The following is a 113,803-nucleotide window of genomic DNA, read 5'->3' as shown; positions in this document are numbered from 1 at the left end:
CGCGGCCGTTGAAGCGCACAACACCGTCCTGCAGGCGGTGCTCGAACACGACGCCACGCGCGCTGTCGTCCCAATGAGCTTCGGAATGGCGTTCAAGAACGCGCGCACACTGAAAGGCGTGCTCCGGGGGGCACGCCGGGCACTCCGGAGCACGCTCACCGAGATCGCCGGCACAGTCGAGCTCGGCGTGAAGGTGCTTGCGCCCGGTGACGACACCGCCGTCGACACGGCCGCGGTTCGGTCAGACGTCACCGCCCGGCTGAGTGCGTTGAGCGTCGGGGAAACGGAAAACGACTGCTTCACGGACCGACTGATCATCAACAAGTCGTATCTGGTCGAGCACGACACCAGGGACGCCTTCGACGCCGCCATCGACGAGATCGACGCCGCCCACGACGACCTCACGGTTCGGTACACGGGCCCGTGGCCCCCGTACAACTTCGTGGACATCCATATCGGCGCTGAGCAGGCCCAACAGGGGGGTAGATAGCCGTGTTCGTCCTCGATGACCTGTTCGTGAACCCGTTCCTCTCGCTGGTGGATATCCTCCAGACGATGGCCCTCGACGAACTGTACGACACCAGCGAGATCCGCGACCAGATCAAGGAAAACCAGCTGCTGTACGAGATCGGCGACCGGCCCGCGGACGAGTACGAGCGCCGCAAACAGGAGCTGGAAGCCCAACTGCGGACGGCCGAACAGATCCGCGACCAGATGCGCGACCGCATGGAGATCAAGAACTGATGCCCACCGACGATCCGTCCGACCGGCCGAGCGGGCTCCTCGACCAGCTCAGTCGCCTCATCGAGACGCTCGCAGAACTCGACGACGACAACGGCGAACAGCACGGCCACTCCACGATCGACCGCGGTCGCACACGAATCGACTACGATTACGCCGTTTCGATCGGTCTGGGTTCCGACGCCCGTTCGCCGTCGACGCCCGCCGGGAACGCCGACGACGCAGGCGATGCGGAGACGGCGCACATCGAAACCCGCGCGTCCGACGACAGCGACGACCTCGTGGTGGTCGCCGACCTGCCGGGCGTCACCGACGAGACAGCCGTCGATGCAGCCGTTGAGGACACAGGCGCACTCACGATCAGCGTCGGCGACGACGTTGTCGAGCGACTCACCCTCGACGACCCAGGGATGACGATCACGTCGCTGACGGTCACCAACCAGATCCTCGAGCTGCGGGTCACCCCCAGCGAGCCATCAGCCACCGACACATGACACCCACGAACCGACACACCCACGGCCAGAACGCACAGCACGCCCGCCGGAACGCCCAACAGAGCCGGGACGCCGCGCGGCGCAAACTCATCGCCCAACACGCGGCGCTCGCCGAGCAGCGGGCGCGCAACCGCCGCCGCAGCGACACCGAGCAGCCCACCAGCGACACCACCAACCCGGCCGCACATTCGACGCTGCCGGCACAACGAACGAACGCCCAAAACGCAGCCCGAAACGCCCACTCGACCGTCCCGGAACAGCCCACGCACGCCACGACCGCGGCCCGAGCGCGGCTGTATGGGCTGCGTCTCCACAACACGGCGACCACCGACAAATGAGCGACCCCAAACCAACGCGCTCACAGGGTGATCTCGCCGAAACCCTGGAGCTGCTGCTCGACAAGGGAGTGGTGGTCAACGCCGACATCGCGGTCAGCGTCGGCGACACGGAGCTCCTCGGGGTCGAGCTTCGTGCAGCCATTGCGTCCTTCGAGACGGCCGCGGAGTACGGGCTTGACTTCCCGACGGGAACCGACATGGAGCGCGTGACTGCCGCCGCGGGCGTGGACGCCGACGACAGCAAGTCGGTGCTTGAGCGCCCTGACCCACCCACAACGGAGGGGTCGGAGTAACATGGAGATCGCGCTTGACGACCACGACGACGAGGACCTCCAGAGCGGGCTCACGGCGCTCGTCGTGACAGTCGTCGAACTCCTGGTCGAGGCACTCGAAGGGGAGGCCGTGCGGCGCATGGAGTCGGGCTCCCTGTCGGACGCGGAGATCGAGCGACTCGGGAGCCAACTCCAGGCGCTCGAGGCGGAACTAGACCGCCTGCAGGCCGACCAGGACATCGAGGCGGCCGTCGACGAGTTCAAAGACGACTTGGACCACGTGCTCCGGGACGCCATCACACAGATGTCGGAGGCCGACTCCACACCGGGGTTCGAACCCCAGCACAGCGCTGACGGCGACTCCGGTGGTGGGTCAGCGTGACGCCCGCACAGTCGCAGGCTCGCGCACAGCTTTCGGACGGGCGGTACGTCTACTGCGTCGTCGACACCACGTCCGTGCCATCAGCTTCCGTCGGGGAGACGACGGGAATCGACGACGAGACCGTTCGCGTGGTCTCCGTCGACGGCGTCGGCGCTGTCGTCCACGACTGCACGTCGGTGTACGACGCCGACGACATCGATCAGGTGAAGCGGTGGCTGGTCACCCACCAGCAGGTCGTCGACGATGTCAGTGACGTGTTCGGCACGCCACTCCCGATGCGGTTCGACACCGTCTTCGCCGGCGGCGACAGTGCGCTCACCGACTGGCTTGCTGACACGCATCCCCGTCTCCGCACTGAACTGGACGGGTTTGCCGGCTGCTGGGAGTATCGCGTCACCCTGCTGTGGGACCCACAGCCCTTCGAGGCGCACGTAACCGCCACCGACGACACGCTCCAGGCTCTCGAAGCGCGCCAGGCCGAGGCTGACGCAGGCACGACGTTCCTGCTCGAAAAGCAGTACGACGCCCGGCTGGCGGAGCGCCGCCGGGCACGTCGGTCGGCGCTCGCCAGTGACCTGTCCGCAGCCGTCGAACCGGTCGCCACCCAGGTGGCGTCCCAAGACACCACAACGTCTCTGCGGGACGAGTCGGTATCCGAGCGTCATACGCCGATCGCGCGACTCGCCGTGCTCGCGCCCGAAACCGACGAATCCGCGCTGGGATCGCAACTGGACGACATCGCCGCACGCGACGGCGTGACGATCCGATTCACCGGCCCCTGGCCGCCGTACACGTTCGCGCCCGACATCTGTACCGATGAACCCAACCAAGCGTAACTCCCACGCCATCGTTGAATTCGTCGACGTACTGTTGCGCGACGGGGCCGTGATCCAGGCGGACGCGATCGTCACGGTTGCCGGCGTCCCCCTGCTCGGGATCAGCCTTCGCGCCGCGATCGCGGGCATGACCACCATGACCGAATACGGCATATTCGACGGCTGGGACGCCGACCACCGCCGCCGGAACGCCCAGCCCTGAGTTCAACTACTCCGTCTCGCCGTAGCCGTCGTTGGCCATCCGGTCGGCGACGGCATCCACATTGTCGAACGCCGCCAACAGCGCGTACTCGCGGGCGTCGGTCTTCGACACCGCGTCAGTGTCGAGGCGGGCGGCCAGCTGCCGCCGGAACTCGGCCTCCTGGGCGACCACCCTGTCGCGGGCGAACACCTCCAAGCGGTTGTCGCGCTCGTCACCAACCGTGTTTCGGCGCACGAAGTAGGGGTACGTGTGTCCGTCCGTCTCCGACGTCGCGCCCTGTTCGGTTGGGGTTGGGTCGGCTGCGTCCGGACCGGATTCCGTCGCGTCGTCGGCTTCGTCCTCGTCGGCGGTGCTGTCGCCGCCGAAGTCCAGGTCGCCAGCGCCCTGCTTGAACGAGTTCCCCATCAGTCGGCCACCTCCGGGTGTCCGTTGCCCGCCATCTGCAGGGTCTCGGTCCCGTCGTCAACGATGTCCAGGACCAACTCTTCGGGGACCGTGGCGTCGAAGGTGTCGGTGGCGATGAACCCGGCGAGTCGCCAAATCGTCTCCAGGGTTTCGAGTTCGCGGTCAGGCACCCGTCGCTTTCCGCGCTCGCTCACCATCCCGTCGTCGCCCTCGTAGGTCTTCCAGCGCTCCTCGATGACTTTGAACGCAGATCCGTGGGCCTCCCACATGGCGTCCATCAGGCTCTCTCGGGAGCCGATCGAGACCGGTGTCGCGAACGCGTCCGTGGTCTCGAACCGGTCGCGGTACTGCTTGTGGGCGTTCGTCTGCCCCACCCCACAGGGGACCACACACGACAAGCCGACGCCGATGTCGAGTTCGGTCTCCATGTTCCCGACCATCTCTTCGAGGCCGTCCAGGCTGAGGCTGCCCTTGCCAGCCGGTTTGACCGGCGCGACGAGCGTGCGAAGCGCGTACATCGCGTTGTACAGGAGGTCTTCGGCGCGTGCGTTGGGGTCGATGAGCACCACGTCGTACTGCTCGTTCACCTGTTCGCGCTCCCACAGCAGCCGGTACAGCAGCTCGTAGCGCGGGTACTCCTCGCGGGACACGTCTTTCACGCCGGTCTCGTACGTGATCTTCTGTTCGAGGTTGGACGTGAAGTCACTCAGCATGTCGTGGCTCGGCACGATGTCGACGCCCTCTGGGGACGTCTCGATGAGCGATGCGAAGTCGCCGTCCGGCATCTCGAGGATGTGCTTGACAAGGTTGTCCGCGTTCGGATCGCTGCGGTCCTCACCCACGTCGAACAGTGACGTGAGGTTGCCAGTCTGCGGGTCGAGGTCAAGCACCAGCACATCGAGGTCCATTCGGCTGAGCGCGACCGCGAGGTTCGCGGTCATCGTGGTTTTGAACGTTCCTCCGGACTCGGCGTAGACAACCGCCGTGATCATGTGTGTCCCTACGAGCACCCGGTTACATATATCTGTGTCAGACTGTCTTGACAGTTTTCTGGAACAGATATCTGTAACGACTATCTGTAACAGAAATCTGGAGGGCCATCGGTCACAGGGAACGCCCGGAACCGCACTGTCGCGGCTGCAGCCGCGTTTTCGCAGCAATCCCGTATCACCGACACCTGGCCACTGCCCGCTCGGACGACCTACCTGTCTGTCACAGGTAGTTGTTACAGCGTTCTGTAACAGATCTCTGTACCTACTGTCTGTAACAGCCTACTGTTCCGGCCCACTGTCACAGCGACACGGGTGTGGTGGCTTTCCCACCTCGACTACCCGCTACAGACCCAGTTCTCACCTGACTACTGCCGTCTCGGGCTGATTGGAAGCGACTGGTCGTCAGTCGTGTGCCGCCCACGACGGCGTCACCCCCGCATGAGGTCCCTGACCTCGTCCGCCACGTCCGCTTCGACGGCGAGCACGTATCGGCGCTCGGGTTCTAAGACCATCTCCGGGCCAGCCAGGTGCTCGCGGTCGGCGGTCGAGATCAGGAGGCTCCCCTCCGGGAGCGCGATCTCATCGAGGCGGCGGCCGGCAACAGGTGCCGACTCGGCGACCGAGATCTCGATGATGTCCAGATCACTCGTGGGGTAGACGAGCGTGCGAACGTCCTCGCCGGTGAGCATATCCGCCGCGTAGTCGCCACCGAGGTATTTCGGAAGGAGGGTGGCGTCGACGACCTCCTCGTACTCCTCGTTGCACTGCGTGTCCGCGCGGGCGAGCGTCTGAATCGCGGGGTTGAGGTGTTGGGCTTCCATGCAGATCGCGAGGTTCGCGCTGGTGTCGTCGGTGAGCGCGGCGATGGCGTCGGCGTCGTCGAGATCGGCCTGGGTGAGAATCGACGGCCGGGTCGCGTCGCCGTGAATGACGGGGCCGACGTAGGCGTCGGAGAGCTCCGCGACGCGCTGCTCATCGGGTTCGATGAGCACCACGTCATGGCCAAGCGACGAGAGGTTGCCGGCTGCTTGGAGGCCGACCTGACCGCCGCCGGCGATCACGAAGCGCTTCAGTTGTGGCATATATTCTCATTCACAGCCAACGGTCTTCAAACTATCTTGATTCAGCGAGAGAATCCCGCCGTTCCACGGCGGGCGTGAACCGCGTAAGCCCGGTGCCACAGTCCACGCGGGTCTGCCTGAGGGAATACCCACCGGCACAAGAATTGTGCGACTTGGGTGAATTGTTTTTCGTGAGGCCAAATAGAGTACAACCTGCAGTCCGGGTCGCACACAGTCTACGCGCTCTAATCTCACTTTGTAACCGTCACGAAGTACCGGGCCGACATTCTCACCGATGAGCGGCTGGGACGCGTGGCCGAAGTTGCCCACGAGATTGCAGAGGACTTCGAGACCGATATACAGAACGTCGACGGTGGCACCGACCACGTTCACATCCAGTTCACGACCAAACCCACCACCAACCTCACAAAGTTCATCAACTCCCTGAAGGGCGTCACCTCGCGCCGGATTCGCAAAGAGTACCCCAATGTTAAAGACCGCCTCGAAGATGCTTTCTGGCAACCGGGGTACTTCCTCACCACGACCGGGCAGGTCAGCATCGACGTGTTGATGGATTACGTTGAAAATCAGTAGCATGACCACCACGACCACGAAAACGCTGGAGGCCACGCTCGCCCCACCGACAACCCACAAAAAGCGCAAACTGTGTGACCTGCTCGATACCTACCGGGCAGGACTCCACGAAGCGTTCGACGCCGGGTGCGAGACGATGACCGCCACCAGCGACGTGGTGACGCCCTACGACCTACCGTATCAGGCAAAAGCGGCCCTGTGCAACTACGTCCCGCAACTGCACGGCACCTACGACGCACAGGAGTTAGACGACGACCATCCGGTTCGACTCACCAACCAAGCCGCCGAGTTCGACCACTCGCCGGAGCGGGACTACGAGTTTACGTGGTGGGTGCCACAGCCGGGCCGAGGGACGAACTTCTGGATTCCGCTTCGCATCAATCCCGCCCAAGAAGGGCTGTGGCACGACCTCGGTGACGGTGAGGCGTCGGCAGGGCAACTCCGCCTGCAACGCCACCGCACATCGTGGACACTCCACGTCACCGTCGAGTATCCGGTCGAAGAACCTGACTACGACGCGACAGACGACGACGACGTAACACCAGTTGGCTTCGATATTGGCGAAGCACACCTGCTCGCGGGCTGTGCCTACGAGCAGGGCACTCCGACTGACCCACTACTCATCAACCGCGGTCGAGCGCGACACCTCCGCAAAGCGATGTTCACGATGCTCTGCCGCCTGCAAGAGCGTGACGCCGCCCAATGGCGAATAGACGAGCGATTTGACCACTCCCAGAACGCGCTCACGGACATTATCGAGAAGGCCAGCCGGGAAGCCGTCGAGTACGCCCAGCAATTCGAGAAGCCGCTTATCGTCCTCGAAGATTTGGCCCACATCCGCGAGTCGCTGGACTACGGCGAGTGGATGAACCGACGCCTCCACGCATGGGCGTTCGCTCGCGTTCAACAGCGCATCAGGGACAAAGCACGAGAGGCTGGTATCCCGGTCAGATACGTGCGACCGGACTACACGAGTCAGACGTGCCACGAGTGCGGTCACATCGGGTATCGGAACGGCGACGAGTTCCGGTGCCAGAACGAGGAGTGTTGGGTGTCGGAGTATCACGCAGACATTAACGCGGCGGTCAACATCGCTGACCGCCACGACCCGTGGGGTGAGAGCCTGCCGCTGAAACCGGCGGGCGATGACATTTCACGGGATGGGAGCGCCTGTGACAGCGCCGCGACCCCCACCGAGCAGAGCCAACCTCGGCAGATGACGCTCGGAGAGGTCGGGTCGGAACCCCCTGCCGGTAGTTAGCCGGTATTCTCATGCAGGGAAGCCGCGCCGTTCACGGCGCGGAGGATGTCACGTCGTGGGCGTTGGTGTCACCGCCCCACCTGGTCCCGGAGCCACGTCGCCACACCTATCACCGCTCGTATGCAAGAAATCAAGTGTGTCGGCTGAGTTGTCCCGTTCACACGATGGATACACTACACCTCCACAGTAGTATCTGATGAGCAGCAGCCAAACGCGATCCCCCGACGCCGAACTCGGATTGCTCGACGCCACGATGATCGGCATGGGGGCGATGATCGGTGCCGGGATCTTCGTTTTGACCGGCCTCGCGGCCGAAATCGCTGGGCCGGCCGCTATCCTCGTGTTCGCGCTGAACGGCGTCGTCACCGCGTTCACCGGACTCTCGTACGCCGAACTCGCGGCCTCGATCCCGAAAAGCGGCGGCGGCTACGCGTTCGTGCGCGAGATCTTCGGCGATTTCTCCTCGTTCATCATGGGGTGGATGCTGTGGTTCGCGTACATGATCGCGGGCGCGCTGTACGCACTCGGGTTCGCGCCCAACTTCCTCGAACTGCTGCACGTCTACGGCCTGGTGGCCCCACCGGACCAGGTCGGCGCGATCGCCGTCCCGCTGCTCGACGCCTCAGTGCCCGCCGCGTTCGTGCTGGCGTTCATCGCAGTGCTCGGACTGGTGGCGCTTAACGCCGTGTCCACAGCGGCAAGCGGGAGCGCTGAAACCATCTTCACGATCATCAAAGTGAGCATCCTGGTGGTGTTCGTGGCGTTCGGCGCGACGTCCCCGCTGTTCTCCGGGGCCGAATTCCAGCCGCTGTTCGGAGTGGGTGGCGGCCCGGCGGCGATCCTGCCCGCCATGGGACTGACGTTCATCGCCTTCGAGGGCTACGACCTCATCACCACCGTCACGGAGGAAGTCAAAAACCCCCGCGAGAACATCCCGAAGGCGATCTTCGTGAGCCTGATCGCGACCGTGATCGTCTACCTGGCAGTCGTCACCGTCGCCGTCGGCACGCTCGGCGCTGACGGCCTGGCGGCGGCCGGCGAAGCGGGCATCGCGGAGGCAGCCACGTCGTTCATGCCCACCGGACTGCCGATCATCCAGAACGGCGGCGCACTCATCGTCTTCGGCGCGGTGTTCTCGACGCTCACGGCGCTGAACGCGGTCGTGATCGCGTCCTCACGGGTCGCATTCTCGATGGGCCGTGAGGGGCAACTGCTCCCGTCGTTCGGCCAGATCCACCACCGCTACGGGACGCCGTTCGTCGCGATCATCGCCAGCGCGGTGGTGATGTTGGCGTCGGTCGCGTTGCCCACGCAGAGCGCCGGCAACATGTCCAGTCTGTTCTTCCTGCTGTCGTTCATCATCGTCAACGTCGCCGTCATCAGACTGCGCCGCGAGCGCCCCGACATGAACCGGCCTTACGAGATGCCGTTCTATCCTGCGCCGCCACTCATCGGCATCGCGCTCAATCTCGTGTTGTCCGTCGTGCTGGTCGACTACCTCGTGCGCACGGATCCGCTTGCGTTGGCGCTCAGCGCGGCCTGGATCGTTCTGGGGACGGCTGCCTACTACGCACACGCCAGCCGGCAGTCGGCCGCCGGCGACGACGAGGACACCACGACTATTTCGGCGGACGCCGAACACACGCCACATGACCACTAACCGAGACCTCATCATCGCGGGCGGCGGGCGCGTCGGCTTCCAGACGGCTGAACTCCTCGCCGACCGCGGCCACGACGTGACGATCATCGAGCGCGACACCCGCGTCGTCGACGACATCGCCGATCAGTGGATGGCGACCGTCATCGAAGGCGACGCCACCAACCCCGCGATCATCGAACAGGCGGGCGTCGACCGGGCGGACGGGATCGCGGCGCTCACCGGCGAAACCGGGTTGAACCTCGCGGTCTGCCTGGCTGCCGCCGAGCTCACGCCGTCGATCCGCACCATCGCGCGCATCGACCACGGGGTGCGTGATTCGTACACCCGGTTCGTCGACGCCGTGGTGTTCCCCGAACGCGCCGGCGCACGCGTCGCGGCCAACGAGATCATCGGCGATGACGTCCAGACGCTGGCCGACATCACCGGCGACCTGGAGCTCATGCTCGTCCGGGTCGCCGACGGCGCGCCCGCCGCCGGCAAGCAGCTGCGCGACGTTCGGTTCCCGGCTGGGACAGTGATCATCTCCGGCGCGGACGGCCAACGGATCGCACGCCCGGACACGACGCTCACGCCGGGCAGCCGATACATCATCGCCGTTGAGCCCGACGTCGCCGGGGAGGCCATGGACCTGATCCAGGGCTGACTACTCGTCGGCGTCGCCCGCGACCTCATGCAGGGCGTTCGTGACCGTCCCGTGTTCGGCGGCGTGTGGCCTGCTCGCGGTGTCGCTGTACCCCTCTTCGGTGAGCCGGTTCCGGTTGAGGCAGAGCTTCGTGAACGTGGGCTGGAGGAGATCGAACGTCTCGAAGCGGTCGGACAGCTCCGGGAACTCCGCCTGGTACGCCGTGATCGCGTCCCGCACTTGCGTCCAGAACTCGGTTTCGTCGTAGCCGTGGTGGGCCGTCAGCACGTCCGAGAGGTATCGGAACACCCCCACGAACAGCCCACAGAAGTAGAACTGGCACAGCCCGTTCGGGGGCTCCGAGCGCAGCACGCGCCGCAGGTCGGCGTCCAGATCCGCCAACTCCGGGAGAGGTTGGTCGGAGATGTTCACGTCGTCGACGAAGTCCTTCACGCCGAGCCGCGTCGGCACGAACTCCTCGTCGAGGATGACGATGGTGTTCTCGCCGTGCGGGGAGAACACGGTGCCGTACCGGTAGAGGTAATGCAACAGCGGCGGCAACAGCGTGTCGAACAGCTCCGTCAGCCACGCCGACAGCTCCAGCGGCGAGCGCTCGACGAACTCGGAGATCACGGCCGTGCCGTCGGCCTCGTGGAGGAGCGCCGCCAGCGTGACCGCCTGCTGTGAGTCCGGGATGGCGTCGGTGATGGACTCCCGCCAGACGGCCCCCAACAGCTCGTCGTACTGGTAGGCGTTGTCCTCAAGCTCGCTGAACGCGGGGTGATCGTAGTTGACGCCCGCGACCTCCCCTGGCAACACGAGCTCGCAGTCGTCCCGCAGGAACGGGTCGCCGTCGCGGATGTCCGTGATGTACTCGGTGACCCGGGGCGCGGCCTCGGTGCGGTCGCCCGGCAGCCCGCGCCACACCAGCGTGTTCCGGATCTTCATCGGGAGCTTCACGTTGTGTTTCTCGGGGGCGTCGACGTTGAACAGCGTTCGAACCGACTGTCCCGGCAGATAGCTGTCGGCCCCGTTACCAAGCGGCACGATCGCGTCCGCGGCGAGCTCGCTCGCGTACAGCGACGTGATCGTGGTCTCCCATTGGTAGTTGTGGACGGGGAGGAGTGTGTACTCCTGGGGATCGAGACCCCGGTCCGCCAGCGTCGCCATGAAATCGTCGTACTGGTCGCCGAGCTCTCCGCGGAGCAACCCCGTGGGGGTGAGCCCGCTGACAGTTTCGAAGGTCACGCGGTCGGTGCGCACTGCCAGCCAGCCGATGGTTGTGGTCTGGCGGCGCTCGGGCGCGTAATCCCGGTAGTCCTCGTAATCCCATCCGAGACGTCCCTTGTTGAACGTGATCCATGGATGACCGGTCATTTCGCTTTCGTACTCGGCGTACGAGCAGTCCGCAAACGACTCCGGCGCGCTTCGTGCTTCGATGTGGGCGTCCGCCAGCAGGGTGTTGCGGTACTCGCGGATCAAGTGGCCCGTGGTGAGTTCCGTGGCGTCGAGCGTTTCACGGGCGTCTAGGAGGAACCGAATGGGGTCGGTGGCGGTCGCCCACGAGTCGGCGTCGGCCGGCGCGCGTTCGATGGTGTCCGGGAACACGCGCAGCGTGTCCATGAGGCGCTCCTCAGCCTCGAAGCGATACCGGACGGTGTCCGCGTCGTCTGCCGCGGGCAACACGAGCCGGTATCGGCCGCCGCGGTCGGTGTCCGTGGTGCGTTCGGGGGCGAGCAGTTCCTCGTAGGTGAACTCACGCAACAGCTTCGCGAGCAGGCTGCGCTCGACTGTCGCCCACGTGTCGGCCGTCACAGCGTCCTGGAGTGTGTCTTCGTACGTGTTCATGGGTTGGGTGGATTGGTGCGGTCTGTCATTGGTGGTGATCGTTCGGCTGGCCGGCGGCTGGCGGTGTGGTCGGGTCGTCGTCGCGGACGCGGCCGCCGGGCGCGTGGCTGGCGTACGCTTCCGGGGCGAAATCCTGGAAGACGGTGTCCCGGTCGACCGGGTACGGGGCGTCCGCGAGCAGGCGGTCGAGGATCACGGCGTTCCGGTACGCGCCCAGTCCGAGGTCGGGCGCGCCAACGCCGTGGGTGTGGAGTTCGGCGTTCTGCACGAACAGTCCTCCGGGCAGGTCGCCCCCGACGCCGTACTCCCGGTCGACGGCGAGACGGTCCTGATCGTCCCGGGCGAGCCGGGGCTCCAGGCTGCTGAGGAACCCCGGCGTGGGCCGGTGGTAGCCCGTGCCCAGGATCACGGCGTCCGTCTCGAAGGCGAACCCGGTGTCCGTCTGGCGGTGTCGGCAGTCGACGCGGTAGCGCCCACCTCCGGTCGGTTCGACCGCCCCGACTTCGGTGGCGGCGATCATCCCCACGTTGGGGTCCCGGCCGCCGATCGACTGCTCGTACAGCGTGTCGTAGATGCGGGTGCTGGTCTCGGGGTCGATCCCCTTGTAGAGGATGTCCTGGTTGGGGATCAGCTCGTCTTTCACTGGCTGTGGCAGGTCGTACACGTAGTCGGTGTACTCCGGCGTGAAATGCTGGAGCCCGAGTTTCGAGTACTCCATGGGGAAGAACCCCGCAGATCGCGTGACCCAGTCGACCCGCGGGCTGCGGTCGGATGTCGAGCGCCGCGTGAGCAGGTCGTGGACGACTTCCGCCGCGCTCTGTCCGGAGCCGATCACGGCGACGCTGTCGGCGTCACACACGGCCGCCCGGTGCTCGCGGTAGGCCGCGGTGTGGAACACGTCCGGAGCGGGTAGATCGCGGAACGCCGGCGGCACGTAGGGCCGTGACCCGACCCCGACAACCAGGTCGCGGGCGCGGTACTGGTGTGTGGGTGCGTCGTCATCGGTCGCCGACCGCGCTTCGTCGGCCGGCTCGACAGCGGTGACGCGGAAGTTCGCGGGCGTCGCGTCGTCGTCGATCGCCGTGATGTCGACGACGCGCCGCGAGAACCGGGGCGCAGCCAGCGACTCGGCGACCCACTGGCAGTAGTCGTTGTACTCCCGGCGCGGGATCTGGAACGTCTCGTAGAAGTAGAACTCGTAGAGCCGGTCGTGCTCGCGCAGGTAGTTGAGATAGCTGTAGGGGTTCGTCGGGTCCGCCAGCGTCACCAGGTCCGCGAGGAACGGCACCTCCAGGGTTGTGCCCTCGATGAGCATGCCGTCGTGCCAGACGAACTCGGGTTTCTGTTCGAGGAACGCAGCGTCCAGTGGCACGTCGTCGCTGCCCTCGATCAGGGCGGCCAGCCCGAGGTTGAACGGCCCGAGGCCGACGCCGACGAGGTCGTGAACCGACTCCGTCATCGGTCCGCCTCCAGAGTGCTGTTGCCGTGTTCCCCGGACGGACACCGGTGCGTTGCGTCGTCGTGGTTGACCGCTGGGCCGTCTGCGGGCGGCCCGTTGGCGGCGATCGCACCCGGTGAGAACGCCCCCACGAAGCGCTCGCGGTCACAGACGACGCGGGTTGCGTCCTTGTCCTCGTGCGGGAAACGAAACGTCTCCCGTGGCTCGAACCCGGCGCGTTCGAAGGCGGCGATGGCGGCGTCGTTGGTGGCGTCGGGTTCCGCGACCACCCGGTCGGTGGCGGCGTGCCGGAACGCAAGCGCGGTCATCGCGCGCAACAGCGCGGTGCCACAGCCCTGGCCGAGGTACTCCGGCGGCCCGATGAGGATGTGGATGCCCTGGTCGTTGTCGTCGGCGTCGTAGTGGTCGGCCAGCGGGTCGGCGGCCACCCAGTAGCGCTCCACGTAACTCATCGGCACGCCGTCGATGCAGCCGACGTACGCGGTGACGTGGTCGTCCTCAAGGTGGTCACCGATCGCCTGATGGAACGCCGGCAGCGGCGCACCCAGGCTCCAGTAGGGGGTGACGTGGTCGCTGGTGAGCCACGCGTGCAGGCGGCCCAGGTCGCGGTCGAGTGCCACCCGCCGGAACGCGACGGTGCGGTCGATCTGGGGGTCAGGGCGGCGATACGCGTAGTCGCTCGTGATTCGGGGCAGTGGCGCTGTCATTGTGTGTCCACCCGCGTGACCAGCGGGTTCTCGATGGCCGTGTAGACGGACTGCGTTTCGAGGTCGGCTTCGAGTTCGTCGCGCTCCTCGAACCGCGTGAGCAGGTTCGCCTTGCAGGGCACGCGGCGCTCGGTCAGCAGCGCCGACACCAGCGTCGAGTCGGCGGGTTCGTGCTCCGCCAACGACTCCAGTTCCGTGCGCAGCACCGCGAGCAACGCGCGCTCGTCCACGACGCCGCCCGCGCCGAGCGCGTTCACGACGCCGAAGGCGTTGTTGAACACGATGTAGTACCGGAGGCGTTCGTCCGCGATGGCGTCCGGGCAGACGGTGTCGGCGCGCTCGCAGACGCCGGGCAGCCAGTCGTCGACGTCGGCCGCCTGGGACGCCGGGAAGTAGTACCCCTGGTTGTCCCGGTAGAACCCGGCCGTCGGGCGGCCGTCGTCGTCGAGCCGAACGAGCGTGTTCTGCTGGTGGGCTTCCAAGCCGACGCCCTGCTGGAAGTACAGCCAGACGACCGGCCGGACCGTGTGCGCGAGGTACTGCTCGAACCACTCGCGGGCGACCGCGCTCTCGGTGCGCCCCTCACGCGTGGCGATCCGCGACACGATGCGGGCCGCCCGTGCGGGGCCGTCCAGGCCGTCCTGGCAGAGCGCCGCGACCGGGGTGACGTTGTCCGTGTCATCGCCGGCGAAGGGGTTCTCGCGCAGCACGGCCTCGAACCCGGACTCAGCGCCGTCGCCCAGTGTGAGCGTGATCGCGGCGGGGTCCTCGATGATCGAGAACGCGGGGAACCGGTCGGCGAAGGCGTCCCCGAACCCGGTCGCGAGCAGCTCCGAGACGGCGACCCCGCGCGCCAGCTCCGGGCGCTTGTTGGTTCGCTCGGCGTTGGTGATCTCCACCGCCAGTGACCCCTTGTACATGAACGGGGCGTCCGGGCTCCACAGCGTCCGCACCGACGACGTGGGGTAGAACGTCGGGCCGAACGCGCCCAGGTCACGGAGTTCGTCGCGCGCTATCGCCGCCGCGACGTGTGGCTGTGCGTGCAGGTAGTCGGCCTGCCACGGATGGACAGGCACCAGCGTGGCCTCCGACTCGGGGGGCACGGTGGTGGCGTCGGCCACCACCGACCGGAGCCACTCCGTCGCGGACGCGTCCCCGGCGGCCCACGTCTCCACGAGCGCCGGATCAGCGGCGAAAACCCGCAACTGGAAGCCGGCTCGCAGCTCCGGCGCGTACCGCGACTGCTCGTGTGGCGGGATCCCGGTACGGCTGTTCGGCGTCGGATGCATGTGGTGGCCGTACACCAGCGACTGCTCGGCGTCCCGGAACGACACCGTCGTGTCGTACAGCCGCTCGTGGTCGCGTGGCGTATCCCGGGCGGCAACGAAGCGCTCGGTCGCGGTCTGTGAGGCCAACACGCGCTCCAAGAGGTCCCGGCCCGCGGTCGGGTCGTCGCCATCGAGCGCGAGCTCGCGGCGCGCCAGCGACGCGACGCCCGCCGCGTCGATCGGGGACGGCGTCCCGGCCGGCGCGTCAGGCACGCCGGGGCGGGCGTACGCCGGCACCGCGAACAGGTGGCGGCCAGTGGCCGACGCGTACCGCAACGGGGCGAACACGGTCGTCGACTGGGCTGGGAACGGCACGCGGACGACCCGGCGGTCGGCCCGCTGTGCGCCGGCCGGCACGCCGTCGGGGACAGCCCTCGGGGAGACGACCTCGCCGGCGTCGGTCTCCCTGAGGTAGCAGTTGAGGAACGCGTGCAGGGTGGCGGACTCGGCGTGCGCGGCCGGCGTGTCCGCCACCGCACCGACACCGGTCATTGGTCGCCCCCGGCGGCGGTCGTGATCGGAGCGGTCCGGTCGGCCGCCTCGATCGTCGCGGCGTGTCCTTTGAACGCAACGAGTACCGACTGGATGTCGGCGACGGTTGTGCGCGGGTTCATGAGCGTGAATTTCACGTGCGCGCGGTCGTCGACGGTCGTTCGCGCGACCACGGCGGTGCCGGCGTCGAACAGCTGTTCGCGGGCGGCCTCGGTGACGTGATCGGCCCACGGGCCGGGATCACAGTGGGCGTGCTCGCGGACCGGCCGGTAGCGAAACGTCACCGCGTTCAGTGTCGGCTCGCACGCCAGCTCGAACGCCGGGTCAGCACGCAGCAGGCCCGCCACGTCGTCGGCGAGCGCGAGCGTTCGATCCACGAGCGCCCCGAGTCCGTCCCGACCGAGCGTCCGGAACGCGACGTACGGCTTCAGCGCGTCGAACCGCCGGGTCGTGCGCGTGGACTTCGCCACGAGATTGGGGACGGCGTCGCCCGCCGGATTGAGGTACGCCGCGTTGCGGCTCATGAGCTCGAAAGATTCCCCGTCAGCGACCAGGAGCGCCCCGCAGGCGATCGGCTGGAAGAACAGTTTGTGGAAGTCCACGGCCACCGAGTCCGCGCGGTCGATGCCCGACAGGCGCTCGCTGTGCTGGTCGCTGACTGCGAGGGCACCGCCGAACGCGGCGTCCACGTGGACCCAGAGGTCATGGGTCGCCGCCACGTCGGCCACCGCCGACAGGGGATCGATACTCCCGAAGTCGGTCGTGCCCGCGGTTCCGACGACCGCGAACGGGTGTTTGCCGGCGTCGTTGAGGCGCTCGACGGTCTCCCTGAGCGCGGTGGCGTCCATGCGGTGGCGGCCGTCCGTCGGGATCGTGACGACGGCGTCCTCGCCCAACCCAAGCAGAGCAGCCGACTGCGCGGCCGTGAAGTGCGCGTCGGCCGAACACAGGATTCGCAGGTCTTGGGCCGCCGGCGGGAGGCCGTGTTCACGAACCGACTGCCCGAACACGGTCTCCACGTAGTCGTCGCGCGCGAGCAGGAGCGCTTGGTGGTTGGACTCCGTCCCGCCGCCGGTGACCACGCCGTCGGCGGCCGGGCCAAGCTCGTAGAGCGCCGTGAGGTCGGCGATCAACCGCTCCTCGACGACAGTCGCCGCGGGGGCTTGGTCGAAGGAGTCAAGCGACTGGTTGCTCGCGGTGAGCAGCGCCTCGGCAGCGAGCGCCGGCACCATGGGCGGACACTGGAGGTGCGCGACACAGGTCTCGTCGCTCGGATGCACCGCGTTGGCAAGCACGTCCTCCCGAACGGCCGCGAGCACGTCCTCAAGCGGGTGTCCCTCCGCGGGCAGCGCCGTGGTGTCCGCAAGCCGGTCGCGGAGGCGGTCGTAACTCGCTCCCGAGTACGGCCCGTGAGCGCCCCCGATCACGTCCAGGACGGCGTCGCAGGCGGCTTCCATGGCGTCGGCGTATGCATCGTTGCCGGCGTCGCTCCCGAGGAACAGCCGGTCGGCGAGCGCCACAGGGTCAGTGTCCGTGGACGCGTTCGCGCCGGCGCTGCGCGGCGGGCTCACGCCGACACCTCGGCTGACGACGAGAGCACGGCCGTGACCGCGTCGCTGAACCGGGCCGCGATCTCGTCGATCTGGTGGCTGGAGACGATCAACGGCGGCAGGAACCGCGCGACCGCGGAATCCCGGCCGCCGGTCTCGATGATGAGTCCGCGCTCGAAGCACGCCTGTTTCACCGCCGCCGCGAGGTCGCCGTCCGGCGGCGGGCGTTCGTCGCCCGCTGCGTCCGGAGCGACGAACTCCACGCCGAGCATGAGCCCGCGGCCGCGAACGTCGCCGACGACGTCGAAGTCGGCTTCGAGGTCGGTGAGCGCGCTGCGGAGCCGCGCCCCCGTTTTGTCGGCGTGGGCGGGGAGGTCTTGTTCGATAACGTGCTCGATGGTGACGCGGCCAGCCGCCATCGCGAGCTGGTTCCCGCGGAAGGTGCCGGCGTGTGCGCCCGGCTCCCAGACGTCGAGGCCCTCGTTGTAGAGGACGACCGCCAGCGGGAGACCGCCGCCGACAGCCTTCGAGCACGTGACGACATCGGGCTCGATGCCGGCGTGCTCGAACGACCACGTCTCACCGGTGCGTCCGAGGCCGGTCTGGATCTCGTCGACGACCAGCGGGATGTCGTGTTCCCGAGTGATGCGCCTGAGCTCCTGCACCCAGGCGTCCGGTGCGGGATTGACCCCTCCTTCTCCCTGTACGAGTTCGAGCACGACCGCAGCGGGCTCCGTGAACCCGCGCTCGGGGCTGCTAATGGCGTGCTCGATGTACGTGTGGATGGATTCGTGTTCGCCCGCCGGCAGGCCGAACGGGTGGCGGTACTGGTCGGGATACGGGAGGTGGTGGACGTTCGGCATCAGCCCCGAAACCGGCTCTTTGGCGTCGATGTCGCCCATGAGGCTGAGCGCGCCCGCGGTCATGCCGTGGTAGCCGCCGTGGAACGCGAGCACGCTCCGGTTCCCGGTGGCGGTCTTCGTGAGCTTCAGCGCGGCTTCGATGGCGTCGGTGCCGGCCGGCGAGCAGAACTGCACCTTCGCCGTGTTCGCGAACGAGGCCGGCAGACTGTCGAACAACGCGTCGACGAACGCCTCCTTCTCGGGTGTGGTGATGTCGAGCGTGTGCAGCGGGCGGTCCTCGGCGAGCAATCGCTCCAGCTCCGCGGTCACTGCGGGATGGTTGTGGCCGAGCGCGAGCGTGCCCGCGCCGGCCAGGCAGTCGAGGTAGGTGGTGCCGCCGGCGTCGGTCACCTCGATGCCCTCGGCGTGTGTCACCGCCATCGGCAGCGAGCGCGGGTAGGTGCGTGCGTTCGATTCGCGTCGGCGTTGGCTTTCGAGGAGGGCAGCGTTCGACGTGTCGTCGTGGTCAGTCACGATGACCGGCCTCTCCGGGTGTCTCCGTCTTGGGTTTCTTCTGACATACGCAATTTTTAGGCTAGCCTAAAAATAAATAAAACTACCGCTATTAGGCTGGCCTAAAACTGGGGGTGACGTTGCAACGGCTCGTCGGCCGCAGTGTGTGGATACACACTCTCTCCTCGTCGCTTTCGTACACGACCACACGAAATAAAACATCCGGCGGTTTCAGTTCTCGACCCATGCCTTCATCGACCACTCACACTCGACGACCCACCGCTCGCTCCACGACGCCTCCAGCTGACAGCCTACTCGTCGTCGTGGCGCTTGTCGTACATTCTCTCCTCGTGGCTGAGCCGCTGGCGCTCGCTGAAATACCTGAACGCGCCGACCGTCACCAACGCGATCGCCCCCAACCACAACAACCCGAACACGATCAGGCGCCCAGCCATCAGCTCTTGTTCTCCTCGTCGACGTCCTTGGTCAACGTGATCCCGGCCTGCGAGCCAGCGCCGACGTAGATCGTGCTGTTGTCCTGGTTCAGCGCCTCGATATACCGGATCTTGATGAGCTCCGGGTTGTCCTTGAGTGACTCCGCAACGATCTCGTTGGCCTCTGCCTCACCCTTGGCCTGCACGCGCTTGCGCTCCGCCTCAGCCTTCGCGACCTGGATGGAGTTCTGCTTTTTCTCGATGTTCTGCTTCTCGACTTCCTTCTTCTCGACGGCGTCAGCGTACTGGCCCGGGAGTTTGATGTTCCGGATCTGGACGGCCTCGATGATCAGCCCGCTGCCCACGGCCTCCGTCTCGAGCGCCTTCTTTACCGCGGCCGCCATCTGCTTTTGGCCCGCGCCGGTGTAGATCTCGGTCGTGTCGATGTCCCCACCCTCCGTCCGCAACACGTCCTGGGTGGTCGGCCGAATCAACCGCGCCTCGGCCTGGCTCACGTCCTTGTACTCGTCGTAGAACGTCGCGGCCTCCGTCTTGTTCACACGATACCGGATCGTCACGTCAACGTTGACGCTCACCCCGTCGTTCGTGAGCACCTCAACGGAATCGTCGCGCGCTTCGGCGCCCTCCTGTTTTTCGTTCGCCATCGTGTACTCCTGGGGCCGGACCGGCACGACCGCCGTCGACTGTTTGATCGGCACGATCACGTTTGCACCCGGTTCCAGGGTTTCACCGGTGCTTGCACCCCACTCTTTCACCACCTCGATGTTCCCCTCCTGGACTGGATTCCACGCCAGTCCACCGCCAACGAGCACGGTCACCAAAACGAATGCACCGACCACTGCGCCGACTTTGAGTTGTAACGATTTCATAACCGTTGTGTTTAGCACGCAGACCGCAGTCCGACCCGCGAGGCACGCTCACGGCGACGTCTCGCACGACCAGCCGGAGCACCTCGGAGCGCGACCTCTGTATGCTGTACCCCACTGTGCCACACCACGGTATTAAAAATACTGGTCCGTGTGACGTGTAATCCCCGGCGGCGCGTCTTCGCTCCGCACGGACTCCCGTCGACAACGCCCTGCCGGCTACCCATGGCCCACTCACGCACTGTCGCGGACCGCGGGTCTCGACTTCAGAGCCGAGACATCGTTTCGCATCCACCGGGCCCGCGTCCGCAACCGGTCCCGCCGGTGCCGCAGGTCCTGCAGGAACCAGTCGGCGTCGTCCGCCAGCGAAACGTCGCTAAACGACTCCGACTCGATGTCGTACTCGGTCTGATAACAGTCCCCGACTGCGTGGTAGGCGTGCGCGTTGCTGATCTCCGTCTGTGCCGTGTCGAGCTGTTGGGTCGCCGTTGCCACCGTTCGTTTCGCGCTTGTCAGCAGCTCCTGTGGCGTGGCCTCCCCGTCGGCGATGACTGCCGCGCTGTCTCCATCAAGTCGTCCCTCGATCTCCGCGAGTAACTCGCTCACCTCCTGGCGGCTGCGCTCTATCTGTGACAGCTGCTCGGTCGCAGCCCGGTACGCGCCGAACGCATTCAGGTACGCGTGTTCGGCGTATCGCACGACCAGCGACCGGAATGCATCCCACCCGAGGTCGGCGGTGCTGCCGCGGCCGTTGAGGTCCGCGAACCAGTACTCGGTGTGTTGTTGCTTGATGAACTGGCGGAACACGGCGAGGTCTTTGTCGTCTGTGAGTGCGCTTCCGGGAATCGCGTTCCCTGACGCTGAAACCTCCGCGATAAGTGATTCAGTGTACCCGTTGCAGGCGTCGTATAGCTCCGGGGACGTTTCTTTGAGGTCCGCTGTGCACGCCCGTCGTGCCTCCTCTAGCCCGTCGTAGGGGCCCGTCAGCGCGATTTTATTGCGTGACATTGTCTCACACGACACTGTGGAATCAGAGATCGCTGCATAAAAACCTCTCGCCACAACGGCTGCCAGTGCTTGACCGATGGACCCGCCGTTACACATCGATGGTGGGGCGTCCGGCTACATCCGACCCCACAGCACGGATCCCCTCTCACCTGTGAGCCGCCCTCACCGAACGACTGTCACGGTCGTCGGGGCGCGCCGCACCACCGTTTCGGCGACGCTCCCAAGCAGCACACGGGAGACACCACGCCGCCCGTGGCTCCCCATGACGATCTCGGTGATGTCGTTGTCCTCCGCGAACGAGACGATCTCACGCGCCGGGTTCCCCACTGTCGTCTCCATCCGGAACGAGAGCGCCGCGTCCTCCAGGAGGGCCTGGGTCTCCTCGGTGAGTCCCTCGCTGCTGGCCGGATTCTGGAGGCCTTTCAGCTGCTCTTGGACGATGTCCACGCCGGCGTCGAGCATCCCGTCCGCGAGCTCGGTGACGTGCAGGAGCACGAGTTCGTCGGTGTCGTGCGTCTCAACGGCGTGTTCGACGGCGTCGTGTGCGGGACTCGATCCGTCGTAGGGGACAAGAACTGCCATACGCACCCTCGCCGAGCACTCCACATAAAACGCGCTGTTGTGTGACCAGCGCCCAGTCACTCCGCGTTGTGGGGGCCTGACGACCAGGCAGTTCCCGGCGAGAACAAACCGGCGGCCCTCGTGAGCGACACCGAGCGGGTGCGGCGTACGACGCTGAAGATCAGGACAGCGGCCTCGACGAAATCGTTGCGGACCTCAAGGAGGTCTTCTCCCGGTGGCCGTGGTACGACGAGCAAGAGACCGAGTACCAGGTTCGCTACGAGTTCTCGAAGACCGTTCTTTGCCACGTCCAGCAGACCTCGGAGTGGCTGGCCCGGGTCGACCGGGCCGATGAGACGATCCTCTTCAGCCAGCACGACCTGCGGTCGCGAGCCGCGGCGTTCACCCTCGCAGAGAGTGTCATGGAGCTCTGTACGATGCTCCATCGGGAGGTCGTCACGGAGCGGAGTCAAGCACGAAAGCCGATGTACGTCGGTCCTCGACCAGCAGGCCGCGAGCACGAGCGAGTGGGGGACTGGGCGCAGTCCAGACACAGCCTGTCGACCGTCGAATTCCCCGCCCTGCCAGCCCCCGGCGCGATCACGGGGCTGGGGCCATCGGGAGGAAGAGTACCGATGACCAGCGGCCAAGCGTACCGTGGTGAACGCTGCATGGGTGGACAGCTGGTCTACACGCCCGACGGCGACCTCCTAGACAGGCATCTCCACGTCCTGCGCCGCGTCCCTGGTGGGTTCGACTGGGGATCGGAGACCGATGAGGCCCGTATCGATCAGCTCGCAATTGCACTACTGGCCGATTCGTCGACGAAGAACATCGCGCTCGAGCACTATACGAGTAAACTACAGGTTGTTTCAAAATATATTCTACGCTGCTCGATCCATCGATTCCTTTCGATTCCGACAACAAATCACCCCGTTTATGCCACGCCACACCAATGTAATAATACATACATATTTGTGTTTTGATAGAAAATTTTTTACGAAATGCGGACATAGTTTTGGCTGGAGTCAAGGTGATTAGCCATGCCCCTTCCGACAGGTTCAACCAGTTCGTGGCTACAGAACTCCGGATTCCCGAGCCGACTGTTCGAAACCGGTCGCAACGACTACGAACTGTACGAGGAGGACGACGAGTTCGTCCTGAGCGTCGAGATGCCGGGCTTCGATCCCGAGGAGATCACCGTTTCCTGGGACGAGGGTGTCCTCAACATCGCCGCCGAACACGAGGATGAGACGCGGAGCCAGCGCAAGACCTACCACCGTCGCTTCCGCTTCCCAAAGAACGTCGAGGACGACGATATCGAGGCCCAGTACAATAACGGGATCCTCGAAGTCCGGCTGCCGGTACTGACGGGTGCCACCACCCGCGGCAAGCAGATCGAGGTCCAGGCCTGACATCGCCTCGGACAGGAGTACTGACCGACAGCCGCTTTCTTCCGTGAGTAATCGAGGTGAGAGCCATGCGACTTACGGTCAAACAACTCAAGAACCGCGATCCAGGGAGCGGTATGGCCGTCATCGACCGCGATGCGCTTCAGGAGATCGGCGTCAGCAGTGGCGACTTCGTCGCGATCGAGGGCCGCAACGGCGGACGAACGGTCGCCCGCGTCTGGCCTAGTAACACGAGCGACGCGGGTCGCGGTATCATCCGAATCGACGGCCAGCTCCGACAGGCAGCGAACGTCAGCATCGACGACCGCGTCGAGGTCGAGAAAACGGAGGTCGAGCCGGCGGACCGAGTTACCGTCTCCCTACCACAGAATCTTCAGATCAGAGGAGATCTCGGCTCGCACCTCCGCGAACATCTCGTCGACCAGGCGGTGAGGGCAGGACAGACGGTCGCGTTCCCGATCGGGTTTGGTATGTTCTCCGGTCGGTCTGGTCGACGCATTCCCCTACGGGTGGTCGATACGCAGCCCAGCGGGACGGTCGTCGTGCAGAACACGACCGAGATCGAGATCGCCGACCAGAGCGCCCAGGAGGTCTCCGTCGAATCGGGAGAACCGGAAAATACGACCGCTCCAGCCCTCACGTACGAGGACATCGGCGGCCTCGACGACGAACTCGAGCAGGTTCGGGAGATGATCGAGTTGCCGATGCGCCACCCCGAGCTGTTCGGGACGCTCGGCATCGAACCGCCGAAGGGCGTTCTCCTCCACGGTCCTCCCGGGACGGGGAAGACCCTGATCGCCAAGGCCGTCGCCAACGAAATCGACGCTCACTTCCAGACGATCTCTGGCCCGGAGATCATGAGCAAGTACTACGGCGAGAGCGAAGAGCAGCTTCGCGACGTGTTCGAGGAGGCCGAGGAGAACGCGCCCGCGATCGTCTTCATTGACGAACTCGACTCCATCGCGCCCAAGCGCGAAGACGTCAGTGGCGATGTCGAACGCCGGGTCGTCGCCCAGTTGCTCTCGCTGATGGACGGCCTCGAAGAGCGCGGCCAGCTCACGGTTATCGGCACGACCAACCGCGTCGATGCCGTGGATCCGGCGCTCCGCCGTCCCGGTCGGTTCGATCGTGAAATCGAGATCGGCGTCCCCGACCATGACGGGCGCGAAAAGATCCTTCAGATCCACACGCGCGGGATGCCTCTCGGCGACGGCGTCGATCTCGACCGGTACGCTGAGAATACTCAAGGTTTCGTCGGCGCAGATCTCGAGAACCTCGTGAAAGAGAGCGCGATGCACGCGCTTCGCCGGATTCGGCCCGATCTGGATCTCGACGAAGAAGAGATCCCCGCCGACATCCTCGACTCGATAGAGGTGACCGAGAACGACTTCAAAGAGGCGCTGAGGGGCATCGAACCCTCCGCGCTGCGAGAGGTATTCGTCGAGGTCCCCGATGTCACCTGGGACCACGTCGGTGGTCTCGATGATGCGAAGGAACGCCTCCAGGAGACCGTCCAGTGGCCCCTCGAACACGCCGACGCCTACGAGCAAGTCGCACTCGAACCGGCGAAGGGCGTCTTGCTCTACGGGCCGCCCGGCACCGGGAAGACGCTGCTTGCGAAGGCCGTTGCTAACGAGGCGAACTCGAACTTCATCTCGATCAAGGGGCCTGAGCTGTTCAACAAGTACGTCGGCGAGTCCGAGAGGGGCGTTCGTGAAGTGTTCTCGAAGGCCCGCGAGAACGCCCCCACGGTGGTGTTCTTCGACGAGATCGACGCGATCGCCTCGGAACGTGGCCAGGGCGTTGGCGACTCGAACGTCGGCGAACGCGTGGTCTCACAGCTGCTGACCGAACTCGACGGTCTCGAAGAACTCGAGGACATCGTAGTGATCGCCACGACGAACCGCCCAGACCTCATCGACGATGCCTTGCTCCGACCGGGACGGCTCGACCGTCACGTCGCAGTCGACGAGCCCGACGAAGCGGCACGGCGTGAGATCTTCGAGATCCACACCGAGGACAAGCCGCTGGCCGAAGATGTCGACGTCGACGAACTCGTCGAGCGGACTGACGGCTACGTCGGTGCCGATATCGAGGCGGTCTGCCGCGAGGCTGCGACGGTCGCCGTCCGCGAATACGTCCGTGCGACTGCGAGTGCCGAATCGGCCAACGTCGACGAAATCGAGCTGTCAATAGAGCACTTCGAGCAGGCGCTCGAAGAGGTCGACTCAAACGCTGGATCCGAAACGCAGGCGTTCGAAAAGCCAGCTGAAGCCGTGTAGCACTGGTGACTCTCCCTTACGTAGTTGAATCGTCGGCTTGATCCGATCGAGGTTCACCGGCTTCTTCGAGTTGTTCGGTCACACGTTGGTCAATCTGTTCATCTATATCCACGACCTCGGCCTCGACCTGTCGTTCGGCCTCGCTTGAAATCGTCTCTTCAAGGATCCACTCGTAGATTGACATTTTCCCCTAAATTCTCAATAAGTAACCAATGACGAGACCTCCTTCGAACGCTGCCACCCGGGGATCGACGCGGAAGACGAGAAAAGCAAAGCCGGCAATAAAGAGGATGCCGTACACGAGTTCGATGTGAAATTGCGTCTGTCTTCCTCGGAAGCGACCACTGAGCGAACTCAGCGACATCGTTGTTTCTTATCTTCGAGTCTCGTATCGAAAAGCCTGACTTGGGAGTTCGTCTGAGTAGAGGCACGGCTTCCGCTCCGATAACATCCTGGTGTGACCTGCTCAGGTGAGACGGTGGAATCGCTCGGCTGCCTCGAACGTAACGAAGGCGATAACACCGGCAACAGTCGGGGTAGCGATCCACGTCGTCACGATCCGTTTCGTCGCCGAGGGATTGAACAGATCGAGCTGGTCAGCGGCCCAGTCCGACCGTTCAGCAGTTGAAAGCCCGTCAGGTCGGACGATTGCGTGAAGAGGCACCCGACGGCTCTCCCGCCCCACCCGAGTCCGATGACGCACGCGGTGAGCACGACGGCGAGACTCGCGGGGATTCCGGCTCAGCTCAGACCGGTGAGGATCGAGGCCGCGATCGTCTCAGCGATCAGGGGACGCTTCCAGCGATAGGTCCGTGATATCTTCACCGACGGTCTCCATCGTCCGGGGACCGATAGCGAAGGCACCGACCCCGATCGCCACGCCGCCGATAGCCACCCCAGATGTCATCTCGAGCTGCCTGGAACCAACGAGGGGCGCGACGGCGCTGGCGACGTTGGAGGCCCCTGTCGAGAACCCCATGTAACAGCCGATCCCGATCACGACGAGCTCCGCGAAGCGGCCGGTGTCGTCGGATTCGAAACTGAGCAGATTCACGATCGCGTCGTAGAAGTACCGCCCAACAAACGCACAGATCCAGAAGGCGAGGGTCGTCGAGAGTACCCACCACATACCGACGACACCGACGGTGCGCCAGTCGAGGACACCGAGCGCCGCGCCCATCGCGACGACAGCGGCAACCGCCGTCTGGCTGGTGCTGGTCGACACGTTGAGGACGTTTCCGATCAGGATGCCGAGCCCGATGAACAGGAGGACGCCGATCGACGCGCCCAGCGTGAAATACTCCGCTGGGATGAAATCCGCCCCCAGGGCGTCGACGACATTCGTGCCGATGGTGAATCCACCGAGCAGCACGAACACGGCCATCAACCCGGATGCCTGTCGCATCGACAGAGCGTCGCTTCCAGTCGCGGGGCCGAATGCCACGCCGGTCGATGAGCCCCCGATATTCACGCCGACGAAGATGGCCGCTGCTACGCCGACGACGAACACCACCGACAGCGCCATACAATCGGATACCGGACATAATTCCGCAAAAGAATATTGATTTCCTGAACCGACGAGTAAGGGCTAAGTGAACGCCGACACTATGTCCTGATAGGCATGACCCTCCAGCCTTGGCTGTACACGCTCGTCGTAGTCGTCGGAGGGTTCCACGTGCTGGCTGTCCTCTATGCGTATTGGTCCAAGCAGAGCTCCGACGGTGGCGTGGAACCTGCGGACAGCACTAAAAAATCAGTACAGACAAAAGAAGTCGATTGCCCGGAGTGTGGGACAACCAACGAACGGGAATACAGGTACTGTGCGAACTGCGTGTCAGAACTCCCTGGCGGAGGCAATATCGGCAGAATGCCAACCGCGCCTGTCGGTCGACAGATTCTCTGATTACTCCAGCCGATCTCCGGCAAACGAAAGAGTCAGTTCTTCTGCCTCGTAGATATTGATGAGTTCATTGGTGATTTCGTCATAGGATTCGTCGTCGACTCGTAGATTGTCGAGTCGGTTGACTGTCTCCTCATTAAGATCAATCTCCGGCATATTCGGAGTCTGGGGTCTGTTGTTCGTAAAACTCACGAAGCGGATTGACTGAAGAAGTGCTGGGGAGCACAGCCCAGTCACTCAACCGAAGCTACCTACGTGATACAAGCGTATCACATCGTATGAGCACTGACAGCGACGGCGGTGGCGACGGCGAGATGGAGAAGATCAACGTCCGGGTACCGCAGTCGCTGCTGGCACAGGTCGACGAAGTATGGGAAGAGCGTGGCTACGCGACCAAGTCCGAATTCATCCGCGATGCCCTCCGGGATGCGGTCAATCCCCCCACGCAGCTGTCCGAGGAAGCGCTCAAGCACCTGGCAGAGAGCCGCGAACAGCGAGAGCAGGGTGAGACGGTGTCCCAAGACGACGTGAAGGACCGCCTGCGCATCGATGACTAAAGTCGAGTGGACATCAAAAGCACTCGATTTGCTAGACGGACTCGACATCGAAGCCCAAGAGCGACTGGTCAAGAAACTCGACGAGGCGAAAGACTGGACCTCTCACCGCCTCGAAAAGCTCACCGGCTACCCGTACTACAAGCTCCGCGCCGGCGACTACCGAGCGACGACAGGATCGAATGCCGTGTCGACCACGTCCTCCACGAGCAGAAGGTTTCCGTCGAGTCCGATGAGAGCGCTATTCCAGAGGGAGAGTCGCTGATCAGTTAGTGAAGAACTGTTCCCACAGGATGTCTGCAAGTGTGATTCCCGCATAGCCACCGACAACCATCACTAGGAAGGGAACGATGGCCTCGGACGCGGTGTTGGTATCTGCACTGAAAACGCGGCTATCTCCGATTGCTGGTGAGAACGGACCACCATCATACATCTCCTTTGACCACTGCCGGTCTCCACTCCCAGCATCGAACGCCACGAGTTCATAGCGGTCGTAGCTCGCGAGGACGACATCCTCCGTCCGAACTAACGGACCCGGAATATTTGGCCCAGGAATTTCCCACTGTGTCTCACCCGTCTCACGGTCCAGCGCGTAGATTCCCTGAGCGGCAGCGCCATCTGCGGTGATATACACGGAATCGGCATCGATGGCTGGCGGGGCAGGGATACTTGCACGCTGATGATCGTCACTAAACGTCCGCATCCACGGCGTGTCACCAGTGGACGCCGCAAGCGCAGTTACATCGCCCTGATCGCTCGTGGCGACAAGGAGGTCGTCAGCGACAGTCGGTGGATTGGGTCTGCCAGCTGTATTGTGTGTCCAAGTCGTCGTCCAGCTATCGGTGTCGAGTGCGACGAGCCCGTCGGTCGATGGCTCGGTATAGTCGCCAAGTACGGGCGTAACGGCGATCGGATCCGCGAGGGCTGGTGGCCCAGTTGGACGCCGATTGAGTTCGTGGGTCGTATCGGAGGACCCGTCATCGAGTTGTACGGTGGTTAGGGGTCGACCGTGGTGAGGACCTCGAGTTCGATGCGCCGGAGCACAGTGTAACATAGAACGAAACTTGTGTATAAAGAAGCTTCGAGTAATGTTACAGACCGAGAGGGACAAGAGCTTGCCCCACCGCCTTAACCAACAAAACTATGGATAGAGAGTCCGTGTTGGTTAACACAGAGAGAGTCGATGTCCTCCGAACCACCGTCCCCACCGGCGAACCTCCCAACGGAGATCGTCAACACGCTCAACGAAGCCACATCGGAGCATCTTCGGGACGCTGCCAGCTACGCCGAGGCGTTGGCCGAATACAAGGAGCGTGAAGCTCGTCTCGAGGAGGAAGCGGACGATGCCGACGTCGAGGAACGCCCCGATGACCTCCCAGACGACGTGCCGGCGAAGGCGGCGATCACGATCAAGGAGATCAACGACAATCGCTACTACTACTGGCAGTGGCGGGAAGGTGATTCGGTGACGTCGAAGTACAGAGAGCCGGTGAATCCCGACGAGTAGACGAGATGGAACTGTAGCCTGATATTCGTTTCAACGTGATTCGGAGCGCAGCAGATGACACCCCCCAGCGTGTGAATGGCTACCAACCGCCACTCTCTGACGAGACTTCACACCGAGAGAAGACAGAGCAACACGCGGATAGATTACGCCTCGTTTACCCCCACACCCCTCAGTGTGAATGGTCCACCACCCAGGGTACCGTGATTAAGAAGCCCTTAACAGCAGAAGTCCTCATGCCGTAGGGAAGCTGTCGACTCAGTGGCGAACCTTCGGCACAAGGCCTTGCCTTTCAAAATGTACTTGCTCAAAGGACTGTTTAGACTGAGGGTATGTGTTTACCCCGAGGACGCAACAGCCGGCACAGCGTGAGCTCGTGAGATCATCTCGTTGTCTCGGGCGACTCGTTTGAATTCCTCGTAGGGGTTGCGTCCCTGCTGGCGCCACGTCGCCAGCAGGGACAGCAGCGTCTCGTGAACGAACATCCCGCGGTCGTTCCGAAGTGTTCCGATGAGCTTCCGGAGAACCACTGGCTCACGTAGTGCGCTTTCCGCAGCGTTATTCGTCGGGGAGACCGCTGGCTCACCGACGAAGGTGAGCCAGTGGTCGAGGCCTCCTTCGATCTTCCCGAGTAGTGTTGCCACTGGTCCGTCGGGGACTGACCGCTCAATCAACGATTCAAGCTCTCTTCGTGCAACACGCTGTAATTCTGCCCGCTCACGCACTGTCAAGTCGCTCTCCAGTCGAGCCTGGAGAGCGACGTACAACTCCTTGAGAGCACGATAGATCGGTTCGCCTTCAGCCTGCTGTTCAGCGGCGTCTTCAGCTTCCCGGAGAATGTGTGCCCAACACCGCTGAAGCGTCTCACTGAAGGCTGGATACGCCGTCCACCCATCACAGATGACCGTTCCCGCGAAGTCCTCGCCGAGGACTTCTGCGGGAACATCGCTTCCACGACTTTCTCTGACCGCGTACAGCGTGTGGTTCTCGGTGGTGAACGTCCACAGCCACGCCTGTTCGCCGTCTCGCTTGATTCCAGTCTCGTCTATATGGACAACGTCGGCTTGCTGGATCTGGCGACGGATCTGTTCGTATTCACAGCGACCGGCGCGCGCAGCGCGCTCGGTCGCGTGCCACGTGGACGCGGCCGAGAGCTCCAGTCCGTGTAGTTGCTGGAAGCGGTCTCCGATCTTCCGGTAGGGAAGTCGGTGATCGTACCGAGATAGCGCCGACTGAGCAATAACGTTCACCCCGAACTGCCCCTCGTCGGGGCAGTCGGGGTGTGAGGCGACAGTCTCGGTTTCACAGGAGTGGCACTCGTAGTGGTGGCGGTTGTACTGTGTGACTTCCGGTGGCTGTGGATCTGGGAGTTCCTCGACGAGTCGGGGGCTGACGCCCGCCGACTCGTCGAACGCTTCGCCACATTCTGGACAGCAGTCACAGGTCACCTCGATTTCTCGATCCGGGTCAGGAGCCTCACGCCATTCTGGCTCGTGTCCGGCTTTTCGACCGGGCGTGCCACCGTCAGTACGTGGCTGTTCGTCGTCCTCGTCCCCATCGGACGAGGACGACTCTTCATCGCCTGGATGTTCCTTGCTCGGCGGTGTATGTGGTCCTTCGTACCACCGGAGCTTGGCTCTGAGACGCTTGTTCTCCTTACGAAGTTCTTCGAGCTCCTCAACCTGTTCCCGAAGCTGCTGGTTTTCTTCTTCAAGCGCAGCAAGGCGGTCGAGTATCTCTTCTTCGGTTGGCTCCGACGGAGTCATAACCAGACGAGACGGGATGGTCTCCGGGTCGGAGACCATCCCTCGAAGATGAACTCGTTCGCCTGTTGCATCGACCTACTGCACTGCTCGTACGGGTCCTAGGAGAGACTACCGAAATCGCTCTGGGGCTAAACACGTACGACTGAGGTATAATAAAGATAACTACAGGTGCGGTGCAGTAGCGGGTCGGGTCAGCCACCGTGGCAGAACGTGTAAGCCGCTCTCCGTGCCGCACTAGGTTCTTCAACTCTCGCTCTATCACTACAACCGTCGTATTCTATGGGGGACCATTCACACCGAGGGGTGAGGGTGTCACCATCCCATCAACGTCTGGAGTTCCGGCGTCGAGTTGATCAGTCCAGTTCGTGTGCTCTCAACGTCTCCTTGGAGCGAATACGATCTGAACTTCCCCTGATCTCCGCGTTCCTTCTTTTTCGATTCGAGAACTCCTGTCGTTACGTGCTTGTTCAGAAGCTCAAGCGCACGATTGTACCCCTTGGGCTCTACTTCGACGTCCCGTGCTACTGTTTGGTAAACCTCGTGAATCTCTGACGTCCGGAACCATTCTTTCTCCGGGTTATTCCGGTCAAGACGCGTGAGAGCAAACAGGAGTGATTTCCCTGACAGCGGAGTCCCTTTCACCATCTCGATAAAGAGTTCAACTTCGACGAGTTCGTCAGCTTCGAAAACATGATTCGCGGTCACGATCTCGTCGCCTTCTTCGTCGGCGATCTCGCCCGCATTCCGGAACAGTCGGACTGCCCGTCGAGCGTCACCGTGTTCTTCAGCTGCGAGTTCAGCTGTGGTTAGAATCACCTCGTCATTTCAACGCCGCCACGTTCTGGGTATTCTGTGAGTAGCCTTCCAGCGGCTTGGAGACATGATTTCGCTCGACGAGCCGCTCACTGCTATGTTGCCCGCCTGCAGTTCGTTGACTGCTCGTTCAAGCCGTCCGAGCACTGCGTCTGGTGACCGCGTGGCATCGAGCCGGTCGAGACAGTCCCGCTGGACGTCCTCGATGAACGGCGGGGTCGAACGCTGCCGGGCGAGTGGGATGACGCGGTCGATGTAGGCGATGTCGACGGGGAGAACTGGTTCTTTGTCCCGTCGAAAGCCCGGTCGTCGCACAACCATCTCGGTCGCAACGGCGCCGGCGTCGTCGACTTGATGCATTCAACGTCTCCTTGCGCAGTTCTTGATTGAGCATGGACACTCAAGCCGCCGAACTATCCTTTTCGAGCTATCTTATTTAGATTTCAATCAGATGTGTTATATGTAAGTGTAGTTTGAGTGAATGGTAGCAACACTAGAGCAGCCCCGTTTTCGAGCTCCAAGGCCTTACAACAAATTTGGTGTAAACCTATCGTATAATATCAAAAATGTTTTCACCTATCGTGCTCTCCCTCAGCACCACCACCACTATGATGTACTCGCCCGTCGCCGGATGGGAAGCTGATAGCACGTCGGTTCCCCACGAGAGCAACACATTGGTCAATTTGACGATCCGTCAAGAGGATCGCCAGTCGGCATCAAACTCTTCGGAGACCCCTCTGATGTGAATATGACAGAACCAATGTCAATCCCAGTTCAGCGCCATGACGGAACGCCGAAGAAATCCTCAATAGCCACTCACAGACCCGTTTCATCGCAATCGTACGACCTTCTGGTTCCCCTTCCAGACGCCAAAACGGCCGATTACAACCGCCTGGATATCCATCGGCTCCTACGGACTCCGCTCGCGATTGCTAACGATCGAAACGGTTCAGTGACGATCGCCAGCATCGTAACTGCTCCGAGTGAGATCAGCCTAGACACGGTGGGCAATGAGAGTTTCTCGGAGGAAATGACCCGGGTTATCGATCTCGCACGGGACCATGTGGCGAACGTCCGGGATGCCGTGGCGGATTACGGGGAAGACGTGCCGGTGTCAGGACTAGTTATCGTGGCACACACCCCCGATGACGTGTTCGCAGAGTGTACAACAGGCGAGCGCTACGATGCCGTCTTTCTCGCTCAGGATAATGAGAATGGCCAGCAACTATGGGATGAATCCCTACTCAATATGGTCTTGGAGACGGCAGATTGTGCCGTCTATCTCGAAACACTGGGGACAAAGGCGGACCCCCTCCTACCGGATCCCGAGGACGCAACGGACCGAGACGATGTATCGGCTCTAGATACCTCCTCTAATATCCTACTCGCCGTCGGTCCGGGCCCTCATACGATTCTCGGAGCGGAGACTGCGCGAGCTCTGGGAAGCACCTACGGGACAAGTATTCGTGGAGTTCACCTCTACGAGAGTACGGACGCGGAGCGCTTTCAGCAAGGGCGCAAGGCGCTCGACCTCACGGAATATGTTCTCTCAGATTTCCCCGACGTGGAGTGCGAATCACGGGCATCTGAGGATGTCGTCGCTGAGCTACTACAGGAGATCGAGAAGTACGACGTTGCGATTCTCGGCGCGCCGACAAAGCAGCCGCTTCTGCAACGGTTGTTTGGTCAGTCGGTCCCTGATGAGTTAGAACCGCAACCAACAACGTCCATACTCACGGTTCGCCAACCGTCTCATGCGCTCAGCTCGGTTTACTACCGGTGGAAACGGGCTATCGAACGCACGTCTGTTGGTGAGGATTCGCCAGTTCTTGAGGATGACTTTTGAGCATGCCTGAACTGTCCGAGACAGCGGAACGATCTCAGTCGAACACTCCGCTGGCAATGATAATGGATGACTCGGATATCGACTACCAGCGATTCCAGGAACTGGTAGCCTCCACTGATTCACTCGCGATTCTTTGCCACGATAATCCCGACCCAGACACGCTCGCCAGTGCCCTCGCACTGGAAGCGATTGCCAAGGAGTGGGAGGTCCCGACCGTGGATATCGTATACGGTGGGACAGTTACGCATCAACAGAATCGAGCGATGATCAATGTTCTCGATATAGAGCTAACACCGATTGATCAGGTTTCACTCTCTGACTATGGTCTAGTCGCGTTCGTTGATCACGGTATTCCGGGACAAAACAATTCTGCTGTTGAAGAGATGACGCCGGATATCATCATTGACCATCACCCAACTGATGGCCTCCAGGGCCAGTTCGTAGATCTTCGACCTGCTGTTGGGGCAACGGCCACGCTTCTAACCCGGTACTTGGAGATATTTAGTATTGAACTTGAAGAACGCCTCGCTACCGCACTCTTGTTCGCACTCCACCGTGAAACGCTGGATTTCAACCGTGAGACGACATCTACGGAACATGCAGCTGCGTGTGTGCTCCACCCGCATGCAGATCACAATATCATCGAAGAGTTGACCAACTCGGTGTTCACACCTGAGACGATTAGCGGAATCGGCGATGCGATTGCCAATCGAGAGGTCCGGGGCTCCTGCCTCGTGTCCTCTCTCGGATGGATTCGTGAACGCGACGCTGTTCCACAGGCTGCTGATTACCTTCTCCAGTTGGAGGGTGTGAGTACGACCATTGTGTACGGCATCGTAGATGACAACGTCCACCTCAGTGGTAGAACGAGCAATTCCCAGCTTCATATTGGCAACGTGATGGAAGAAACGTTCGATCAGGTCGGGAGTGCCGGTGGCCACCACGATATGGCCGGTGGACAGGTTCCCCTCGGCTTCATCGGGTCGGTTGACGACGGTGATGACGTAGCAATCGACCTGATCAACCAGTCGATGATGGCCCGCCTCTTCGGCGCGCTAGAAGGGTGGACAGAAACATGACCAATGAACTCGAGTTGCAGAAGAACGGGGTTCAGTGTACGAGACTGACGCGATTGACGCACAGCTGCTCACCGATCTCCTGCTCAATGCACGACAGCGCTCAACTCCGGACACGGCAGCGAAAGTCGATGTGACACCAGGAACGATCCGAATCGACAAACTGGAGTCGAGCGGGGTGATAAAGATACGAGCGCATACCCCCGTCTTTAGGCGGGGGTCAAGCGGACCATAGCCTACACACCCACCGACGATGCCACGAATGGATTTCCAACCGTTCTATCGGTAATATTAAGACGCCAACGGACCATAGTGTGCAGCACGGATGAAGACCACACGGCACGCGACCTACAACCTCAACTACCACATCGTGTGGTTGCCGAAGTACCGCCAGTCGGTACTCGTCAACGAGGTCGCCAGTCGTGTCCGGTCCATCCTCCACGAAATAGCCGCCGACAAAGGCGTCGAAATACTCGACCTCACCGTACAGCACGACCACGTTCACCTGTTCGTCAGTAGCCCACCCAAGAACGAACCGGCACTACTCGCCAATTGGTTCAAGGGCATCTCCTCACGCAAGTACAACCACCGATACGCCGACCACGACGGCGAGAAAATCGGATGGGCGCGAGGATACTACGCAGGGACCGCCGGGCACGTTTCGAGCGAGACAGTCGAGAACTACATCCAGCAACACAAGGAGGGCGATTCGTGACCGAACTCACGAAGACGCTCGAACTTAAACTGGTAGAGCCGAACGCCCACAAGCGGAGGAAACTTCGTGAGACGCGAGAGGCGTACCAGCAAGCCCTCCAAGACGCTTTCGACGCCGGATGTACCACGCAGACCGAAGCGAACGACGTGGTGGTCAACTACGACCTGAGCGGGTACGCGAAGAACGCGCTCAAGAAGTACGTCCCGCAACTCACGACGACGTACAACGCGGGCGAACTTCACGACGACCACCCCGTCCGCTTCACGAACGGAGGGCTACGACTCGACCACAAGCCCGAGAACGCCATCGAGTGGTACGTCAAAATCCCGCACCACGAGGACTACCACCTCTGGATGCCAGCACAGCCGAACCCTGAACAGCGGGACTGGTTGGAAGCGTTGAACGCGGGAGACGCCACGATGGGCGAAAGTCGGCTGTTCGAGCGGGACGGAACGTGGTATCTCCACGTCACCGCCACCCGCGACGTAGAGGAACGCTCCGATGTGTCCGCCGAAGAACGGACGCCCATCGGAGTGGACATCGGGGAAGCGTCACTCGCCACGGTGTGTCACCGCGACGGCCACGGTTCTCCGACCGCGCCCGAACTGTGGGCCGACGAGGGCAAGACCGTTCGTCGGCTCCGCAAGACCTACTTCACCGCCACACGACGACTCCAGACGCGCGGAAGCGAGCGTATCGTGGAGTCCTTCGGGGACGACATATGGGACCAGATAGACGACGTATTCCACCGCGTCACCCGCGAGGTCGTGGAGTACGCCGAGTCCGTCGAGAACCCGGTTCTCGTTTTAGAAGACCTGACGTACATACGGGAGTCGATGGACTACGGTGAGTACATGAATCGGCGTCTCCACGGATGGGGATTCGCCAAACTCCACGCGCAGATACGCTACAAGGCCGTCGAGAAGGGCATCCCCGTCGAGACGGTGAACCCGTGCAACACGTCGAAAGAGTGCCACGCTTGCGGTGAAGTGGGGTATCGCCCGCGACAGGCGACGTTCAAGTGTACGAACGACGCTTGCTGGATGGGCGAGTCCCAAGCGGACGTGAACGGCGCGATAAACATCGCAGACCGCTACCTCAGCGGAGAGAGCCATTCAAGAGAACACACGGATGGCGATGACTCGGCTGGGGATGGGGGGCGTTTGACCGCCCCGCAAGACACCCTAGCCGATGCTACCACGCAGGAGACGCTTGGGACGTATGCGTCTTGAAACCATAGGGCCACGCCCGGCCTGAAATCCCGTGGTGGGATTCCCGCGTCTTCAGGCGCGGGAGGAGGTCAATACGGGCGGCTCGGATTTCTCTCGGTACTTTTCGTTTGCACAATATTGCCGGATGGATACGAGAGTATCTCCCAGAAGGTCGGACAACTTTCCGCAGTAACTCGTACTCGGATCAACCACAGTGGCAGCCACAGCTTCCATGTCGTCGCTATCGCGAACTGCCAAAGCCAACCTGCGGCCATTCAAAACGATCTGGCCGGGTTCGATATCAAGATCGAAGCAGTTTCGTTGATTGACTCTGAGGAGAGACTCCAATTCTTGGGGTTTGGAAGTACAGAAGAGGCCACTCACGACAAGCCGTGATCACCGAAGGAATAGTCGTCTTGCCCAATCGGGCTCGAGATACCGCTTCCGGGGTCCCGTCTCGGAGTTCAGAGGCGACGCAGTAGCGGCCAAGTGGATAGTCACGATGCGAGTCCTGCCACCCTCGCTGGCAATCCCCGCTTCCTGCCTGGTTTTCGTGATGTTGCTACGGGTAGTCTTTACACACTATGTGAGTGTTGATTCACTCCCGGAATAGTCGATTGCGAGCGAAGCAAGCCGCGAACGCAGAGAAGAACCCAATGCGAACGGTGGGCCGTGACGAAGACACCAGTCCAGCCGTCCACATCGTTCGGTGGGGCATCTACAGTCTTGGCGGACTCAAACCCAGTCATCGTTTCGTGACTGAAAGTCAAATGGCACCTTCGGCAGACAGGAACTGGTCACGCTCAAGTATCAGATAGCCCCCAACGCAGAGCAACAAGAGGGCAATGAGCAGTCCCACGGGTTGCTGAAGGAAACTCCCGACAATACCGATGACCGCCAGTACGATGGCACCTTTCCATGCCCATGACCGGGTTCTCCAGAGACCGATCCCGACCACGAGGTAGGCAATCGAGACTCCGCTGACCAGACCAAGCGGGAGCAAAAGTTCGGACGACACTGGTCCGGTGGTCACAACTCGAACGGTCTGTGCTCCATTCAACAGCCCCATCAGCAACCAGATGCCGGAGACAACGCTGATCCCGAGGGGTGGATGCGAGCGATCCATAGTTGGGTATCGAATCCACCCCTCATAACGATTGATGTGTGGTTCGAGGGTGTCATAGAACTCTTCTCACACCGTGATCACGGTACTTCCCGGATTGTCTCCGCGTTCGTAGTTGGTGATTGCGATGACGAGGCGAAGGCACAACGCAAGGAACACCTGCGCCCGTGCGTGGACGCGGCCTCGGGCGTGCGTTCGCCCGAGGCCGCAGTCCTTGACTGATTCGTTGGTTCGTTCAACTCCCGTACGGCGGTTGTACGTTTCATCCAACGTGGACTGCTTCAGTTGAACGTCTTCGCTGTGTTGTTCGATGCGGTCTTCGACCCTGTACTCGATATCTTTCGGGTCGTCGGTGTTTCGCGCGTTGTACGGAGCGACTGGCACGACCCCTGCGGCCAGCAGGTGGTCGTGCCAGTCGAGCGTATCGTAGGCGCTGTCACCGACCATCCACACCGGCTGTTCGACGGCGAGCGCGTCACGGGTGACGCGCATCGCCGTCTCCTCTGGTGCTTGCTTACTCTCTGTGAACTCCGCTGCGATCGGGATCTTTTGCCCGGTCGAGACAATCGTGCAACCGTAGCCGTAGTAGTACTCGTCGTCGGTTGGATCGTAGCACTTCGACGCGTCTTGATCGGCGGGCATCGCCCTCACGTCGGTTGAATCAATGCAGTAGGTCAAGTCGAGCAGGCCGCGCCGGGCGGCCTGCTCGACGAGTCGGTCGAAGACTTCGTCGACGACGTGTTCGAGGTCGGTGAGAAAGCGATCGACCGCGTCTCTTGACGGCGGTCGATCGAACCCACAGCTCAACCAGACAACTGTGTTCTGAAGCTCCCGCTCAACCGGCCGAATACCGTAGATGTCCTTGTAGTAGCAGTGGAGGAAGCCACGCATCAGCTCTGGTGGTTCGTGCTCTCGTGTTCGCCCCGTCTCCGCCGGGGCGAACACGTCGAACTCTTCGAGGAACTCGAAGGAAAGGTGCTCAAACAACGCTAACGTCTCCGTCTCCGCGACATTGAAGAACGACTCTACCGAAGGCTCATCCTGCAGGGTCGCTGAGTCCATACCACCTCAGCATTCACCCTGCTCTTTGGTGTGCTACTCGTTCTATGACACCCTCGTGTGGTTCTGTTGCTCACGGCAGAAGAACCAATACAGATCCGAGTCACCCTGAGGGGTGAGCGGGTCTCGGTGGGGTCAACCGGGTGAACGTGCCACAACTCACCGGGTGGTTTCTAGGCTATCAGTGACTTCTTGTGCAACGGACATCCACCGGTCTTCCCGTTCTAGATCCGCGATTACGAACCGACCGCGATCAAGGGGCGCTCATACCAGAACGGGCAGCATCCGCGTCGTGGTCGGTTCCTCGGGCGATGTACGTCGCTTGGAAATGCTCCTTGTTTGTTGTTGCTCTCGCGGTCTGAATCTGTTCGACACGAGCCGGCTCACGCGTTGATAGCGTCGGCCGCGTTGCGTGAGTCTGTCACGGCGGCCCTCAGGACTCCGGTGGCACCTCCCCCTGCCACTTGTGCATTAGAAGCGAGCACTGCGCTTCTTGCGCGATCTTGTCTGTCTTCCGGCCGAACAGCGTCTTCCGAAGCCACCACCCGCGTGAGGTCCCGATAACCATCACGTCGTAGTCCTCGGACAGTTGGCCGAGTGCGTCGACAGCACTGCTTGCGCTCTTGAGCTCAGTCTCAGCTTGAACCCCGTACTCGGCGAGCCGTTCGGCCGACTGATCGAGGAGGCCGCGTCCCTCCTCGTCCGTTCCCTCGTCGCCCGTGACGTACGTGAAGGTTATCGAGGCGCCAGTTCGTTGGCTCATGATCGCAAGCATTTGGAGGCGGTTTGCGTCGGGTTTGACGACCACTGGCACCAGTATCGAGTCAGTGTCTATCGGATCCCGGTCGGCACTGAAGACGATGACGTCACAGCCCGCCTTCCGAAGGAGCTTGTCGACGAGACTCGACACCGAGTCCTTGTCTGTCCACCCGATGAGGATGGCATCCGCTTCGTACTCCTCGGCTTCCTCCAGGATCCCGTCTAGGGCTGAGGAGGCCGTCCGGATCGTCCCTGTACTCTCGATCCCTTCTTCGCGAAGGGTGTGTTGGCTTTCGGCGACGCTATCGGACCCCGTGCGCCAGTTCTCTTGGCTTCCGACGAAACTCCGATCTGTCGTCACATGCGTGAACCGAACGGCACCGCGCCTCGGGTCTACGAGGATGCTCGACAGCTCGGTGAGCATGTTCGGATCCGACTTGTCGCCGACTGGAACGAGCACGCGCTCGTAACCGGTTTCGTTTCGTGCTGACATTAGTGGTCACCGTTCGCTATTTCGGACGCGTTCATATCGCTGTTCTGGTCAGTCTCGTTCTGCTCGTTGAGTGCGTCTCGGACCATGAGGTTGAGTTCGAGTACGTTCACACGCTCGTGACCCCAGATACCGAGCCACGGCTCCTTCGTCGCCTCGTCGATCATCTCGTTCAGGCGCTGCTCGGAGATGCCAGTCTGATTGGCAACTCGCAGCACCTGATACTCCGCCGCCGCCGGGGAAATGTGGGCGTCGTACGAGGAGCCCGACTCGGAGACGAGATTGACCGGGACGGAGTCGTCCGGAGTCTCGTACTGCGAGATGTTCTGGAGGTCCGCACGGACCCGCTCACTCAAGAGCGGATTCGTCGGGCCCCAGTTGGTGCTGGCAGACGTCATCGCGTTGTAATCGTTCGCCGAGGGACGCGACCAGAAGTACTGGACGTCCTCAGGCTGGCCGGGACGGAACTGCTGGCCGATCATCTGCGAGCCGACCGGCTGCTCTTGGCCGTCAACGTAGACGGGACTACCAGCGGAACTGTTCGGGAACACTGCATCACCGATGGCCATCAGCGACCCCTGGTAGAGCAGCCCGAAAACGAGCAGGCTCACACCGAGGAGCCGCAGTGGCACTGCGAGATCTTGGCGGTTCATTATTGGAACACCCCTAAGGCAACGAACAGCATGTCGATCGCCTTGATGAAGATGAACGGGGCGATGAGGCCACCGCCACCGTATACGATGAGGTTCTTCCGCAGCAGCTGTGCACCGCTCTGGGCTTTGTAATCAACACCACGGAGTGCGAGGGGAATAAGCAGCGGAATGATGAACGCGTTGTACATCAGCGTCGCCGTCACCGCGCTCGCTGGCGTGGACAGGTTCAAAATGTCCATCGCCCCCAGTCCGGGGATCGCGGCCGCGAGGATCGCCGGAAGCAACACGAAGTACTTCGCGACGTCGTTTGCGACCGAGAACGTCGTCAGCGACCCGCGAGTCATCAGTAGCTGCTTCCCGATACCGACGACCTCGATGATCTTCGAGGGGTTGGAGTCGAGGTCGACCATGTTACCGGCTTCCTTCGCAGCGTTCGTCCCTGCGTTCATTGCGAGGCCGACGTCGGCCTTCGCCAGTGCCGGGGCGTCGTTCGTCCCGTCGCCGGTCATACCGACGAGCTTCCCGTCGTCCTGGATGTCTTCCACGAGTTCGATTTTCTCCTCAGGGTCGAATTCCGCGTGGAATTCGTCGATGCCGACCTGATCGGCAACCCAGCGTGCCGTCCGTTGGTTGTCACCGGTCGCCATGATCGTCTCGACACCCATCTTCTGTATCTCCGCGATCCGATCGGCGATCCCCGGCTTCAGCTCGTCTTGCAGTTCGATGATGCCGACGACCTGCCCGTCGACGGCGATTGCCAGCGGCGTCCCGCCGCTCTCACTGATCGCGTTCGACTTCTGCCGGAGTTTCCCCGGCACGGTAGTCGCGTACTCTTCAACTGCGTCAACGGCACCCTTTCTGATCTCCGTCCCATCCGAAAGGTCGATTCCACTCATCCGCGTCTCCGCAGAGAACGGGACGAAGTTGCTTTCGGACAGCCCCTCGGCATCGAGGGTGACAGACACGTCACGAGGTGCGTCGACGGAATCGCCGGGTTCGTCGAGCTCCTCGGAAGCAGACTGTCCGCCGTCGGTCTGTACCTTCCCGTTCATCTTCTCAGCGAGCTTGACGATCGAACGACCCTCGGTCGTCTCGTCGTACAGTGACGACTGATAGCTCGCCCGGACGACGTCTGCGTCGTCCGCGTCACCGAGCGGGTGAAAGTCCTGTGCGACGCGCTCACCGGTCGTGATCGTCCCCGTCTTGTCGAGGATCAGCGCGTCGAGATCACCGGCTGCCTCGACTGCCCGTCCGGACTTCGCGATGACGTTGCGCCGCGTGACGCGAGTCATCCCGGCGACGCGAATGGCTGCCAGCAGCGCACCGATGGTGGTCGGCATGAGCGCGACGAGCAGCGCAACCAGTTCGGCGACGTCCAGGCCAGCGAATCCACCGACGAAGCTGGCGAGGTATTCGCCGAAGAAGAACATCGTTGCGACGGCGACGACGAACACGAGGGTCAGTCCACTCAAGAGGATCGTCATCGCGATCTCGTTCGGCGTCTTCTGCCGCTGAGCGTCCTCGACGAGGCCGATCATCTGGTCGAGGAACGATTCGCCCTCCTCGGAGGTCACTTCGACCTTGATCCGGTCGGAGAGCACTTCGGTCCCACCGACCACGGACGTCCGGTCACCGCCGGACTGGCGGATGACCGGTTCGGATTCGCCGGTGATCGCGGATTCGTCGACCGAGGCACTGCCTTCGACGACGGTCCCGTCGCGTGGGATGATGTCACCCTCGTCGACGAAGACGACCGCATCCTGCTCGATCTCAGTGCTCGCGACCACCTCGTAGTCGTCTTCGCTGATGTCTTCGATGTCGACGTCGTCGTTCTGGAGTAGTTTGCCCTCGGCTTCCGTCTGCAATGCACGGAGACTATCTGCCTGCGCTTCACCCTCCAGTTCCGCGTACGCCTCGGCGTAGTTCGCGAATATTACGGTGAAGCCAAGCAACACCGTGATGACCGCGTAGTACACGCGCGAGCCGGTCGCGCCGAACAGTCCCGGAGCGATCGTCATCACCAAGCCGATTATCGTCCCGAGTTCGACGACGAACAACACCGGGTTCTTAACCAGGTACTGCGGGTCCAGCTTGGCGAACGAATCGCTGATCGCCTGCTTCTGTTGGTCCGTGTCTATTGTGACTGTGATCTCTGCCATGTCAGATCCCTCCGCTCAGTAGTTCACCGATCGGGCCGAACACCAGCGCCGGCAGGAACACCAGCGCGCTAACGATGATGATGACACCGATCAGGAGTCCAACAAACGCCGGCGTGTCAGTGTCGAGAGACCCCTTTGATTCGGGGCTCACCTTCTTGTTGGCGAGATAGCCGGCGATCGCGAGCTGTGCTGTGATCGGAACGTACCGGGCCAGGAGCACCTGGACGCCGTTGACGAGGTTGAAAAACAGCGTCCCGTCGCCGAGCCCCTCGAACCCGCTCCCGTTGTTCGCGGATGCCGAGAAGAACTCGTAGAGCACCTCGGAGAACCCGCGGAACCCGGGGTTGTTCATCGAATCGATCGCGCCCTGGTACACGACGGCCGCTGCCTGCGGGATCAGTACCAGTATCGGGAGTACGAGGATAACGACGAAGACGTACCGCATCTCCTGCCACTCGAGCTTCTTCCCGAGGTACTGCGGGCGGCGGCCGATCATCAGCGCGCCGATGAAGGCAGTGAGGATGACGAACATCAGGATGTTCAACAGCCCCGTGCCAACACCGTTACTGATGTTGTTGGTGGCGAACGCGAACAGCAAGGAGAACGCACCGAGTGCGGTCCAGCTGTTGTGCATGCTGTTGACACCCCCATTCGTCGTACCCGTGGTCGACAGCCCCCAGATCGCACTGGCCGTCGGTCCGAAGCGTGTCTCCTTGCCCTCCATGTTCCCAACGGTCTGGTCGACGTGCAGGCCATTTCCAGTAACCACCATGCCGGCGTTCGTGCCGGTCTCACCGACGACCGCGACACCAGTGAGAGCCATGTAGATGACGAAGAACGCGGCCACGATTGCGACTCCGTGGCTTCGATTGCCGACCCACGCGCCCCACGCGTAGATTGCGCTGAACGTGCCGATCGGCATCGCCAGCGTCAGGACGAGGTTACTCAGGGGGGTAGGGTTCTCGAACGCTGTCGCCGCGTTCGCAGCGTTGATCCCACCGCCGTTCGTTCCGAACATCTTGATCGCCTCGATCCCCGCATGGGGGCCGATGCGGATGTTCTGGATGCCCATCGTGAACGTGTTTGCAGTGAGTTGGCCTCCCAGAATCGTCTGGACGGATCCCTCAGCCATCAGGATGATCGCGATGAGCAGCGAGATCGGGAGGAGGAACCGAACGAGCCCCCGAACGACGTTCTCGTAGAAGTTCCCGAGCCGCGGGTCCTCTTTGTTCGTGAACGCACGGGCGAACGCAGGCATGAGTGCCAGCCCGGTCGCGGGCGTCAAGAACATCGCGATTCCGATACCGAACGTGTGGGTGAACACCGAGAGGGTCTCACCGCTGTAGTGTTGCTGGTTCGTGTTCGAGGTGAACGAACTCGCGGTGTGGAATGCGAGGTCCCAGCTCTCACCGCCAACTCCGACGAAGTTCATCGGGAGGGCATCCTGGAACATCAACACAACGAACAACAACACCCAGATACACACGTTAAACACGAGTACCGCCTTTAGGTACCCTTTCCAGGTCATCTCCCGTCTCGGATTAATTCCGGACAGGCGATATAAGCCGTTCTCGATGGGTGTGAATATCTCGTCTAATCGTTCGAACCAGGACAAGTAACCCGGTGGTCGATGGTCGCTGTTCGCCTGTTCGCGGTACACCCACGCGAGGTACTCGCCGGCCACGAAAACGAGGACGGCAAGGATGGTGAAGAACACCGCGTACTCGACGATTGGTGGTGGACTCGCCATTGTTAGAACCTCGTTGGGTACATCATGACGTACGTCAGGTACGCCACGACCGCTACAGTCACTACTGCCAGTACCGCTTCGCCGATTAGCATGTGCAACTGGCCCGGATGATTTCTCCTTATTTATATTTGTCGGAGTATGGACGGAGTTTTACAACAAATTCAGTGTAAAGCCACGGTGGTGTACATCCCTTAATCCGAGCCCAACGCAACACTTCGCTTAAAAATAGCGTTCAGTGAGCCTCGATGTTTTCTTTCGCTCCCGATGAAGATGCTCGCTGCCACAGTTCTGGATCTACCAGTGTTTTATATTTCCCCTCCGCAAAGTCGATATCACTATGACGACAGTAATCGTTGGTGCCGGCAGAATAGGTTCGAGTGTAATCGAACTAGCGGCCGATGCCAACATCGGCGTCACTGTAATCGAACAGGAGCACGAGCGAGCTCACGAGTTTAAAGCGGACGAGAACTGCCACGTCATCCACGATGACGCCACCGAACGCGAAACGCTGCACGAGGCTGAGGTGGGCAACGCTGATGCAATCATCGCAACTACTGATCAAGACACCACGAACCTGATGGTGCTGATGTTAGCCCGTGAGTTGGGCTGTGAAACACTCGTCAGTGTTGTCCACGCGGAGGAAAACATTCCACTGTTTCGACAGCTAGGAGCCACTATCATCGAGAACCCACAACGATTGATCGCGGAATATCTGTTTCGAGGCACCCATGATCCGGGCATTCAGGGCTTCATGCACGTTGGCGATAGAGACGGTGGAGCTGAAGTCTTTGAGATCTCAGTTGCAGATGGGGCGCCAATCATCGGAAAGACGCTTGAACAGGCAGACGTCGCGGGGTTCCTTCCGCCCAGCATGGTTGTCGTTGCAGTCGAACGTGACGGTGAAATCATCATCCCCCGAGGTAACACACAGATAGAGACGGACGACCTCGTTACCGTGTTCTCCAAGGAGGGGATCATTAACGAGGTGGTTGAACCGTTCAAACCTGAAGCAAAACGGACCGGTGATTCTGATACGGAGTAGCATCCAGAGTGTTTTACAGCAATTCTGTTGTAAATCGAGTTGGGTCGTCGAATCCCTCACTCCTCCGAGGCGAAACTCGCGGGGACAACAGAAGTTTCGTCGCCACCGAGGGCGTCTGCATCCTCGGGAAGGAGAGCGACAATCAGATAAGGCGCATAATCAGCGAAGTAATCAACCAGCGCAGCGATCCGGTCGGCGTCGATTGCCTCCAGCGAATCCAACAACATCATCGGAATGACCTCGTAGACATCATGCACGAGATATCCCGCTAACGCTACTACTAGTCCCACTACTTCCCGTTCACTCTCACTGAGGCTCTGCACGGTATCCTCGTATCCACGCCCTTCATCAGTCTCGCGAACGACATGTAACTCGAATTTGGTCGCAGATCCACCTCGATACCCTCCGTGGCTCGAATTGAATTCTGCACCCTCTTTCCGTTCGATCCAGACACGGGCGATGTTCTTGTAGCGAAGCACATCCAAAATCTCCTCCATATGGTCATTGAATGCAGTGATTGCGCTCTCCTCGAGGTCCCGAATTTGGGTTCGTTGACTCACTAATTCTGCTTGAATCTCATCCTGCTGTGCCTGGAGTTGGTCTCGTTCGTTTTCAAGCCGGTCCAATTCCGCGAGCTCCTCTCGAACAGCAGATAACTCCTCCTCGAGTTGCCCCCGCTGGTATTCGAGTTCACTAAGCTGCTGGTACTGCTCGGTGAGTTCGCTCTCCTGCAGAGCTTCTCGCTCCGAGACAAACTCTTCGAGTTCAGAGAGTCGTTGGTGGACGTCTTCGCGCTCTTCGCTCAGTGATTCCAGAGTCTGGTCTCGTTGTGCAATCTCCGATGAAATCTCGCTAAGACGCTGTCCGATTTCGTCTCGTCGGTGGATTACCTCCTGCAACTCCTGCTGTGATTCACGCAGTTCCTCAATCTCTGTTTGCACCTCGGACCGCTCGGTCCGTTTCTCGTCAACGAGATCGCGGAGGTCGTCCAGCCGACCAGCAATTCGGTTTCGTTCGACTTCCGTTCCACATGTCCAACATTCGACGGTCTCCGACATTGGGTTGAGTTTCGAGACCGGTGACTCCGCTGCGTCTCCGGAACGAAGAAGGTCTGAATCAGCGTTTGAAACCAGATCTTCGTTGAAATCGACGATGGCAGAGAGGTCATTAATTGTCGTTGCAAGCGAGCGCTCGCGAGAAGTGAGTTCAGACAGCCTCGTTTCGATCCGTTTCAGTTCCTCCTCTGAGGTTTCAATAGCCTCTCGTTCCGTTTGGAGCTCGCTCTGCTCATCCCGCAAAGCTTCGCGTGTGTCTTCTTGGGTTCGGATTCGATTTGTGATCGATTCAAGCTCTTGCTTTCGCTCTTCCAACGACGTGAGTGCCTGTTCGATTTCCTCTGCTTCTTCCGGGTCGGCATCAAACTGTTCCAGTTGGTTCCGTAACTCCTCGATCTCTTGGTCACACTCGTCTAGGTCACTCACCAACGTTGTTTTTCGGCTCGTGAGCGACGTGCGTTGGTCGAGATCGTCTTCAATTGCTCTGATCCGCTGTCCGATTCGGTTTCGCTCGCTCTGGAGGTCCTCGATACGGCGCTGGATTGAACCAGTGTCGACAGGCCGCATAATCACGTCTCGCAAGTTTCCGTCCTGAACGATTGCCCGACGGGCAGGGTTCTCCGCGGTCAAACAAACGAACAGATCGACCAGATCACGACGCTCTGTGACAGGCTGACCGGCGGCTTGCACTGTCCCGTTCTTGCGTGTATACTGCTGGTCGTACGTGGTCCCATTGAACTCGAGCCGGACCTCTGCCTCTTGTTCGTCCCCCTTGAGTACGGGGGCGGTCCCTCCAAGCACACCAGCGAGACCGTTGAGGAGTGACGTTCTGCCTGTGGCGTTTCGCCCCCGTAAGACATTAACTCCGGGTTTGAACGTCACGTCGCACTGCGAGATACCGCCGATGTTTTCGGCGTATACAGAAACACGCCCGTCCGTGTCATGTTGGCTCATACGTTCCCCTACTCGACAGCGGTAAATAAGCGACACGGCATTCGTCTCCATACTGCTGGCTCACTTCGCATCGGTTTGACAGTCGCACCCCCGCTGTTCGAGGAACTCTCCGATCCGGTAGGTCCGTCCGCAGGCAGAACACCCCACTCGTACCGACAGAGTGATCTCAGCTGGGGTGTCGGATACATTTCCTGCGTTCCGAAGGCGTTCAATGGTTTGCTCGATCACACCTTCTGACCGTGCTTGAGCCCACTCGATGGTTTTTTGAGCATCGTCGACATCTACCGTCGATTTTCGCCCAGTATCGATTGCTTTGCAGTCGTGCAGATGGTTCCGAACCGTCTGATGGGAGACGAAGTCGCGCTCGACCGCCTCAACATCGATCCCGTTCCTGTCGAGTTTCGAGCGCAACTCTACCTGACGGCTTCGATTGACATCATCCCCCCTCAGGACATTATAGATACTATCTGCATCACCGACCACTTCTCGCGTTCCCGTATTGAGAGATTCTGAGAGAATCTGCTTGTTCAAATATGTAGCCAGGTCTCGAAGGCTATCGCCGTGATCCCGTCGCTCGATCAGCTTCGCGTCGATCTCTGAAATGTCGTAGTCGTCAGCGACGCGGACGATTTTACAACAAGGCTGGGTCTCCTCAGACGTCATTAATACACTCAAGCTCCCGCTATCTAACGAGTGTAACGGTTCTTAGCAGTGTTCGGCTCGACGTAAACCTGAGAGACGCACTTCCCCAATTGTTGCAGGATGGGGCATCCGTTCTAGTTTAGTGGAGAATCCTGTCGCTATCTGCTGATTAGATATCGTCGCAACTACCCGGTTGAGGAACCCGGTGGGAAGTGTGTACTCTCCACCGGACTCGGTAGTTGTTGACCGAATTCAAAGAGCGTTTCCCTCTGATGAGTTGCGCGAGCGCGCTCGCGCAACGAATCTCGTTGAGCGTGAGCGGAAGTTCGACATCGTTGCGCTGTTTTACACACTCTCGTTTGGCTTCGCTGCTGGCTCAGACCGCTCTCTGCAAGCATTTCTCGAACGCTATGTCGAGATGGCTGACTGCGACGACCTCTCTTACGCGGCGTTCCACGACTGGTTCGAACCGGGGTTCGTTGCACTCCTTCGAGAGATTCTCGATGATGCTATCGAGAATCTCGATACTGGACGAGCCGACTTGAGCGGACGTCTCGAACGCTTTCGAGACGTCCTCATTGCTGACGCGACTATTGTTTCGCTGTATCAAGACGCCGCTGATGTCTACGCCGCAACCGGCGAAGACCAGGCTGAACTGAAACTCCACCTCATCGAGTCACTCTCGACAGGTCTTCCAACACGGTTCCGCACAACCGACGGCACGACTCACGAACGGAGTCAGCTACCCACCGGAGAGTGGGTAGCTGACGCCCTCATCCTGCTTGATTTGGGCTTCTACGATTTCTGGTTGTTCGATCGTATCGACCAGAACGGCGGCTGGTTCGTCTCCCGCGTCAAGGACAACGCGAACTTCGAGATTGTCGAAGAACTGCGGACTTGGCGAGGCAACAGCATTCCGCTGGAAGGAGAGTCGCTGCAGGCCGTCCTCGACGACCTGCAGCGACAGGAGATCGACGTCCGCATCACGCTTTCATTCGAGCGCAAACGAGGGTCGGGCGCCAGCGCCATCCGTTCTAGTTTAGTGGAGAATCCTGTCGCTATCTGCTGATTAGATATCGTCGCAACTACCCGGTTGAGGAACCCGGTGGGAAGTGTGTACTCTCCACCGGACTCGGTAGTTGTTGACCGAATTCAAAGAGCGTTTCCCTCTGATGAGTTGCGCGAGCGCGCTCGCGCAACGAATCTCGTTGAGCGTGAGCGGAAGTTCGACATCGTTGCGCTGTTTTACACACTCTCGTTTGGCTTCGCTGCTGGCTCAGACCGCTCTCTGCAAGCATTTCTCGAACGCTATGTCGAGATGGCTGACTGCGACGACCTCTCTTACGCGGCGTTCCACGACTGGTTCGAACCGGGGTTCGTTGCACTCCTTCGAGAGATTCTCGATGATGCTATCGAGAATCTCGATACTGGACGAGCCGACTTGAGCGGACGTCTCGAACGCTTTCGAGACGTCCTCATTGCTGACGCGACTATTGTTTCGCTGTATCAAGACGCCGCTGATGTCTACGCCGCAACCGGCGAAGACCAGGCTGAACTGAAACTCCACCTCATCGAGTCACTCTCGACAGGTCTTCCAACACGGTTCCGCACAACCGACGGCACGACTCACGAACGGAGTCAGCTACCCACCGGAGAGTGGGTAGCTGACGCCCTCATCCTGCTTGATTTGGGCTTCTACGATTTCTGGTTGTTCGATCGTATCGACCAGAACGGCGGCTGGTTCGTCTCCCGCGTCAAGGACAACGCGAACTTCGAGATTGTCGAAGAACTGCGGACTTGGCGAGGCAACAGCATTCCGCTGGAAGGAGAGTCGCTGCAGGCCGTCCTCGACGACCTGCAGCGACAGGAGATCGACGTCCGCATCACGCTTTCATTCGAGCGCAAACGAGGGTCGGGCGCCAGCGCGACCCGGACGTTTCGACTGGTCGGCCTGCGCAACGAGGAGACCGAAGAGTACCATCTGTATCTGACGAATCTCGGCAACGACGACTACAGCGCGCCCGATATCGCGCAGCTCTATCGGGCGCGCTGGGAGGTCGAACTGCTGTTCAAGGAGTTGAAGTCGCGGTTCGGCCTGGACGAGATCAACACGACCGACGCCTACATCATTGAGGCGCTGATCATCATGGCGGCAATTTCGTTGATGATGAGTCGTGTGATCGTGGATGAGTTACGGTCGCTTGAGGCAAGACAGCGTGAGGTCGAAGCCGCCGCAGACGCCGACGAGTCGGCGTCGCGGCTCCCTCGCCGTCGCTGTTCGCTAGCCGTTGAACGGCACGCTCATCTGATCCAGCTGTATCTCATGGTCGAGTTGGGCTACGAACTGCCGGATTTGGACGAACTGTTGCTGTGGGCATCACGAAATCCAAATCCACACAGAGATCGGTTACGTGAGCAGGTTGAACGAGGTGAGTTCGGCTTTGGCCGCCACTAAACTAGAACGAATGGGCCTCTCGCATAAGCATCTCGCGTATCTCGAGTTGGTCTTCGATGCGCTCACGGACGGCGTCGACGGGTACAACCTCGGCAAATCGATGAAGGCGCTGAACTTCAGCGAAGCCAGCGACGACCTGGAAGCGAAAGGGTATCTGGAGAAAGAATACCTCGGCAATCGGCAGGTGTACTACAGGCCGACGAAGAAAGCAGAGGCCACCGTCGACCGGACGTTCTCCCCCACAGATGGCGGGGAGAAAGGCAACGAGAGTCTCACCCATCGGATCGGCGTGCGTCTGGCCGCGACCTACTACGAACAACAAGGCTACGACGTCCATATGTACCACAGTCCGGACGGCGACTCAAACGTCTACGACGTGTACGCCACCCCAACGAAGGAATCGCCCGACGACCGTCGGAAGGTCGTCGAGGTCGAAACGTCCCCCGAGAAGCGCGGGCACGTCGAAGGCGACTACGACAAGCTCGCAGAAGCCTACGGAGACGGTGTCTGGGTGGCAGAGAACCAGAAGGGTGTTCGGCGGCTCGTCAAATCGCTCTCGGAGAAGCTCGAATCCAACCCGCCACAGGATGGGAGCCTCGCTACCATCAACGAGCACCTGGACTCTGACGGTGCCCACGAACTCCTGAGCATCAACGACCTCCGAGACGAAGTCGAACAGTAGTCCCCTTCGACGCAGTTTCGTTCTCTGCACAACGCTTTCTCAACGCCGTTCTCAGACCGACCTCAACAGTGACCACACGGCTGGCCCACAACGGAACCCCCAAAGCGCTCGGCATCTGACCACTACTCCGCTGGACGAGTCCCCAACGTGTAACCAGTCGAATCGCGAGTGCTCACAGCGGGCAGTCAGTCACCATCGACGGAACTACTATCAGATTCCGTATGTATGGGGCAGATTCGGAGGAACTAATTACGGCACGGGTGCGTGATTCAGCGTCCTTCTAATCAAATCACTAATCACGGGACAGCAGTACGATTGGGTAGGTTCGTAATCACTGCCCGAAATCAGCGCTCAGATTTTCGTAATTACCGCACGGCGTCACGATAGGGCATATTCGTAATCACTTCGCTAATCACCGGACGGCGTCCGGTTTCGGGGGTGTTGTAATCACGCGGCTTCGGCGGCGGTTACGGCAGCGATCTGGTTTTCGCTCGCTCGGTAATTACGGTACGGCGTTGGGGTTGCCATCATCTGTAACTACTTCTGTAATCACAGTACGGGGGCAGGATTTGGGGGGTTCGTAATCAGCCGCGACAACGGCGGCTAACACCTCGATAATTACCAGACGGCGTGGCGATACGACCACTTCGTGATTACTTTCGAGGTCGCCGGCCCAATTTCATAATCACGGTACGGGGGCGTGGTTCGAGGGGTCTGTAATCAGGCCACACCACCACACGATTTTGTCTGATGGGGTAGTTACGGCACGAGAGGGCTTTAGAGAATCTCTAATATAGCACAGAATTGCTCCTGATGGGGTGAGCCAATTCACACAAATAGGGTCCAAGGGAGTTACCTACTCAGGGGTAGTCGCGTAGCGAGGGGTGCAGGCGGAGCCGAGGAGAGACGAGGATTGGGTGGGGGGTGTCGATGGGTGGGACTACCAGTCTGCTGACAGAGGTGGAGGGGACCCTGGCCGAGCGTCTGGGAGGGAGGGACAGGAGGCTTCGAGAACGGACTGTAGGGGGCTGGCGGAGAGGACGGGGATTCGGTGGTCGATGCTGGAGGAGACGGGAGGCGATCGACGAGGCGACGGCAGCGGCAGCTTCAGCGACGACCGGGACAGCGACGACGACAGCGGACGCGGGGGCGGGGCGGTTGGCGGCGGCGACGGCGAGAGGGGGGAGTGGGGCGTGGTCGCGCTCGGTGGGGGGTTCGGTTTGGATGCGCTCGGTGGAGGGTTCAGTCTGAGTGCGCTCGAGGAAGGTGGGGCGTGTGTCGCGGGAGGGGAGGGTGGAGCGGTGGTCGGGGGCGAGACGCAGGAGGAGGATTCGGGCGCGTGTCGCGAGGGGGGGTTCGGGCTGGTCGCGACGGGAGGGGAGTTCGGGACGAGACGCGAGAAGGGGAGTTCGGGACGAGACGCGAGAAGGGGAGTTCGGGTTGGGGCGCGACGGGAGGAGAGGCGGAGTCGCGTTTCATCTCGCAGACGGGGTGTTACGAGAACGCGGGAGTGACGGCGAGGGCGACAGGACAGGACGGGGACCGGCAGCGACAGCATCTGCGAGGGGGGACGGCAGCGGCGGCTTCTGCGACGACCGGGACCGGAACAGCAACGACGACCGCGACGGCGACAGCAGGTGGGCGAGGTTTGAGTGCGGAGACGCGGGCCGCGATTCGACCGAGCGTTTCGAAGGTGCGGTTGGGAGACGAGGTCCGCGATCGGGGACAGCATCCTCGAGGAGGACGCCGGCAGCTTCAGCGACGACCGGGGCCGGGACAGCATTAGCGACGACCGGAACGGCGACGGCGACAGCAGAAGGATGAGGAGGGAGTTGTATCGGGGGACGTCGCGAGCGACGTCCGAGAGGGACCGCACCGCAAACAGCACCGCAGGGGAGACCGCACCGAGAAGAGCGTCGACGGTTCAACGTCGACGAGACCCGGACCGTGTTCAGGACGGTCCGAGACGGGGAGCGTAGCCTGGCGGGGGCCACGCTGTGGGAGACACTTCTGGGGCGTCGAAGTGTCTGGGGCGCTGGGGCTTCAGGGGGGATGGTGGGTGGTGGGTGAGCGGAGCGAGGGACACTCCCCCCGGTTGCCGTAGGCGGAGAGTGTTGGAAAGAGTACCCCACCGTTTCGTTTGGACCTGAACTATACGACTAATAAGTAATAAGTTATAAGCCACCTTTGGTTTTCGTAGCGATGGAGCTGAACGCGACAGATCGACAAATACTGACCAAACTTAGGGAAGGGCGTGTGTCGCCGAGTTACTTGGCCGCGGAACTCGAAAAGCAACAACCCTACATCAGCCAACGGTTGTCCCACCTTCTGGAAAGTGGATGTATCGTCCGAGTCCATCGTGGCCTCTATGGTCACAGTACGACCGAAGGTGAATCGATCAATGTGGATACAGCGACTGAGCAGTTCTCTGATAAGGAACTGATAGAAGGACCACCACAGTCAGCTGCCGGATCTACACAGGGTTCTGAAGAGGTCCAAACTCAGCCATCACCTTCCGATGAGTTTGACATAGAGTCTCTAGTAGACCAGATCTCTCTTGTCCAAGAAGACGAGACGCGGGAGGTCACACAGATTCTTCAGCTACTAACCGAGCGTCTTCGGGAGTCGGAGTACGAAACGCGAGCGAGTCTCGAGCGATATCTTGATCGGCAGGATGTTGATCTGCCGACACGAGGATTCCCGCAGTTTTGGCAATTTTATCTCTCCGGCGGCGAGCTATTGACACGTATTCCCAGAGTCACCGCAAAGCAAGACGGCAGTGCGACGAGGTATGTCTATACCGAGTCGGCTGAGTAGCGAGCCGACTCTTCAGGTGTCTTTCTGGAGAAAGAACGGCAGATAGTTCCAACTATGTACATACTCTTCGCTAGGAGTATAGTACAACGCAGCTGGGGGGTATTCTTCGAGAGCCGCATCTTCCATTTGTTCTGGGTCATCGAGTACCGATGAGAGAAGCGCCCCAATCCCGACATCGCTCTCAGAGTCGTGGTACTTTACAAATTTCCAGAGGACTCTGAGTGCGGTCTCACTAGCAGTGTGCTCGAGTTTCGGAATCTGGTTGGAGTTAGCTGTTTTCGTCGCTTCTTCGGAGCGGCCAGTACGGAGCGGATCCTTGTTCTGTCGATCGTGGAATAGTTTCCCCGCCCTCGAATAATCGGTGGCAAGCAAAACGGCGTCAACAGTAATCGGTCGTCCATCGACCGAATAGCCCTCTTTGCCTCGAGTGAGAGCTCTCCAATATTTGAACACAGTATAGATTGACTCATAGATATCAGTCCCGTCATCAGCTACCTGAGTTCTAAGCACGTACGTGTACGAGGGTCCCTCGATGAGGAGATTAGGCTTAAAGCGGCGATCGTTTTCAAATGTGCCATCAGTGTACGATTTTTGCTCACGAGAGTACACACTCACGTCATCGGATCGAATCCAGTCAGAAAGGCTGGCGTGAAACTGGCCTGTTTTACCAAGTTCGGATCGGTCAATACCACCCCCAAAATCCGAAAGGTCTGTCATTAGCCATTTTTCGAGGCTACTCATACTATAGATTCGGGTCAACTTGGAGGTCCAGATTGGCCAACCAGTATTGGATTAGGGAATTTCCGTCACTCCAGCGCTGCCATCATCATCATCATCGTCGTCATCATCGAGATATTTTACTGCCTCTGGGATGCCCCCTTCATCTCCGTACAGCCGCTCAGCGAGATCTCGGGTGAGATGGGGACCGTTGTATGGGAGATCTGTGTGCTGGTTCCAGACGCTTCGGTGCTCGACGTACAGTTGTCGGTGCCACTGCCGGTATGGCGGTTCGTCGGTTCGGTGAATATGGAGGTGGCAACTCTGGCAGACAGGGATCCCATTTTCCGGCCGGTTGTCCGTCTGATCGCCGTTCAGGTGGTGAACTGAGAGCTCTTGACTGCGATCATACCCATTCTCCGGTGAGCGGCCACAGACGATACATTCCAGTCCGTGTTCGTCGAACACTGCTTCGCGAAAGTTTCGCGGGCTCATAGGAAACCTTTCAGTTGCGTTGGTATTGTTTGCACTTCCTGCAAAGTCTGCTCTGTACGGCGGTTTCGACGGGCGAGTATTGAAAACAGAGTCTCAGAATCGATCTGGGAATCTGCTCATCCACTACTGTTCCCTTGGAGGATCAATATTCTTCGAAGAAATCAAGGACAAAACGGCACTCATCTCGAGAGTCAGCCGGCCACTAAAGCTCTCGAATGAGTTCCGGTACCGCAGCCACAGCAGCCGCTTCAGTATTGTACGTCTTGTTCGCTTCAGGGAGCTCAGAGACATCGAGCTCGCCGTCTTCTCGGATATCAAGAATGGGGTAGATCTGGACGGAATGGGTCTGTAAACCATCCGAAGAGATGACGCCCTCATAGCCGTTTTCTGCGTGTTCGGTACCAAACCAGCGTGTGTAGTAGGTCGCGCCTCGATTCCCACTCCACCACTCCCAGGTTTCGGGGAGGTCTGGATACTCAATTTCGGGCATTACTATTCTAGTATCAGGAATATCGACGCAAAAATTGGTCGATGCCGCTACCGATGAGGACAACCACGAACACACGTACCGTTGAGACAGACGCTCGGTACGCTCCGTACCGACTACGCGTTGTCGCTGCTCACTTCCAACAGGTACTCCTCAACGGTCTCAAAGCCGTCAGTGGTGTAGAGTGGGTTACCCGAAACGACGATCTCTCGGATTGCTGCTGTGTAATCGGGAATCGAATTAACCGACTCAACATCAATATCGTAGGCATATCTGTCCCCGTCAAACACCCGCTCTTCGAGCTCGCGAGCAACAGCGTTCGCCTCGCGTTGGTTCACAGCACGCCCAGACCGGGTGAGCACCCAGAGATCAATATCGCTTCGGCGGTCTGCTTCGCATCGAGCGACACTCCCGTACAGGATGATGCCGACGAGATTGTCTACTAGAACTGAAATTCCCGCAGAGATGCCCAGACTGATTTGTATCCCCCGATGGGAGTGCGGGCTTTCAACACCAGAAAGTCTGCAGTTATGAACGAACAACGAGAACCATCTACCATATGCGTAGACCCGATGTCGTTGTATCGATTGCACAGACACCCACCTCAGAAGAATCATCCAACGTACGTCTCAGGATTCGAGATTCAATTCGTTACCTCGACAGGTGCTCGGTGTCGATATCGATTCGAGCCGCGTCACATAGCACCCGAATGGTGGCGCTTCGAAGACGAATGGACGGGAACCGCCTGGCGACCAATCGGTCGTGAACCAGTACAGACGGTCACCCTCCGTCTGTCGGAGACAACGAGAACACACAGATGAGCGATGACATCTATGACGGCCCCGGAGAAGCATCTGAACTCTCCCTCTGTGAGCAGTCGGATATCTTCTATCTGTTGAGCCACCATCGGAAACGAGGAGTGCTTCTCGCAATTGCGATGGCACCGTGGGGACACGTTCACCTGCGGCAGGTCGCCGAAATCATCGCTGCACTCGAAGCAGACACAGAACCGCGAGGCGTGTCAACCCAACAGGTGACGAACGTTCGAACCAACCTGAAACGATCACACCTAGAACCACTCTGTGATGCAGGACTAATCGAGTGGGACACAGACTGTAGCGATCGGCTGGTACCAGGACCAGGATTCAGCCGGGGCATTCGAACGCTGATGGCTGGCGGCTATTCTCTGAGTCAACCGCCCTCCAACCCACAGACCGAGCAGTGATCGAGTTCGGCTACCTTGAAGGCCCATTGCAGCTGTGCGCTCGCTGTAGTCCGGGAGGATTGGCGACGTACTGGACGCGCGATTTCGAGGAGCATCTCGTCACGACACCGGCAGAGTGACCTCCCAAACACTCTTTATTGTTTCGCTGTAAACTGTAATCAAGAACAATCCGTGTCACGCACCTCAAATCGCGCCGACGGCGACATCGTCCAGGACTTCCTCTCGGTCGCCGATCTCCTCGAGGAGCCACAGCTCGCCCAGCTGTACGCGTACCTCGCTCGGGAGGGGGAGGCGACCGTCCAGGACGTGATGGAGGACCTCGAGCTCGCACAGGGAACGGCCTACAGCTACGTCAACCGGCTCGTCGACGCCGGCATCGTCGACGTCACCGACGACGAGCAGCCGCGCCGGTACGCCGCCCGGGAGATCGACCTGACCGTGACGACCGCCGCAGGCGACCGTGAGTACACGATTACGCCGGCGCTGATCGACGCCGTCGGCCGCCGCGAGACGGACGCCGACATCGACACCTACATCGACCGCCACGGCGTCGCCGGCCTCGCGACCGCGCTCACCTACGCCGTCGCCCGCGAGCGCGGCGAGGTGACCCACCACCTGATGGCCGAGGATCTGGACATCTCGCCGCTAGCTGCGGAGATGATCCTCCAGGCGCTCCGGCCCGTCGTCCACGAACACTACGACATCGAGGAGGCAGGGGCAGGACTCGACGAGTTGGATATCGACGACGGCGACGCGGCTGACGACGCGTGAGCCGGCTCCACATCGCCGACACCGGCCTGTTCGTCGCGATGGGGCAGCCGTCGAACCGTCGGTACCAGGCCGTTCGGCGGTTCGCTCGCCGGAACGACGTTACATTCGTCCTGCCCGAACGGGTGTACGAGGAACTGACCGTCGACGACCCCAACGTCGAGGCGCCACCCGTCGACACCGCGATCGACGAGGGCTGGGCGACGGTTGCGTCACCGCTCGAGTTCTCCGAGCCTGTCGTCTCCCGGTCGATGGACGGCGTCCAGCGGTACATCGCGAACGCCGACGACCGGCCCGCAGACGAAGTTGAACGGGCGGACGCTGCCCTCGCCGCCCTCGCTGCCCAGCATCTCAGCGCGGGGACGGCGACCGAGGTGTACATCTACACGACCGATATCGCGGCCGGCGAAGGGGCCGAAACCGTCCTCGCGAGCGAGGGGTACGGTGACTCGGTGACGTTCGTGAACGGCTTCCGGTTCATCGAGGACCTGGTCACCGGTGACAGCTGACGCTATTCGGGGTCGAGGTCACGAGCGTCGAGGTCGCCGGCGAGATACTGCTCTCCCGTTCTCGTGATATCGTAGACGCCGTTGCCGAGGTGGACAAGGAGACCGTATTTGACGAGCGTCTTGCACCGGGCATTGATGTGTTGACGGGAGAAGCGCACGCGATCGCTGTCCGCCATCTCCTTCGGGGTGTCGGGGCCGGCTTCAGAGAGATGCTCCAGAATGCGGTCATCGGCGCGCGACATCCAGTCGGCGTCAAAGCGCATAATCGCTTGTGGTTGCGCCGACGCTATCCCGAACGCGCTAAGTCAAGTAGCGAAGCGTTGAGCTTCTGTGGTTGACTCCTAACGTTTTACAAGCCTGCCACTCATAGCCCCGAGCGTTCAGATGCATTCCCCTCCATCGGACAGTTCGGGCGGATCGAATGACCTTCTCGTCGAGATTATTGAGACGCTGGAGACGGGTGGGCTCGAGGACGACGCCTACCAGCTCCACGATTACGTTGACGTCGAGGCGCTCGAACAGTTGGTTGCTTCGTCTGATGAGGATATCGCTGTCCAGTTCACCGTCGAGGGGATTCAACTCGACGTGTCACCGGAAGGGGTGGACGTCGTTGTCGAGGATCAGCCTGATACAGACAGTGAGTAGCTCTTCCCGTCGCGGAGACGCGTATCATCCTTGAAAGCCCTCGCCCGCTCGGCATCCCGCGACCCACGCTGCGCGCCTCGTGCCTGCGGTGCTTGCGGGGTCGCGGGACGACCGAGGCGGCCTCGCCCTTTCTGAGTCCGCCAGGACTGTAGATAGCTAACCGAGCGACGTAGCCGGCTGAACGGGTGTGTACGTAGCGGCCCGCCCCGCTCGCCGCTGCCGCCCTCCGCGTCGCTCGCGACCGACCATTCCGGGCGTGCGGGCGCTCTCCGCACCGCCCGCGCCCGTTCCGGGCTAAAATGCATGTGCCCTCGGCGCCAGCGGGTATCCCCGTCGGTTGCGCCCCTTGCGGGCTTTCGCGTTCCAGCGCTTGGTGCCGCCTGCGCTGTCGTGCGCCACACCGCGGCGCACGTTCTCGGCGACAGTCGCCCTGGACACGGACCCGCCCATCGGGCCGGACACGAACGGGCATATCCCGCTGGCCGCTCGCTCCGGGCGGGTCGGCGCGCGGGGCTGGATGGTCGTCCGCCTCGGGCGCGCTCTCGCTCGCGCCCAGAGGGCGCTCGCGAAGGCGCGAGCGAGAGCGCGCAGACGAGTCTGTCGGTCGTTGTCGTCGAGGAAATCCGCGATGTTGTAGCATCGCGGTGTCGGGCGCGTGCGCGCCTTCAGGAACGTGTGAGTTCCAATGTCTAGTAACAACGTCACCACGGATGTAGTTTCGGTCGATGAACAGGCTTTCGAGAAACACGATGAAGTTGAGGTCGACGAGGACGGATTCGAGGTCGTCGACGAGACCCCGGAGTTCCGGGCGACAGTCGACATGGAAGTGCAGGCGAAAGTCGATTCCAACCATCCGGACGCGCGGGTCGAGGAAGGCCCGGATCACCTGTTCGGGAAGACCCTCGAACAGGAAGAGCGCATCGAGGCACGGGAGGCCGAGCTGGAGCACATCAGTGCCCAGGCGGAACTCAGTCAGCAGGAGGGGCGCGCGAAGCGGACGCGAGATATCGCGGCGAAGCGGAGTGCTGAGCGGCGTGCAGCGTTCCAGAAGCGGGCGGCGAGCGTGGACCCGTGGGCGGACCCGGAGCGAGACGATCCTCGTGCAGAACTCACGCAGGAGCAGTTGGCGGCGGTGAACAAGCAGTCGATGCGGCTGGCGGAGAAGCTGGATGGCTGGTCGCGAGCAGCGATTGGCCGGCGGCTGGGTGAAGCCGTCGTCGGTGGGAAAGACCTGACGAGTACAGTCGTCGGGGTGTTCGAGGAGTTGCAGACGGCGCCTGGGACGGTGATCCCCATTGGGAAGCTCGAGGACGTCAATCGCAAAGAGGTGAGCATCGAGGGTCGAGTCGAGGTGCTCTGGGATGCGGACTCGCCGGCCATCGCACAAGTCGGTCTAATCGCGGACGACAGTGGAAAAACGAAGGTGACAATCTGGGAGAAATCAGATGCGCCGTGGATTGAGGAGGGCGAGCAGGTGCGTATTCACAAGGCGGCCCGGAACTGGTACGAGGGACGCGTCTCCCTGGCCATCACTGGGTGGAGCACCATAATGTTCCCCGAGCGCGGTCGGTGGTGGGAATAGCCGGGGCGACGCGCCCCTTTTTTGCTGGTGTGTACGCGTCACCGCCACCTCCCACCACCTCCACGGTCCGGGCTGCTCACGGCGCTGCGCGCCGTTGCGCGGCCGGGCTTTCGCCACCGCAGTCCATCAGTGTCAGCGCCGTCCCGTGTGGTGTGTATTTGCCCCCTGATGGGTGAGGGGCATTCCGAGAGACGCGATCCGCGTGAATCCCCTCGTGCGTACTATGGCAACCAGAAACATCTACGAAACTGACTTCGACGAAGACGTCCAGACCGACACGGAGTCGAATCAGTGTCCCGAGTGCGACGGCCGGGTCACCACCAACACAGTCGAAACCGTCTGCGAGGAGTGTGGGCTCGTCATCGACGAGTATCAAATCGACCACGGGCCGGAGTGGCGAGGGTTCGATGACGACGAGCGCAAGCGGACAGGCGCTCCGTTGACGGCGACGCGGCACGACTGGGGGTTGTCAACGGAGATCGGCCGCCGGACCGACGCGAATGGAAACGAACTCTCCGGACAGAAGCGACAGCGACTCGCTCGAATGCGACGTGAACAATCTCGTGGGCGGTTTCAATCGAAAGCTGAACGCAACCTCGCACATGGGCTTAGTGAAGTCCGCCGGATCAGTAGTGCGCTCGAATTATCCGAGACGATCCGCGACCAGGCCTGCCAGCTCTTCCGGAGCGCCCAGAACGAGGACCTCCTGCAGGGCCGGTCGATCGAGGCGATGGCCGCCGCAAGCGTCTACGGGGTGTGTCGGTGCAACGGGCGGCCGCGAACGCTCAACGACATCACCGAGTCGGCGCGCGTCGAGCAATCGCGGGTGACGAACGCATACACGACGCTGAATACGGAACTTGGCCTGCCGGCCCAGCCCGTGACGCCGAGTGCGTTCGTTCCGCGATTGGCGTCGGAGCTCGATGTCTCCGATCAAATCCGGCAGCGGGCTCGGCAGTTGGCGGAAGCATCCGAATCGACCGGAGCAACCACGGGGGTTCGGCCATCTGGATTCGCCGCAGCCTGTCTGTACAAGGCCGGACGCGAAGACGGACGGTGGCTCACCCAGTCGGACGTCGCCGACGTTGCGAACGTCTCGGTGGTCACCGTGCGAACCCACCGCGACGCGCTGGACGAACTGGCTGTGTAGAGCCCACAATGCGATTTTCGATTGTGTGCCTGTAGGTTGATTGATGTGAGGACCATTATTTAAATCGGAAGACGAAGCATGATACGGCCAGACCACTCTATGACCGACCAGTACGCCGACTATGAAGCTCTCCGGCCGCTCGGCGAAGCGACCCACGTTCCCGACGACCAACTCACCGATGGTAGCGAGCCTCGGCGGCAGCGAACAGGGGACGTCGACGCCGGCTATCCAGACGACCCGACAGAAGGTGAGACCGAGTGCGCTTCCTGTAGAGCGTCGATCCCCGCTGGCCAGTCGAAGTGCCGGTTCTGTCTCACGAACCATCTCGAAGGAGCCGACGACCAGGACACATCGAATGCCGAACGGACTCTCCTCCACGTCATCCAGCTGCTCGTAGAGGCGTCGACGTTCTACTGCGCCGTCGGGAGGGGATCTGCTGCGGCCACCCTCCTCGCGAAGGGAGATGATGACCCAGTAGTCGATGACTGCAAGCTAATCTACGATCTCGACGAGGAACCGGCCCCACAGCTTGTTGATCAGTGGCCCTCGCTCCCCTCGGCGACACGGGTCACGTCTGAATGTGGTAATCAGCTGCTCGCGGCTGCTCGCCACCGGACACCGTGGACAAAGACGACGCAGTCGTGTCGTGACGACAAACACGCGACGTTCCTCTACGACGAAAGCGGGAGTGGGATTCGCGACGAGGAACGTCTCGTGACCCTTCGTGAGGACGCAGACGACGACGTCTGGCTGGTGCCAGCGATTGCGCTCCAGGAATCCGTTGACAAGACCGATACCGCACAGCCACGACGCGAGCGCCCGAACAGAACTCACCTCGAGTGCCGGGAGTGCGGTCGGGAGACGAAGCATCGATTCCGCGAATCCGAGACCGTCCCCGATGACGAGTGGACCGGGCAGCCTATGTGGGAGTGTCAGCGGTGCGGGACACCTCGCTATGGGCCCGAACCCGAAGCTGGTCAGTAGAGACGGTGTCAGTTTAACCAACGAATCCTGAGATCGATTCGTTCTGTTGGTTAACTGAGGCCAGTTCGTGATCACCCCCTGGACTGCCCTGCTGACTGCCCGCCGGTGTTTTTTGCGCCGTAAATTGGCGGAGGCGCACACATGGACCCACGAGACACCCCCGGCTATCGACTCCACCGCGCGCTCAGCAACCTCACTAGTATCGACAGCGAGCAATTGGAGCCCGCCGACCGAGAGCGAATCAACACGGCGACGACGCTTCTGGAGCAGGTGGGTCTCCTCACCCGACCAGATACGACGGAGAACGGTGGCGCCAACGGAGAATCCTGACTACACGACTTGTCGACAGCACAGCGTCCCGTGGCTGCCACAGCGTGAGCGGTTGTTCACCCCCTGAAGGGGTGCGGGGGCATGAAAACGCTCCCGAGGACAACCCATGGCAACACTCCAAGCCGCAACGACATCGACCGGCGCACTTGTAACGAATCCACAGGCCGTCCGCAAACTCTGTGAGGATCACTGCTTCGGGACGCTCAACTGGGAGGTGAACGACGACGGCGAACTCGTTATCTGGGGCTACGATAGCTTCGAAGTGTACGAGGCCCGTGAGAACGGTCTTCCCGACTACGACGGTGGCATCGTCACCCACGAGTTCCTCCGGTCGCTCGCAGAGTATCTCGAACCGGACGAAGAATTCGACATCCAGACAGCCGGATTTACCAAGTGCCGCTTCCCCGTGCTGGCAAAGCGGTACGTCGTTCGCGACGGCGAAGTCCTTCACGCGGACCTCAGTTCCCTCGAGCCGATCAGCGAGTAACTGCTGGCCGGCCCGCCGTGTGTGCCCCAGAGTGTTTTATCGGGGGCAGGAAGAACTGCGCCCCTCGCGGGGCGTCGTGAAACTATGTCCGAAGAATCTACCGACGGCCCGTTCGAAGACTGTGAGCTGGGCCCCGAGGCGATCCTCGGAACACGAACCTACGAAGACGTCCTGTTCACCGATGAAACGGAGACACCCGTGAACGTCCTGACCGGTGAGACACCCGAACATTCGCAGGCCACCGTCGACGAAGCTCAAGCCTTCATATCGAGTATCGACATCGATACGCCACAGATCGCGCTTCCGGCGTCAGTTGAGACACAGATCGAGACCCAGAGCAAGCCCTACACGTCGGCTGCGTTCTTTCATTTCAAAGCGACCGGCTCGCTCGAGCGTCACCGCGCCTACCACGCCGCGTACGACTCGGATGCGTCCACCGTCTACTTCGAGGCCGATTACGAATCGGGCGACCTGGCCATCACTGTCGAACGAACGGACGAATCCTGAGACTCCTCCGTCACGAAGAGAGTTTTTCGAGCGCCGGCGATGGGTGCCGGCGCAGCAGGAGCGAGCGAGCAACGGCTTCCGGTGCGTCGGCGCTTCGAGGTGTTCGAGATGCACATGATCATATACACACTGGTAGAGGAATCGACCCACGACGACGCGCTGGCCACCGGAAAGACGGTGTTCGACCGTCTGGTTGGTGCGGACCCACACGCCGGCGCCGTCTACGACTACTACGTCTGTTTCGATGAGGAGGACACGTCAGTTGCGGGGAAGGCGCGATGGGGTGAGCTCCCGGCCGCGGCCCCCGTCGACTCCGACGACGGCCAAGACCTGCTCGAGCGTGGCTGGGAGGCGACGAAAGAAGAGTTCGAGCGGAATCTCGACCGGGTGAAAGAGGCACTCAACGAACTCTCCGACGAGGAGATCATGCGCGACGAGGACCTCGCCCGGCACGCCTTTCACCAAGTCGGTGCGTACGACGGCCCGACGATCTTCCTGTACAACGAGTACGCGAACGGCATCCGCCATCGCGAGCAGCTGGATCGACTCCTCGAGGAGAGCGAGGAGCTCTGGATCGTGCCCGCCGACGTCCATTTCTAAAGAATGTCCAGAATTACCAATTGGCGACGCGAGAGCCGCACGCCCACACTCGCGTATCGGAACACCGAGACCGCTGCGCGAGCCGTCCTGCATCGAGCACCGGACTCCTACCGGTACAAGTGGCGTGGAGCCATCCTCGTCGACGGCTACCCGGTCTGGTCGCGGGGATATGAGACGAAGGACGCGACGTCGTTCCGTGACGAGCTCCGGGAGCGGCCAGCGCCCGAGCTGAGTTGTCCCGAGTGTCCGAACAGCGACGTGGCAAGCGGTGGAAAAACGGCTGGCGGCGCGAAGGTCCAGCGCTGGTTCGAGTGCCGGAACTGCGGGTACGAAGCCCCCTCGAGAATCGTCTACGGCGCCGAGCGCTGATTGCTAGGAGCGTATCTGCGGTGGCGTTTATTTCTGGGCCGGAATGGGTGGCCCGTCTCAATCGGGCCAGATCCACAGATGAGTCTGGAAGTTATCGACCGCCACAGCGAAGCATTATTCGAGTTCCTCTGGTGTCCCGTCTGTGGGCACGAGATATTCAGTCACATTCCGTTCGAAGGGGTGTTCTGCAAGCACTGCAACACCCAGGTCGAACTCCAGGAATCCCGAGAAACACGCGGCTACGAGGAGGCTGTCCTCGCCTGCTTCGACACCGATTCGACCTGGAACTCCACGTCGACGAGAAGCTCCGTCACGACCTGCCTGACGGCTCGGCACGGGTGAAGATCCTCGGGGCACCGGGCGCCTACGACGTCGATTGGTGGAGTCCGGAGCCGGGTGACGACTGGGAACCGGTTGAGCGAGGCGAGTTCAACGACGTTGACGAGCCTGCAGACGTCTCCCACCTCGCGTAGGGAACCAAATGTCGACCCTCCGTTGGAGTCGGTTTTATTGTCTCTGTGGTTAGATGTCCACGCGATGTACCCGACGCCCTATCGCTGGACAACTGACGATGGGCTCACTCACGTTTGCTACAACAACCATATGCCCCCGAGTACCGGATTCGGCTGGTCGAGTCTCTGTGATGACGTGCGCGTACCAATTGAGGGCGAGCACTTCGAACTCGATGAAGAGGTGACAACGGCGGATATTACGTGTCAACACTGTCGAGATCGACTCGATCGGCCATACGTGGATCTCAACGACGAGTCTATAGTCGGCGTGAACGGCTGTCTGGTTCGAATTGAGAGGGATGCGGGAGGAGAAATCACGGGGGCTGAGCGCGTTTGCCGCGAGGCACTCCATCTGTCCTTATCGTTCGAACCGGACTCGTTCAGCGGGAATCTAGCAGACCAGGCCGAAGCGGTGTGTGACGAGTGCTGGGAGGCATACGTTGAGCGGCAGTGGAGCAGTGACGTAGAGGGCGCAGAGTTGCGCGTCGAAGTCTGGGCTGACGATGGTCGCGCGGAGTACTTCGCGGCGGGGGCCGAAGCGATTCGCGGTGGTCCTGAAGGGGTACTACGATTAGTGAGTGAGAACGGGCTTGAGAAAGATGTCCGTCGTGAAGAGATCGAGTCTATTTCGCTTACGCCGGCTCAACACGTCGATTACTAGAACTCTGCTGAACCCGTCACTAGCTGATAATTCAGCAGATCTCGGCAGTATCTAGCCCTCGGGAGCAGTTCGATGGCTCCTCCGTGGAGAATCTCGTGGTTGTTTGTCGCCCCCCGAGGGGTGCGGGGGTGCTCGAACGAGCTTCCCGCGAACCGACAAATGAGTGGAATCAGCAACCCACACTCGCACGAACAGTCACGGGCCTCGAGTGACGCCGACGTCGTTTACGTCGGCTACCGTCGTCGAGGCCGCGCCATCGTCGAGAACCAATCGAACCAGGAAAAGCTCACACCGGAGCGAAGTCTCGAGCTGGCGAATCACAGTCCCTCGGGCTTCGAATGGGGATATAGTGGCAGCGGGCCGGCCCAGCTCGCGCTCGCGCTCCTGCTCGATTATACTGACGACGAGGACGTCGCCCTCGCGAAGTACATGGACTTCAAGGCCAAGGTCGTGAGCCAGCTGGAATGCACAGGACCCGACGGGTGCTGGCGGCTCACCGGACGCGAGATCGACGTAGCCCTTCGCGAGCTAGCTGACGAACCGGTTGCACTGTCCGCCTAATATCGATTCCAGCGAGAGCCAACCATGACAGAACACACCCAGCAGTCTCACACGTCCGCTGAATCGACGGAGAACAACGAGCGACAAACACGGACCGAGTACGTTGAGCGAAGCGACGTCGGCGTCTCCCTCACGGTGAAGCTCAAACGCGGAACCGGAACTCGAGACCAGGACGAGGTGATCGCGAAAGCGAAAGGCAAGACGCTCGAAGACGCCCGCGAGGACATGGAGACACTTCGAGAGTACATCCGCGACCTCGCCGAGGACGCCCGCCAGATCCAACCAGGAGACAACGAGTAGCGGGCTGGTGCTGTTTCTCGTCGCCTCAGGAGGTGTGGAGGCGACCAAGAGTGAGCGACACAGGAGAGCACGACTCAGATTCGAGCGAACTATCCCCAGAACAGCGCCTCGACCCACCGAATTCACGACTCATCAACGCTGGTATCGCGACTATCAACGACATGGAGACGCTGCGAGCGTGCGTCGCCTACGAGAACACCCACCAGCAACGCGTCCAGATTCTTCGCCGGCTCGAAGACCGAGCCAGCGAGCTTCGGGCAGACGATACCTAACGGGACGCTCGCGGGCTGTTTGTCGGCGCCGTCACGGGTGGAGGCTCGAGATTGATGAGCGACCGACCCGAAATCGAGGTTCAACGACAGACCGCGTTCGGAGAGGATGGCCAGCTCGAAGTCACGGAGACGAGCGTCGAGACGTCCCTTGAGGACTTTGGCGCAGACGTCGATCATCGCGACCGCGATTCGCGGCTCGATCGACCCGAAGCCAGTGAATTCGGCGTCGACGACCGGCCCGAGGTAGCGGAGTCTGCAGCGGGTGATCAGTCGACGCTCTTCGCAGATACGGACGCGGATCAGCAGACGCTCTCAGGTGACGAGGCAGCGATGCAGTGCCGCTTCGATGATTAACCAACAGGCAGCCCCGTTCTCTGCTCTCGTTGGTTAACGCTACCAGGGTCTGTCGTGCCCCGTGGAGCACTGCGGGGCGACGGAGTCCCGTAGGAGACTTCTCATGGCCATTCACGACAGCGTAGACCCAAGTAGCGCCAGCTCTACCGAGATACACACGGACGCCCGTCAGGCGGCGTACGTGGCGTTCCTCCATCGGGTTCCGTTTGCAACCGATGCTCTGGACCTCGGCTTCCTTCCTGGCTTTCGCGAGGATTGTACGTATCAGCAGTCGCAATTCGACGACCTCGAGTGTCCAGTGGGGATGCTCGACAACGATTTTCAGAATCCCGACCTCGACCGATACGTCAATCGGGCACTCGAGTACGAGCCCGACGTGGGTGTCATCGGTGACGCCTACGATGCTGCAGAAGCACAAATGTACGTCGACACGATTCGAGAACTCCAAGAAAGCCTGCCAGAGACGGAGTTCATTATCGTCCCGAAATGCCGGACCGCCATCGAGGCGATTCCTGACGATATCGTGCTTGGCTACTCGCGAGGCTATGCGGAGACGCTCGCCCACGAGTTCTCCGATCCCGTCGACTGGCGGGGCCGTCGCGTCCACATCCTCGGTGGTAGCCCACCCAAGCAACTCGAGGTCGTCGAGCAACTCACCCAACCAACACTGACAGGGGAACCGCCAGCCGACATCGTTGGCCTCGACTGGAATGGCCTGCATCGTGGCGCGCAGTTCGGTGAGTTCTGGACCCCAGACGGCTGGGATGACAGCGGTCGCGACGCCGATCACGTCACGGTCCGGAAGACGGTCCGGTATAGTCTCAGCCGGCTCAAAAGTTTCTGGCAGACCCACGGCGTCTGGCCCGATTCGACGCCCCAAGAAGACGGGATCGAGCTCACCTACTCCGGGCCCACGCCAGGCGATATCGAGGGCGCGGCGTGTACCGAGTGCAGCACCAACGTCTGGACGACAGAGCGTGGTCCCTACGTCGCCGAGTACGGCACGGGCGAGATCTGTGGCTACTGCAGCTACGAGTGCTACTTCTCACACCGGCATCGGAACAATCTCGAGGAGCTCGCCGGCGAGCAGAGCGTCTCCTTCCCGCCCGCGTGACGCCACGAGCTGTTTATTCGCGCGCCCGGAGAGGGCGAGGGCTCGAAAGAGGGCCTTCACACTGAGGTGAACTCCTGTGAGTCAACAACAGAGTACGAACGACGTCTCGATTGATGAGATTCCAGTCGATATCGCGAACACGCAATCAGGCGAGGTCAATCCCACCGACATCCCCGACGAAATCGAGTCCATCACCCGTGGACTCGCCGGTGAGCACCCACCGACGAATCCCCTCGTCGTGCTGAAAGCGGCCCGGTGGTGGTACATTCACGGCAAGGGCGGCACCGATCCCGCCTTCCAGTGGGCTATCGAGTGGGCGCGTCACCTCGCGACCGACACGCCCAGCGACGTTGACCACTTCAACGCGTTCCTCGAGTACCTCGTCGTGGTCGGCTTCGCTGACGAGGATGAATCGTTCCGATTTTCTTGAGGACGAGGTAGATGATACCCCGTAGTGGGAGCTCCAGACCGACCAGTTATAGCATTGCAGCCGAGAATCAGCAAAGAAGCACGCCGGTGCGTAGAGGGTCAACGTATTGATGGTGACCGTAGTCACCGGCTGTAGTCTTCTAATTAAGGAATAAGGCCACCTTCCGTATCCAAGAACGACGTGTCAGGAGTGATTGTGACGCGTGTAAACGAGTTTGTTAGCGGGAAAGGGTGTCAGTCAAGGACAGAATAGTAGCGTACCCGGTATGACTAAGTGGTCAGTATCGGGAAAGGTAGGAAAGCAAGCGGCACCATGACCGATAGGGAACCACCGAACCGTTGTGGGTACACTTGGCCAGAGGACCACGACATAGACCACGACCCCGACCGACAGAGCAGCTGTTACCGAGAGACAACCGCGGATGTAGATCGGTGCATCTGGCATGCCGATCCAGAAAAAGTTGAGGAGAAATCTATCGAGAAGCTGCGTTCAGCACGTGCGCCGCCGGAGATTCGAGATCTGAACGAACCGGTCGCTGAGTTGCTGGATGGAGCGTTAATGTCGAACCAAGTCCTTGGGGATGGGTTCACGTTCCATCAAACTAAACTCCGGATGGCGAAGTTCACCGAGGCTAACCTACAAGACGCAGATTTCTCCGAAGCGGACCTCGAGGGAAAACATATTCACGACAGAACTGATTTCTCGGGAGCCGATCTCGAAGGGGCCGACTTCTCGGATGCTATCATCTCAAAAACGGCGTTCTTGGACACCACACTACGGTATTCCGACCTCTCAGGTACTCATCCCACAAAAAAATATCATGTCGATTTTCTCTCTGAAGACGCTCGGCACCTCCCGGTGACAGGTGATTTCGAAAACGCCGACCTCACCGGTGCCGATGTCTCTGAAGCCGATTTGCCCCGTGTGAACCTCTCCGCCGCTGAGCTTACTGACGTAAATCTCTCGGGTGCCAGCCTTCTCCAATCAACCCTAGAGGGAGCTGTCCTGCATCAGACTTCACTTAAGGATGCAGATCTCAGATGTGCTGATTTCACTGACGCATCGCTGGAGGAATGCGATTTGTCCAATGCCAGCCTAGGTGGTGGCGACCTGTCGACTGCGTGTTTTGATAGGAACAAGTTCTCCGAAACGACAATGTTCGGTGCCGACGTCCCGGAAGGGCTGACCGACGATGAGATGTCCGGGGTGCATCTCAATATCTCCGACCTAGTTCGAAACTCGCGTCTTTCTCGACGTCTGAAGCGAAACCTGTCGGATACCTACCTTAAGGGAATAGACTGCTCCGATCTCAGCCTGACTGGTGCGAACCTATCCGGCGCATTCCTTAAAGACGCGAAGATTGGTCGTGCAAGGGACGTCGACTTTACCCGGGCTTCCCTTCGTAACGCCGATCTCACCGAAGATGACGAATCGGGATTTCATTCCATCGAGAAAAGTAAAAGTGATTTCTCAGGTGCCCAGCTGCGTGGAGCCGACCTCTCAGGATCCACCCTGTCTAGAGCCCAGTTCCACTATGCACAACTTGGAGAGGCTGATTTCTCCGATGCCGTTATCGACGGCGCAGATTTCACAAATGCGTTCCTCTGGGATACCGACTTCTCAGGCGCTAATCTGACGGGTGCCGATTTCACCGACGTACAATGTCATCTATATCCTAAAACGGAATTCTCGGTCGATTTCTCGGGTGCGCGTTTAGGTGACACCAGTTTCTCAGGAGCGGAATTGCCCGAGGCTGATTTCTCCGGTATCTGGTACTACTCCAACCAGGTTGAGGACGGTCCGGATTTCTCTGATGCAATACTTCACCGAGCTGAGTTCTCCGAGGCCACGCTCGTCGATGCCATTTTCTCCGGCGCTGAGACTACCGAAGCGACGTTCGGAGGGGCCTACCTCAACGATGCCGATCTCTCGGGAGCCGATTTCGGATGGACGGAACTTGCGGGAGTTCCACTGCTCGGGGCCGATCTGTCAGAAGCGAACCTCACCGGTGCCGACCTCTCGGATGTGATGGCTGGTGAGTCGGTGGATTCGGAGGCGGCCAATTTCTCGCATGCGACCTTGGAGGATGCCGACCTCTCAGAGGCCAGCCTCAAGAATGCCAACTTCTCCGGAGCAAGATGTAGCGATGCGAACTTCCGAGGTGCGAACCTAGAGATGGCAACGTTCGACGACGCCGTACTGCAGGAGGCATCACTCACCGGAGCCGATTGTGAGAGAGCGGGTTTCCAAGAAGCGGTGCTGGTTCGCACCTCGTTGGAGGGTGCCGACCTTGTTGGGGCCAACTTAGCCCGAGCGCATCTGTTTGGCGCGGTCCTCGATGGCGCGCGAATAAGTAGTGAGACGCAACTCGTCGAGGAGGGCAGTATCGGTGAGATGCAGGTCGCCCACTATTTACGATACGACACCGATTCACCCCCCGATGGTCCTGAGGCATCACTTGCAATCGAGATGGAGGGTCTGGAGGATATGGAAGAGGATCTGCAGATCATCCAGTTGCGGCGAGCACGGAGTGCATACCGACGACTGGAGGAGCTAGCGCGTCAGAACGGGTTTCCGACGCTCCAGTCAACGATGTTCAAGCGCCGACAGGAGATGCGACGGAAACTCCTCAAAGAGAACGGCGATTGGACGAGATGGCTCTTCGCGGAGGTGCAACGCTGGACGTTCGTCTACGGTGAGAGCTTCAGCCGGATACTGAGTATTTCTGGTCTGGTCATCGGACTGTTCTGGATCCTTTACTTGACGACAGGAACAATGAAGCAGGCGGCCGGTTCAGCTGTGACTATCGACGCGGTGAACGAGAACCCGTTACTCCTGATCACGGCCTTGTTCCACAGCGTGTCGGTTTTCTTCACTGGGACGCCTGTATTAGAGGCTGCGGGACAACCCGGTGAATTTCTGATGGTCATCGAAGCCATGTTTGGGCCGATTCTATTGGCCTTGCTTGTCTTTGTACTCGGCCGGCGTGCCGCGAGGTAGTGAACTTACAATCGGTACATAATCGGGATCGTAGAAAGTGATACCTCGCGACCGACACACCCAGCGATGTAAAATGGTTCACGAGTTCTTCGAGTATCTCGTCGCGGTCGGCTTCGCTGACGTGAAGGCCGCTCTCCGGTGACTGCCAGCGCGAGTTTTTTGTGCGCCCCCAAGGGGTGCGGCGCGTCCTGAACTGACGGAATCGCCGTGAACTCGATTCGGTGAATATTATGGCTACGACCAGTGACCCGTCGGTCTCCTTCGAGGAGACCGACACGCGAGACGACGAGATGCACAGTACCATCGAAGCGTGGATCGACGACCTCGTTGACGACGTCGACGAGGCACAGGCCAGCGACGAGTTCCAAGAGTGGCTCGACGTCCAGAGTCGCTTCCACGACTACTCATATCGAAACTCGCTGCTCATCAAGCTCCAGCGTCCCGATGCGACGAAGGTCGCGGGGTACAACACCTGGCGGAATGAGTTCGACCGCCACGTCCAGGAGGGCGAACAGGCAATCTGGATCTGGGCGCCGATCATTACGAAGCAGTGTCCCGAATGCGAGAACTCGCCAAGCTACCATGAGCAAAGCGACTGTGAGTACGACGAGACGCCACCCAAGGAGTGGTCCGAGGGGCTCGTCGGGTTCAAGCCCACTGCCGTCTTCGATGTGTCTCAGACCGAGGGTGAGCCGCTTCCTGAGCTGGAGACTGAGGCGACTGGCGATGCCGACGACCTCGTGCCCGCACTCAAGGATGCAGCTGCTGAGATCGGCATGACAGTTCGTATCGTCGACGCTGCCGAGTGGGAACATGGCGACGCCAAGGGCGTCTGCAAATACCGAAGTACGCGTGATCTCCAACCCGTCGTCGAGGCGAAAGCCCGCTCGAATCAGGCCGACCTCGCCGTGACACTCATCCACGAGTTCGCTCACGCCCTACTCCACGCTGATGTCACCGACGAGATTGAGCGATCGAAACGCGAGGTTGAGGCCGAGGCAGTCGCGTACATCGTCGGGCGGTATTTCGGACTGGATACGAGTGGGTCCGCGTTCTACGTGGCCGCGTGGCAGGACGACGACGCAGACGCGATTCAGGAGCGGCTTGGTCGAATCGGGTCGACTGCTGAGGAGCTCATCGAAACCGTCGACGAGTAACGAGTCTGTGTCTCGCGGGAAGCCGGAGTCGCGGAGGGTTCTGCAGTACTGCGTTGTAGGAGTGGTTTTTCGCGCCGACGAAGGGTGGCGGCGTGACTGCACTCGTCACGTCGGACAGACCCAGACCAATCCATGTCCGGACGAAATGAGACAAGCGAGACTGAAGAGATGGATCGAGGCGAACACGAACGTGATGGATTCGCCGCCGATGGCGGCGTTGTTGCTGCCACCTCCACGACCACGACTCCCGGAGGAGATGTGCAGCAGCCGTCGGTTAACAATGAAGACCACCAGGAAGACAGCGAACCCCGTACCGAGCGCGCTCGAACTGAGGAGATAGACGTCTCATTGCTCAGGAAAGGTGGTGTGTACGAGGTGCAGTCGGCGTCGGGGAACACCTATGAAGTCGACGTCGCGAGCAAGACGTGTACGTGTCCAGACTTCACGAAGCGCCAGCCGAGCGGTGGCTGTAAGCACCTACGACGGGTCGACATCGAGATTCGGAGCGGGAGCGTCCCACGTCCTGATGGACGGCTTCCGGCGACTGGAGACGTGACGGAGCAGCTTTCGGAGCGGATTCTCGAACTAGAGCAGGAAATCGACGAACGAGAAGCCCGGCGCAGGGAACTCGAAGCAACAGTGGCGGTCCTCGAAGAGCTCTCGATTCGATAAATACCCAGATTAACCAACAGCAAGAAGATTCCAGTGCCAGTGTTGGTTAACACGCCGTGACCCATGTCTTACTCGCCACCATCCCCACCGCAAGAAATCCCCGACGACGTCGTGGAGATTCTCAATAAGCAATCACCAGAGGTGCTCAAGCATATCGCCCAGTTCGCCGAGGAACTCGCCGAACATCGCGAACGCGAAGCCCGACTGGCCGAACAGGACGAGGAAGAACAGATCGAGGACCGACCGGGGGATCATCCGGACGACGTCCCCTCGAAGGCTACAATTACGATCAAGAAGATCAACGACAATCGCTACTACTACTGGCAGTGGCGAGATGGCGACAGAATCCGCTCTAAGTATAAGAGACCAGTTAATCCCGACGAGTGAGTTCGTACTTGTTGAGGGATGAGCGTTCACATCGGTCGCAATTTACGGATGAGAGGTGACACCATCTAATTATCTGATATTCCGTCAGACACTCCACTATTGCCAGTAAAAGCGGCGTACGATAGTGCATCATAGAGTTACTGGCAACCAGGGTGTTTGAGAATCAAGTCATATATGGGGATACTGGCAACACCGGAGAGGATACTGGAGAAACTGGCAGTGACGGTTACGTGGTTACTGGCAAAAGTGGAGAGGGTATTGGCAGTACTGGTGTTGGCGGTTCTGAAGTCATTCCAGAACCCGATGCCGTTTCGCAGTTTCACGAATATCGTCAAGCTCTCCTAGCTCACCCTCGAGTGCATCAAGAGCTGACGATAGAGAGACATCAAGCTCGTATTCGTTGTAGTTCCCGCGTCCACCCGACGAGTCGACCAACCGCAGGATTCCGTGAAGGCTCAAATCTGACAAGTGGTCGTGTACCCGCCTGCGTTTCAGCGGTTCACTGCCGTGATCACGAAGAACCTCTTGATACCGTTCATAGATCAGTTTCGTCCGTTCGGGTGTTTCACCCTCTGCTGCCAGCTGGCAGACTGTTAGTAGCACATACTGTCCCTGTCGGGTCAGCGAATGCATTCCCTCGACAACCTGTTGGCGCTGAATTTGATGTTCTCCCTCCCGAACGTGCTCCTCGGTGATCTTCGCCTCCCCGTCGGCCATTGCCTCGTTTTCAGCGATATCGGCTGCTTTCCGGAGTAACCGTAGCGCCTGTCGAGCCGATCCCGAATCCTGTGCAGAGAACGCTGCGCACAACGGAATTACATCTGTCTCAAGAACATCATCGTAGAACGCAATATCGGCGCGTTGCCGGAGAATATTCTGTAATTCCGTCGCGTCGTAGGGAGGGAATAGAATTTCCTCCTCGCAGAGCGTATCCTTAACTTTCGGAGAGAGGTTTTCGCGGAATTTGAAATCATTCGAAATGCCGACTACACCTAATTTCACATCGAGATCCAGCTGTGAGCGTGCTCGCGGGAGTTCGTACAAGATATCGTCATCCGATCCGATATTATCGATCTCGTCCAAGACCACGAGAATCGTCCCACCGACCGACTCGAGGTCATTGTAGAGTTCGTTGAAGATACGCTTTTGCTGATATCCGGTTTCACTCATGGGTTCGCGTGGAGACGAGACAGTAGTGAGAGGATGGGACGGAGAGCGAATCTCGTTCACGAGATTGACCGCTACCTGATAGGATGTGGTGCAACCAGTACAGTTGAGTTCGATAACGTTGAGATCGACGTCATCATATTCTTCGGCAGATTCCTGCAGCTCCTCAAGAAGATCGTGCGTCGCAGCTGTCTTCCCAACGCCGGTAACGCCATAAAGAAAGACGTTGTTCGGTTGCCAGCCCTGAATGACGGGACGGAGAGCGGCCGCATATTCGTCGAGTTCTTCATCCCGCTCCTCGAGCGTCTCTGGCTGATAATCATCCCGGAGGACGTCTTTGTCCTGGATGATGAACGATTCTCGATTGAATCGGCCCATAGGCGGACCCAAGACGAAGAACCATCATAAAACCAGGGGTTCCAGTATCGCCACTAACCCACCACTCGAACCAGTTATGCCAGTACCGCATCTACTTATAAAACACACACACTCCACTATTGCCAGTAAACCTTCGCAACAACTGGAGGGGGTCGTTGACCCCCTCTCTAGCCAGCGATACTTTTATTATAATAGGCATAAAACCAAAACCGTACTAGCGGAAACGCAAATAGCTGTAGTGGGTGGAGTAATAGCAACTAGACTAGAGACGTGACAGCTTCTGCCCTCCCGTCTCGTTACTGGCAATAGTGGAGTGAGAGAGGTACTTAAAAGATAGCAATATTGGCAATACTGGAAACGCCGGTTGTCTTCTCCGTGCTACCATCGTTACCTCTCGAATATTCCAGTCGAAACCATCTCTTACGAGAAGCCTTCACGAAAGTCGGTCTGACGCGCCGGCAGAGAAGCGCTCCCGTCTCGATCTGGAATCGATTAGACCGGGAGAGCAAAGCAAACGTTCTCCACCTCTGGCGCAAGTGAGATGACCCGAGCCTTCCGCTGCAATTCTTGGCGCCGGTCTTCGATACGCTGCTCAAGTTTGTTGAGCCGTTCTTGTTGACCACGGATCGCGATGTCCATATTCGACCCAGCCTCTGCTTTCCGCTCATAGTTCTCGATGAACTCCTCGATTCGCTGGCGTTCAGCCTCCGCATACTCCTCCAGGTCATCCAGTTCTTGCTGGGTCTCCTCTCGGCGGCGCTCGTGTAGTTTCTCTCTTAAAGAAGTCACTTGCTGGCTGATGTACCGGTCAGCGGCTTCTCGCAGCTGATCTTGACTCTGTATCAGCGATCGCACACGGTCAGAGTCGGGCGACCCTTTGATACTGTCACCCTGAACAACACGCTGACCCATCCGCTGCCGGGGGTCTTGATGGCGGGCATCGACATACACAGGGATCATATCTTCCCGTATGACCTCGCCCGTCCCGTCCTCGAACGTCACGCGGTAGTTGTACGCAATCCCCGGTTCGTCGACGAACGGGAGGAGCTTTAGCCCAACATCTCCGTGCTCACTATCCAGGATTTGCTGCATTAGCCGCTGGACCAGACCATCATCGGGTGAGACGTAGTCGATACCATCGTGGTCCATAGCGAAGTCTCGGCTGAACGTGAACGGCCCGTACTCCTCGTCCGTTCCTTGCTGTAGGGAGCGTGGCAGCTGTGCCCTGTAGAGATTGCTTCCGGCTTTCTCGACGTCGCCACCTAGCGCCTCGACACCCCGTTCGACGAACTCGTGGATGTCGGCTTCCGTCCCGTAGACGTCCTCGGACTCGTCCATCACTTCCTGAATCTTCTCCCGGCTCTCCTGGTCAAACGTGCTCGTGTCGATGAGGCTGCGTTCGTACCACTCCTGGAGCGTGCGTTGACGCTCGTCGATGAGCTCCTCGAGTTCCTCCTTGGTTGCACTCGCCGGTTCGTCGTTCTGGATGGACTCCATGATGAGCGAGTCGACGTTGATGTCGTCGAGCATCCCCAACACGTCAGCCGTGTTGCCGAGTTTGCCGCGGATGTTCTCGACCTTGTTCTGGAGCATGTCGAAGATCTCGCCCTCACGAGTGTCCTCAAACGTGAAGTTCCAGACCTTGACCTCCTTGTCCTGCCCGTAGCGGTGGAGCCGGCCGATGCGCTGCTCGAGGCGGTTCGGGTTCCACGGCAGCTCGTAGTTCACCATAATGTGGCAACTGTGCTGGAGGTCAATCCCCTCGCTCGCTGCGTCGGTCGCAAACAGCAGCCGGGACTGGCCGTGGTTGAACTCCTCCTCGATGCGGGCGCGTTCCTCCTTGTCGACGTCACCGTGGATGACGAGGATCTCGTCGGCCCAGGGTTCGTCCTTCACCAGGTCGAGGAGGTAGTCCAGTGTGTCGCGATACTCGGTGAACAGCAGGAGTTTCTCGTCGGGTTGCTCTTCCAGCAGCTGCTGGATGTACCGGCGGACCTTCTGGGCCTTCGAGTCGACGGAGATGCCCTCGGCGAGCGAGACGAGGTCGCGGAGCGTTTCGATCTCCTCTTCGAGTTGGGCATCGCTCTCGGTGACGGTCAGCGCCGAGAGTTCCTCCTCGGCTCGTTGTTTGTCCTCTTCGTCGAGGTCTTCGCCGTCGAGATACGCGGACGCCTCTTCCGAGAGGCTGGTGGAGGTCGACTGCTCATCGACGAGGTCGCCCAAACGACGACTCAGTGTCGCTTGGATGGCGCCGATGCTGCTGACAAGGCGTTTCTGCATCAGTGCCATAGCGAACCCGACCGCTGGCTCGTTCAGCTTCTCGGAGCGATTGTAGACGTTCTGGACGTAGTCAGTAACGGCACGATAGAACTGCCGCTCGTCGTGGGTCATCTTCACGGGGACGGTATTGACCTCGCGGTCGGGGAAGATGCGCTCGCCGTCATCGTCGTACAGCGTTTGCTTCCCGCGACGAATCATCACGCGGTCAACGGCCTCTTTCGAGAGATCCTGATCCTCGGCGACGAGGAACGGGTCGATGTACTCGACGAGCGAACGGAACGCCTCACCCTTGCCGTCGTGTGGCGTCGCGCTGAGCAGCAGCAAGGAGTCGGAGTTGCCGGCGACCCGTTCGACCATCTTCGACGTCTCACTGGGCGACTCGCCTCGTTTGGCGGCCTTGTGCGCCTCGTCGACCACCACGACGTCCCAGAACGCTTCCTCGAGGGCCGGCTGGAACTCGTCCTGTCGGAGGAAGGCCTGACTCGTGACCATCTGTTGGTGGTCTTGGTCCCAGATGTTGGCCTCCTCGCCGAGTCGGCGGCGTTCGCCCTCGACCCACTGTCGGTCGGCTGGCGTGAGGTCGATGTCGAAGAAGCGGTCCATGTCCCGAATCCACTTCTTCTGGAGGTGGGCAGGGACGACGAACAGGACACGGTCAGCACGGTTGCGAGCGGTGAGCTCTTTGAGGATGAGCCCCGCTTCGATGGTCTTCCCGAGGCCGACGTCGTCGGCGATGAGCGCACGTTGGCGCAGCTTCTGCATCACCCAGTTGACTGCGGCGAGCTGATACGGTTCGAGGCGGACCAGCGAATTCGAGATACTCAGCAGCTGCCCCTGCTCATGGGCGATCTGCAGTTGGAGCGCCTGCGAACGAAGATCGAACCACTCGGCCGAGACAGCCTCGTGGTCGGGATGTAGCTGTTCGGCTGACACCGAGCGCAGTTCCCCAAGCTGATCGCGTTTGGGTTCGACCTCGACGTCGTCGATACAAACGGTTTTCACGCCGGCGTCTTCGACGTAGGCCCGGAGATAGTCGAGATCGCCGACGGAGTAGGTCTTAATGACCTCGGCAGTGCGTCCATTGAGCAGGACCGTATCACCGGGATCGAAATCAGTCATAAGCGGTCATTCCTGCGTGATCGTGACGAAGTTGAGTACGAACTCTTGTGGAAGGACCCCTCCGTGGTAGAAGCGAGCATCGGGCAATCCCTGATTGCGGAAGCGCTGAATCGGATCAGCGAGGACACTGATTTTCGTGTCGTCGTCAAGGTAGCCGAGATGGGTGTTCTCGTCGAGGAGGACGCCAGGTGCATCCTCGTCGATGTCTGTTCCGGCCACCCAACGGCGCGTCACTTGCTCTGCCTCGTCAGGTGGATAGATGCCATCAAGATCGATACTCTGGGGAAGGGAGACGAAGCCGTGGTCGGCGAGTATGTACGCGCGGTCCCACTCCCCCTGATCGAGCTTCTCGCAGATGATGTCCGAGATTTTCTCGATGCGATCGCTGAACAGCGCCTCGAAGTCGGTCAACTCCTCTTCACCGGCCTTGTCGAGGTCGTTCCAGTAGTACGCGACGCGGGTGTTGCTCCATCCCGAGGCGTCGTCCTCGCTTTGCATGATGTAACTCCAGCCATCGTCCTTCAGCATCTTCTCGCGCTGGTAGTTAGTGATCTCGCGGCCGTTGCGTTCCGGAACGAGTTCCCCGTCGTCGAGTTCGATGTTGAAGCTGAACTTGCTCCCGGGTGTGAGTGCTGCCTTCCCAAACTCAGTATCCGAGGGGAGCGTTCCGACCCAAGCAGTCTCGTCGACTTCGAGGCTAGGGAGTTCACGACGGACGGATTCCGCCAGTTCGTGGGCAAGGTCGAAACGCAGCGCGTCGACGATGAACAGCGCAACGCTCTGGCCACTCTGGAGGTGTTCTTGCTCCTGGTCGAAGAACTGGTGGGCGTAGTTTTCGCCGACGAACGGTGAGCCTGCCTCGATCTGGTCGACGACCAGGTCGCCGAGGTCGCTGAGATAGTCGAGGTAGCGTGACTCAGTCAGCGACGTGCGCAGGTCGTCGAGACTCGCCGTCGCGGGATGTTCCTCGGGGAGGCCGTGCTCGGGCTCGCCCGAGATGATGAGATTGAACACGGCGTTGTCGATCTGCCAGGTCCCATCGTCGACGTCACCGTAGAGGTCGACGACGTCAGTCGTATCGCCGCGCTCTTCCCACGTTTCGAGTTCGTGCGCGAGTTTGGCGACCTCGACAGCCTGGTTCCAGACGCTCGTCCATGGGACGTCGCCGTAGGTCGTTTCGAGACGTTGGTAGCGAGTGGCCGCTCGGGTCGCACACGTCTCGTACTCCCCGTCGTGGAACGCTTGCAGCCACTCGTTCCAGAGTTCGTGTTCGAGCGAGGCGTCGACGGGACAGTCGGCCAGTTCCCACGGGTCGTCGTAGGACCGAAGGATGTCGTGCCAGAACTGCGCGTCCGGATCGAGGTACACGTGCGCCAGCTCTTCGGCTCGTTCTGGGTCGACCTTGCTCAGTAGCGACTGGAGTTCAGGTCGGGAGATTCCGAGTCCCGAACTTGAGTCGGGTCGGTATTCGGCGTCGAGGAGCGACTTGTCGAGTCCTTCTTCGACGAGCCATTCAGCGACGGCCCAGCGCCGCGTACGTGTCACGAGCACGTCCTCGTCGGTGACGCCGTCGACGGCCGCGACTCCATTGTCGACCAACAGATCGCGAATCTGTAGCAGATCGCCGGTCTCGTCGGGAAGGTTCTCGGCGCCGTGTTCGAGAACGAACTGGACCGGGTCCTCATGGCCATCGAGGACGATCTTCGTCTGGAGGCCTTGGAGCGTCGGCAGGCCACCATCGCCGTTGAGCTCCTGGAAGAGGGTCTTGGCGACCTGTTCGCGGTCGCCCTCGTCTGTATCCTCGTAGGCCGTGCGAATCGAGGCCGCCTGTATGCGCTCGTTCTCGAAGCAGCGTGCCGCGAGCTTGCCGATGTGGGCCTCAACAACACCACCAGTGTTCTCGACGTCCTTGAACCAGTCCACGTCGTCGCTGTGCGCCTGCGGCACGTACCAGACGGTTCGGTCCCGTGGCGCGTCGGCGCGTAGCTCAAGTGGTGTCTGTTCGGCTGCGTGGAACTCACAGCCCAGCGAGTGGCTCGTGCTCTCGACGACGTCGCGAAGGTAGCCACCGTCGTCCCACCAGAGTACGACCGGATCCTCGTCGGCCGCCTCGTCGATGGCAGTCTCGATGGCGTCTTCAGCGCACTGTGGGAGGGTCTTTGTCGCGGGCATGGTTACAGGACATCGTCGTCGACAGTCTTTGGAACGATCTCGGCGTCGGCAAGCGGCGTGATGTTGATTTCGACGCCGTGCTTACGGTTCGGCTGATAGCCAGCAGTTGTAATCTCTGAGAGGGCGCGATCGGACCAATCAGAGGGGATGCGCTTGTCCACAGCTTGGCAGCGGTCGTCAATCTCCTCGGCCAGCGCCTTGAATTCAGCGAGTGGCGGAAGGTCGTCGATCTTCTTGACGTCCTCTTCATCGGCTATCTCTTCTAGGTACTCCTCGTCGACGATCGAGGAGTTATCGAGCCCCATCGCCAGTGAGGCGAGCAGGCGTTCGTCTTCAGTTAGAGTGTCGAACGGCTGACCGTCCTCATCGAGCAACTCAGCACCCTCGCGTTCGAAGTAGTAAGTCATGAAGAGGATACCTGTGCTCGAGTAGTGATCCGAGCCCTTGAGCCGCCGATTGAAATAGCCGAACAAGTCGGCCAGGTGAGCCTCAACAGGCTCGTCGAGAGGCTTCGAGTATTCTTTGCAAGCGTTCTCGAGTTCCTCGAGAGCGTTAATCCACTCGTCACGCCACTTGTCGACAGTGTTCCAGAAGTTGTCCGAGAATGTGTCCTGGAACCATTCTTCGCTGTTACGCTCACGCAGTTTCGCTAACTTCTCTATGCGCACCTGAGTCTCCTCACGAAAGACTGCAATCTTCGGAGCCAGCTCTTCAACGTGTTGGTGTGCCTCGTCGTCGAAGTGTCGTTCGTCTATGCTACTCAGCTCCTGTATCACGTCCTCAAATACACTGATCTGGTCGAGGCCGTTCGCGCAGCGCTCGTATTTCTCGGCGGCTTCAGCCTGTTCGCTGGCGGAGAGTGAATCATCACTTCGGCGGCGATTTGCAGCGCTTCGCTGCTCCCTTAGTTCGGCCTTCCGCGGTTCGAGGTAGTGATTGGAGAGGCGGTCGAATAACCCCGAGTCGAGGCGGTGGTAGTTCACGAAGCAAGCGAAGCCTTCGCCTTTCGAGTCAGCAATCAGCCGCTTAGTGGTGAGCTTCCAGATGATTGGTGTGTTCCCCATCTGGTCAACGTGATAGTCGAACAAATCGTCCTCGATAAAGGCCCGTAGATTGGGGTATGCTTCCTCCCCAGCGGATCGACCTCCAAGAATGTCATCAACCTCTACAAGGCGATCTTCCGCGTGCTCCCCGTAAGCGTCCTCAAAGCGCTGGATGACCAAGTCGAGCATATCGGTTTGGACATCGGTACTGTGGAGTGGAATTATTCCGTGTGAATCCTCGCGGACGGCCTCCATGGCGAAGTGGTGAACGAGGCTCCTAACTTGATTATCGAGGTTCTCAGGGGCCTCCGGAACAGACTGTGGGTCGGGGATTTTGCGATCCTCCGGTTCTTCGGCAGTTCGAAGGAATATTTCAGTCCGTATGTCTTCCTGAGTTTTTTCGTCGATGTTTAACTCCTCATAAATAAGTTGATCAATCTGGTCTGAAAGTGTTTCAAGACGTTGTCGCCGTTCGAGAGTATTCTGTTCTCCCTCTCGTGCTGATTTGGTTAGTGGTTGATCTCGAGATGCGTACTCAAGATCAACGCCAATCTGCTCAACTGCCATTTCTGCGTGCGGATGCTGATAAAAGAATCCAGATACATACGACTCAGGAAGTACCGAAGGGCCGACGTAGTAGGGACTCGAAGGGTCGTCATAATTTGTCGCCATCGCGACCCGGTATTGCTGCTTGGCTAGTCTTTCAAGCTCTGGTGTCCCTTCAAGTTCTCTACGCCACGGGATACGGCCAACTTCCCCGACGTTCCAGTGTCGCTCTGTCGTCAGTGAGAGGAATAACGTGTGATAAAGATTGGAGTTAAGCACCGCCATCAACTCCCAGGCAGACCGTGATTCGTCTTTGGGGAACAGCATGAACCCGGTATTGCTGAACACTCCCCCCTTAGGGAAGTAACCGAACCGACGCCCTGTCCTCTTTATGTACGTCCACGTGAGCCCTTCTTTACCGTAATATTCTCGGTTTTGGAACCGTGAGCTGCTGACTCGGTTAAAGTGAGAGCCTTCATCCGCGAAATCGACTACGGTCGGCAGTTCTGGGATAACCCATGCGTCTGATCCTCCCTTGGCGAACGGTGAGAATCGGTCGAAATCATGAACCTCCCAATGATTGCGAACGAACCGATCGTTGTTTCCGGACTGGAGTCCCGTCTTTAGTTCGGCTATGCTTTCTCCATCAATATCTGCTACTTCGGAATCTATCTTCACGTCCGATGAGTGAAGATCCCGAACTTTGGATGGAATTGAGTAACTGATAGGGTTCCCAGGAATGTCTGAGAACTGATCCAAATTTATTTGGTATAACCGACGAACGGTCGACTCATCCCGCCCAAGAACGCTGTTGACGAACGTCTGTTCTTTGGCTTTAGTTTCAACATCGTGTAGCCGAATGAACGTACCGGTCTGGCTATCTGCCATAGGATTCGTTCGAACAACTGTCCCTACCGTACCGACTGTCGCATTATCTAAGACCCCGTACCCGAATTCTGAAAGGAAATCAAACCCACCTCGTTCTCCGATGAAATCCTCCCGGAAATCCTGGAACATTTGTTTGAACATAAAGCTCCAGGGAACAAGCATTCCTATCCGTCCATTAGAGTTTGTAATATTATTACACACTTCAAAGAAGTTGATGTAGTATTCCGGAGCGTACGAATACCTTTCCCGAACGTACGATTGAACGCTGTCCGGCATCCGGTTCTGTGATCCGTACGGTGGATTCATCAGCGCAATATCGTAATCCTGCGCTAGCACATCCAGCAACCTCACGAAGCTTCTCAGATCCTGTGCAAGGAAGGAATCTGATCCACGGTGCTCCTCAACTGCCTCATGCAAACTGCGGAGAACCTGCCCAAGCGTGTGACTCTTTCGTGGATCGTCACCGAGTGTAATTTGAACACCCCCAATATCGCTGTCGTCTTCGAACAAGTCACCAAGAGTTCCGCGCACGTCAAGTAGGCTTCCGAGTCCATGAACCTCTTCGAAGGCGTCAAGGATCCGTCGTAACGCCTCTTCAACCTCCTTGTCGTTACCGGCAACCTCGTCGAAGACTGTCTCGATGCCGTCGATTTCGGCAATCGTCGCGTCGGCACAGACGATCCCAACCTCTGGCATATCGAAGCCGTGTGCGCCCTCAGCCTCAGCGCGAGTCCGGCCCTTCAGATAGAGGTTGAATGCCGCGAGCTGGCAGGCACGCATGTCCAAATCGACGCCATAGAGGTTGTGCTGGAGAATCTTCCGGGGGATTTCTTCGTCGGAAAGGTCAGTCTCAGCGCGCCAGATACGCTCCAGCACGTCGAACGCATACAGCAGGAAGTGGCCACTTCCACATGCAGGGTCAATAACGCGAAGCTCTTCCGGGTGATCGAAGTCGGTGGGCTCACCTTCCTCTTCAGACGGAACGAGGTAGGTACAGAAGTCAGCAATGTCGGGAGACTCGTCGGGTGAAAGGGGTCGGTTCTTGCGTTCGTCGGGGGAGAACTCCTCCTGCGCTTCGACGACATCCTGCAACTCACCGGTGTGTTCGAGGTAGAGCTTCCCGAGCGAGTTGTCGGTGAGCATCCGGACGACCCAGTGGGGCGTGTAGAACTGATTTGCCGGCGGAACGTCTTCGGGTTCGAGGCCCTCACGGTCGCCCTTGCGACGCAGATCGTCGAGCAGCTTGACGTTGTAGTATTCGTAGACCCAGCCGAGGACGTCGTCGGCCCGCCAGACTTCGTCGGGAACCGAATCGAGTTTCGCGCAGAGTTCTTCGAACGTGTCGTCGTCGGGGTCGATCAGGCTATAGGGGGACGAACGGTCGAAGAGAATCTCGATTTCCTCGGCGAAATCGTCGCAGGCGTTATGGTAGGCCTCGAGGATGGCCTCGTCCTCCAGCAAGAACTCTTCGTGGACGAGCGTTTCGGCGGCGGGCGTCAGGCCGTTGTCCTTGAAGACGGTGACCTCCTCGTCGAGGAAGCCGCGCACTTCCATGCAACGTAGTGCTGCCAGGCGATTGACGATGGTGTATCCCACACCCGTGACGTACTGATCGAAGGCTTCAGACCAAGTTTCGCCGTCGACAGCTTCGAGTTCGATCGCCTCTACGAGTTGCTGGGTATCCTCGTCCAAGGAATCGACGTCCTCGGGTTCGTCGTTGAGACCTTCCTGCGTGAGCTGGAACTCGACGTTGTCCTCAACGCGCTCGCGCATCTCAGTGACAACGTCTTCGAGATGTTCACGCTCTTCCTTGTCCAATTGGGCCTTCCGCTGGGAGAGAGAATCGCTTGCCATGTGGAAACTCGGGATAGGAATCAGAAGGCGTAGGGGATACTTGAAGATTGGCAAGAAGTTACATCATGAATCCGCTGTGACTCTATCTTCGTCTTCTCTACTTCCACTGTGGTTCCGGTACGTATTTTCCGATGCGGAAGTATGGTCCGGCCATGAGTAGCGCGGCTCCGCCGGATCTAACCCCACTCCAACGCTCAATTGTTCACGCAAGCGCTAGTTCTCCCGACGCATCTTCTGCCACAATTGCCTCTCACGTCGATAGCTCTGCCTCGTACGTAACAGAGATTCAGAACGAATATGCGGAATTGATTGCCCATATTTCTGACCTATCCGACCTGTCCTACCTTCCCTCGTTTGCACACCCCTATTCAATCATTCTTCCCGAGCCTTTGATCGATGAATACCAATTTGAAATTGGTGACGTGGTCGAATTGACGTTCGATGTAGACGGGCGGGAAGAGACGACGTTCGGCATGGTTGCTCCTTTCGAGGACAGCATGGTTGGCCGCTCATCCCCTGAGATGCAAGCACGTGTTTACGGGAGTTACTTCTCACTTGGAGATATCCAAGACGAAATTCCGGAGTTCGACCAGTTCGACTGCGTCGACGAGAACAAGGCGGAACTCTCTACCAGCGACGATTTCCTTTCGTATCTCCATTCTCTAAAACGCCAGCTCGATACGCAAATTAACTCGGGTGTGCAGATGCTCATCGGTGTAGGGATACTGGAAATCATTCACGGTGAACGTGATCCGAACAATCTCATTTCATCCCCGTATTTCATCCTCGAAAAAGACCGGTTCCCCCGGTATCTCGCTAATAATGGTCCCGAGTTAATTGATGCGCACAAATATGTCGGCCATATTGACGAGCCCGATGACGTGTATTTCACGTATTATGGAGAGGACCTGCAGCCATCGCAAATCGAGTCGCTTCGTGAGACCATTCTCGACGTCAAATGTTTCAAATCCACGTGGAACTATTCGATTCCAGGGTACCGAGCCGCCGTTGGCCCGACGACGACTGATCCAACTGGGGAAGTGATCCGGGTCACCGAGGAATCGCTCCATATTGTCGAAGGAAAGGAGCGGAATGTACAGTTTCTCGAAGCCGATGGGACGCCGGCGACAGGACTCACAGCAGACAGAATCCACGACGCCATTCTCGATGCAAATCCAACGTTCGAATCACTGGTATCTCATACCAGGTACTCCGGCGAAGCAGACGGATTTCCGTTGAGACGTGATGGCGATCAGATTTTCATCCTCTTCGATCAGGTAACCCTCGTTCTGACGGCGAACGGAGATCACCTCTCATGGGTATCCCCTACCGGGATCGACCATGTGGAGACGATTATCGAGGCTGTCAATGGTATGATTGAGGGGCAGCTTGATGTCGAGGATTCCAGAGTACAACCTGCTGATGTCCAACAGCCTCAGCGGATCCAGCAGGATGACTGGACGTTCGATACGAACTCACTGTATCACGATCACACTGATGATACCCCTACGAGCATCCTGAATACGATATTCTCACATCGGTTTTTCCACGACAGCACGATCCACGTCCCGTGGGCAGTGCTATTCGAAATGAACAAGCACCCGGATGCGGGCAGCGCTACAGCGGCAACGAATGAGCAAGGGTTCGAAAATATGTCTATCTTGTCGTTGCTGGATACGCTCGACTATCTGGAGATCGAAGTTCAGACACCACCCGAAGAAATCACGGTTGATTTAGCAAACGGTGACGTTGCCGATATGCACGTTCTTGCCTATTCTAATCAGCAGGACGCAACCCTGGTGACCGGGGACGAGTCACTTGCCGAGCTTGCCCGACTCTCGGATACACCGTCTTTCAATATTGCTCAGCTAGATGGTTTGTCCTCTGGTGTCGACGATGAATCCTCGTTTGAAGATATTTTTAAGCTGATCGGGTCAGAACTCGTTACCCACGCTGAAATCGTTGCTGAAATAGACGAACTGCTGGATACTGACACTGCTGCACCTATCGCGGAGTCTGGGACGACCTCGACAATGGATGCTAATTCCGTCCTCGAATCTTGGGTTTCGAACGATGGAGTTCTACCGTACGTCCGATCTACCGATAGTGAACGATGCTATGCGCATAGTCAGAGCATTACCCTCGTTCCGACAAAAGCGGTGATCGAAGACCTCCCCCAGTATCTCGATAGCTCAGACGATTTCCTCACTGACGAATTCCTCGATCCCGTCGCCGATGATGTTCTTTCGCTGGCTCACAGCGAGTTACCAAGCGTCACGCTCGTCGTTCCTGCTGAGTATATCGTTGAAAATTCGGTTTCAAAATCTGCTCCGGGTGATTTCAGCAGGAAACTCCTGAACATCTCTCATGCAGAGAACGTCGAATATAAAACTCAACCCGCCGTACGCGCGGCTGCGTCATCGTCCCTCCAAGCCCTTCTTCAAAATAACGTGGAGAACGGAGAAGACGCTTTACTGTCTTGGCACGATTACGTAGCACTATGTCTCACTACGGCTTTAGAGTCGGCGTATTTGTTACTCCCTGATTCTAATGGGGAGACATGGAAGTTCACAGAACTCCTCGGCGTTGACACTGTTACGCTCTCACAAAATAGCTAATAGAGTACTTCAGAGAAAGCCGCCAAAAGACAGTCTATTCGTCGAATTCAACGGTGACGGTTTCACCATCTGCGGTCTCGTACGTGAGCACAGCACCGTTGAGCTGCTCCAGGTTCATACTTTGGTCCCCGTCGGACTCGGTAGTTGCGCTCATCTCAGGTAGCAATTTGGCGGTCAAGATAAAAAAGTATTGGCTCGCTTCCGGACAGACGATAATTGAATACTTTCTTGAGCAGATGGCACCGTGGTTCTTCCTAATTCAGACTGCAGTCTTTTTCGGGTTCCGTACTCCCCTCCCAATAGCTAGGGTATCAAGCCTATATCCGTCATTTAATACGTGTCTCTTCTTGCTGATCGCCCGGACTGGATATACGTCGGAATTGTTGACGGTGTCTCAGTCCTCTATAACTACGATACTCCCGTTATCCAGCTCGTCCAACGTCTCGTTCACGGCCCTCTTTCGACCAAGAACAGTATTCGCGTCCGAAAGGAGTTCGGTCACACGATTCTCGCTTGGCCGACTTTCGGCATCAACAGCTGCCGTAACGTCATCGGTCACCTCGGCGTTCGGAAGCTCCTGGCGAAGCTCTTCAGCGACCATCTGAAGTTCGGCCCACGCATCCCCGCCCGTAATCGGGTCTTTTGCACGCTCGATGAGTTGGCGCACATGTCGCTTCGAGGGTGGACGTGAAGCCGCGAGCGTAGTCTCGACGGACTCCGTCGTCGGTGACTCTGGGTGCTCCTCACGCAGCTCTTCGCCGGCTGCCCGAAGCTGCGACCAAAGAGCCGAACCGTCAGAGTCGTCGAGGAGGTCGCGAACCTGCTCGTACGTCTCGGCCTGCTGGACGACGGCGGAGTCGACGACATCACCTTCCGACAGATCCTCGCCGGCCCACACAGCTTCGAACACGTCCTCCAGGTCGCCAAGTACGACATCGTCGAACTCATCAGTAGCACCATCGACGATCCCTCGAACGTCGTCCTCGTTCGACCGGAGCCACGCGCTTAAATCGGCACAGATAGCTTCCGGGTCAGAGTCAGCGACGGTCTCACCTGTGATCCGCCGATACTGAGACGACGTTTCGTCGACGCGATGTCCCTTCGCGTCCTCAAGCCGTGACTCGACTGTCGAAACACTGGGGACAGTCTCACCTTCCGCCGTCGCTCGCATACTGGCAGTGATCGACGCGTTCGGATAGAGCGAGGCCATCCTGTCCAGCTCGTCGCTGAAGTGTTCCCAGAGTGTGGTCCCGTCTTCTCCGACGCCAAAGAGTTCACGAGCATCAGCGAAGGTCTTCGCCTCCTCGAGTACCGTTTCGAGGTCATCCTCACTTCCGAGGTCGGACGTGGAAAGCTCGTCCCCACCGAGGGCTGGGTCGACCGTTGCCTCGAAGGCGCTGAGCTTCACATCGAACTCACGGCTGGCGCCTTTCAGCGTCCGCTTGACAGTCGCACTGTTCTCGTTGACCCACTGGCCGAGCTCGCCCAGCCACTCGTCGGGTCCATCACCCGACGGCTGTTCGCCGAGCACCGTCGTAACGAGTTCTCGCACCGTCTTCGGGTCGATAATCTCGACGCCGAAACGGACCTGGAGTGAGGTCAGTCCCCCTTTGGTCCGCACTTGTCGACCGATGGCAGCGGGATCAGACACGTACTCGGTATCCTGTTTGAGCGCGACTGACTCGTTGGAGGTCGCAACTGTGATGAGCAGCGCCGCGATCGACTCCTGTGGCGTCCCGCGGTAGTCCCCGTTGGCAGTCTGAGTCTGCTGGAGGAGTGTCTCGACGTCGACGGATTTCTGTCCCTCGTACGTGTCGATGAACTCGCGACACCAGCCCGTATCGGCGACCTCCGCGTTGGCGGTGTCGACACCAAGCATCGCGGCGTCCGCATCCGAAAGGGGCCACTCACCGCTCCCGCGGAAGAACTTCGCCATCGCCTTTGCGTCGTCGACCTCAACGAGCGGCCGCGAGAGCGTCTTTCGAGACGATCCGAAGACAGCGTTGACCTGGTCTTCGACGACGCTGTCAAGCACGCTCGAGCGCGCCCCACGGTGTTCGTGTACCGTGTACACCGACGCGTCTTCGAGTATCTCCGTCACCGATGATTCGAGGCGGCGTTTGTCGGCACGGTGCTCGCGTTCGAGTTCCTCATGGGATTCGGTCTCCTCGTCCAACACCTGTCCCATCCCGATGACGTTCCGGATTCGCTCCAGCATTGTCTCCGGAACGTCGACGGTGATCAGGATGTGTTCGCCACCATCGCGACCGTTGTTCACGTCCTGCCACGTATCGATCTGCTCCGAGACAGTCTCGTGATCATCGGCCAGCACACGAACGCGAAGCGCGTCGTACTCGGGTGACGGCGCTCGGTCGACCGGTTCGAGGATGGAGTACTCGTACCGCAGTGGGACGAGGCGCTCGTCGCCGACATCGACCTCGTGGCGGCTGCCGTCACTCCTGAAGAACGCGTCGTTCTCCCGCAGCCGTGTTTCCACCCACGCCGACAGCTGATGCGGCGAGATCTTCGCGGCCTTGTCCTGCGCGCGACTGAGGATGCTCTCCTGTTCCTCGGAGACGAGCGTGTACACCTCGTCGCCCTGGTCGTTCGTCTCGGTGAGGGCCTTCTGCTTGTCGACGAGCGTCTTCAGTCCCGATTCGGTTCGCTCGACGACGTCGTCGACGGACGCCGTGACGTCGTCGACCATCAACCGACCGAGGTTCTCTGGCGTCGACGGGACAGCGGGCGTCTGGTTCAGAAGGTAGAGTCCTTTTGCGAGGCGGACTTCCCACGCATCCTCGTCACCGTCGAACGTCGGGACAAGCGTGTTGTCGATCATCTCCTGGACCCACAGCGGGAGGTACGTGGTCTCCTCGACCGACAGATCGAACAGAACGTCCCACGTGACGAGCGAGCCCTCCTCCTTCGACGCCCACCCGAACTTCGTGAACAGCGACCGAACGAGGACGAGCAGTGCTCGACCCTGAATGTAGTCGCGATCGGTCGACCGGCCCTGTGTGATGAGTTCCTGCATCACCGCCCGCAGGAGCGACAGGTCATACTCGCGGAACGGATAGGACTCGACTGGGTCCGGATCCGCGCTCGTCACCGACGAGTACGTGTCGAGTGAGAGATCGGGCATCGACGCCACCAGCGACTCGACACGTTCGCGTCCCTCGGGGTCCGACTTCTGGAGCCATCGCTTCCGGACGATGATCTCAGTGTCCGCTCCTTCAAGCCGCACCTGTTGATGCGTCCAGTGATCTTCGGGCGGCTCACCGATGAGACTCTCCCGTGTATCCGGGAGGGAGTACTGCCCGGTTGTGACCACGACCGGGTTGGCCCCACGTTGCAGTGCCTCCATCGTGTCCTCGAACTCACGATAGCGATGGCGACTGTCGCCGACGAAGAGCGCCACCTCGTCTAAGCCGAGCAGCAATTCGGTCCGTTTGCTGCCGTCGTTGAGAGCCGCTGTTGCAGTCTCGACCCGTGAGACGAGGTCCTCGGGATCGAATTCTTCTGGATCGACATCCGCTTCTGCGGTTTCGATGGAGGCTTTCACGCCCGAACGACTGTTGAGTTCCGTCCCGGATGTCTCTTCCATCGCCGGTAACGCCTCGTAGAGCCAGCTGCGGAGGGACGCCCGTTCTGCGAGTACGTCGTCGAATGTCTTCCCGTCATGCTCGAACGTTCGGAGGGCTTCCCAGACCCCATCGTACTCCATGTCCAGTGTCCAGGCCCACTCGAGCAGCCAGTTCGGGTCGGTCGGGTATCCGAGATCCCGACCAATCGCCTCGAAGATGAGGAACGGCAGCGGCGGCTCTTTCGACGCATCGCGGTCTAGCAGGTTGAGGAAAACTGGTTTGAGGCGGTCGACGTGAGAGTCTGTGATTGACTGCTGGAGTTCGTCGAACCCCGGCCACTGTTCGGCAAGTCGATCACCCAGGTAGGCGAACTCGGATTCGTCGTCGGCGAGGAGGCCGACCAACTTCAGGAGGTGGGTCTTCCCCGAACCGAACGTCGCATGGATGTAGAGGAACCGCGCGGCCTCACCGGGATGCGTCTGGATAGCTTCGCCGAGCGTTTCGAGTACCTGCTCGGCACTGTCAGTTTCATAGAACTCTCTCACGTCAGTCTCAGCCCGTTCGCGAGCGTTGACTTTCTGTACTTCTTCGAGCTGTCGCGTCGGATCGCTGTGGAAGAGGTCGTCGATAGTCATTGGAGATGCACCCCCTGGATCTGGCCGTCAATCTGGTGGGCGGGGTAGTAATGGCGTGATTCACCGCCGAAGAAGCTCAGCTTCCCGCCGACAACGTCCCCCGGGAATGGGATTCCGATAGTGGCCTTTACGTTCCGACGGTCAAGCTCGTCCAGCAGTTCCGAGGCACGCGTGAACGGATACAGACTGCCGAGATTTAGCAAGAGCACCACATGGCTCTGGGTCTCCAGCTGGGCTTCGCTGAGCTCGTGTTCGATCATTTGCTGAACGAGTTCTTCAGCAAGCCGGTCCTGCATCGTCTCCTCGATACGCTCACCTGGCGACGTACCGCCCTCGAGTTCAGCCAGGGGTTCGCCCAGGTCGACGAGGAGTTTGTACACATCGGTCCGTGGCAGGAGTTCGTCAAGCCAGATCGGCTGGACGGTTACGTTTTCAGGGATCTCTGGGGCTTCCTTTCGTCCATCGGACCAGGTCGCGAGCCTATCTGCGACCCGATGCTCGACTGCTGGGTCGACAGCAGCGATGACGAACGGGTTACGAATCCCGTGTTGCCCCTGAGCGAATGTCCGTAATTTCTCCTTGAATTCACGATACGGCGACGAACTCGTCTGGCTCATCGAATAATCACCCCTTCGTCAGTCTCCTCGATCTCAAGATCTTGCTGTTCCACGAGACGCTCCAACCGCCGATTCAGTTTCTGCCGATCGTCAGGAACGATGCCGATTTGATCGACGTCGTCCGGCGTTCGATCCCCAACGATCGACGACAGTCCATCGAGCCGGCCATCCAGTTCACTCGGACTGTACCCGATGGTTTCAGCGAGCGGCTCTAACTGCGCCACGTCGTCAGTGATCTCGACGATGTCGTCTGAATCAGCATCGGTAGACAACACCGTGATCGCGCTCTCGATGGTTTCGTACCACTGCTTGAGGTGGCGCATCGGAGTGATGTATTCGCCTTCGAAGGCGACGTGGACGCCTGCGGGGAGATCAGTAGCTGGGAGAATCCATGGATGCTCCTCAATACGACTGACTAGTTCACGCAGCCCTCGTTCGTCAACGAACGCGTTCCACGACCTCTCCAGTTCGGGTGCGAGGTCGGGAACTAATTCTCCGGAGAGTGTACTCCACCCATCGGTCGTCCACCACTCCCCATCGAACGATGAGACCGCAGATGAGCGGGACTCGATAGATGCTTGAGCGTCGTCGTCAACCCAGTCGAACTGGCGGTTTCGAATCGTTAGTACCGCGTCGAGCCGGTGTAGTGTCGAAAGACGCCGGTTCCAGACGTCGGTTACCTCTTCGACCCACTCTTGGGCCTCGTTGGTCTCGTCGATGACATCCTCGATACCGTCATCTTGTGACTTGACGGTTGAGATGCGATTTTCGGTAGTATTGATTCGTTCCGCCAGCTCATCAGCAAACGCATTGAGTAAGCCAGCGACTTCGTCGGTTCGCACGTCGGTGTCGACGACTAGCGTGACGTCTTCGCGAAGTCCGGTCAGCTTCGAGCGAATCTGCTGGTTGGCTTCTTGGAGGTGGATGAGACCATCCGCGACCGTTTCAGTTGTCTCTTTGAATCCACCCTCTTCCAACAGCTTACTCAAGTTTGTGCGTGGAAGGAGTTTCAACCTCGTCGTCGAGAGGCTGTCGAGGTCAAGGACGGCTTCGTCCTCCAGCGTGTTTCCGTCTTCGTCGATTGGTAGTAGTCTCCCCTCCCGACAGAACCCCCAGATGATTGCACAGAGAGCAGGCCGGGCCTCGTCGTAGAATGGCTTCTCCTCGACGATTCCGTCGAGAACGGTGTTCATATTGAGTCCTTCGTCGCGGCCTTTCAGCTGCCGGCCGGTGAGGGACATTACGTTTCGTTGAATCGTCTGTTTACCCTGCCCACCATTCTGGCTCGACGAGGGGACTTGGATTGTTCGTGCCCACGGCGGGAGCGGTGCATCGCTGTCGAGTTCGCGTAGTTCTCGCAGCCGACTTTCGTCGACCTGGAGCATCATCGGATGGAAGTCGTCGGGATAGGCGACGTCGACAGTGGCCTGTATCGCCTTCGAGAGACCACCGATGTCCGTCCGATCTTTCACGCTATAGGAGCCACTCATCATTGCGCTCGTCAGCTTACTTCGGACGGCATTCGCACGCTGTTCGAGGTCACGCTCGACGGCTGGTGGGGCGTCACGCGTCGCAATTGCGTCGCGAAGCGCCCACCACTCAATCATTCGTTTGCGAAGGTCTTGGAGGCCATCCGTGTCGATCTCCCAGTAGAGCGTGTCCTCGTCAGTTTGCTCTGGTTCTATATCTGGGCGGACGCCCTGCACATCGACGTCGATGTCTAGCCCACCTTCGGCTTCAATACTGCTCTCGAATGTTGTCCCATCGAGTCCGAAGTGATACGAAACGGGGTACTCGTCACTGGATTCTCCGTACGGGACTGACTCTGGTAGCGATAGGTCCTGGGTGATGCGATTCCAGAGATGTTCGTCCAAGGTGTCGACGACGTCGTCCCAGTCGGGGTCGGCTTCATTCTCCTCGGTCTCGTCGTAGATGAGGCGTTCTTCCTGGGTCGCGAACCGATAGCGAGGCCCACTTTCGTCTTGCGTCGGTCGAATGAACTTCTGCAGTCGATCCAGTGATTCCTCGACCCGATTGGTCGTGCTAATCCACGATTGGCCGTTCAGGTCGTCCATGACGGCGACCGCGATATTCCCCTCGTTCAGGGGAACGATTTCGTGGACGTGCTGGAGCAGGAGTACGGCCTTCGCAACGTCGAGGTCGAACTCTTGAAGCTCACTTTCGTCGTCGGCTACCTCGTCAGCGATGCCGGTCGTCTCTTCGGCGCCCTCGACGACCCGCATATCCTGCGGTAAGATCTCACGGAGTTCAGGCTCGATCAACTCGAAGAAGTCGACCAGCGAGACGATATGGTCCTCCTTGCCCTCGTCCACCCAGTCGTCCAGCAACCCGTGCATGAGTGCGAGGATGGCACGGGCAGTCCCCGAGAAGATGGACTTTGCCGGGTCGTTCGCCTCTCGACGGAGATTGAACAGGATTTCGAGGAACAACGGCGCGTGATACGGCAGGAAGGGGTAGAATTCTACGAGATCCTCATCATCAATCGCATCGAGTGGCGGTTTCGTGTTCTGTTTGATTTCGTTGTACACGAGCGACTCAGCCGGTTTCACGTCGGCGTCGTCAAGGACTCGCCGAACCGCGTCCTCGCCCGTCTCTGACTTCTGGAACAGCCGGCGTTTGGCGATGTCTCCGACGTGCTTGCTCGGGAGCTGATACCGGTGCGGGAACCGGTCTTTGACGATACTGAAATCGGCCCCGTGGGCCGCGAACTTGGGTTGGACGTCTTCGATTTTTGCCTGCGCCGTCGCGACGAGCTGAATGTCGCCGTCTCCGATGTCGTCGACGTTTTCCGCGAGTGTCTGTAGTTCGGTGAGCCGCTCGAAGTCGGTCCCAATGAAGAGACTCACCTCGTCGAGCAGGAGGACGAGCTTGACCGGTTGCGCAAGCTCCGCTTCACGTTCCTGGCGCAGTGTTTCCAGTCGACTGACAACCTCTTCTGGGTCAATATCCGAGGGTTGGAGATCGGTGTAGCCGTCGCGTGTCCCCGTGACACCCTCGAACAGCTTTGGAAGCACAACATCGGACAGCGCACTGTACTCCTGGACGTCGGTCCAGAGACCGTCAGTTCCCCACTCGTATCGCGGTTGATCCGGCGTCACTCCCTCGACGACAGATGCAGCTCGATCCTCTCGTTCCGGCCAGGCGTCGGTCGTTTGATACCAGTCTTCGAAGTATGCGACGTCAAGCTGGGAGGACAGTCCAGTCGATACCCCGTTATTGACGCCCGTGAGAATCGGATTCTGGTGGGCGTGCCGGAGAACGATTTCACTAAAGCTGCGTTGCTTCTGACCCTGATACTTCAGCAGGTTCACTGAGACAGGGATGACGTGATATTCGGAATGAACGGATTCCCACTGGGTTCGGAGCGTATCGAGGCCCCCGCTCGCTGACGCATCCGGGACGAGGTTGCTCCAAACCTCGTCGGAGCGGTCTTGGAGCCACTGAGTATCCATCAGCCCATCTAGAACTGTTAGGAGGTGGCTCTTTCCGCTCCCGTAGTAACCGTAGAGCCAGTAGTTCGACCCCGTACGCATATCCTCTGCTTCGCCGAGCAGTCGTTTGACGAAGTCTTCGAGGAACCGCTGGGAGTCAGCCGTAACGTGATATGACTCGATGGCTTGTTTCCGGTGACGTTTCTCGTCCGCAGATTGGTCCTGGCGGTCGATGCGTACCGATTCCTCGAAGTCCTCCGGTAAGTCCTCAAACCACGTTGTGTCGACCATTATTCAGATCCCTCCACTCGTAATCGATGAGTACGGCTCGTCGGTCGGCCGCAGTTGGAGACTTCCATGGAGCTCGACAAACTCCCACGCCTCAGTCTCTGCTGCCCGATTGTAGAGTTCCTCCCAACGGGCACTCGGCTGGAATAGGTACTGGAGTCCAGTTGGTGATTCGAACCACTCTTCGTCGCCTTCCTCATACGAGTAGCCCATTGCGACAAGGAGTGGCGTCTCTCCTAGTGATGGTGGATTACCGACGACCGTTTGCTGATTCTCCAGGACGCCGATCTCGCGCATAACTGACCGCAGTCCTTCGCACCATCTCTCTGTCGTTGAGTCCGCATAGTCGAACGGTGTCTCGTCAGTGTATTCGAACTGATTCAAGACAGAGGTGAGTGTCTCATTAGAGAAGTCAAGAGGTTCGGGAAAGTCCTCAGCAAGGCGTCGGGCATATTCGTGAACAGCATATCGAACGAGCGCGTCATCGGCGACCAGATAGAGGTAGAGCACTTGAGCTTTGTCTCGCGATGACGAACAGGTATCCAAGACGGCAGGAAGATCACTTGGATTAGGGAGGGTGGCAGGGGCGTTTTTGAATCGTGATGAGAGAACGCGGTATATCTTCTGAGAACTCCCCTTTGTACTGCGGTTCGCACGTCGTTCCTCAAACCAGATATCCTTGACCTGGTTCCAGTTCCCGTGTTCACGGTACAACCGGGCGATCTCTTCTGCTCGATCAGGTAGGAGGCCGCACATGGTCAAATCCATGTTGACCTCTTTGGGAGAGAATGTGCGGGAAAGAGACGGCGGTCCGTTATCGCCGTCTGGTAGAGTGTTCATACGATGGTGGAGTCAACCAACCCACTTTACTATTTGTCATTGTTGGATATTCACTCCGCGTTAGTCAGAATACGCATAGAGGAACCAATAAAAATGAAGTGAGAGCGATATCTTGAGGACTGTATTCGATGACCTCTACGCTCCTAACTGGTTCTCAGCATGCACATTTAGAGCAGGCGGCTTTTGAACGGGCTGCGGAGATTGCTGAGAATTCTCTCGGGAGTGTTCTCTACATCACCCGGAACGACGCTCGTCGAAGTGAAGTTGAGGACAATTGGGCTACGACACACGACCCTCTCAGTCTTCGTGCCGAGACGCTCGACGCAGTCGTTCGGGAGTGGTACGAGCATCTCCACGGTCCGGTCCAACCGCTCTCTGGGCAGCTGAACCGTCGACTCGCGGAGTACGCGCTTGACCGAACAACAGCCGAGACAGATGGCGCTCTTGCTGGCGAACCGGCCTCTGCCGCCCTCGCTGATTCGTTCAGTAGCCGCTTCTCACTCTTCGACGACGCCGGCGTCGGGACCGCTGACGCGCTCGTAGCGGAGTTCGAGGGCTCACCCCTCGATGACCATATCGCGGCAGCTACTGTCGACGCGTACCGCCACTACCAGGACCTCCATACTGACCACGTCGATGATTGGGTCTGTACCCGGGGGGAAATGTTCGACGCCGTGGCGACGGCGGAGCAGTCACTATCGGCGTTCTCCCCGGAACTGGATGCCATCATCCTTTCCGGGTATCACGAGTTCCGCCCCGTCGAACGCCGCCTCATCGAACGCCTCGTCGACGAACTTCCAATGATCGCACTGCTGCCGCTTCACCAAGATGGCCGGAGCGGAGTCGACGCCGTTGCGGAGGACGCCCTAGAGGTCTACGACGCACTTGATTTTGAAACAGTAGAACTCGAGCCCGTCGACGAGTCAGGGCAGGCCTTCGGTACGATCACCGAGTCTCTCTACCGCCCGGATCCCGACACCGTCCCTGCTCCAGACGCACTCCGGTGGCGTGAACTCCCGACCCCCGAGCGCGAGATTCGCTTCGTCGCTCGCGAGCTCCGGACCGAGTTGGCCAATGGCCGCGACCCCGACGACCTGGCTGTCGTCGTCCCGGGGACCGAGGCCTATTCGGGGTACGTCGAGGACACGTTCGATACGTTCGACATCCCGCACGTCACGACCGCCGCCTCACAGCTGAACCGGACGTTCACCGGGAGCGTTGTACACGACCTCCTGAACCTCGCCGAACCGAACCCACGTGCTGAGGATCTCACGTCCCTGCTAGCGAATCCACTGGTCGATGTCGTCGATACCGACCAAGCCAACGCCGTCACGGCAGCTGCTCGTCGGCGTGACACCGTTTCTGTGTCACCCCTGCTTGATGACGTCGACGGCGAGGCGTCGGCGCTGATCGAGGAGCTGCTGGCTACACTGGAGACGCTCCGAACAGGTGACGTCGAGGACGCAGCCGAGACGCTCCGTCGACTGTTGGACGAACAATTCGACCTGGAGGCGGCGACGGAGGACTACGCCAGCGGCGCAGAGCAAGCCGTCGAACAGCGGGGCTATGATCTCGTCGACGAGATTCTCTCCTCGTTCGAGTCGCTGGCGGAGGTCAATAGCGACCTTTCCCCGTTGGCTCTCTTCACCCGTGCGTTCGATGGTGTGCCGATCCGGGTTCCGCAGCGCGCTGCCGGCGGCCACGTTGAAGTGATGGGGTTACTCGACGCCCGGATGCGCTCGTTCGAGAAGGTGTTCCTTGTGGGACTGACGAGCGAGCACTTCCCAGTGACGCCGGAACGACCGGCCTTCTTCGAGGAGATGACCGACGCCCACCCACGGTTCGACACTGGCGACGAACGACTCCGTGGCCGCTATCTCTTCGCGACGCTCCTCGCGAACGTCGACGAACTCACGATCACCACACCAGAGACGGGCGACGACGAGTCCGCCGTCGTCCGGTCGCCGGTCCTCGACGAACTCCAGCGCGTGACCGGCATCGACCCCGAAGACGGCGTCGACGACCGCGTAGGCTCCCGCGAAGACCTCCAGCGCCACGTCGCTGCAACGGCCGACCGGCGTGCGGCAGTCAGCCGCGCCGGCGACCGAGGTGACCTCTCCCCCGAGCAGACCAAGCGCACGGATCAGGGACTCCACTGTGCGGACAACAGGGGAACGGCTGGCCTCTCCGAACACGACGGCGTGTTAGAACCCGAGACCGTCGCTGAGGTCTACCCTCCGTCGGAACGAGAACCCTACAGCGCGAGTCGGATCGAGCGATACGTCGAGTGTGGGTTCAAGTTCTACGCCGAGAAAGTGCTCGGAATCGAGGATCCGGATGACGTCGAGGTCGTCCCTACGCCCCTCGAAACCGGGTCGTACGTTCACGACGTACTCGAACGATTTTTCGCGGATCTGCAGGACGAGACCGAGGATGGTGTCGATCTCACAGACTTCGACCGGGACGACTTGGCGACGCACCTTCGCGAGATCGCCGTTGACGCACTCCGGGATGCTGACTTCGAGTACGACGGCCTGTTCTACGAACGGTGGAAGGCGGAGCTGTTCGCGGGTCTGGGTGACGGCGTGAGCGCTCCGTACGAGGCTGGGAGCAAACCCCACGACGCACCGGAACAGGGGTTGTTCGCTACCTTCCTCGACAACGAACTCTCGCGGGACGGCGCCGGCCGCCCACACTTGTTCGAGGCCCCGTTCGGCGAGGGGCTTCCCGACTCGGATGCTGGACCGTTCACGGTTGAGCGGCCGGACGGCTCGACTGTCTCGATTCGGGGTTACATCGACCGCGTTGACGTGAGTCGGGATGGCGAGCAACCGACGCTCACGCTCTACGACTACAAGACTGGGCGGGCACCGTATATGACGAAGACGACCGGTGGCACGAAGTTCCAGCTCCCTATCTATCTGCTTGCTGCGGCCAACGTCGTCGACGGTGATCTGTTCGAGCAGGGATCGCTTTCAGCGACGTACTATCAGGTTCGACCGCCCAACGACATCAAGGTTCCACGCGGTGTCGAGTCGAAGTTCGATTCCGAGGTCGAACTCCGTCGCTTCCTGAACGATGTCGTCCCGGAGTGGCTAGGCCAGATCGACGAGGCGATCGGCAATGGACGGTTCCACACGACGCTTCTGTCGGCCCGCGGAGCGAACTGCCGATACTGTGACTACCGTCGGGCCTGCGATGTCCGCCATCACCGCAAGCGGGAGTTCGTCGACGAGGTTCACAAGGACGACGCAGCGTATGTTCCGCTCCGTGTTCGCGACGACGAGGACATCGAGGCGGTGATGAGCGGTAGGTCAGCCAACGATTAGCTCTGTTGGCTTTCAGCGTGGACTCCTGCTCTAACCGAATTTGGTACGGGTTGTAAGCCGTTCGCGTTCAACATCCCGCTGTTCAAGCGCACACCTACGGGTGCGCCTCCCTCGCCTCCGGTTTGGTTGCGAAGGAGTCTGTAACCGACGTTCTTCGCTGCGTTGTAATCCGCGTGGTTCTCATATCCACAGGACTGACAGCGAAAGGTGTCCTGCGATGGGCGGTTTGCCTCGCCAGTGAAGCCGCACGATGAACACCGTCGAGATGTGTTCTTCGGATTTACCTGCTCAACACTCAGGCCGTGTTCCTCGGCTTTATACGAGACGTAGCTGGTCAACTGACGGAATGCCCACTCGTGAAACCGTCGGGCCTTTGGAATACGATCTCTGATGTCGGTCAGATTCTCGAACGCAATTACCGTACAACCGTTCGAGATCGCTTCTTCGAGTAGCTCGTTTGCCACGCGGTGAAGTAATTGTTCGAACCGTCCCGTCTTCTTTCGGCCGACCGCTTGGACGCTTTCGTGGGCCCACCTCGTTCCACACTCCTGGAGAGATTTTTGACGCTTAACGTACTCCCGTCGCCAATGGTTCAGCTCGTCAGCAGACCAGAAGACGCCAGTCGAGGTGACGGCGATATTCTCGACCCCGAGGTCCACACCGAGAACCGTTCCGTTCTCGTCGGGTTCGGGGGTTTCCACATCTGCCTTTGTTCGGATGTGGAGGTAGAAGTCACCGCGCCGGTAGTGGAGTGTTGCGCCGGTCTGTTCCCACTCGTCGTCTTGTAAGTACTCTGTGTGAGGAGTGTCTCGGTCCTCGTCAGGGAGAACATAGTCGGCCGTGATGCGCCCGTCGACGGTGGACAACGAAGCGTGGTCGTTGTGGAACGTGGCGTTGCGCTGATTGTAATCACAAAATCGTGAGGTGAATGTCGGCAACGAGGCGTACTCACCTTTGGACCACTTGCCAACCACACTTTGCATCGCGTCGATAGCACAGTCACGGGCTGATTGGACGTGGTTACTGTGAAGCCGCGTCTGTTCGCGTACGTCGTCGTACGTTTGCTCGTGTAGGACAGATGAGCGAGTCTCAGCCCATTCCCCATCCCATGCTGCGTCCACGACGTAGTTCGCTGCCCACAGGAACTCGTCAATCGTCTCGTGCAGGAGGCCGGCCTGCTCGTCGGTTACATCAAGCTTGACTTGGACGGTTCGGCGGACCTCCATACTTCCAGTTGTGACTTTATGATGAATAAGAAATACGGTCCAGCAAGAAAATGGTAGAGCAATATGACTGGTGACCGGCTGCCTCATCCGTCTTTAGTTAAGCCTCACACCTCGGTTGTGTAGTGGTAGCGAGCGTCTCTTGTAAGATTGGTCGTTGCTTGTGGATCTTTTGAGCGTCTTCGATCAGCCGGTCGAGAAGCGGCGGTGGTGAGTAGCCAAGGAACTCACCGAGTTCGTGGAGAATAAGCTGGGCGTGCGACCGAAAGGTCGCCGCCCAGCGCTCTGTCGGAAACACAAGCTCATCATCCGCCTGCTCAGTGACTAGATCCAACAGATCGCGGCTTACAAGCAGCGACAGCAGCGCTGCGTACAATAAGATCCTCACCACGTGTTCGTCACTCGTGTCGAACTCGTCCAATTCGTACTGCGTCTTCAGCTCCCGGAACAGCAACTCAACTTCCCACCGACAGCGGTAGATCTCCGCTAAATCCGCCGGAAAGAACTCCTTCCTCGCTAAATTCGTCATGTACAGGTGGTAGTCGTCGGCGTCCTCGTCGCGGACGCCGACGACGCGAAACCGCTTCGTATCCAGCGACTGTGTCCCATTGTACGGCCCCCGTTTGAATTCGACTTCGACCTCCACATCGATGTATTTCCGGTCAAGATCATCGAGAACAGCTCGGAGCTGCTTGCCCTCTAAGGGAATGGCGCGGCCGCGCCATTCCCGTAGCTCTCCGGTAATCAGCGGATTCGCGTTCTGCTTCAGCCGACTCACGAAGTAGCCGTCATTTTCGTCGATCAGCGCAAACCGGCGGTACTTGAAGTAGGCGAGATCGAACAGCATGAGGCGATTCTCAAGCCACGGCCCTGTTTTGAACAAGGTGCTGTCGTGCGTTTTCTCGTTAGCAGTATCGAGCTGTTCAATCGTCTGCTCTGTGGCATTGTGGAGCAGGTGGAGCTTCGCTCCAGCCTGCTCCTCGTGGCGGGCTTCGAACTGATCTGAGAGAAATTCGTGTAACCGCAACACCGTTCCATCAGCGATCATCACGTCTCTAAATCGGTCGATATCAGCGTCAACAGCGTTAGGAACGGCGACCTCGTCGAGACCATGCTCGACGAGGTCGCGGAGATACTCCGCAAGCGTCGGTGTCAACCGCTGATAGAATCCACCCGGAGAAATCGTCTCATCGGCAGTCGAGTTGTAACAGCGTCTAAAACCGGCGAGTGTTCGGCTTTCGCCTGCGGCGAAGCCGAACACGAACGCCCAAACGAAGGCAGGGATCTGGAGCTTGCGGTCACGTTCGACCACGCCGAGTTCCTCGGCGTGGTCTTCGAGGAACTCAGAGGGAAACAGTGTAGTGAGCCGACGCATAATCCGAGGTGAGGAGTCCTTGTCGTGCACAGACTGGACTTCCTCATTCCTTCCGAAAGATGCCTCGATAAGCCGCCGCTATCACGCGGTTTCTCGCTTAACTAAAGACGGATGACCATCTCTACATAACGAATCTGCCGAGAGACGAGTTCCTGCCGTCAGACCTAGCGACGCTGTACCGGTGTCGATGGGAGGTAGAAACGTTGTTCCGTGAGCTGAAGACGCAGTACGAACTGGACGAATTCGACACGAGAAACCCGGCTGTCGTGGAAATCTTGCTGTACGCGGCGTTGCTGTCACTGCTGGTGAGTCGTGAACTGTTGGATCTGGTCACCGAGCAGGCAGACGATGAGATCGTGTTTCCGCCGGAACGCTGGGCGGCGACCTTCCGGTCGCACGCCCAGCTCATCCTCCACGAACTCGGAGAGTACCTCGGCTACTCGCCACCGCCGTTGCTGGAACGGCTGATCGACGACGCACAGAAGATCCACCAGCAACGACCGATCTTACAAGAGACGCTCGCTACCGCTACACAACCGAGGTGTGAGGGCTAACTAAAGACGGATGCCGGCTGCCTCTCCCTCCCTTAATCTATGACTGAGGACCCCGAGGAGATTCAGCTCACAGAGGAACAGGAGGACGCGCTCGTCCAGGGCCGGAACGTCGCGATCACTGCCGGCGCCGGGACAGGGAAGACGACAACGCTCACCGAGCGGTACGTGACGATACTGGCCGAGAACCCGTCGCTCACGCCGGAGAACATCGTCACGATTACTTTCACGCGAAAGGCTGCTGCCGAACTGACCGAGCGCGTTCGGGAGGAGGTGTACGACCGGCTCGAGGCTGTCGACTCACCAGAAGCCTATCACCGCTGGCGAAACGTCCTCGACGACCTGGAGGATGGCTACGTCCACACCATTCACGCGTTCTGTACGCGGCTCTTGCGAGAACGGGCCGTCGAGGCTCCGGTCCCGCTCGGCTTCGACGTGCTCGACGAAGACGGCGCCGCGACACTTCAACGCGAAGTCGTGACGGAGTTCCTCGAACGCAACCAGGACGATGACGACGTCGCGCTCCTCGCTCAGCTCTGGGGTCGTGACCAGCTGGTCGATGTACTCACTGGATTACTCGATGAGCGCCCACAGAGCGAGGCGGTCCTCGAGGAGTGGCGTGATGCGGAGGTCAACGACTACGTCGATATCTGCTGGGAGGTCGTTTGTGATCTCGACGTCGCCGACGCCCGACAGACGCTGTATGCGGACGGACTCCTTGAGCAGCTACGCACGGTTGCGGGCCGTGTCGACCGCGAGGGCGCTATCGCCGACGAAGACGGCCTTGGGGTCTACCGGACCTTCACCGAGGTCGCGACGACACTCCCTGCCAACCCCGAGGAAAGCGATCCCCGCGACTGTCAGCGGGCAATCCTCGACCTCTACGAGGCCTGTGAGAAGAAGAACGGTGGCCTGTACAGCAGTTCGGGGTACGTCGTCGGTGACCGGGACGAGTGGAATGAGTACGGTGACGTCTACGACGACCTGAAGGACGCTATCGACGCGGTCATCGCGGCCGTCGAACCGCATGCGGATGCAGTCGAGACGACACCCGGTGAGCTCGAAGCAAACAGTGCCCATTACGCGCTGGCTCTGATGCGGGTCTTCGACGACGTCCTGGCAACCTACACCGACGAGAAGGACCGTCGGGATACACTCGACTTTCCCGACGTTATCGAGACGACGCTCGAGTTCTTGCGAGCTAACGATGCCGTCACGGAGCTGCTTCAAGACCAGTTTGCGGCCGTGATGGTCGACGAGTTCCAGGACACGGACCCGCGCCAGTGGGAGTTAGTCAAGCTCCTCACGGGCGTCGACGAGCAGACGGCGTCGAACGTCTTCTTGGTCGGCGACGAGAAACAGAGTATCTACGGATTCCGTGGTGCAGACGTGACGACGTTCGGGGAAGCGAGAGCGGAACTTCAGGCCGTTAATGAAGCCCGTGGGGTCGACGATGTCCCCGACAGCGACGCCGAGAGTCCGACGGCACTCGAACTCTCTGGGAACTTCCGGACGTTAGACGAGCCGCTGTTGTTCCTGAACGAGCTCTTCGAGTACCTATTCCAGCCGGAGAGTGACACTCACGAGCCCTACGAAGCGCCACCGCAGGAGTTGACCACGCAACGCGACCGTGTCGAGGACATCGAGGGACTGACCGGGAGTGTCGAGTATCTCGCTGTCCCTGACGACGCTGACACGGCGGCAGAGCTCTTCGGCGACGACCATCCGGTCGCCGAAGGCGCGCTCGACCACACCATCGAGGCCGAAGCGCAAGCGCTCGCTGCTCGACTGACCCACCTGTTCGACGATCCGCCACAAGTCCAAGACCCCGACACGGGTGCTCATCGCGACGCTACGCCGGACGACACGGCAATCCTCCTTCGCCGGCGAACCCATCTGGATCGGTATCAGCGCGCCCTCGAAGAGTACGACATCCCCTACACTGTCGTCGGTGGCGTCGGGTTCTACGATACGCCTGAGGTCCAGGCGCTCACGAACCTGCTTCGAGTACTCGGTGATCCACAGGACGACGTCTCTCTCTACGGGGTGCTTCGGTCGCCGCTGTTCGGATTCACCGATGATCGCCTCGCACCGGCTGTCGCAGAAGCTGATTCAGTATGGGATGGGCTCGCCGAGGCGGACGATCCACACCTCGCGGACGCGTTCGATCTCCTTACGACGTGGCGGACCCTCAGCGGCTGTGCGACGCCGTCCGAAGATGGCGTCCTCCCGTGGAATCGCCTGCTGTCCCGGGTGATCGACGACACAGGGTATCTGGCGAGTGTGAGTGCCGACGAACGCGGTCAACAGGCTGTCGCGAACGTCGAGAAGTTCCGCGACCAGGTCCGTACCTGGAGCGAGAACGGTGTTCACACAGCAGCCGGGTTGCTCCACCGGATCGACCGCCAAGCCGAGATCGACCCTCGTGAGGGGGAGGCAGATATTCCCGGTGACGCCGAGGGCGTCCGGATTATGACGATCCATTCTGCGAAGGGACTCGAGTTCCCGATCGTCACCGTCCCCGATCTCGGGAGTGACCTCAACTTCGGTCGCTCCGTGGACGACCATGGCTACGTTCGACTTGTGGACGGAACTGATGACGCGCCGCCGGTGCCGGCGGTTGGTGGGCCGAATCCGGGTGATGCGTTCTCCATCGAGAAGACGGCCGTCCACGAGTACGCCGACCGACGGTCGCGTCCACAGGAGCGGGCGGAGTCGAAACGCCTCCTCTACGTAGCGTGTACACGAACGCGCGATCACCTCCTTCTCTGCGGCACGCACGACATCGATGTCGACGAGTCGGGTACAATCGAACTCGGCGAGCCTGCAGCCTTCGACGACGCAGACCGGTGGCGCGACTGGTTACAGCCAGCCCTCCTCGACGGAGCACTCGTCGCCGAGGCGGTTCGTGACGGACAGGCCCGTGCTGAGATAGATGGAGCCAGCTATACTGTTCGCAGGCCGCCGCGCCCAGTAGACCGGGACACCGACGACGATGCTGTTGATTCAGCGCCGGAGATATCGATCCCCTCACCGCCGTCGTTAGCGCCGGCGAAACGGATCGCGGCGACGACCCTCGTGAATGCGGTGGCGGATGCGTCTCCAGACGGTCACAGTTACTCTCAGCGTGAGGAGTCGGCCGGCCTGAGTCCAACGACGTTTGGGACGGTCGTCCACCGGATCAACGAACTTCGCCCACCGAGAGACGAGTGGACCACCCTGATCCGTCGTTTGAGTCAGATGGCTGGTGAGGAGCCGACAGAATCGGACCTCCGTGATGCTGTCAACCACGCTGCTGATGCAGTCGAATTTGTTGATCGCATCGAGTCCGATACCGAGCTTCAGGAGGTTTACGACGAGTACTCTGTTGTCGCTCGAATCGATGAGTCGCGGATTGTCGGTGATATTGACCGGCTGCTCGTCACGCCGGACGCATTCCACATTATCGACTACAAGACCAACGACCTCTCCGCTACGACATCGGGTGAGCTCGCGGAACATTATCGACCGCAGATGCTCGCGTACGCTCTCGCACTCCTCCAACATAACCGAAATCGTGACGTACGAGCTTCACTCCGGTTTACTGATGCGGGCGTAGAGGAACGGTTCCATTGGGTGTCGGATCAGATGGCGGAAATTGAATCTGAACTTCGACCGATGATGGACCTGGTCAAGTAGTCCCACGGCTATTCGACAATCAGCTGTTCGCAGAATGGTTTGTAGCCACGACTGATTCTCAATCCAACCTATTTACCTGCTCTGTCAGATACTCTTGGAGGGCGGAGACTGTCTCTTCTGAGACAGCTGAGGCTCCGAAGTCGCTCCGATACCCGTGCTTGAGTTCGTCGCTCTCCAAGATCTCCAGTCCACGCTCTAGCTGCTCCCGTAGTGCATCGTCGTCCCCTCGCCGCAGGTGGGGCGTGACAGCGTCGAGGTCGATCTCTTCCGCCACTGCAAGGACGTCCCGAAGGTCTGTCTCGCGGCCGCTGTGGAGCTTTGCCGCCACGAGGACGGCTCCATCGATGACTCTGGCCGCCGTCGTTACTGTGCCCCCGCTGACCTCCTGCTGGTGGCTATGGTCGTACAGGTAGTCAAACGACCACTGTGCCTCCGTCTGGCGGCAACCGAGGCCATTCACTAGCAGATCGAAGCCGATCGGCTGCTGCGGCGTGAGCCGCTTCTCGTACTCGATCACTTCGGTGTCGTAGAACCACTCCTTTGCGTGGCTGTCCGTTTCCTCGAAACCTCGTTGTTCGAGGAATTCGCCGAACTCGGCCTTGGAGTCTGGTGCGACTACGATATCGAGGTCCGTAGAGAAGCGTGCGTTGAATGCTGAGACAGCGTAGCCGCCGACAAGGACGTACTCGTGTCCCTCCTGAGTGAGGTCCTCGAGCAGTTCGATGAGTGCGTCACTCCGGTTGTGGAAACTCATGGCTGCGCTCGTTCCGTTTCCCGGTATGTGACGCCGAGGTCGATATCCTCGTACATCCGGTCGAGCATCGCGAGCGCCGACTGGAACTGGGCGTAGTTCTCACGCATATACTCGATCGTCTCTGCTCTCGGGATAACCGGGTACCCCTCGACGTGCTCGATGTCGAGGGACGGGCCTGGCTCGAGGACGATCTGTAGCGGTCCGTCCAGCTCGTCTCGGGGCTGTCGTTCGAATGCGGTCGGGAGGTCGAACGACTCGAAAAACGCCTCCCAAGCGTCGACGTCCTCCTCACGGACGGCCAGAAACAGTGGATAGTCGTCGGGCTCGCGACCGACCTGGTAGCCGCCCTGAGTCCACACGTAGACGGCGTCGATCCGTGTAAATGCGAACGGCCAGTCACCGAACTGTGGGATGACGTAGGCCTCCTCGATGGATGGTGGACTGACGCCGGCGCTGGCAGCGACGAGCTCGCGGGCTGCGTCGCGTACGCGCTCGTTGACGACAGTGAGGCCGTCGTCATAGGAAACGTAGCCTGCGTCTTCCAGCCGATTGACGGCCTGTCTCACTGTCTCGTAGGGCGTGTGGAGGTGTTGGGCGACACGGCGGATGGAGTCACCACTCTCGATAGCGAGGATGATTTGCGCCGCGGTGTCGTCGAGAACCTCGTACATCTGGTAGTTACCAATAATCCGGTAACAGTTAAAAGTCTTACTAGAGGACGGGGTAGAACGGCTCTGTCTGAGTTCTATTACTCAGGACTCTCCTATTGAATGACTGAAGAATGTAGATCTCATAGCCAATCTGCATAATGTGAATAATGTAGATAATGCAAATTGGGCTTCTTCAATTGGTTCGTGTGGGTGGCAAAGATTGCGATGAATACGTGTGAAATGCTGATAATCTAAATTATGTAGATTGCGTAAAGTCGACGGTGACTTTGACAATTGAGATTGTGCCAACAATCTACGTAATGTACAAAATGTAGATTGTGTGGATGGCGTCCGCAATCTGTCTGACACAGAATTAAGGTGGACGAGCTTCATTGACCGCGTATGACCAGTACGAAACTTACATTATCGACAAAACTCGCGCAACCTTCAACATCTACCCAATGTACATTACCTACAAAATGTACAAAATCCGCTGCTTACGGGGTGCTGAGCTATGAGTGCTGACGAGTTTGAAGGGCTCCCCGGAGCAGCTGTCTCGTTGCTCAAGGGAGGGGTAGGGAAATCCACGATCGCGCTCAACATCGCTGATCGACTCGCTGCTCGTGGCCATGAGACGGTACTATTGGATCTGGATAAGGACGGGCATATGACGACCCAGTTGGGATACGACGATGCGTACGACCGAGATGCGAACCTCGGTGACGCCCTTATCGATGGTGAGGACCCTGAAGACCTGCTTATCGAGACGGACTTCGGCGTTCACTTACTCCCGTCGAGTAACGAGCTCGAGAACGTCGAGACGAGGCTGAAGGACGAACGGTTCGCAGACGTGAAGCTTCGACGGAACGTTGTCGATCCACTCATTCAAAACGGATACGACTACGTGATAATTGATGCCGCAGGCGGCCGTGGGAAACTCTCCGACAACGCCCTCATCGCCGTCCAGCGCGTCATAATCCCGCTAATCCCGCGTGCTGGCTCGATCAACGGCCTCAATAAGATGATTGAACGCCAGATCTCCCCAATCCGGCAGAATATCGGGTTGGATATCCTCGCAGTCACTCCGAATATGATTCGCGAAACAATGGGACAACGCAACGAGCATCGGACTCTCGTTGAAAATCTCAACCGGGAGTTCGGTTCATTCGTCCCCGAGTACGCTCGTGTGGACCCGGAGATCTTCGATGCCCTCGATGATTCGGGACGCACCATCGATAGTATTCCGAAGCCAGGGATTCGCGAACGGACCGCGATTTCTCGCGCGTTCAAGCAAGGAATGCCGGTCTCGGAGTTCGACGAAGATTGCGACCAGATCCCGAATTTCGACCACTTAGCGGACCTCGTGGAGGAACACAGCCATGCCTAATGAGGACGACCGTTTCGGGGATGTCGCTGAACAGCTCAAACAAACGGAGGAAGGAGCCGAATCGGATGACGACGAACGTACTGACACCCAGGATGAACCGCAACCGGATGAAGAGATAATTCCTGAGGACACAGAGTCGGAGACTGAGTCCATTCCTGAGCAGGATGAGGAGGATGTGGACGAATCCACCGGTGGACCGGCCTTCTCCTTTGATAAGACCGATATGCACGGCTTCTATGTCCGGGAGGACACGTGGAATGGCGTCACCCGGATGCGATCATCGGTAACTGCTGCGTGCTCTATGTTTGATGTTCCCGAATTTGAAGGAAGAGAGTTTCAAGATGCGTGTCTCCGGGTAATTGCGGACCACGGTGATGAGGTCGCCCTCCAGATCCTCCGGGAGCGTGGTATCGAAGCCGATGAGGAACGTGTTCAGGAAGTTGTGGAGATGCTGAGCGAGCAAGCTACGAACGACTAATATTAGATTTGGGTGATTTTCCTCATCATTCAGATTTCGTGCGCATTGTACATTATGCAGATTGTGTAGCAAGCCATCTGCTTGCAGTCTCGCGATTATTCTCGGAACCGGGTCCGAACGGCGGTCGCGCAGAAGATGAGACTAGTCGTCTCAATGCATAGTGATTAACCTGATCCTCCTTCCGATTATTTTTCGATGGTTAACTGGCAGTGGATGAAGGTGCTGTTCGACACCAGAAATAGCACTCATCAGGAGATATGAGTCCGTCTTCAGCACCAATTGAACTAGTGTGGTGACAAACAAGATTAGCACTGCAGTTGAAAGTGTTAGAAGTGCGATTGCCAAGGCAACGGGTGTGACGGCCGCGACGGCCTGTTAGTACGGCCATCTAGCCAAACAAGCGTTGGGAAAGCACGCGGGCGACCTGCTATCTGTGGCTGCCGACAAAGCCTTCCACACCTGGATCACGAAATACGAGTTCTACGCACTCGGAATCGAGCCACTCATCTTACAGCGTGGATCGAGGCCGTTGACGCTCGGGCATAACGCGCTCATCCGGACAAAAGGCTACTCTCAGCGCTGGATGGCCGGAACATCGTACTCGACAACGAAGCGCTCGCTCGGCGATGCCGTGCGAGCGATCGGGTGGTATCGGCAGTTCCGTGAAACTGTCCTCTTGTTCGCCATCTCGAACATCGAACGATTTTGTGATCCACTCTGATTCCTACGCCGCACCCCTATTCAATACACGTGAAAACAGGGACAGCCGACAGTGTCAGCCCGAGAGGAGGTCCGACGGTGTTACTTGGTCGAACGACTGGACTGTGTCGACGACCACGGGTCGTTCTTTGAGGAAGGTGACGGTACGATCGACGTCGGCGTCGGGAGCGAGGAAGAAGGCGCGGCCCCCCTGGGAGTTCCCCGCTGCCTTGAGCGCTGGAAATCGGTAGTACCCGTCCCGCGTCGCGACGTACCCGGCCGTGTAGTCCGGGTTGTCCGACCAGCAGAGTTCCGCGACCACTCCAGGTGCGCGGGTGACCTTCGTCGCGAGGACGAGTGCGTCGCGGATGCGCGTCGACGCGAGTCCGTGCGCGTCCAGGGCGCGGTCGAGTTCCTCGTCGCCGCGGTCGCTGGTTCCGAGGCGGGAGACGCGAACCCCCCGTTCGGGGTCAGGGTCACGGCGCTTCCCGGTCTCGGCGTCGAGAAGCGCCGCTCCGCGCTCGGCCGTCGAGTGCCCCAGAACGGCAAGCGCCCGGTCGACGACCGACGGCGAGACGCCGGCATCAGCGAGGAGTCGCCCGGCGACGTGACGGCCGGACTCGACCGAATCGGCCTCCACCGTCACGACGGGGAGGGCAGACACGCACATAGGGGATTCGGCTAGGCGGTCGACCGTCACGACGACATCGTCGGGATCGCCTCTGGGGTGGTCGAGCGCCCGTTCGATCATCGCCCGGGCGGTCGACTCGACGCCCTCGCGGTCGGTGATGGTCTCTGCGCCCGAGACGTACGTGTCAGCCTCGCTCGCCCGCATCCGGACGCTGTACAGCTCGTCGGTCACGGGTCGCCTGCGACCCCCCGTGCGACGACGGAGTCGGGGAAGACGTCCCCCGACAGGTTGTCCCGCACGCCGTGCGCGACAGCTCCAGGATCAGAGTCGTCGAACGCGAGCGGGGGAAGCGTCCACACCGGGCAGTCGGTCATCTCCCGGAGCACGTCTGGATTCGTCCGTTCGGCGACCGACGCCCCCGCGTATCGGTTCAATACGACTCCCGAGACGTCGACGTCTCTGCGCTCGAGTGCCGACACCGTCAGCGCCGTGTGGTTCAATGTCCCCAGACCGGACCGGGCGACGACGACGGAGGGGAGGTTGAGGTCGGCCACCAGGTCGATCACCTCCCGGTCGCCCGCGAGCGGGACGCGAACCCCGCCGACACCCTCCATTACCCCGGGAGAGCCGTCTGCGAGTGCGTCGGCGGTCCGGTCGCGGAGCGTCTCGTACGTCAACGCCTCCCCGGCGACGTCCGCGGCGACTGCCGGAGCCAGTGCCGGTTCGAGCCTGCGGAGACAGGTCGCGGCGCGATCGGTCCCACAGGCGTCCGCGACGAATCTGGCGTCGTCGTCCGGCGGGTACCCCGTCTGGACCGGCTTGACCGCCCGCGCGTCGTGGCCGGTGTCGCGGAGCCACCCGACCAGCCCGGCCGTGACCACCGTCTTCCCGACCGCCGTGTCCGTGCCCAGAACCGCGAACGCACCGGGCGCGCCGTCGGTCATCGCAGCCCCACCTCGCGTCCCCCGGTTTCGAAGGCGGCGAGGCAGTCGTCGATTTCGTCGGCCGTGTGGGTCGCCATCGGCGCAACGCGGACGCGACTCGTGCCGTCCGGAACGGTCGGGGGGCGGATGGCCGGGGCGAC

The 113,803-nt window shown here is 60.0% G+C and carries 102 protein-coding genes and 9 pseudogenes (1 of these 111 cut by a window edge); 60 read left to right on the top strand and 51 right to left on the bottom strand.

Annotated features, from left to right (window positions below; translation table 11 throughout):
• The 8 genes in view from gvpF to gvpM are tightly spaced (at most 2 nt apart) and all read left to right on the top strand, a layout consistent with a single transcriptional unit that may run on beyond the window.
• Window positions 1-490, top strand: the 3' portion of a protein-coding gene (gvpF, locus tag ACOZ32_RS12945) for a gas vesicle protein GvpF (RefSeq protein WP_010904105.1). 164 nt of this gene lie to the left of the window's left edge; only the last 490 of its 654 coding nucleotides appear in the window; its start codon lies off the left edge, out of view; the stop codon is at window positions 488-490.
• Window positions 491-492: 2 nt separating this feature from the next.
• The gene (gvpG, locus tag ACOZ32_RS12940) at window positions 493-744 is read left to right on the top strand and encodes a gas vesicle protein GvpG (protein WP_012289627.1); all 252 of its coding nucleotides are present in this window, start codon (window positions 493-495) and stop codon (window positions 742-744) included.
• On the top strand, window positions 744-1,235 hold the full coding sequence (gvpH, locus tag ACOZ32_RS12935) for a gas vesicle protein GvpH (protein WP_010904103.1): 492 nt from the start codon (window positions 744-746) through the stop codon (window positions 1,233-1,235). The genes gvpG and gvpH overlap by 1 nt, the downstream gene beginning before the upstream one ends.
• Complete coding sequence (gene gvpI / locus ACOZ32_RS12930) at window positions 1,232-1,573, top strand: gas vesicle protein GvpI (protein ID WP_010904102.1); 342 nt, start codon at window positions 1,232-1,234, stop codon at window positions 1,571-1,573. Before gvpH ends, gvpI begins: the two co-directional genes overlap by 4 nt.
• Window positions 1,570-1,866 carry a gas vesicle protein GvpJ gene (gene gvpJ / locus ACOZ32_RS12925; protein WP_010904101.1) on the top strand — a complete coding sequence of 99 codons (297 nt, stop codon included), beginning with the start codon at window positions 1,570-1,572 and terminating at the stop codon, window positions 1,864-1,866. The genes gvpI and gvpJ overlap by 4 nt, the downstream gene beginning before the upstream one ends.
• 1 nt (window position 1,867) lies before the next feature.
• Window positions 1,868-2,227, top strand: coding sequence for a gas vesicle protein K (locus ACOZ32_RS12920; RefSeq protein WP_010904100.1), 360 nt, complete (start codon window positions 1,868-1,870; stop codon window positions 2,225-2,227).
• Window positions 2,224-3,063, top strand: a complete 840-nt coding sequence (gene gvpL, locus ACOZ32_RS12915; RefSeq protein WP_012289626.1) for a gas vesicle protein GvpL — start codon at window positions 2,224-2,226, stop codon at window positions 3,061-3,063. Before ACOZ32_RS12920 ends, gvpL begins: the two co-directional genes overlap by 4 nt.
• Window positions 3,044-3,265 (top strand): gas vesicle protein GvpM, encoded by a 222-nt coding sequence (gvpM, locus tag ACOZ32_RS12910; protein ID WP_012289625.1) that lies wholly within the window; start codon window positions 3,044-3,046, stop codon window positions 3,263-3,265. Before gvpL ends, gvpM begins: the two co-directional genes overlap by 20 nt.
• A 6-nt stretch (window positions 3,266-3,271) precedes the next feature.
• On the opposite strand, the gene ACOZ32_RS12905 is transcribed toward gvpM, so the two are convergent.
• The 3 genes from ACOZ32_RS12905 to ACOZ32_RS12895 all read right to left on the bottom strand — a co-directional run bounded on the left by ACOZ32_RS12905 (window position 3,272) and on the right by ACOZ32_RS12895 (window position 5,744).
• Entirely contained in the window at window positions 3,272-3,670 is a 399-nt protein-coding gene (locus ACOZ32_RS12905) for a hypothetical protein (protein ID WP_010904098.1), read from the bottom strand.
• Window positions 3,670-4,662, bottom strand: a complete 993-nt coding sequence (locus ACOZ32_RS12900) for a ParA family protein (protein WP_010904097.1) — start codon at window positions 4,660-4,662, stop codon at window positions 3,670-3,672. The genes ACOZ32_RS12905 and ACOZ32_RS12900 overlap by 1 nt, the downstream gene beginning before the upstream one ends.
• A gap of 428 nt (window positions 4,663-5,090) precedes the next feature.
• Window positions 5,091-5,744 (bottom strand): potassium channel family protein, encoded by a 654-nt coding sequence (locus ACOZ32_RS12895; protein ID WP_010904095.1) that lies wholly within the window; start codon window positions 5,742-5,744, stop codon window positions 5,091-5,093.
• Window positions 5,745-5,924: 180 nt separating this feature from the next.
• Here ACOZ32_RS12895 and tnpA (ACOZ32_RS12890) point away from each other — a divergent pair.
• The 4 genes and pseudogenes from tnpA (ACOZ32_RS12890) (at window position 5,925) to ACOZ32_RS12875 (ending at window position 9,881) form a co-directional block, all read left to right on the top strand.
• Window positions 5,925-6,317 (top strand): annotated as a pseudogene (tnpA, locus tag ACOZ32_RS12890) (IS200/IS605 family transposase).
• 1 nt (window position 6,318) lies between these two features.
• The gene (locus ACOZ32_RS12885) at window positions 6,319-7,578 is read left to right on the top strand and encodes an RNA-guided endonuclease TnpB family protein (RefSeq protein ID WP_012289623.1); all 1,260 of its coding nucleotides are present in this window, start codon (window positions 6,319-6,321) and stop codon (window positions 7,576-7,578) included.
• A gap of 196 nt (window positions 7,579-7,774) precedes the next feature.
• Window positions 7,775-9,238: an APC family permease gene (locus ACOZ32_RS12880; protein WP_010904092.1), complete on the top strand. Its 1,464-nt coding sequence runs from the start codon at window positions 7,775-7,777 to the stop codon at window positions 9,236-9,238.
• Window positions 9,228-9,881: a potassium channel family protein gene (locus ACOZ32_RS12875; RefSeq protein ID WP_010904091.1), complete on the top strand. Its 654-nt coding sequence runs from the start codon at window positions 9,228-9,230 to the stop codon at window positions 9,879-9,881. Before ACOZ32_RS12880 ends, ACOZ32_RS12875 begins: the two co-directional genes overlap by 11 nt.
• Here the strand turns inward: ACOZ32_RS12875 and ACOZ32_RS12870 are convergent, their stop codons facing one another.
• The 11 genes from ACOZ32_RS12870 to ACOZ32_RS12820 all read right to left on the bottom strand — a co-directional run bounded on the left by ACOZ32_RS12870 (window position 9,882) and on the right by ACOZ32_RS12820 (window position 21,935).
• Complete coding sequence (locus tag ACOZ32_RS12870) at window positions 9,882-11,708, bottom strand: IucA/IucC family protein (protein WP_010904090.1); 1,827 nt, start codon at window positions 11,706-11,708, stop codon at window positions 9,882-9,884.
• A 25-nt stretch (window positions 11,709-11,733) separates the two neighbouring features.
• On the bottom strand, window positions 11,734-13,167 hold the full coding sequence (locus tag ACOZ32_RS12865; protein ID WP_010904089.1) for a lysine N(6)-hydroxylase/L-ornithine N(5)-oxygenase family protein: 1,434 nt from the start codon (window positions 13,165-13,167) through the stop codon (window positions 11,734-11,736).
• Window positions 13,164-13,874, bottom strand: a complete 711-nt coding sequence (locus tag ACOZ32_RS12860) for a GNAT family N-acetyltransferase (protein WP_010904088.1) — start codon at window positions 13,872-13,874, stop codon at window positions 13,164-13,166. The genes ACOZ32_RS12865 and ACOZ32_RS12860 overlap by 4 nt, the downstream gene beginning before the upstream one ends.
• Window positions 13,871-15,694, bottom strand: a complete 1,824-nt coding sequence (locus ACOZ32_RS12855) for an IucA/IucC family protein (protein ID WP_010904087.1) — start codon at window positions 15,692-15,694, stop codon at window positions 13,871-13,873. Before ACOZ32_RS12855 ends, ACOZ32_RS12860 begins: the two co-directional genes overlap by 4 nt.
• Window positions 15,691-17,151: a pyridoxal phosphate-dependent decarboxylase family protein gene (locus tag ACOZ32_RS12850; RefSeq protein ID WP_010904086.1), complete on the bottom strand. Its 1,461-nt coding sequence runs from the start codon at window positions 17,149-17,151 to the stop codon at window positions 15,691-15,693. Before ACOZ32_RS12850 ends, ACOZ32_RS12855 begins: the two co-directional genes overlap by 4 nt.
• 110 nt (window positions 17,152-17,261) lie before the next feature.
• Complete coding sequence (locus ACOZ32_RS12845) at window positions 17,262-18,620, bottom strand: diaminobutyrate--2-oxoglutarate transaminase family protein (RefSeq protein WP_012289622.1); 1,359 nt, start codon at window positions 18,618-18,620, stop codon at window positions 17,262-17,264.
• A gap of 290 nt (window positions 18,621-18,910) precedes the next feature.
• Window positions 18,911-19,054 (bottom strand): hypothetical protein, encoded by a 144-nt coding sequence (locus tag ACOZ32_RS12840; protein WP_010904084.1) that lies wholly within the window; start codon window positions 19,052-19,054, stop codon window positions 18,911-18,913.
• Window positions 19,054-19,893 carry a prohibitin family protein gene (locus ACOZ32_RS12835; RefSeq protein WP_157849929.1) on the bottom strand — a complete coding sequence of 280 codons (840 nt, stop codon included), beginning with the start codon at window positions 19,891-19,893 and terminating at the stop codon, window positions 19,054-19,056. The genes ACOZ32_RS12840 and ACOZ32_RS12835 overlap by 1 nt, the downstream gene beginning before the upstream one ends.
• A 261-nt stretch (window positions 19,894-20,154) precedes the next feature.
• Entirely contained in the window at window positions 20,155-20,928 is a 774-nt protein-coding gene (locus ACOZ32_RS12830) for a hypothetical protein (RefSeq protein ID WP_227970952.1), read from the bottom strand.
• A gap of 162 nt (window positions 20,929-21,090) precedes the next feature.
• A complete protein-coding gene (locus ACOZ32_RS12825; protein ID WP_010904081.1) occupies window positions 21,091-21,510 on the bottom strand; it encodes a universal stress protein in 420 nt (139 codons plus the stop codon).
• 56 nt (window positions 21,511-21,566) lie between these two features.
• Window positions 21,567-21,935 carry a hypothetical protein gene (locus tag ACOZ32_RS12820; protein ID WP_010904080.1) on the bottom strand — a complete coding sequence of 123 codons (369 nt, stop codon included), beginning with the start codon at window positions 21,933-21,935 and terminating at the stop codon, window positions 21,567-21,569.
• Between the two features lie 189 nt (window positions 21,936-22,124).
• Between ACOZ32_RS12820 and ACOZ32_RS12815 the strand changes: the two genes are divergently transcribed.
• From ACOZ32_RS12815 to ACOZ32_RS12805, 3 genes are all read left to right on the top strand, one after another.
• The gene (locus tag ACOZ32_RS12815; RefSeq protein ID WP_227970951.1) at window positions 22,125-22,475 is read left to right on the top strand and encodes a DUF6166 domain-containing protein; all 351 of its coding nucleotides are present in this window, start codon (window positions 22,125-22,127) and stop codon (window positions 22,473-22,475) included.
• A gap of 57 nt (window positions 22,476-22,532) precedes the next feature.
• Window positions 22,533-22,904 carry an Hsp20/alpha crystallin family protein gene (locus ACOZ32_RS12810; RefSeq protein WP_010904078.1) on the top strand — a complete coding sequence of 124 codons (372 nt, stop codon included), beginning with the start codon at window positions 22,533-22,535 and terminating at the stop codon, window positions 22,902-22,904.
• Between the two features lie 65 nt (window positions 22,905-22,969).
• Window positions 22,970-25,183: a CDC48 family AAA ATPase gene (locus ACOZ32_RS12805; RefSeq protein ID WP_010904077.1), complete on the top strand. Its 2,214-nt coding sequence runs from the start codon at window positions 22,970-22,972 to the stop codon at window positions 25,181-25,183.
• A 16-nt stretch (window positions 25,184-25,199) separates the two neighbouring features.
• Here the strand turns inward: ACOZ32_RS12805 and ACOZ32_RS12800 are convergent, their stop codons facing one another.
• Window positions 25,200-25,367, bottom strand: coding sequence for a hypothetical protein (locus tag ACOZ32_RS12800; RefSeq protein ID WP_010904076.1), 168 nt, complete (start codon window positions 25,365-25,367; stop codon window positions 25,200-25,202).
• A 594-nt stretch (window positions 25,368-25,961) separates the two neighbouring features.
• Window positions 25,962-26,708, bottom strand: coding sequence for an inorganic phosphate transporter (locus tag ACOZ32_RS12795; RefSeq protein ID WP_010904074.1), 747 nt, complete (start codon window positions 26,706-26,708; stop codon window positions 25,962-25,964).
• 96 nt (window positions 26,709-26,804) lie between these two features.
• On the opposite strand from ACOZ32_RS12795, the gene ACOZ32_RS12790 reads away from it, so the two are divergent.
• A complete protein-coding gene (locus ACOZ32_RS12790) occupies window positions 26,805-27,086 on the top strand; it encodes a DUF7577 domain-containing protein (RefSeq protein ID WP_010904073.1) in 282 nt (93 codons plus the stop codon).
• Here the strand turns inward: ACOZ32_RS12790 and ACOZ32_RS12785 are convergent, their stop codons facing one another.
• Window positions 27,087-27,239: a DUF7557 family protein gene (locus tag ACOZ32_RS12785; protein WP_010904072.1), complete on the bottom strand. Its 153-nt coding sequence runs from the start codon at window positions 27,237-27,239 to the stop codon at window positions 27,087-27,089.
• A gap of 122 nt (window positions 27,240-27,361) precedes the next feature.
• Here ACOZ32_RS12785 and ACOZ32_RS12780 point away from each other — a divergent pair, with 122 nt between their 5' ends.
• A complete protein-coding gene (locus tag ACOZ32_RS12780; RefSeq protein ID WP_010904071.1) occupies window positions 27,362-27,640 on the top strand; it encodes a ribbon-helix-helix domain-containing protein in 279 nt (92 codons plus the stop codon).
• Window positions 27,633-27,902, top strand: coding sequence for a type II toxin-antitoxin system RelE family toxin (locus tag ACOZ32_RS12775; protein ID WP_010904070.1), 270 nt, complete (start codon window positions 27,633-27,635; stop codon window positions 27,900-27,902). The genes ACOZ32_RS12780 and ACOZ32_RS12775 overlap by 8 nt, the downstream gene beginning before the upstream one ends.
• On the opposite strand, the gene ACOZ32_RS12770 is transcribed toward ACOZ32_RS12775, so the two are convergent.
• Window positions 27,903-28,691: a PQQ-binding-like beta-propeller repeat protein gene (locus tag ACOZ32_RS12770; RefSeq protein ID WP_010904069.1), complete on the bottom strand. Its 789-nt coding sequence runs from the start codon at window positions 28,689-28,691 to the stop codon at window positions 27,903-27,905.
• A 129-nt stretch (window positions 28,692-28,820) separates the two neighbouring features.
• On the opposite strand from ACOZ32_RS12770, the gene ACOZ32_RS12765 reads away from it, so the two are divergent.
• Complete coding sequence (locus tag ACOZ32_RS12765; protein ID WP_010904068.1) at window positions 28,821-29,144, top strand: hypothetical protein; 324 nt, start codon at window positions 28,821-28,823, stop codon at window positions 29,142-29,144.
• A gap of 335 nt (window positions 29,145-29,479) precedes the next feature.
• Here ACOZ32_RS12765 and tnpC read toward each other — a convergent pair whose 3' ends face one another.
• The 3 genes and pseudogenes from tnpC to ACOZ32_RS12750 form a co-directional block, all read right to left on the bottom strand.
• The gene (tnpC, locus tag ACOZ32_RS12760; RefSeq protein WP_285253944.1) at window positions 29,480-30,907 is read right to left on the bottom strand and encodes an IS66 family transposase; all 1,428 of its coding nucleotides are present in this window, start codon (window positions 30,905-30,907) and stop codon (window positions 29,480-29,482) included.
• Between the two features lie 312 nt (window positions 30,908-31,219).
• Window positions 31,220-31,723 (bottom strand): hypothetical protein, encoded by a 504-nt coding sequence (locus ACOZ32_RS12755; RefSeq protein WP_012289619.1) that lies wholly within the window; start codon window positions 31,721-31,723, stop codon window positions 31,220-31,222.
• A 7-nt stretch (window positions 31,724-31,730) separates the two neighbouring features.
• A pseudogene (locus ACOZ32_RS12750) lies at window positions 31,731-31,954 on the bottom strand (type B DNA-directed DNA polymerase); the annotation flags it as partial.
• Between the two features lie 718 nt (window positions 31,955-32,672).
• On the opposite strand from ACOZ32_RS12750, the gene ACOZ32_RS12745 reads away from it, so the two are divergent.
• From ACOZ32_RS12745 to ACOZ32_RS12730, 4 genes are all read left to right on the top strand, one after another.
• A complete protein-coding gene (locus tag ACOZ32_RS12745) occupies window positions 32,673-33,566 on the top strand; it encodes a universal stress protein (protein WP_227970950.1) in 894 nt (297 codons plus the stop codon).
• A gap of 2 nt (window positions 33,567-33,568) precedes the next feature.
• Window positions 33,569-34,645, top strand: coding sequence for a DHH family phosphoesterase (locus ACOZ32_RS12740; RefSeq protein WP_010904063.1), 1,077 nt, complete (start codon window positions 33,569-33,571; stop codon window positions 34,643-34,645).
• Window positions 34,646-34,967: 322 nt separating this feature from the next.
• Complete coding sequence (gene tnpA, locus ACOZ32_RS12735; RefSeq protein WP_010904062.1) at window positions 34,968-35,357, top strand: IS200/IS605-like element ISH35 family transposase; 390 nt, start codon at window positions 34,968-34,970, stop codon at window positions 35,355-35,357.
• Window positions 35,354-36,589 (top strand): RNA-guided endonuclease InsQ/TnpB family protein, encoded by a 1,236-nt coding sequence (locus ACOZ32_RS12730; protein WP_012289618.1) that lies wholly within the window; start codon window positions 35,354-35,356, stop codon window positions 36,587-36,589. The genes tnpA (ACOZ32_RS12735) and ACOZ32_RS12730 overlap by 4 nt, the downstream gene beginning before the upstream one ends.
• Window positions 36,590-37,334: 745 nt before the next feature.
• Here the strand turns inward: ACOZ32_RS12730 and ACOZ32_RS12725 are convergent.
• The 8 genes and pseudogenes from ACOZ32_RS12725 to kdpF all read right to left on the bottom strand — a co-directional run bounded on the left by ACOZ32_RS12725 (window position 37,335) and on the right by kdpF (window position 44,653).
• Window positions 37,335-37,694 carry a hypothetical protein gene (locus tag ACOZ32_RS12725; RefSeq protein WP_010904060.1) on the bottom strand — a complete coding sequence of 120 codons (360 nt, stop codon included), beginning with the start codon at window positions 37,692-37,694 and terminating at the stop codon, window positions 37,335-37,337.
• A 66-nt stretch (window positions 37,695-37,760) separates the two neighbouring features.
• Complete coding sequence (locus ACOZ32_RS12720) at window positions 37,761-38,753, bottom strand: transposase (RefSeq protein WP_424335300.1); 993 nt, start codon at window positions 38,751-38,753, stop codon at window positions 37,761-37,763.
• 156 nt (window positions 38,754-38,909) lie between these two features.
• Window positions 38,910-38,990: pseudogene (locus ACOZ32_RS12715) on the bottom strand (hypothetical protein); the annotation flags it as partial.
• A 193-nt stretch (window positions 38,991-39,183) separates the two neighbouring features.
• Complete coding sequence (locus tag ACOZ32_RS12710; protein WP_010904059.1) at window positions 39,184-40,002, bottom strand: universal stress protein; 819 nt, start codon at window positions 40,000-40,002, stop codon at window positions 39,184-39,186.
• Window positions 40,002-40,652, bottom strand: a complete 651-nt coding sequence (kdpC, locus tag ACOZ32_RS12705) for a potassium-transporting ATPase subunit KdpC (RefSeq protein ID WP_010904058.1) — start codon at window positions 40,650-40,652, stop codon at window positions 40,002-40,004. Before kdpC ends, ACOZ32_RS12710 begins: the two co-directional genes overlap by 1 nt.
• Complete coding sequence (gene kdpB, locus ACOZ32_RS12700) at window positions 40,652-42,811, bottom strand: potassium-transporting ATPase subunit KdpB (RefSeq protein ID WP_010904057.1); 2,160 nt, start codon at window positions 42,809-42,811, stop codon at window positions 40,652-40,654. The genes kdpC and kdpB overlap by 1 nt, the downstream gene beginning before the upstream one ends.
• Window position 42,812: 1 nt before the next feature.
• Complete coding sequence (gene kdpA, locus ACOZ32_RS12695) at window positions 42,813-44,561, bottom strand: potassium-transporting ATPase subunit KdpA (protein WP_010904056.1); 1,749 nt, start codon at window positions 44,559-44,561, stop codon at window positions 42,813-42,815.
• A 2-nt stretch (window positions 44,562-44,563) separates the two neighbouring features.
• Entirely contained in the window at window positions 44,564-44,653 is a 90-nt protein-coding gene (gene kdpF, locus ACOZ32_RS12690; protein WP_012289616.1) for a potassium-transporting ATPase subunit KdpF, read from the bottom strand.
• Between the two features lie 245 nt (window positions 44,654-44,898).
• Between kdpF and ACOZ32_RS12685 the strand changes: the two genes are divergently transcribed.
• A complete protein-coding gene (locus tag ACOZ32_RS12685; protein ID WP_010904055.1) occupies window positions 44,899-45,603 on the top strand; it encodes a potassium channel family protein in 705 nt (234 codons plus the stop codon).
• 56 nt (window positions 45,604-45,659) lie between these two features.
• Here the strand turns inward: ACOZ32_RS12685 and sph2 are convergent, their stop codons facing one another.
• The gene (gene sph2, locus ACOZ32_RS12680) at window positions 45,660-47,612 is read right to left on the bottom strand and encodes an SMC-like protein Sph2 (protein ID WP_227970948.1); all 1,953 of its coding nucleotides are present in this window, start codon (window positions 47,610-47,612) and stop codon (window positions 45,660-45,662) included.
• Between the two features lie 60 nt (window positions 47,613-47,672).
• Complete coding sequence (rdfA, locus tag ACOZ32_RS12675) at window positions 47,673-48,275, bottom strand: rod-determining factor RdfA (protein WP_010904053.1); 603 nt, start codon at window positions 48,273-48,275, stop codon at window positions 47,673-47,675.
• Window positions 48,276-48,459: 184 nt separating this feature from the next.
• Here rdfA and ACOZ32_RS12670 point away from each other — a divergent pair.
• The 4 genes and pseudogenes from ACOZ32_RS12670 to ACOZ32_RS12655 form a co-directional block, all read left to right on the top strand.
• Window positions 48,460-49,290: pseudogene (locus ACOZ32_RS12670) on the top strand (IS4-like element ISH5 family transposase); the annotation flags it as partial.
• 69 nt (window positions 49,291-49,359) lie between these two features.
• Window positions 49,360-50,709 carry an IS4-like element ISH5 family transposase gene (locus ACOZ32_RS12665; protein ID WP_012289547.1) on the top strand — a complete coding sequence of 450 codons (1,350 nt, stop codon included), beginning with the start codon at window positions 49,360-49,362 and terminating at the stop codon, window positions 50,707-50,709.
• 10 nt (window positions 50,710-50,719) lie between these two features.
• On the top strand, window positions 50,720-51,391 hold the full coding sequence (locus ACOZ32_RS12660) for a hypothetical protein (protein ID WP_424335299.1): 672 nt from the start codon (window positions 50,720-50,722) through the stop codon (window positions 51,389-51,391).
• A 2,202-nt stretch (window positions 51,392-53,593) separates the two neighbouring features.
• Window positions 53,594-54,208 (top strand): winged helix-turn-helix domain-containing protein, encoded by a 615-nt coding sequence (locus ACOZ32_RS12655; protein WP_424335298.1) that lies wholly within the window; start codon window positions 53,594-53,596, stop codon window positions 54,206-54,208.
• Between the two features lie 12 nt (window positions 54,209-54,220).
• Here ACOZ32_RS12655 and ACOZ32_RS12650 read toward each other — a convergent pair whose 3' ends face one another.
• The 4 genes from ACOZ32_RS12650 to ACOZ32_RS12635 all read right to left on the bottom strand — a co-directional run bounded on the left by ACOZ32_RS12650 (window position 54,221) and on the right by ACOZ32_RS12635 (window position 56,524).
• Complete coding sequence (locus ACOZ32_RS12650; RefSeq protein WP_424335297.1) at window positions 54,221-54,949, bottom strand: hypothetical protein; 729 nt, start codon at window positions 54,947-54,949, stop codon at window positions 54,221-54,223.
• Window positions 54,950-55,000: 51 nt separating this feature from the next.
• Window positions 55,001-55,393 carry an HNH endonuclease gene (locus tag ACOZ32_RS12645; protein WP_424335296.1) on the bottom strand — a complete coding sequence of 131 codons (393 nt, stop codon included), beginning with the start codon at window positions 55,391-55,393 and terminating at the stop codon, window positions 55,001-55,003.
• A gap of 229 nt (window positions 55,394-55,622) precedes the next feature.
• Window positions 55,623-55,910 (bottom strand): hypothetical protein, encoded by a 288-nt coding sequence (locus tag ACOZ32_RS12640; RefSeq protein ID WP_285255692.1) that lies wholly within the window; start codon window positions 55,908-55,910, stop codon window positions 55,623-55,625.
• 113 nt (window positions 55,911-56,023) lie between these two features.
• Window positions 56,024-56,524 (bottom strand): nucleotidyltransferase domain-containing protein, encoded by a 501-nt coding sequence (locus tag ACOZ32_RS12635; RefSeq protein WP_424335295.1) that lies wholly within the window; start codon window positions 56,522-56,524, stop codon window positions 56,024-56,026.
• A 200-nt stretch (window positions 56,525-56,724) separates the two neighbouring features.
• On the opposite strand from ACOZ32_RS12635, the gene ACOZ32_RS12630 reads away from it, so the two are divergent.
• The 4 genes and pseudogenes from ACOZ32_RS12630 to ACOZ32_RS12615 all read left to right on the top strand — a co-directional run bounded on the left by ACOZ32_RS12630 (window position 56,725) and on the right by ACOZ32_RS12615 (window position 58,409).
• A complete protein-coding gene (locus tag ACOZ32_RS12630) occupies window positions 56,725-57,132 on the top strand; it encodes a DUF7344 domain-containing protein (protein WP_012289769.1) in 408 nt (135 codons plus the stop codon).
• 2 nt (window positions 57,133-57,134) lie between these two features.
• Window positions 57,135-57,251: pseudogene (locus ACOZ32_RS12625) on the top strand (DUF7558 family protein); the annotation flags it as partial.
• A 52-nt stretch (window positions 57,252-57,303) separates the two neighbouring features.
• Window positions 57,304-57,903 carry a DUF7437 domain-containing protein gene (locus ACOZ32_RS12620; RefSeq protein ID WP_424335294.1) on the top strand — a complete coding sequence of 200 codons (600 nt, stop codon included), beginning with the start codon at window positions 57,304-57,306 and terminating at the stop codon, window positions 57,901-57,903.
• Complete coding sequence (locus ACOZ32_RS12615) at window positions 57,900-58,409, top strand: hypothetical protein (RefSeq protein ID WP_148416356.1); 510 nt, start codon at window positions 57,900-57,902, stop codon at window positions 58,407-58,409. The genes ACOZ32_RS12620 and ACOZ32_RS12615 overlap by 4 nt, the downstream gene beginning before the upstream one ends.
• Window positions 58,410-58,411: 2 nt before the next feature.
• On the opposite strand, the gene ACOZ32_RS12610 is transcribed toward ACOZ32_RS12615, so the two are convergent.
• Window positions 58,412-58,672: a MarR family transcriptional regulator gene (locus tag ACOZ32_RS12610; protein WP_058365419.1), complete on the bottom strand. Its 261-nt coding sequence runs from the start codon at window positions 58,670-58,672 to the stop codon at window positions 58,412-58,414.
• A gap of 121 nt (window positions 58,673-58,793) precedes the next feature.
• On the opposite strand from ACOZ32_RS12610, the gene ACOZ32_RS12605 reads away from it, so the two are divergent.
• The 21 genes and pseudogenes from ACOZ32_RS12605 to ACOZ32_RS12505 all read left to right on the top strand — a co-directional run bounded on the left by ACOZ32_RS12605 (window position 58,794) and on the right by ACOZ32_RS12505 (window position 74,483).
• The gene (locus ACOZ32_RS12605; RefSeq protein WP_424335293.1) at window positions 58,794-59,054 is read left to right on the top strand and encodes a HalOD1 output domain-containing protein; all 261 of its coding nucleotides are present in this window, start codon (window positions 58,794-58,796) and stop codon (window positions 59,052-59,054) included.
• 685 nt (window positions 59,055-59,739) lie between these two features.
• Window positions 59,740-60,636, top strand: coding sequence for a DNA-binding protein (locus tag ACOZ32_RS12600; protein ID WP_424335292.1), 897 nt, complete (start codon window positions 59,740-59,742; stop codon window positions 60,634-60,636).
• A gap of 223 nt (window positions 60,637-60,859) precedes the next feature.
• Window positions 60,860-61,786, top strand: coding sequence for a transcription initiation factor IIB (locus ACOZ32_RS12595; RefSeq protein ID WP_424335291.1), 927 nt, complete (start codon window positions 60,860-60,862; stop codon window positions 61,784-61,786).
• Between the two features lie 99 nt (window positions 61,787-61,885).
• Complete coding sequence (locus ACOZ32_RS12590; protein WP_424335290.1) at window positions 61,886-62,770, top strand: hypothetical protein; 885 nt, start codon at window positions 61,886-61,888, stop codon at window positions 62,768-62,770.
• Window positions 62,771-62,911: 141 nt separating this feature from the next.
• Window positions 62,912-63,100, top strand: coding sequence for a hypothetical protein (locus ACOZ32_RS12585; RefSeq protein ID WP_424335289.1), 189 nt, complete (start codon window positions 62,912-62,914; stop codon window positions 63,098-63,100).
• A gap of 106 nt (window positions 63,101-63,206) precedes the next feature.
• On the top strand, window positions 63,207-63,587 hold the full coding sequence (locus tag ACOZ32_RS12580) for a hypothetical protein (RefSeq protein ID WP_424335288.1): 381 nt from the start codon (window positions 63,207-63,209) through the stop codon (window positions 63,585-63,587).
• An 84-nt stretch (window positions 63,588-63,671) separates the two neighbouring features.
• A complete protein-coding gene (locus ACOZ32_RS12575; protein ID WP_424335287.1) occupies window positions 63,672-64,094 on the top strand; it encodes a hypothetical protein in 423 nt (140 codons plus the stop codon).
• A 108-nt stretch (window positions 64,095-64,202) separates the two neighbouring features.
• Complete coding sequence (locus tag ACOZ32_RS12570) at window positions 64,203-64,694, top strand: hypothetical protein (protein WP_424335329.1); 492 nt, start codon at window positions 64,203-64,205, stop codon at window positions 64,692-64,694.
• Window positions 64,695-64,697: 3 nt separating this feature from the next.
• A complete protein-coding gene (locus ACOZ32_RS12565; protein WP_285254295.1) occupies window positions 64,698-65,063 on the top strand; it encodes a DUF7568 family protein in 366 nt (121 codons plus the stop codon).
• A gap of 78 nt (window positions 65,064-65,141) precedes the next feature.
• Window positions 65,142-65,536: pseudogene (locus ACOZ32_RS12560) on the top strand (DUF7567 family protein).
• A 277-nt stretch (window positions 65,537-65,813) separates the two neighbouring features.
• On the top strand, window positions 65,814-66,236 hold the full coding sequence (locus ACOZ32_RS12555) for a hypothetical protein (protein ID WP_424335286.1): 423 nt from the start codon (window positions 65,814-65,816) through the stop codon (window positions 66,234-66,236).
• A 159-nt stretch (window positions 66,237-66,395) separates the two neighbouring features.
• A complete protein-coding gene (locus tag ACOZ32_RS12550; protein ID WP_424335285.1) occupies window positions 66,396-66,797 on the top strand; it encodes a DUF6166 domain-containing protein in 402 nt (133 codons plus the stop codon).
• Window positions 66,798-66,821: 24 nt separating this feature from the next.
• Window positions 66,822-67,097, top strand: a complete 276-nt coding sequence (locus tag ACOZ32_RS12545) for a DUF7389 domain-containing protein (protein WP_424335284.1) — start codon at window positions 66,822-66,824, stop codon at window positions 67,095-67,097.
• 50 nt (window positions 67,098-67,147) lie between these two features.
• Window positions 67,148-67,369: a hypothetical protein gene (locus tag ACOZ32_RS12540; RefSeq protein ID WP_424335283.1), complete on the top strand. Its 222-nt coding sequence runs from the start codon at window positions 67,148-67,150 to the stop codon at window positions 67,367-67,369.
• A gap of 54 nt (window positions 67,370-67,423) precedes the next feature.
• Entirely contained in the window at window positions 67,424-67,723 is a 300-nt protein-coding gene (locus ACOZ32_RS12535; RefSeq protein WP_424335282.1) for a hypothetical protein, read from the top strand.
• A 103-nt stretch (window positions 67,724-67,826) separates the two neighbouring features.
• Window positions 67,827-68,837 carry a DUF6610 family protein gene (locus tag ACOZ32_RS12530; RefSeq protein WP_424335281.1) on the top strand — a complete coding sequence of 337 codons (1,011 nt, stop codon included), beginning with the start codon at window positions 67,827-67,829 and terminating at the stop codon, window positions 68,835-68,837.
• Window positions 68,838-68,913: 76 nt separating this feature from the next.
• Window positions 68,914-69,267, top strand: a complete 354-nt coding sequence (locus tag ACOZ32_RS12525) for a hypothetical protein (RefSeq protein WP_424335280.1) — start codon at window positions 68,914-68,916, stop codon at window positions 69,265-69,267.
• A 312-nt stretch (window positions 69,268-69,579) separates the two neighbouring features.
• Window positions 69,580-72,267, top strand: a complete 2,688-nt coding sequence (locus ACOZ32_RS12520) for a pentapeptide repeat-containing protein (RefSeq protein ID WP_424335279.1) — start codon at window positions 69,580-69,582, stop codon at window positions 72,265-72,267.
• A gap of 230 nt (window positions 72,268-72,497) precedes the next feature.
• Window positions 72,498-73,424: an ImmA/IrrE family metallo-endopeptidase gene (locus ACOZ32_RS12515; protein ID WP_424335278.1), complete on the top strand. Its 927-nt coding sequence runs from the start codon at window positions 72,498-72,500 to the stop codon at window positions 73,422-73,424.
• A gap of 132 nt (window positions 73,425-73,556) precedes the next feature.
• Complete coding sequence (locus ACOZ32_RS12510; protein WP_424335277.1) at window positions 73,557-74,096, top strand: hypothetical protein; 540 nt, start codon at window positions 73,557-73,559, stop codon at window positions 74,094-74,096.
• Between the two features lie 63 nt (window positions 74,097-74,159).
• Complete coding sequence (locus ACOZ32_RS12505; RefSeq protein ID WP_424335276.1) at window positions 74,160-74,483, top strand: hypothetical protein; 324 nt, start codon at window positions 74,160-74,162, stop codon at window positions 74,481-74,483.
• 288 nt (window positions 74,484-74,771) lie between these two features.
• Here ACOZ32_RS12505 and ACOZ32_RS12500 read toward each other — a convergent pair whose 3' ends face one another.
• From ACOZ32_RS12500 to pglX, 4 genes are all read right to left on the bottom strand, one after another.
• Window positions 74,772-76,028 carry an orc1/cdc6 family replication initiation protein gene (locus ACOZ32_RS12500; protein WP_135823168.1) on the bottom strand — a complete coding sequence of 419 codons (1,257 nt, stop codon included), beginning with the start codon at window positions 76,026-76,028 and terminating at the stop codon, window positions 74,772-74,774.
• Between the two features lie 492 nt (window positions 76,029-76,520).
• A complete protein-coding gene (locus ACOZ32_RS12495) occupies window positions 76,521-79,427 on the bottom strand; it encodes a helicase-related protein (RefSeq protein ID WP_424335275.1) in 2,907 nt (968 codons plus the stop codon).
• Between the two features lie 6 nt (window positions 79,428-79,433).
• Entirely contained in the window at window positions 79,434-81,599 is a 2,166-nt protein-coding gene (gene pglZ / locus ACOZ32_RS12490; RefSeq protein ID WP_424335274.1) for a BREX-5 system phosphatase PglZ, read from the bottom strand.
• A 2-nt stretch (window positions 81,600-81,601) separates the two neighbouring features.
• Window positions 81,602-85,930, bottom strand: coding sequence for a BREX-5 system adenine-specific DNA-methyltransferase PglX (gene pglX / locus ACOZ32_RS12485; RefSeq protein ID WP_424335273.1), 4,329 nt, complete (start codon window positions 85,928-85,930; stop codon window positions 81,602-81,604).
• A 152-nt stretch (window positions 85,931-86,082) separates the two neighbouring features.
• Between pglX and ACOZ32_RS12480 the strand changes: the two genes are divergently transcribed.
• Window positions 86,083-88,548 (top strand): hypothetical protein, encoded by a 2,466-nt coding sequence (locus tag ACOZ32_RS12480; RefSeq protein WP_424335272.1) that lies wholly within the window; start codon window positions 86,083-86,085, stop codon window positions 88,546-88,548.
• A gap of 394 nt (window positions 88,549-88,942) precedes the next feature.
• Here ACOZ32_RS12480 and ACOZ32_RS12475 read toward each other — a convergent pair whose 3' ends face one another.
• Genes ACOZ32_RS12475 through ACOZ32_RS12460 form a run of 4 tightly spaced genes read right to left on the bottom strand, consistent with a single transcriptional unit; the run spans window position 88,943 to window position 97,964 of the window.
• A complete protein-coding gene (locus tag ACOZ32_RS12475) occupies window positions 88,943-92,767 on the bottom strand; it encodes a hypothetical protein (RefSeq protein ID WP_424335271.1) in 3,825 nt (1,274 codons plus the stop codon).
• Entirely contained in the window at window positions 92,764-93,384 is a 621-nt protein-coding gene (locus ACOZ32_RS12470) for a BREX protein BrxB domain-containing protein (RefSeq protein WP_424335270.1), read from the bottom strand. The genes ACOZ32_RS12475 and ACOZ32_RS12470 overlap by 4 nt, the downstream gene beginning before the upstream one ends.
• Complete coding sequence (locus ACOZ32_RS12465; RefSeq protein WP_424335269.1) at window positions 93,381-97,127, bottom strand: hypothetical protein; 3,747 nt, start codon at window positions 97,125-97,127, stop codon at window positions 93,381-93,383. Before ACOZ32_RS12465 ends, ACOZ32_RS12470 begins: the two co-directional genes overlap by 4 nt.
• 3 nt (window positions 97,128-97,130) lie before the next feature.
• Window positions 97,131-97,964, bottom strand: a complete 834-nt coding sequence (locus ACOZ32_RS12460; RefSeq protein WP_424335268.1) for a BrxA family protein — start codon at window positions 97,962-97,964, stop codon at window positions 97,131-97,133.
• A 128-nt stretch (window positions 97,965-98,092) separates the two neighbouring features.
• Between ACOZ32_RS12460 and ACOZ32_RS12455 the strand changes: the two genes are divergently transcribed.
• Window positions 98,093-101,293, top strand: a complete 3,201-nt coding sequence (locus tag ACOZ32_RS12455) for a PD-(D/E)XK nuclease family protein (RefSeq protein WP_424335267.1) — start codon at window positions 98,093-98,095, stop codon at window positions 101,291-101,293.
• Here ACOZ32_RS12455 and ACOZ32_RS12450 read toward each other — a convergent pair.
• Together ACOZ32_RS12450 and ACOZ32_RS12445 are read right to left on the bottom strand one after the other, a co-directional pair.
• The gene (locus ACOZ32_RS12450) at window positions 101,290-102,519 is read right to left on the bottom strand and encodes an RNA-guided endonuclease InsQ/TnpB family protein (protein ID WP_424335266.1); all 1,230 of its coding nucleotides are present in this window, start codon (window positions 102,517-102,519) and stop codon (window positions 101,290-101,292) included. The genes ACOZ32_RS12455 and ACOZ32_RS12450 overlap by 4 nt on opposite strands.
• 97 nt (window positions 102,520-102,616) lie before the next feature.
• Entirely contained in the window at window positions 102,617-103,891 is a 1,275-nt protein-coding gene (locus ACOZ32_RS12445; protein ID WP_010890512.1) for an IS4-like element ISH8A family transposase, read from the bottom strand.
• Window positions 103,892-104,001: 110 nt separating this feature from the next.
• On the opposite strand from ACOZ32_RS12445, the pseudogene ACOZ32_RS12440 reads away from it, so the two are divergent.
• Window positions 104,002-104,445, top strand: a pseudogene (locus tag ACOZ32_RS12440) (transposase); the annotation flags it as partial.
• A 39-nt stretch (window positions 104,446-104,484) separates the two neighbouring features.
• Window positions 104,485-108,120 carry a UvrD-helicase domain-containing protein gene (locus ACOZ32_RS12435; protein WP_424335265.1) on the top strand — a complete coding sequence of 1,212 codons (3,636 nt, stop codon included), beginning with the start codon at window positions 104,485-104,487 and terminating at the stop codon, window positions 108,118-108,120.
• Between the two features lie 58 nt (window positions 108,121-108,178).
• Here ACOZ32_RS12435 and ACOZ32_RS12430 read toward each other — a convergent pair whose 3' ends face one another.
• Both ACOZ32_RS12430 and ACOZ32_RS12425 read right to left on the bottom strand, forming a co-directional pair.
• On the bottom strand, window positions 108,179-108,874 hold the full coding sequence (locus tag ACOZ32_RS12430; RefSeq protein WP_285253684.1) for a nucleotidyltransferase family protein: 696 nt from the start codon (window positions 108,872-108,874) through the stop codon (window positions 108,179-108,181).
• Entirely contained in the window at window positions 108,871-109,545 is a 675-nt protein-coding gene (locus ACOZ32_RS12425) for a helix-turn-helix domain-containing protein (RefSeq protein ID WP_409226690.1), read from the bottom strand. The genes ACOZ32_RS12430 and ACOZ32_RS12425 overlap by 4 nt, the downstream gene beginning before the upstream one ends.
• A gap of 493 nt (window positions 109,546-110,038) precedes the next feature.
• Between ACOZ32_RS12425 and ACOZ32_RS12420 the strand changes: the two genes are divergently transcribed.
• The 3 genes and pseudogenes from ACOZ32_RS12420 to ACOZ32_RS12410 all read left to right on the top strand — a co-directional run.
• Window positions 110,039-110,911, top strand: a complete 873-nt coding sequence (locus ACOZ32_RS12420) for a ParA family protein (protein ID WP_004594451.1) — start codon at window positions 110,039-110,041, stop codon at window positions 110,909-110,911.
• A complete protein-coding gene (locus ACOZ32_RS12415; protein WP_121564742.1) occupies window positions 110,904-111,389 on the top strand; it encodes a hypothetical protein in 486 nt (161 codons plus the stop codon). The genes ACOZ32_RS12420 and ACOZ32_RS12415 overlap by 8 nt, the downstream gene beginning before the upstream one ends.
• Before the next feature lie 415 nt (window positions 111,390-111,804).
• Window positions 111,805-112,110: pseudogene (locus ACOZ32_RS12410) on the top strand (IS5/IS1182 family transposase); the annotation flags it as partial.
• A gap of 54 nt (window positions 112,111-112,164) precedes the next feature.
• Here ACOZ32_RS12410 and ACOZ32_RS12405 read toward each other — a convergent pair.
• From ACOZ32_RS12405 to ACOZ32_RS12395, 3 genes and pseudogenes are all read right to left on the bottom strand, one after another.
• Window positions 112,165-112,950, bottom strand: coding sequence for a 6-carboxyhexanoate--CoA ligase (locus ACOZ32_RS12405; protein WP_285253686.1), 786 nt, complete (start codon window positions 112,948-112,950; stop codon window positions 112,165-112,167).
• Entirely contained in the window at window positions 112,947-113,663 is a 717-nt protein-coding gene (gene bioD, locus ACOZ32_RS12400; protein ID WP_285253687.1) for a dethiobiotin synthase, read from the bottom strand. Before bioD ends, ACOZ32_RS12405 begins: the two co-directional genes overlap by 4 nt.
• Window positions 113,660-113,803, bottom strand: a pseudogene (locus ACOZ32_RS12395) (aminotransferase class I/II-fold pyridoxal phosphate-dependent enzyme); the annotation flags it as partial. The gene bioD and the pseudogene ACOZ32_RS12395, both read right to left, overlap by 4 nt.

The sequence above is a fragment of the Halobacterium sp. MBLA0001 genome, assembly GCF_049705385.1.
Taxonomy (GTDB): Archaea; Halobacteriota; Halobacteria; order Halobacteriales; family Halobacteriaceae; genus Halobacterium; species Halobacterium salinarum.
This window is presented reverse-complemented; position numbering and strand designations above follow the sequence as displayed.

What these genes read in the sequence shown, in the direction of transcription:
- ACOZ32_RS12635 (WP_424335295.1), bottom strand. Translation starts at nt 56,524, where the DNA reads ATGATTCTTCTGAGGTGGGTGTCTGTGCAATCGATACAACGACATCGG.
- ACOZ32_RS12655 (WP_424335298.1), top strand. Translation starts at nt 53,594, where the DNA reads ATGGAGCTGAACGCGACAGATCGACAAATACTGACCAAACTTAGGGAA.
- kdpB (WP_010904057.1), bottom strand. Translation starts at nt 42,811, where the DNA reads ATGGCAGAGATCACAGTCACAATAGACACGGACCAACAGAAGCAGGCG.
- ACOZ32_RS12600 (WP_424335292.1), top strand. Translation starts at nt 59,740, where the DNA reads ATGTCTAGTAACAACGTCACCACGGATGTAGTTTCGGTCGATGAACAG.
- ACOZ32_RS12545 (WP_424335284.1), top strand. Translation starts at nt 66,822, where the DNA reads ATGACAGAACACACCCAGCAGTCTCACACGTCCGCTGAATCGACGGAG.
- ACOZ32_RS12830 (WP_227970952.1), bottom strand. Translation starts at nt 20,928, where the DNA reads ATGTCACGCAATAAAATCGCGCTGACGGGCCCCTACGACGGGCTAGAG.
- ACOZ32_RS12595 (WP_424335291.1), top strand. Translation starts at nt 60,860, where the DNA reads ATGGCAACCAGAAACATCTACGAAACTGACTTCGACGAAGACGTCCAG.
- ACOZ32_RS12610 (WP_058365419.1), bottom strand. Translation starts at nt 58,672, where the DNA reads ATGCGCTTTGACGCCGACTGGATGTCGCGCGCCGATGACCGCATTCTG.
- ACOZ32_RS12580 (WP_424335288.1), top strand. Translation starts at nt 63,207, where the DNA reads ATGGCAACACTCCAAGCCGCAACGACATCGACCGGCGCACTTGTAACG.
- ACOZ32_RS12780 (WP_010904071.1), top strand. Translation starts at nt 27,362, where the DNA reads ATGAGCACTGACAGCGACGGCGGTGGCGACGGCGAGATGGAGAAGATC.
- kdpF (WP_012289616.1), bottom strand. Translation starts at nt 44,653, where the DNA reads ATGCTAATCGGCGAAGCGGTACTGGCAGTAGTGACTGTAGCGGTCGTG.
- ACOZ32_RS12435 (WP_424335265.1), top strand. Translation starts at nt 104,485, where the DNA reads ATGACTGAGGACCCCGAGGAGATTCAGCTCACAGAGGAACAGGAGGAC.
- ACOZ32_RS12920 (WP_010904100.1), top strand. Translation starts at nt 1,868, where the DNA reads ATGGAGATCGCGCTTGACGACCACGACGACGAGGACCTCCAGAGCGGG.
- gvpM (WP_012289625.1), top strand. Translation starts at nt 3,044, where the DNA reads ATGAACCCAACCAAGCGTAACTCCCACGCCATCGTTGAATTCGTCGAC.
- tnpC (WP_285253944.1), bottom strand. Translation starts at nt 30,907, where the DNA reads ATGACTCCGTCGGAGCCAACCGAAGAAGAGATACTCGACCGCCTTGCT.
- ACOZ32_RS12565 (WP_285254295.1), top strand. Translation starts at nt 64,698, where the DNA reads ATGTCCAGAATTACCAATTGGCGACGCGAGAGCCGCACGCCCACACTC.
- ACOZ32_RS12585 (WP_424335289.1), top strand. Translation starts at nt 62,912, where the DNA reads ATGGACCCACGAGACACCCCCGGCTATCGACTCCACCGCGCGCTCAGC.
- ACOZ32_RS12605 (WP_424335293.1), top strand. Translation starts at nt 58,794, where the DNA reads ATGCATTCCCCTCCATCGGACAGTTCGGGCGGATCGAATGACCTTCTC.
- ACOZ32_RS12660 (WP_424335299.1), top strand. Translation starts at nt 50,720, where the DNA reads ATGGGCCTCTCGCATAAGCATCTCGCGTATCTCGAGTTGGTCTTCGAT.
- ACOZ32_RS12460 (WP_424335268.1), bottom strand. Translation starts at nt 97,964, where the DNA reads ATGAACACTCTACCAGACGGCGATAACGGACCGCCGTCTCTTTCCCGC.
- rdfA (WP_010904053.1), bottom strand. Translation starts at nt 48,275, where the DNA reads ATGACGTCTGAGGAGACCCAGCCTTGTTGTAAAATCGTCCGCGTCGCT.
- ACOZ32_RS12685 (WP_010904055.1), top strand. Translation starts at nt 44,899, where the DNA reads ATGACGACAGTAATCGTTGGTGCCGGCAGAATAGGTTCGAGTGTAATC.
- ACOZ32_RS12815 (WP_227970951.1), top strand. Translation starts at nt 22,125, where the DNA reads ATGACCAGCGGCCAAGCGTACCGTGGTGAACGCTGCATGGGTGGACAG.
- ACOZ32_RS12840 (WP_010904084.1), bottom strand. Translation starts at nt 19,054, where the DNA reads ATGGCTGGGCGCCTGATCGTGTTCGGGTTGTTGTGGTTGGGGGCGATC.
- ACOZ32_RS12875 (WP_010904091.1), top strand. Translation starts at nt 9,228, where the DNA reads ATGACCACTAACCGAGACCTCATCATCGCGGGCGGCGGGCGCGTCGGC.
- gvpH (WP_010904103.1), top strand. Translation starts at nt 744, where the DNA reads ATGCCCACCGACGATCCGTCCGACCGGCCGAGCGGGCTCCTCGACCAG.
- ACOZ32_RS12480 (WP_424335272.1), top strand. Translation starts at nt 86,083, where the DNA reads ATGAGTAGCGCGGCTCCGCCGGATCTAACCCCACTCCAACGCTCAATT.
- ACOZ32_RS12455 (WP_424335267.1), top strand. Translation starts at nt 98,093, where the DNA reads ATGACCTCTACGCTCCTAACTGGTTCTCAGCATGCACATTTAGAGCAG.
- ACOZ32_RS12465 (WP_424335269.1), bottom strand. Translation starts at nt 97,127, where the DNA reads ATGGTCGACACAACGTGGTTTGAGGACTTACCGGAGGACTTCGAGGAA.
- ACOZ32_RS12535 (WP_424335282.1), top strand. Translation starts at nt 67,424, where the DNA reads ATGAGCGACCGACCCGAAATCGAGGTTCAACGACAGACCGCGTTCGGA.
- ACOZ32_RS12765 (WP_010904068.1), top strand. Translation starts at nt 28,821, where the DNA reads ATGTCCTCCGAACCACCGTCCCCACCGGCGAACCTCCCAACGGAGATC.
- ACOZ32_RS12415 (WP_121564742.1), top strand. Translation starts at nt 110,904, where the DNA reads ATGCCTAATGAGGACGACCGTTTCGGGGATGTCGCTGAACAGCTCAAA.
- ACOZ32_RS12850 (WP_010904086.1), bottom strand. Translation starts at nt 17,151, where the DNA reads ATGGAAGCCGCCTGCGACGCCGTCCTGGACGTGATCGGGGGCGCTCAC.
- ACOZ32_RS12520 (WP_424335279.1), top strand. Translation starts at nt 69,580, where the DNA reads ATGACCGATAGGGAACCACCGAACCGTTGTGGGTACACTTGGCCAGAG.
- gvpJ (WP_010904101.1), top strand. Translation starts at nt 1,570, where the DNA reads ATGAGCGACCCCAAACCAACGCGCTCACAGGGTGATCTCGCCGAAACC.
- ACOZ32_RS12650 (WP_424335297.1), bottom strand. Translation starts at nt 54,949, where the DNA reads ATGAGTAGCCTCGAAAAATGGCTAATGACAGACCTTTCGGATTTTGGG.
- pglZ (WP_424335274.1), bottom strand. Translation starts at nt 81,599, where the DNA reads ATGCCCGCGACAAAGACCCTCCCACAGTGCGCTGAAGACGCCATCGAG.
- bioD (WP_285253687.1), bottom strand. Translation starts at nt 113,663, where the DNA reads ATGACCGACGGCGCGCCCGGTGCGTTCGCGGTTCTGGGCACGGACACG.
- ACOZ32_RS12640 (WP_285255692.1), bottom strand. Translation starts at nt 55,910, where the DNA reads ATGCCCGAAATTGAGTATCCAGACCTCCCCGAAACCTGGGAGTGGTGG.
- ACOZ32_RS12500 (WP_135823168.1), bottom strand. Translation starts at nt 76,028, where the DNA reads ATGGGCCGATTCAATCGAGAATCGTTCATCATCCAGGACAAAGACGTC.
- ACOZ32_RS12820 (WP_010904080.1), bottom strand. Translation starts at nt 21,935, where the DNA reads ATGGAGCATCGTACAGAGCTCCATGACACTCTCTGCGAGGGTGAACGC.
- gvpI (WP_010904102.1), top strand. Translation starts at nt 1,232, where the DNA reads ATGACACCCACGAACCGACACACCCACGGCCAGAACGCACAGCACGCC.
- ACOZ32_RS12770 (WP_010904069.1), bottom strand. Translation starts at nt 28,691, where the DNA reads ATGTTACACTGTGCTCCGGCGCATCGAACTCGAGGTCCTCACCACGGT.
- ACOZ32_RS12720 (WP_424335300.1), bottom strand. Translation starts at nt 38,753, where the DNA reads ATGGACTCAGCGACCCTGCAGGATGAGCCTTCGGTAGAGTCGTTCTTC.
- ACOZ32_RS12550 (WP_424335285.1), top strand. Translation starts at nt 66,396, where the DNA reads ATGAGTGGAATCAGCAACCCACACTCGCACGAACAGTCACGGGCCTCG.
- ACOZ32_RS12630 (WP_012289769.1), top strand. Translation starts at nt 56,725, where the DNA reads ATGAGCGATGACATCTATGACGGCCCCGGAGAAGCATCTGAACTCTCC.
- ACOZ32_RS12430 (WP_285253684.1), bottom strand. Translation starts at nt 108,874, where the DNA reads ATGAGTTTCCACAACCGGAGTGACGCACTCATCGAACTGCTCGAGGAC.
- ACOZ32_RS12775 (WP_010904070.1), top strand. Translation starts at nt 27,633, where the DNA reads ATGACTAAAGTCGAGTGGACATCAAAAGCACTCGATTTGCTAGACGGA.
- kdpA (WP_010904056.1), bottom strand. Translation starts at nt 44,561, where the DNA reads ATGGCGAGTCCACCACCAATCGTCGAGTACGCGGTGTTCTTCACCATC.
- ACOZ32_RS12900 (WP_010904097.1), bottom strand. Translation starts at nt 4,662, where the DNA reads ATGATCACGGCGGTTGTCTACGCCGAGTCCGGAGGAACGTTCAAAACC.
- ACOZ32_RS12710 (WP_010904059.1), bottom strand. Translation starts at nt 40,002, where the DNA reads ATGTCAGCACGAAACGAAACCGGTTACGAGCGCGTGCTCGTTCCAGTC.
- ACOZ32_RS12885 (WP_012289623.1), top strand. Translation starts at nt 6,319, where the DNA reads ATGACCACCACGACCACGAAAACGCTGGAGGCCACGCTCGCCCCACCG.
- ACOZ32_RS12495 (WP_424335275.1), bottom strand. Translation starts at nt 79,427, where the DNA reads ATGACTGATTTCGATCCCGGTGATACGGTCCTGCTCAATGGACGCACT.
- ACOZ32_RS12445 (WP_010890512.1), bottom strand. Translation starts at nt 103,891, where the DNA reads ATGCGTCGGCTCACTACACTGTTTCCCTCTGAGTTCCTCGAAGACCAC.
- pglX (WP_424335273.1), bottom strand. Translation starts at nt 85,930, where the DNA reads ATGGCAAGCGATTCTCTCTCCCAGCGGAAGGCCCAATTGGACAAGGAA.
- ACOZ32_RS12905 (WP_010904098.1), bottom strand. Translation starts at nt 3,670, where the DNA reads ATGGGGAACTCGTTCAAGCAGGGCGCTGGCGACCTGGACTTCGGCGGC.
- ACOZ32_RS12805 (WP_010904077.1), top strand. Translation starts at nt 22,970, where the DNA reads ATGCGACTTACGGTCAAACAACTCAAGAACCGCGATCCAGGGAGCGGT.
- kdpC (WP_010904058.1), bottom strand. Translation starts at nt 40,652, where the DNA reads ATGAACCGCCAAGATCTCGCAGTGCCACTGCGGCTCCTCGGTGTGAGC.
- ACOZ32_RS12860 (WP_010904088.1), bottom strand. Translation starts at nt 13,874, where the DNA reads ATGACAGCGCCACTGCCCCGAATCACGAGCGACTACGCGTATCGCCGC.
- ACOZ32_RS12475 (WP_424335271.1), bottom strand. Translation starts at nt 92,767, where the DNA reads ATGACTATCGACGACCTCTTCCACAGCGATCCGACGCGACAGCTCGAA.
- ACOZ32_RS12530 (WP_424335281.1), top strand. Translation starts at nt 67,827, where the DNA reads ATGGCCATTCACGACAGCGTAGACCCAAGTAGCGCCAGCTCTACCGAG.
- ACOZ32_RS12570 (WP_424335329.1), top strand. Translation starts at nt 64,203, where the DNA reads ATGCACATGATCATATACACACTGGTAGAGGAATCGACCCACGACGAC.
- ACOZ32_RS12510 (WP_424335277.1), top strand. Translation starts at nt 73,557, where the DNA reads ATGTCCGGACGAAATGAGACAAGCGAGACTGAAGAGATGGATCGAGGC.
- ACOZ32_RS12795 (WP_010904074.1), bottom strand. Translation starts at nt 26,708, where the DNA reads ATGGCGCTGTCGGTGGTGTTCGTCGTCGGCGTAGCAGCGGCCATCTTC.
- ACOZ32_RS12420 (WP_004594451.1), top strand. Translation starts at nt 110,039, where the DNA reads ATGAGTGCTGACGAGTTTGAAGGGCTCCCCGGAGCAGCTGTCTCGTTG.
- ACOZ32_RS12450 (WP_424335266.1), bottom strand. Translation starts at nt 102,519, where the DNA reads ATGGAGGTCCGCCGAACCGTCCAAGTCAAGCTTGATGTAACCGACGAG.
- ACOZ32_RS12825 (WP_010904081.1), bottom strand. Translation starts at nt 21,510, where the DNA reads ATGGCAGTTCTTGTCCCCTACGACGGATCGAGTCCCGCACACGACGCC.
- ACOZ32_RS12895 (WP_010904095.1), bottom strand. Translation starts at nt 5,744, where the DNA reads ATGCCACAACTGAAGCGCTTCGTGATCGCCGGCGGCGGTCAGGTCGGC.
- ACOZ32_RS12870 (WP_010904090.1), bottom strand. Translation starts at nt 11,708, where the DNA reads ATGAACACGTACGAAGACACACTCCAGGACGCTGTGACGGCCGACACG.
- ACOZ32_RS12785 (WP_010904072.1), bottom strand. Translation starts at nt 27,239, where the DNA reads ATGCCGGAGATTGATCTTAATGAGGAGACAGTCAACCGACTCGACAAT.
- sph2 (WP_227970948.1), bottom strand. Translation starts at nt 47,612, where the DNA reads ATGAGCCAACATGACACGGACGGGCGTGTTTCTGTATACGCCGAAAAC.
- ACOZ32_RS12470 (WP_424335270.1), bottom strand. Translation starts at nt 93,384, where the DNA reads ATGAGCCAGACGAGTTCGTCGCCGTATCGTGAATTCAAGGAGAAATTA.
- ACOZ32_RS12590 (WP_424335290.1), top strand. Translation starts at nt 61,886, where the DNA reads ATGACCGACCAGTACGCCGACTATGAAGCTCTCCGGCCGCTCGGCGAA.
- ACOZ32_RS12865 (WP_010904089.1), bottom strand. Translation starts at nt 13,167, where the DNA reads ATGACGGAGTCGGTTCACGACCTCGTCGGCGTCGGCCTCGGGCCGTTC.
- ACOZ32_RS12855 (WP_010904087.1), bottom strand. Translation starts at nt 15,694, where the DNA reads ATGACCGGTGTCGGTGCGGTGGCGGACACGCCGGCCGCGCACGCCGAG.
- ACOZ32_RS12505 (WP_424335276.1), top strand. Translation starts at nt 74,160, where the DNA reads ATGTCTTACTCGCCACCATCCCCACCGCAAGAAATCCCCGACGACGTC.
- ACOZ32_RS12575 (WP_424335287.1), top strand. Translation starts at nt 63,672, where the DNA reads ATGTCCGAAGAATCTACCGACGGCCCGTTCGAAGACTGTGAGCTGGGC.
- ACOZ32_RS12810 (WP_010904078.1), top strand. Translation starts at nt 22,533, where the DNA reads ATGCCCCTTCCGACAGGTTCAACCAGTTCGTGGCTACAGAACTCCGGA.
- ACOZ32_RS12515 (WP_424335278.1), top strand. Translation starts at nt 72,498, where the DNA reads ATGGCTACGACCAGTGACCCGTCGGTCTCCTTCGAGGAGACCGACACG.
- ACOZ32_RS12425 (WP_409226690.1), bottom strand. Translation starts at nt 109,545, where the DNA reads ATGTACGAGGTTCTCGACGACACCGCGGCGCAAATCATCCTCGCTATC.
- ACOZ32_RS12740 (WP_010904063.1), top strand. Translation starts at nt 33,569, where the DNA reads ATGCCTGAACTGTCCGAGACAGCGGAACGATCTCAGTCGAACACTCCG.
- ACOZ32_RS12880 (WP_010904092.1), top strand. Translation starts at nt 7,775, where the DNA reads ATGAGCAGCAGCCAAACGCGATCCCCCGACGCCGAACTCGGATTGCTC.
- ACOZ32_RS12725 (WP_010904060.1), bottom strand. Translation starts at nt 37,694, where the DNA reads ATGGATCGCTCGCATCCACCCCTCGGGATCAGCGTTGTCTCCGGCATC.
- ACOZ32_RS12800 (WP_010904076.1), bottom strand. Translation starts at nt 25,367, where the DNA reads ATGTCAATCTACGAGTGGATCCTTGAAGAGACGATTTCAAGCGAGGCC.
- tnpA (WP_010904062.1), top strand. Translation starts at nt 34,968, where the DNA reads ATGAAGACCACACGGCACGCGACCTACAACCTCAACTACCACATCGTG.
- ACOZ32_RS12790 (WP_010904073.1), top strand. Translation starts at nt 26,805, where the DNA reads ATGACCCTCCAGCCTTGGCTGTACACGCTCGTCGTAGTCGTCGGAGGG.